We start from the raw sequence: 115343 nt of genomic DNA, 5'->3' as shown, positions 1-115343 counted from the left end.
TGGAAACCAAATACTTCGACTGAATCAATCAGATCGCGCAGGCGGTGATCGGCGATGAGGTCATCGTGGCTGGACCGCAGTGAGTCGTCGATAATCGAGAGCTCTTCAAGTAGCTCCTCGGCGTTGTCATACGGAGTGAATTCTGACCAGTCGCCCTCGATGATGGACTCGTCGAAGAAGTTCACCGCTGTTGCCGCCACGCGACCGCGGATACCGTGAACCGCACGACGGTACGGCTCATCTTCGCGGTTAGGTACGTCATTGTGGCCGCGGCTGGCCAGAGCGACCAGATCCACGGTGACCTTGGTCAGGCGGTCGCTGAGACTGAGCTCGCGCTCCAGCAGGTGCAGCTGCGAGAAGTAGTGACGCAGGATCGTACCCGCCGCCCTATCGGAGGCATAGCGCAGCGTCTCCTCTGTCACGTATGGGTTGCCGTCGTGGTCACCGCCAATCCACGAGCCCATGCGAATCGTTGGGTTAGCAGGCAACTTGTTGCCGCCGAGCTGACGCAAGTGCTTGACGACGTCTCGGTTAATCTGTGGCACAGCTTCCAGCAGAGAAAGCTGGTAGTAGCGAAGACCAACCTCGACCTCATCGCGAATGTCCGGGCGGTTCATGCGAATGAGAGCCGTTTGCCACAGCGTCAGGATACGGCGGCGGATATCGGCATCAATCTCAGCGAGTCGGTCCGCGGTGCGCGCATTCATCGGGGCCGCCTGAATCTCGTGGCGGCGCCGCATTGCGGCCGTGATGTGCTTCTGCACATCGAACACTGTGCGACGACGAGTTTCCGTTGGGTGTGCGGTCAGAACCGGGACGACCTCAATGTGGTCCATCATGTCCGCAATCGCGCCGCCGGAAACCTTGGCGTCGCGAAGCTTCTGCCATGTTGCCTCCAGCGTGGAGTCCTGCGGTGGATCGCCAGCATCGAGAGATGCCTCGATGCCCAGCTCCTCGTGCAAATCCTCAGCGAGGTTGGCCAAAAGTGCGAAGTGCGTGAAAGCACGGATGACAGGGCTTGCCTCGGCTGGGTCAATATCGCGGAAGAGGCCGGTGAGCTTCTCGATGTCGCCATCGCCACGATGGAGTTCGAAGGCTGCACGGCGAGCATTTTCGACCAGGTTAAAGACCTCGTCACCCTCTTGCTCGCGGATTACCTGCCCAAGAATTCGACCCAGGTGGCGAATATCCTCCCAGAGCAAGTCCTGCTGCTTCGCGGTAGCGGTCGATGAGGATTGCTCATTGCTTGCAGTGTGTCGGTCAGTGTCACCATGTACTTGTTCGTTCATTGAGCACGTCCTTTGAAAACTGCCGGGCATTCCAAGTGGAAAGCCTCGGGAAATGTATCGCGCTAAAACATTGCCAGTCGGTGTGCCTGGATTGAGTCCGCCTAAAGGCAATAACCCCGAATCGGTTTTATGAGAATCAATAAAACCAATCCGGGGTCGCGCATGGCGCCTATCTTATCAGTTGTTCTGAATTTATATGCACTTAGGCGTTCTGAGCGGCATCTGCAGCAAGTGCGCAGAGCTTCGCGAATGCTTCACCGTCGAGCGAAGCGCCACCGACGAGGCCGCCGTCGACGTCGGGCTTGCCGACGATCTCAGCGACGTTCTCGGCCTTGACGGAACCACCGTAGAGGATGCGCATCTCCTTTGCGATGTTCGCGTCCCCAATTTCTGCGACGGTCTCGCGGATAGCTGCACAGACTTCCTGCGCGTCTGCAGCCGATGCGACCTTACCGGTGCCGATAGCCCAGACAGGCTCGTAAGCGATGACGGTCTTGGCCAGCTCAGCGTTGGTCAGATTAGCCAGGGAGCCCTTGACCTGAGAGACAACGTACTCGACGTGCTCTTCGGCCTCTCGGACCTCCAGCGGCTCGCCGACACAGACGATTGGGTTCATGCCCTCGCGCAGTGCTGCCTTGGCCTTCTTTGCGACCAGCTCATCGTCCTCTGCGTGCATATCGCGACGCTCGGAGTGACCGACGACGACCCAGGTGCAGCCGAGCTTTGCCAGCATCGATGCGGAAATCTCGCCGGTGTAAGCGCCGGACTCGTGGACTGAGACATCCTGCGCGCCGTAAGTGACGCCGAGCTTATCGCCCTCAACCAGAGTCTGGACCGAACGCAGGTCGGTAAACGGCGGGATGACAGCGACGTCAACCTTGTCGTAGTACTCCTTCGGCAGAGCGAACGCGAGTTTCTGCACCACACCGATAGCCTCGAGATGGTTCAGGTTCATCTTCCAGTTACCAGCAATAAATGGTGTACGTGCCATAGTGGTGGAATTCACTTCCCTATCAATTAGCGGATTTTTAAGCGATGAAAATCCGGTGGTGGAAAAATCTTAGTCTTCCAGGACGGAGACGCCCGGCAGAGTCTTACCCTCGAGGAACTCCAGCGAAGCGCCACCACCAGTGGAGATGTGGCTGAAGCCGTCCTCGTTCAACCCCAGAGTACGTACTGCTGCTGCGGAGTCGCCGCCACCGACGACGGAGAAGCAACCGTTGTTAGTGGTGGCATCGATGATGGCCTGTGCAACCTCGCGGGTGCCAGCTGCGAAAGCCTCCATCTCGAACACGCCCATCGGGCCGTTCCAGAACACAGTCTTGGACTCAGCGAGCACCTTGCCGAATGCCTCGGCGGAAGCCGGTCCGATGTCCAGGCCCATCCAGCCTTCCGGAATCTCGGTGGCGTCTACCACCTTGTTTTCAGCGTCTGCAGCGAACTTGTCAGCCACGACTACGTCGGTTGGCAGAACGATCTTATCGCCGTAGCGGTCCAGCAGATCCTTACAGGTGTCAATCATCTCTTCCTGCAGCAGGGATGCGCCAACGGCGTAGCCCTTGGCAGCCAGGAAGGTGAAGCACATGCCGCCGCCGATGACCAGGGAGTCAACCTTCGGCGCGAGAGCCTCAATAACGCCCAGCTTGTCGGAAACCTTGGAACCGCCGAGCACGACGGTGTACGGCTTCTCCGGGGTCTCTGCAACCTTGCGCAGAACCTCAAGCTCAGCCTGAACCAGATTGCCGGCGTAGTGCGGCAGCTTCTTAGCGACGTCGAAGACGGAAGCCTGGGCGCGGTGAACAACACCGAAACCGTCGGAAACAAACGCTCCGTCCGGAACTAGTGCAGCCAGCTCGGCTGCGAACTCGGCGCGCTCTGCCTCGTCCTTGGAGGTCTCGCGCGGATCGAAGCGGACGTTCTCCAACAAGAGTACATCGCCCTCGGTCAGGCCATTAGCGCGCTCGTGCGCGTCCTCACCGGAGACATCACCGGCGAGCGCGACGTACTGCTCCAGGCGCTCAGATAGCGCCTCAGCGACCGGGGCCAGGGAGAACTCGGACTTAACCTCGCCCTTCGGGCGACCCAGGTGAGCCATAACAACGACCTTGGCGCCGGCCTCGACAAGCGCGGACAGGGTGGGCAGCGAAGCATCGATTCGACCCGGATCGGTGATAACGCCGTCTTTCAGTGGGACGTTAAAGTCGGAGCGGACGAGGACGTAACGGCCTTCAATACCTTCGTTGATCAGGTCTTTGACAGTCTTAACAGTCATCTCAATGAAATCCTTGTGAAAGTGTGTAAAAAACGGGCCGCGGGTGGCGTGCCCTACTCAGGCGCAACCACCCCGGCCCGTTCGGGGTCTGGGATTAACCAGGTGAGTTATTAGAGGCGCTCACCGACGTAGACAGCCAGGTCGACGAGGCGGTTGGAGTAGCCCCACTCGTTGTCGTACCAGGAGACAACCTTGACCTGATCGCCGATGACCTTGGTCAGCGGTGCGTCGAAGATCGAGGAACGCGGGTCGCCCTCGATGTCCTTGGAAACGATTGGGTCCTCGTTGTAGCCCAGAACACCCTTGAGCTCGCCCTCAGCAGCTTCCTTGATGGCAGCATTGACGGACTCGACGGTGACCTCGCTCTTCGCAGTGAAGGTCAGGTCGGTGACAGAGCCGGTCGGGGTCGGAACACGCAGTGCGTAGCCGTCCAGCAGACCCTTGAGCTGCGGCAGAACCAGAGCGACTGCCTTTGCAGCACCGGTGGAGGTCGGAACAATGTTCAGTGCAGCAGCGCGGGCGCGACGCAGGTCCTTGTGCGGAGCGTCGTGCAGACGCTGGTCACCGGTGTATGCGTGGATGGTGGTCATGAGACCGCGCTCGATGCCGAACTTGTCGTCCAGGACCTTAGCCATCGGAGCCAGGCAGTTGGTGGTGCAAGAAGCGTTCGAAATGATGTTGTGCTTCTCCGGGTCGTAGTCAGTGTGGTTAACACCGACAACGAAGGTTGCGTCTTCGTTCTTAGCCGGAGCGGAGATGATGACCTTCTTGGCGCCAGCCTCGATGTGAGCCTTGGCAGCGTTGGCATCGGTGAAGAAACCGGTGGACTCAATGACGATGTCGACCTCGTGCTTGCCCCACGGCAGGTCCTTCGGGTCGCGCTCAGCGTATGCCGCGATGCGCTTGCCGTTGACGGTGAGGGACTCATCGTCGTAGGTGACCTCTGCGTCAAGCTTGCCCATGATGGAGTCGTACTTGAGCAGGTGAGCCAGGGTCTTGTTATCAGTGAGGTCGTTTACAGCAACGACTTCCAGGTCAGCGCCCGCAGCGAGCAGGGAGCGGAAGAAGTTGCGGCCGATGCGACCAAAACCGTTAATACCTACACGAACCGTCACAATAATCTCCTTAATGGATTGGCGAATCGATGCCACTTGTCAGGGCGCTGATTGCGCTCCAACAGGTTCACTACAGAAGTGTACGTTGGGTTTTTCATTCGCGCAGCGGTGGTTTGGTGCGAAAATCCCAAATAAACGGAGATTTATCAAAAATTACGCACCTGACTAGGCATAACAGGTGCTTTACTCGTCAACTTCTTTGTCAAAAAGTTCGTCTGTAACGACTGCAGTTGTGGGGGGAATTCCGAGTTCGTTTGCTCTTTTGTCCGCCATGGAGAGCAAACGGCGGATGCGTCCTGCGACGGCGTCCTTGGTCATTGGCGGATTTGCCAGCTGCCCAAGTTCTTCCAGTGAAGCCTGCTTGTGCTCGATGCGCAGCTGTCCTGCAGACACCAAATGGTCTGGTACATCGTCACCGAGAATCTCTAAAGCACGCTCTACTCGCGCTGCTGCAATAACGGCCGCACGAGCCGAGCGCCGCAGGTTGGCATCGTCGAAGTTTGCCAAACGAGTGGCCGTCGCTCGCACTTCACGACGCATTCGCTGTTCTTCCCACTGCAGGCGAGTAGTCTGGGCTCCCATTCGCGTCAGCAGCGCACCGATTGCATCGCCCTCCCGGATGATTACACGATCGCCACCGCGGGATTTATTCTCCTTGCTCTTAGCCGTAATTCCGAGTCTACGAGCACATCCCACCAATGCAAGTGCCGCTTCTGCAGAGGGAGCAGTGACTTCCAAAGCTGAGGAACGCCCCGGCTCAGTCAGTGAACCATGTGCCAAAAAGGCACCCCTCCATGCAGCTTCTTGATCGATCTTCTGTCCCATGATCAGCTTGCGTGGTAGCCCACGTACGGGACGTCCTGCAGAGTCGATCAGGCCAGTTTGCCTAACGACGAGTTCCGCGCCATCAGTTACCCGCACGATGTACTTCGAGGTCTTTCGCAAGCCGCCGGGAGACAAGACATTGAGGCTGGCTTTGACATCGTAGAGTTCGGCCAGCATGGAGCGCAGGCGGCGTGCGACAGCGCCGGAATCCAACTCAGCCTCCAGCACAATCGAACCTGCCACCAGGTGGAGTCCTCCTGCGAAGCGGAACAGGGTCGAAATCTCCGCTGCCTGAGCGCTTTCCTGCGAAACTGACACGCGGGCTAGTTCGTCTTTGACCTTCGCCGTCAATGCCACGATGCTGTCCATCCTCATTTCATGTGTACGAGCTGGGTTTGGGCCTGGTTAATTTAGGTAAAATTAACCCCATTTGAGCTTTAGCAATAAACCTCAAGGATAGTATCCGGTACCAATCGAGTGGCAATTAGTTGATTGTCTATTGCATCCTCGCAGGAGAATGCATAAAAACCCTCGACTGACCGGACGCTTTAGAGGAACTGACGAAGTGCGACAGCTAGTTTCTCCGGCGAATGCCGACCCGTCAGAGCTCCGTGGTCATCAACTTCTTGCACATCGGCGAAGACAACCTGCGCGTCTAGGCTATCCGCCGCTCGCTGCAGGTATTCTCGTTCGGTATCCGCGAGCGGCGTGTTGTCGTCGACAAGCACGTAATTGAGCTTCAAGTTAGGTGCATGCTGCGTGAGCATATGGATGTGCCGTTCGGAAGAAAAACCGGCGGTCTCCCCCGGCTCGGCGACAAGATTCAGCACCACGACGGTTGTGGCATTGGTTTCTTGCAGAGCATCCCGCAGCCCGGGCACCTGAAGATGTGGCAGAACCGAAGTAAACCACGAACCCGGACCCAGCGTCACCAAATCGGCATTGAGGATAGCTTCAATGGCCTCCTCGGATGCCGGCGGAGTCTCAGGAATCAGCCGGATTCGGCGCACCTGGCCAGGTGTCGTGGCCACTGCGACCTGGCCACGGACCTGGCGCACAACGCGAGCATCCTGCTCCAAGCCAACGACTTCGGCCTCAATCTCTAGCGGGATCGGCGACATGGGCACGACGCGACCCCGGATTTGCAGCAACCGGCCAATTTCGTCAAGCGCGTCGACTTCATTTCCCATCACACTGGTGAGGCCAGCGATAATCAGATTGCCAATCGCATGCCCTGCCAGTGCGCCAGTTCCGCCAAAGCGGTGCTGCAGTGTCTTTTCCCACAGATCGCCTTTTTCCGTATCTGCGGAAAGCGCGGCGAGTGCCATGCGAAGGTCTCCAGGGGGAATCTGCCCCAGCTCACGACGAAGGCGACCCGAGGATCCGCCGTCGTCGGCAACTGTGACCACCGCTGTGACATGGTCCGCAACCTGACGGTCAGCTCTCAGCGTGGCAAATAGACCATGACCGCCACCCAGACTGGTAATTGATGTCAATTTCTACACCTCCACGAAAACCGCTAGTTGCGGTCAATATCGCGGTGGACGACGTTGACGTTGATCCCGGAAACTCCCTCGAGCTTCTTAGCCAGCGCCTCCGACATGGCCACACTTCGGTGATGGCCTCCGGTGCATCCCACAGCGATAGTCATAAAACCCTTGCCCTCACGGCGGTACCCGGGCAAAACCAATTCAATCAAGTTTGTGACGTTGTCCAAAAACCCCTGAGACTCAGGTTGGGACAGCACGTAGTCGGCCACGGCTTTGTTGGTACCGCGGCCCGCACGCAGCTCAGGTACCCAATAGGGATTGGGGAGAAAACGGACGTCGAAAAGCATGTCGGCATCGCGCGGCGCACCGTGCTTAAACCCAAAGGATTCGATGGTGATCTGCTGAATCTTGCTAGCGGTATCCGACAACTGATGCTCTAACTCACGGCGCAAATCGTGCACGCTCATGTCAGAGGTATCCACTACTAAATCCGACATGCCCTTTATTGGCAGCAACATCTGACGTTCAGCGGCAATACCCTGTGAAAGCGTGCCATTTTCCTGCAGCGGATGGGTGCGGCGGACAGAGTCGTAGCGGGCGATGAGGGTGTCGTCGTTGGCATCAAAGAAGATGACATAGGGCTGGCGCCCCTCATTGCGGAGTCCGTCGAGCACCTCCCCCAAACTGCCGGCGAACGCGCGCGAGCGCACGTCGGTGACGATAGCGAGGCGCTCTACTGGAGAGTCCGCTTCAAACGACAACTCGACCATGCGCATAATCAACTCCGGGGGCAGGTTGTCTGCGACATACCAGCCCATCTCCTCCAAGACGCTGGCGGCCGTATTGCGTCCGGAACCGGACATGCCGGTAATCAACACAAGTGACTTTTCAGCCTGAGGGGAATAACCCGAAGTAATCATGCCATCACTCTAATACAATTCCGCCCAACCGCTCTCGGTTTTACTAGCGGAAGTAAACCCCCTAGCACTGTTTCAAGTGCGGTTTTAGCCACTTGTTTACCTACTTCTACGCCTACTCTCCCGGACCGACATCCGAGTTTGGCTCTGACGACTTCTCGTCTGGATGGAGGTAATCGTAAACAGTTTTCGCGAGCATCGGCCCGAAACCAGCCACTTCTTCGATCTGCTCGACGCTGGCCTTCTTCAGCGCCGCAACGGAACCAAAGTGCTTGACCAACTCACTGCGGCGTGCTGGCCCCAGCCCCTTAATGCCATCGAGTACCGAAGAGCGCATGCGTTTAGATCGCTGCTGACGGTGATAATTAATGGCAAAGCGGTGCGCCTCATCACGAATTCGCTGGATTAGGTACATCGCTTCCGAATTACGCGGCAGAATGAGCGGCTCATCATCGTCGGGAATCCACAGCTCTTCTAAGCGCTTGGCAATTCCCACCAACGTCACATCGGTGACCTCGAGTTCATCGAGGACCGCCTGTGCGGCTGCGACCTGCGGTGCACCACCGTCGACGATGAACAACTGTGGCGGGTAGGCAAACTTGCGGTTACTCCGCGACTGCTCATCGACGGCATCAGTCGTCTCTTCGACGAACATCTCGCTTGCATCATCGGGCATGGCGAGCTTGTCCTCGTTATGGCGCAGAAAACGACGGCGCACCACCTCAGCGATAGAACCGACGTCGTCCGAGCGACCGTCACCCGCTGCATCTTTGATTCGGTAGCGGCGGTAGTCGGACTTCTTGGGCAATCCATCCTCGAAGACCACCAACGAGGCCACCACATCGGTGCCCTGAATATGCGAGATGTCAGTGCATTCGATACGCAGCGGCGCTTCATCCATAAATAGCGCGTCCTGAAGTTCGGAGAGAGCCTGCGATCGAGTAGTTAAATCTCCACTTCGCTTTAGCTTGTGCTGGCGCAGCGCTTCAGCTGCATTTTTCTGCACGGTCTCCATGAGCGTCCGCTTGTCACCGCGCTGTGGGACGCGAATATCCACATTAGTGCCACGAATATCGGCCAAAAATGCAGTAACCTCGTCAAGATCGTCGGGCGTGGCCTGGACGAGAATTTCGCGTGGCACAACCTGGGCGGCAGTGGTTGATTCATCGCCGTCGACATCCGCGTGCTTGGCGGCGTCGCCATAGAACTGTGTCAGGAACTGCGTTAGCAGCCCACCCAAGCTGGGGTCAGTTTCTCCCTCTCGAAACTCCGTAGTCGCGTATTCGCCGGACTTCTCCACTACCCAGCCGCGCTGACCGTAAATGCGTCCCGCCCGAACATGGAAAACCTGCACGGCCGCTTCCAGTTCGTCGGTTGCTAGCGCAATAAAGTCGGCATCGGCGGCGTCGGAAAGCACGACTGACTGCCGCTCCATGACCTTGTCGATGGCAGCGAGGTTGTCGCGCAGACTAGCGGCGCGCTCGAAGTCTAACTCGCCGGCAGCTTCCTCCATTTCCTTCTTTAAGCGCCTCGTGACCGGGCCCGTATTTCCCGACATGAAGCTGGTAAAACCACGGACAATTTCGCGGTGTTCCTCGGCACTGACACGGCCGACACAAGGTGCCGAGCATTTGTCGATATAGCCGAGCAAACAGGGCCGCCCCAGGGCTTGCTGCCGGTTGAAGACTCCCTTTGAACAGGTGCGGGCTGGGAAAACTCGTGTAAGCAAGTCGAGCGTTTCTCGGATAGCCCACGCGTGTGAATAAGGCCCGAAATAACGCACGCCCTTCCGGCGCGGTCCTCGGTAGAGAAAGAGCCGCGGGTACAGCTCTCCAACGCTGACGGCCAACATCGGATACGACTTGTCATCGCGGTACATCACGTTGAACCGCGGATTAAAGCGCTTGATCCAGGTGTACTCCAACTGCAGCGCTTCGACTTCATTGTGGACGACAGTCCACGTCACCTTCGAAGCGGACTGCACCATCTGGCGGGTGCGGGGATGAAGCCGAGTTAAGTCCTGGAAATAGTTAGACAAACGCGCACGGAGATTCTTCGCCTTGCCGACGTAGAGAACGCGCCCGGTTGAATCGAGAAAACGGTACACCCCCGGCTCCGTGGGAATGGTGCCGGGGGCGGGACGGTACTGAGAAGGGTCAGTCACTTACGGTGTCCTTAAAACGTGTCCTTGGGTTAGTCCTCCGGCATGAACTTGTCTTCAAGTTCACGGAACCGGCGGATGTCTTCCACGACGCGGCTGCCGTCGGCCGACTGGATCGCGAGCATCGGCACAAACTCAAAGTCAGGCAGCTCCAAGCGAGCCCAGCGGGACTTCTTTGGAAAACTCAGGCCGTAGATATCGACCCACGGGTAGAACTTCGCATTGAGCAGATTGCGGACTTCCACGCCCCTGGCATTGACGCGAACGCGAGCCCGAGTCAGTAGCAGAATCACCCCGGCGATGATCAAACCAATCATCGGGAAAGCCAGCTGGTCAATAATGGTCACCGAAGCTCCGGTGTTACCAAAGTCCACCACGATACCCATGAAGATATGGATAGCGAAAACCACAACTGCAGCGATAATCGCCCACAGACGCAGCTTTTGCGAGGTGATTTCCAACAGCCATTTGTCTTCGCTACCGGTGTCGACGGCAGTCGAATTGCTGTGGCGTTCGGAGTTACCCATTCTTACTCAGCTCCACCTTCACGAAGGGACTTCAACACTGCGACGGTATGCAGCGCTGCGGCCATGGCCTCGCGACCTTTATTCTCCGCGGCGCCCTCACCGCCGGCACGATCAATTGCCTGCTGTTCAGTGTTGCAGGTCAACACACCATTGCCAACTGGCGTTTCACAGTCCAGTGCGATCCGCGTCAGGCCCTCAGTCACCGAGTCGCAGACATAGTCGAAGTGCGGCGTACCACCGCGGATAACGCACCCCAGCGCCACCACGGCGTCGTGAGTTCGCGCGAGCTGTTGCACCACAACCGGAATCTCCAGAGCACCGACGACAGTCACATCCGTGACTACAGCGCCGACCTCCTCGGCCTGGGACAGCGCTTCACGACGAAGCTGCCCAGTAATCTCCTCGTTCCAGTGAGAGGTGACCAGACCGACGGTCACACCAGTGGAATCGGGAACGGAAATTTCAGGAAGACCTGCGCCACTCATCTACTGTGCTCCTTCTGTCGAAATGCCGTGGGTCTCCATGTACTCATCCAACCAAGGAAGTTCATGGCCCATGCGTTCGCGCTTTGTCAACAAGTATTTCAAGTTATCCTCGTTGACCTCAACTGGCACCGGGACTCGGCGGCTCATCTCCAACCCATATCCGCCTAGGCCGGCACGCTTGGTCGGATTGTTCGTCAGCAGCGCCATAGTGGTGACTCCAAGATCCTGCAGAATCTGTGCACCAGTGCCGTACTCACGGGCATCCGACGGCAAACCGAGCGCAAGATTGGCATCAACGGTGTCAGCGCCTTCATCTTGCAGATGGTAGGCCTGCAGCTTCGGCATCAGACCAATGCCTCGGCCTTCGTGACCGCGCATGTAGAGGATGACGCCACGCCCCGCTTCGTGAACCATGCGCATGGAGTTGTGCAGCTGCTGACCGCAGTCGCAGCGGCGAGATCCCAGTGCGTCGCCAGTGAGGCATTCGGAGTGCACACGCACGAGGACGTCCTGACCATCGTTGGAAGACACATCCCCCACAACGAGAGCGACATGCTCAACACCGTCGATAAGGCTCCGGTACCCAATGGCACGGAACTCGCCGTAGTCGGTCGGCAGCTTGGTTTCGACAACGCGTTCAATCAAGTGCTCGTTGTGGCGACGGTATTCGATCAGCTGCTCAATGGAGATCAGCGCTAAATCGTGCTTGTCGCAGAAGCGACGCAGTTCCTCCGCGCGCGCCATACCGGTCGGGTCTTCCTCGGAGACAACCTCACACAGCACGCCAGCAGGACGAAGCCCTGCCAGGCGGGCGAGATCGACCGCAGCCTCGGTGTGGCCGGCACGGACGAGGACGCCACCATCGCGAGCTCGCAACGGAACCACGTGTCCTGGTCGGGTGAAATCGTGCGGGCTCGACGTGGGATCAGCCAGAGTACGAATGGTGTTCGCACGATCTGTGGCGGAAATACCGGTCGTACCGGTGTTGGCATCCACGGTCACTGTGTATGCGGTACCGCGGGCATCCTCATTCTCTGACACCATCGGTGGCAAATTCAGACGCTCGCAGTCCTCGGCGGTCAGCGGCGCGCAGATGTAACCAGAGGAATAGCGAACCATAAAGGCAACAAGTTCAGGCGTTGCCTTCTCGGCGGCGAAGATGATGTCGCCCTCGTTCTCACGATCTTCATCGTCGACGACGACCACGGCCTTACCGGCTGCGATGTCCGCAATGGCCCGCTCTACAGAATCGAACTTAATCACAGTCTTGTAGCTTATCTTTCCAACATTTTCTCGACGTACTTGGCTAGCACATCGACTTCCAAATTGACCTTGGCGCCTACCGCGGTCGAACCAATAACGGAGTCCGTCAGCGTCGTCGGTATCAGGCTGACCTCAAAGAACCCCTCGCCTACTGCAGAGACGGTCAACGAAGTACCATCCACGGCAATTGAGCCCTTTTCCACGACATACTTGGAGAGATGCTCCGGCAGCGAAATCCGCACTACTTCCCAGCGCTCCCCTGGCGTGCGCGAAATAACCTCGCCGGTGCCATCGACATGTCCCTGCACGATATGGCCGCCGAGGCGTTGACCCACTGCGGTTGCACGTTCGAGGTTGACCTTGGAGCCGACCTCAACCTGGCCGAGGCTCGACCTATCCAGAGTCTCTTGCATGAGATCAGCGGTAAAGAAATCATCGCCAAACTCCACGACGGTCAAACAAACGCCATTGACAGCAATGGAATCACCGTGGTGCACGTCGTCAAGCACGGTGGTCGCGCGAATGGTCAGAGTAATGGAATCGGCTTCGCGGTGGATTTCGCGAATTTCGCCGAGTTCCTCAACAATTCCCGTAAACATAGTGGTCAGGAAAATCCTTTACCGTTTGTTATAAATTGAAAGATTTTTACAAAATTAACTCTAGCCGGTCTACCCGCGATCTTTGCCACTGCGGAGAGCCGTAATCAAAATGTCATCTCCCAGAGTCTCGACCGCGACGGTACGAAAGCGCGAGATGTCAGTGATGGTGGTCTCATGGTTGGCCGATGTCACCGGCAAACCAGCTCCGAGAAACGCCGGGGCAATGTAAGACTCAATCGCGTCGACAGCATCGGCTTCTAAGAAAGCGCTGGCGAGCCGTGGGCCGCCTTCTACCAGCACGTCAATAAGTCCCATATCCGCCATTGTCTCCAGCGCCACTTCCACATCGTGAGTGCGAATGTGGCGGAAGTTATCGCCGCGGATATTCGCATCGGCGGCGACCTCCGAGGTGCCGATCGCGATGCGCAGGGGTTGCGTTGACAGCTCCTCGCCGTCTGGTGTGCGCGCGGTCAATCGCGGATTGTCAGCGAGCACTGTTCCCGTTCCGACGACAATCGCTTGCCGACGTGCACGATCGATATGTACCCGTGCCCGCGCCTGCTCCCCCGTAATCCACTGCGAGGTGCGGTCGGTAGCGGCGGCGAAACCATCCAGCGTGCCCGCCGTCTTCAGCGTGATGTGTGGGCGCCGAGTGCGCTGCCAGTGTAACCATGGACGCAGATAGCCATCCGCCACACGATTGCGTTGGAACTCCTCGACCACGTCGATTCCCTTGTATCGCAACCACTCGCTGCCGCCAGCGGCCACGGGATTAGGATCGGCGACCGCAAATATGACGCGGGAAACTCCGGCTGCCGCAAGTGCCTCGGTGCACGGTGGTGTACGGCCGATATGATTGCACGGCTCTAGTGTGACCACTGCAGTACCGCCCTGAGCTCGTGCCCCCGCCATTTCTAATGCTTGTGGCTCTGCGTGTCGGCCACCTACCGGCTCAGTTCCGGCCACTCCTACCGCAATCCCTGCGGTATCGAGGATGACGCAACCAATCGGTGGATTGGGATAGGTGGTGCCCCGAACTCGCTGGCCGGCTTCTATGGCCAATGCCATAGCTTGAGCGTCAGTCAGCGGCTGTGCGGAGACGAGATCCGGAAACTGTGCCACCGTGCTTCACCGCCGTCTACTTAGTTGCAGCAGTAGTGGCCAATGCGCGCAGCTCATCGACAGCCGCCGCACGATCATCAGCGCCGAAAACGGCCGACCCTGCAACGAAGGCGTCGCAACCGGCGGCGGCAGCGGATTCGATGGTCTTGGCGGAGATACCACCGTCAATCTCGATCAGAGTATCCAGACCTTCGGCATCAATGCGCTGACGCAGCTTCTCGACCTTGGTTAGCTGATCCGGCATAAAGGACTGGCCCCCGAAACCGGGTTCGACACTCATGACCAGCACCTCGTCGAATTCGGCGAGGTGATCCAGCCACGGCTCAATTGGGGTACCCGGGCGCAGCGAGAACCCGGCCTTCACGCCCTGGGAACGAATGTGGCGTGCCAGTGCGATGGCATCGTCGACGGCTTCCACATGGAAAATAACGGAGCTCGCCCCCGCCTTAATGTAGGTGTCGACCCACTTCTCCGGGTTCTCAATCATGAGATGGACATCCAAGTACTTGTCCGTCACCGCAGCTACGGCCTCCAGCACCGGAGCGCCGAAGGACAGGTTGGGAACGAAGTGGCCATCCATGACGTCGATATGCAGCCAATCTGCATTGGCTACAGCCTCAACCTCGCGGTCGAGGCGAGCGAAGTCAGCAGCGAGAATGGACGGGGCAATAATTGGTGCGCTCATAACCTCTGAGCCTAGTCGTTCTTGCGCAAAACTGAGAAGAACATCGCATCGGTACCGTGGCGGTGTGGCCACATCTGCACAGATGGATACGGTCCGACATCAGTCATCGGCGCTACCAACTCGTGTGCATTCAGCTCCGTCACCGGCAATTCCGTCACTGCCCTATCGACAATGCCCCTGGTTTCCCGCAGATGCGGAGAACACGTGGAATAGACGATGATGCCACCCGGCCGTGCCAGACGCACAGCTTCACTGAGCAGTTCAAACTGCAGCGCAGTCAAGGAGTTCAGATCGGACGGCGACTTCCGCCAGCGCGCTTCCGGGCGACGGCGAAGCGAGCCCAAACCAGAGCACGGCCCGTCTACCAAAATGCGGTCAAAGCCTGCCTCCAGCCCGGTATCGCGACCATCCGCAACGGTTACAGTCACTGGCAGCCCGGCCGTGGCCTTCTTCACCAGTTCTGCGCGAGTCGCAGATACCTCAACAGCGTCGAGCTTCGCGCCCTCAATAGCTGCGATGCCGCCGATGAAAGCTGACTTACCACCGGGGCCGGAACACAAATCTAACCAGCGGCCGCTGTCTTCACCGGCAACGGGTGCCATGGTGACGGCACGCGCAATGAGCTGAGAACCCTCGTCCTGCACCGCAGCCAAGCCCTGTCGGACCGGCTCCAATTCTCCTGGGGCACCGGAATCCAAGCGCACGCAGTACGGCGACCACGGTCCCTCTTCACCGCCGGTGATCAGTGCCAATTCCTCAGCAGTAATCTCGCCCGGACGAGCGACCAAGTGCACCAACGGGCGCGCATCGTCGGCAGCGAGTGCCTGCTGCAGCTCACCGGCTTGTGCACCGAGTGCGCGGGCAAACTCCATCGCAATCCAGCGCGGGTGGGCATGCTTCATCGCTACGTAGCTAATCGGATCGGTCGCAGGATCCGGCGCGACCTCAGCCACCCATTCGCCTTCGGTCTTCGAGGAAACCTTCCTCAAAATGGCATTGACAAAGCCGCGCGCACCAGGTCCCGCCACCTTCGCCACTGCCCGCACCGAGGTATCGACCGCAGCGTAGGCGTCGACGCGCGTACGCAGCAGCTGGTACGCGCCCAGGCGCAACACATCCATCACCGGTCCAGCAATATCGCTTAACGGGCGTGACGACGATGCCTCAATCACGGCATCCAACAGGCCTTCCGCCCGCAGTGTGCCGTACGTCAGCTCCGTTGCAAAAGCAGCATCCCGACCCTTGAGTTTGTGTGCCTTCAGCAACTTGGGCAGCAGCAGGTTCGCGTAAGCATCATTCTCGCGAACGTCGGCTAGTACCTTCAGTGCGACCTTGCGCGGCTGGTCAATGCCACCGCGATTGTCCCCACCTCGGTTGTCACGGTTACGGTTGCGGTCATTGCGGTTCTGTCCGCTGCGGTTGCCGCGCTGCCGTCCGCCACCGTTGTGGCGGGGTTTGTCGTTGCCCATTTACTCGCAGACCTTTCCGCCGGGTTGGCTACCTCGCGCCCAGTCGGACGCATCCATCATCTTCTTACCCTGTGGCTGCACCTTCACCAGCTGCACATAGCCATCGGCACAACGCACAGATACTCGGTGCTTCTCCACTACCAACTCACCCGGTGTGGCGGCTGCCGCCTCCGGAGCAGCTGCCTTTCGCACCTCGTCGACCGCGGCGCTGTCCTCGTCGGAAAGCAGGGTGAGCTCTCCGACCTTCAAACGTGCACCGTCGAGAGTCGTCCACGCACCTGGGGCAGGCGTGAATGCACGAGCGCGGCGGTCAAGAAGATGTCGCGGCTGAGTCCAAACGATTCGGGCATCCTCCGGCCCGAACTTAGCGGCGTAGCTGACATCCTGTTCCGGCTGAGCGGTCGGACGCAACGCACCGGCTTCGATGCCGTCCATGGTGGCGGCTAGAAGATCCGCGCCGGAGTATGCCAGGCGGGTCAAAAGGTCGTCGGCATTATCGGTCGGGCGAATCGCTTCGGTGACGGTACCGAAAACTGGTCCGGTATCCAGACCCTTTTCAATCCGGAAAGTACTGGCACCCGTGACTTCATCGCCGGCGGCGATAGCTGCCTGCACCGGCGCGGCACCTCGCCAAGCAGGAAGCAGTGAGAAATGCAGATTGACCCAGCCGTGCGTCGGTACATCGAGCAATTCCTCCGGCACGAGATTGCCGTAGGCGACCACCGGGATGCAGTCGGCGTTTAATTCGCGGATCTGCTGCTGGATCTCTTCATCGCGCAGGGTCGTCGGGGTGAGCACGGGAATGTCGTGTTCCAAGGCCAGCGCCTTCACCGGCGAGGGCGAAAGCGACTTACCGCGGCCACGGCGGGCATCGGGGCGAGTGAGAACAGCGACGATTTCATGACGGGAGTCTTCGAGCAACTTCTTCAGTGCAACGACAGCAGGTTCCGGGGTTCCGGCAAAAATCAGGCGCACAGTAAGTGGATTCCTTCCTGGTGGACCTAGTTGTTCTAGTTAATCTAGTGATGAAACTCGGGGCGCCACACCCAGGGGTCTAGGCGCAGGTGAGTTAACCGCGGTTGAGGAACCAGTCCTGCTCACGCAGAGAACGCATCGCGGTCTTGCGCTCGTCGCCCTCGAGACGCTTCAAAAACAGCACACCATCCAGGTGGTCGCTTTCATGCTGCACACAGCGAGCCAGCAAATCATCAGCTTCGAAGCTCACCGGTGTGCCGTGGCGATCCTGGCCAGTAACGCGCACACGTGCGTGTCGAGTCACGGGTCCATTAATACCCGGGATAGATAGGCATCCTTCGATTTCGTGGACAGTCTCGTCGCCGATGGCTTCCCATTCCGGATTGACGATGTGCCCGCGGGTGCCGTTGCAGTCGTAGACGAAAACGCGCTGCAGCACGCCGACCTGGTTTGCCGCGAGCCCGACGCCCTGTTGCTCGTCCATCGTGTCGAACATGTCATCAATCAGGTGCGACAGCGTCGCGTCGAAATCAGTGACGGTATCCGCCTTGGACAGCAACACCGGATCGCCGAAAAGACGTACCTCACGAACTGCCATGAACTTAGAGCCTCCAAGAAAACTGGTGTGAATCAAGCGATAACGCGCTCATTTTAGCAGCTAGCCGAAATTAATCGGATCGACGACAACGCGCACCGGCGTCGGGTCCTTCCTGGTCGCTCGAACGACCTGTGCTGCCTTCAACGCCGCTCCCACCGCCCGTGCTTGCCGACGGTCACAGCGCACCAACATCCGCTGAATAGGTGTACCCGGTTCCACGCCTGCTGGTGGTCTGGCGTTGCGGGGAAGGTCTACCGGCCCCAGGATTTCCGCGCCCGATGGAACCTCCAGGGACTCCATGAAGTTACGCAGGCCCTCTTCAGTCCCGTCCACCGCTGCCACGTGAAAGGCCGGAGGCAGAGCGGCGGCTGTACGGTCGGCCAATTCCCTGTTCGCAGCGCCTACCGCGTCCCATGCCAGAAGATCGGCCACAGTCGGGACTGCAGCATCCGCATCGATAACCACTGCCCCTCCTCGCTCCCGCGGGCGCGCAAGCGTGACAGCTCGAGACCAATGCGCATAGGCCTCTTCATGAGCGCGCAAGTCCTGCCGGCCGAGCATCGCCCAAGTGTCCAGCAGCATCACTGCTCCGTAGCCCTCCGGCGCATAAGGCTCGGCTCCCGGCGTGGCCACCACGACCCTCGGGCCTTCGGGAATGTCGTCAACAATCCGTTCGCCAGAGGAAGCGACGACTGGGAATGGACTGAAAATACGACCAAACTCTTCCGCCGTACGTTCACTGCCGACCGCGACTGGCCGAATCTTGGTGGAACCGCAGCTATGGCAACGGTGGTGGATGTCGATGCGGCCACACCACCGACAGGTCGGCGGCGCCGGATCGTCCGGGTTATCGGACGGTGGAATTCCCAGTGGACCGTTACACCAGCGACAGCGCGCAGGCGCGCCACAGGAGCGACACGACAATGTCGGTACATATCCCTTGCGGGGTACCTGGACCAGAATCGGAAGCTCTTCGCGCAGCGCGGCTTTTGCCCGTCGAAAAGCGATGGCAGGAAGGCGTCCCCTACTCACGTCATCCGGGTCTTCGGAAGTGTCCGTGGAGGCAATCATCTCCGGCATGGATTCAGCGAGGGCGTCGGCGCCTGCAACCAGATTGTGCGCCCAACCTGAGGAGACCAGCAGCTGCACCTCTGCTGTACGGCTATACGATGCAAAAATAAGAGCGCATCCCTCCTGCGCACTTCGCGTGACCAGCACCTCGCGAGAGTGGACGTAGGGTGCGCGGGGGTCTACGAGGTTGTCATCGCCATCATCGACAATCACTGCTAAACGCAGATTCTGCACTGGGGCGTACGCTGCCGAGCGCGTTCCGACGACTATGCGCCCCTGGCCGTGCAGGATATCCAGGTAGCGGCGATAGCGGGACTCGGGACCGAGACCAGCCCCGAGAAGAGTGAGCTGACGGGCAGAAATGAGCTCGCGAAAAGCGCTCTCGAAGCGTGCCTGCGTGCGTGCGTCCGGCACAATGATGAGAACACCGCCACCATCGCGGGCGACCAAAACGCTGAGCGCGGCGAGCATGGCTGCCACCTGTTCCCCTGGAACTGGCTGCCACGCTGCGCGTGCCGGGGCGCCCTTGCGGACGGAATCGACAAAGGATTCGCCGAAGACATAGTTGCCCCACGCGGAAAGGTCCGGATCCTCGGTGGCAAGCTTTCCCAATTCCTCCCACGTTGGGGGCATCTTCTCCTTGCGGGCACGTTCGGCCCGTGCATGACGGGTTGGGATGGCGGATCGAATGATGTTTGAGCGTGTTGCGCCGTAATACTCCGCCAGAGAATCCACCAACCGTCGAAGCTGTGGCGGATAGACAACCTCAGTGCTGATGACATCCTTGAGATAGGACAGTTTGCCGTCGTGAGTGGGCGTGGCACAGCGCTCCAGCACCAGCGCATTGACCAATTGGCCGTGGAATCGAATCCGCACCCGGCAACCGACAACCGCTTCCTCCGCTAGCGCGCGCGGAACCAGGTAATCGAAGGGGCGATCCAACTGCGGCAGCCCCAAAAGTGGAAGCACCCGCGCGACAGGCAGCTTCTCAGCTGCGGCGGCGGGTGCGAAAGGGGCGTCGGTCATAGAGTCTTACTCTACTTCCCCACCCCAGGGTCATGCTGGCGGGTGGTGTTTATCCCAGGCCAGCGGCTGCGCGGAGCTCTTCAACACGGTTGAGTTGCTCCCACGGCAGGTCCAAGTCAGTTCGGCCGAAGTGACCGTAGGTGGAGGTCTGCGCATAAATCGGGCGCAGCAAGTCCAGGTCACGAATAATAGCGGCCGGACGAAGGTCGAAGACCTTGTTGATAGCCTCGCGGATGGCGTCGTCCGAAACGTGACCGGTGCCGAAAGAGTCGACGTAAAGGCCTACCGGGCGAGCGCGGCCGATAGCGTAGGCGACCTGAATCTCCAGGCGGTCAGCCAGACCCGCAGCCACGGCATTCTTCGCAACCCAACGGGTGGCATAAGCGCCGGAGCGGTCCACCTTTGACGGGTCCTTACCCGAGAATGCGCCGCCACCGTGACGAGCCATACCGCCATAAGTGTCGACGATAATCTTGCGGCCGGTCAGGCCGGCATCGCCCATCGGGCCACCGATAATAAACTGGCCAGACGGGTTGACCAGCAGATTCAATTCTTCGGTAACAAAGCGCTCGCGCAAGTTAGCGTCGTCGAGCACCCAATCGACTACGTGAGTCTTAATCTGCTCGGTAATCCACTCCTGGGTCACATCCGGGTCGTGCTGCGTGGACACCACAACAGTGTCCAAGTACACCGGGTTATTGTCTTCGTCGTAAGCGAAGGTGACCTGAGTCTTACCATCCGGTCGAAGCGATGGGACGATGCCTTCCTTGCGTACCTGCGTCAAGCGGCGAGCCAGGCGGTGTGCCAGCGCAATCGGTAGCGGCATGTACTCCGGAGTTTCGTTGGTAGCGTAGCCGAACATCAGCCCCTGGTCGCCAGCGCCCTTGAGATCTTCTGCTTCGACTTCGCCATCAGAGCTGCGTGCTTCCAGAGAAGTGTGCACACCGTCGTGAATATCTGAGGACTGCTCACCGATCGAAACGGAGACGCCGCAGGTCTTGCCGTCAAAGCCCTTTTCAGAAGAATCGAAACCGATCTCCTTCAGTCGACTCCGGACAATACCGGGGATGTCAACGTAGCTCTTCGTGCGAACTTCGCCAACAACATGGACTAAACCGGTAGTCACCACAGTCTCAACGGCGACCATCGATGCAGAATCCTGCGCGAGCATAGCGTCAAGGATGGAGTCCGAAATCGAGTCGCAAATCTTATCTGGGTGCCCCTCGGTAACAGATTCACTGGAAAACAGCCGAAGATTAGAGGCCACGAGCAGTACAACTTTCTTCTAGATCATTTCCCCACGCCTGCGGTGTCGCTGCGGCGTGGGTTTTCGTTTGATTCGATAATTATAGACCAAGCGGTTCAGTCGCCGTAGTAGGCCTCCGCTACTCCGCTGGCTGAGGTTCCTGTCGCAGCTCGGAAACTGCATCCAAAATCGAACCGGCCACCGAGAATTTTGAGCCCCGCGGCACGTCCCACTGCTCGCCATCGAGAGACAACAACCATCCGACATTGTCCGTCGCACCGAAAGTTTGCCCACCTGAGACGTCGTTACACATGAGCAAATCGCAGCCCTTGCGCACAATTTTCTGCTTCGCAAGCTCGAGTGGCGTCGTCGTCTCGTCGCCGGTCTCAGCCGCAAAGCCCACCATCGTCGTGGTTGCCGGAATCTCGCCCGCTTTACGACGCTCCACAGTGGTAGCCAGAATGTCAGGGTTTTCTACAAGCTGGATGTTGCTCAAAGCGTCGTCTGCGACGCCCTTCTTCATCTTGACCCCAGCGGTCGATGCCGGACGGAAGTCGGCGACGGCAGCGGCAAAAATGCAGACATCGGCCAACTTGGAGTGTTCGTGGGCGGCCTTGGCCATCTCCAAAGTGGAATCAACCTTTACAACATTCGCGCCCAGCGGTGTCGGCAACTGATCTGTATGTCCTGCCACCACAGTGACCTGAGCGCCACGCTGTGCTGCCATCTCAGCTAGCGCGAAGCCCTGACGCCCTGAGGAGTGGTTGCCGATAAAACGTACCGGGTCGATAGCCTCACGGGTGCCACCGGCAGTAATCATGAAGCGCACGCCCTCGAAGTCGCGGCGGAAGTGGCGCGGATTCTCGACTGCCGCTAATGCCAGCGAAACTATCTGCTCTGGCTCCGGCAGACGACCTGGACCAGTGTCCTTACCAGTCAAACGGCCATGGGCCGGATCGAGGACAATAGTGCCATGGCGACGAAGAATCGCGACATTATCGCGCGTAGCTGGATGGTTCCACATCTCAGTGTGCATGGCAGGAGCCAGAACCACCGGGCAGGTCGCCACAAGCAAAGTTGCGGTGAGAAGGTCGTCGGCACGCCCGTGTGCGGCACGCGCCATAAAGTCGGCAGTCGCGGGAACCACGACGACGAGGTCGGCCTCCTGCCCCACGCGGACATGCTGAACTTCATCGACTGCGTCAAAAACCGTAGTCGACACCGGGTTCCCCGACAGCGCCTCGAAAGTAGCCGCACCTACAAAATTCAATGCGGACTCGGTGGGAACGACGCGAACATCGTGACCGAGTTCCTTGAAGCCACGAACAACGTGTGCGGCCTTATATGCAGCGATGCCGCCGGCAACCCCGACGACAACCTTTAAACATTCGGATACGTCAGCATTACCGGCGGCATGCATACAGATATCTCCCCTTAAGGAAATGCTCTAGCCCTCAGTGTGGTCCAGCAGACCAGCGTTGATTTCACGAAGAGCGATGGACAGAGGCTTCTCAGCGACCCCCGGAGTAACCAGCGGGCCAACGTACTCCAGCATGCCTTCGTCAATCTGCTGGTAGTAGTCATTAATCTGGCGTGCACGCTTGGCAGCGAAGATAGCCAGAGCGTACTTCGAAGAAGCCTTACCAAGCAGCTCATCGATCGGCGGATTGGTAATACCAATTGGCGGGTCGAACACTGCCTCGGTGGCGGTATTTTCCTGGGTCACGAGAAATCTTTCCTCAATAGAACGTGAGTTACTGGGGTGACAATAGAAACCGTCGGAGCAATAGAAACACCATTGCTTGGAAACGATTTCTACTATCGATGATGTGGAGTCGCCCTGTTACTTGCCAGTAGTCAGCGCCTGAGCGATGGCCGCCACAGCATCATCGACATTGTCGTTGACAACAACCTCATCGAATTCGTGCTGAGCATCCATTTCCACTCGCGCGGTTTCCAGGCGACGCTTGACTTGCGCCTCGGTTTCCGTGCCACGACCAGTGAGCCTGCTGACGAGAATCTCCCAGCTTGGCGGAGCCAAGAACAGCAGGTGAGCATTCGGCGCTACCTTACGGATGGAGCGGGCTCCCGCCAGATCCACCTCAACGAGTACCGGACGTCCCTCGGCGAGAGCTTTATCCACCGGGCCACGCGGCGTTCCAGAACGCTGCAGACCACCGTGGATTTCAGCCCACTCGAGCATCTCTCCTGCATCAATATGCTGTTGGAACTTCTCCGGGGTCACGAAGAAATAGTCGCGGCCATCGACCTCACCCGGCCGTGCGGCGCGGGTGGTCATGGAAACGCTGAAGTACAGTCCGGGAACCTCGGCACGGAGCCGACTGACAACAGTGGATTTTCCCACACCGGCAGGGCCGGCAAGGACTACCAGCTGACCGTTTTCATTCCCGGCCACTGCGACTAGTCCTCCACTGCGTAGCCGAAGCGCTCCAGCAGAGCGCGACGCTGACGGTCACCCAGGCCACGCAGGCGGCGGGTCTGAGCAATCTCCAGGTCATTCATGATGTCCTGTGCCTTGACCTTGCCGACCTTCGGCAGAGCCTCGAGCAGAGCGGAGACCTTCATCTTGCCGATGATCTCGTTCTCGTCAGCCTGCTTGAGAACCTCTGGCAGGTCGATAGCGCCACGCTTCAGCTTGTCCTTGAGCTCTGCGCGTACCTTGCGGGCCTGAGCTGCCTTCTCGAGTGCTGCTGCACGCTGCTCCGGGGTCAACTGCGGAAGGGCCACGTGTTCCTCCGTAAAAATAGATTGGTTAGTTTCTTATTTACTTGCACGAGCCTCGCGTCCACCAAGGGCAGGCAACGACACCGTGCTTAACGATTGGAGACCGTACCGCACTTACCGGTTGTTGAGGCAAATGCTGACGGGGTGTCGATAAAAATGACACCAGGGCTTTATCCGCCCCACCTTTCGGTCGTGGTCAACCAACTCCGGCGATTGTAGCACCGTTTGCCCAGGAGAATGGAAATTGACCACGGTTTTTGTACGAAATCTCCCAGGAATCGTCACAGTAACTTGCCTATACCTACTCCGCCGCCACCTGAGGCTCATTAGGAAAATCTCGGCAGCTAGGTACGGAAGAAGCCCGCAGGGGCACCTGTTCTATGAGGTGCGCCCTGCGGGCCTCTGCCAAATTGTCGATTCGCTGCTAACTCTCGGATAGGAACGGAGCCGCAGCTTCAATAGTTGCGCGCCGCAGCGCAGCAGGATCAGGCCCAGCGGAGAGAATTGCACGCGAAATATTTGGCAGTGCAAGCCCCTTGGATTCCCCTGCCAGACGATCTACATCGGCCGGGGTTCCACCCTGAGCTCCCACACCGGGCATGAGAATGGGACCACGCAGGTCACTGAGCACCGGGGCGTCGTCAAGCGTTGCGCCAACAACAACGCCGATGCTGCCCGCCTTTGCACCAGCGTCAATCTGGCGGGCATTAATAGCGGCTGCCTGGTTGACCATGGTCTGAGCCAGACTCTCACCCGAAACCGTCGCCTTCTGTACGGACGCACCTTCCGGATTGGACGTTGCGGCCAGCACGAACAGGCCGCGTCCGTTCTCCAACGCCAACGAAAACGCCGGATCAAGAGCACCGAACCCAAGGTACGGAGATACCGTCAGTGCGTCGGCGGCTAGCGGCGAGCTATCCGACAGCCAGGCATCAGCGTATGCAGCCATCGTCGAACCGATATCGCCCCGCTTGGCATCTGCAATCGACAGCGCACCGGCGTCCTTCAGATCCGCCAACGTCCGCTCCAGGACGGCAAAGCCCTTGGAACCGTAGGCTTCGAAGAACGCCACCTGGGGCTTGACGACGGCAACGATGTCACCGAACGCCTCGACGCATGTGGCGGCAAAACGCTCTAGACCGTCAGCCGAATGCGGCAACTGCCAGGCATCCAGCAGCCCCGGGTGCGGGTCGATGCCCACGCAGAGCCGACCGCGCTCGGCGACAACCTCGCTGAGGCGATCGCCGAAACCTTTGACTGTCCGCACTGCGGAACCTTCAGCCTTCGCGGTCATGTTAGGCCTGCTCCTGAGCAGCCAACTCTGCCGGGTGGAGTTCCTGCAGAGCCTTAACGCTCATCTCACCGTTGCGCAGTGCCAGAATGCCCTGCAGTGCGGCGACGGCCCCCTGAGCGGTGGTCACACAAGTTACGCCCTGGCTCACAGCAGCAGCGCGAATCTCATATCCGTCAGAGCGTGCGCCAGCAGAACCGGACGGGGTGTTGATAATGATGTCAACCTCACCGTCGCGAATCATGTCGACGATGTCGCGCTCGTCCGTCGGCGCATCGGAATCAGTCGTACGCTTTGCGACGACCTCACACTCAACACCGTTGCGGCGCAGCATACCGGCCGTACCCTCCGTTGCCAGGATGCGGAAGCCCATATCCGCCAGCGTGAGGATCGGGAAGACCAGAGTGCGCTTATCGCGGTTGGCCAGCGAGACGAAGATCGTGCCCTCGGTCGGCAGCTCACCGAAACCGGCCAGCTCGCCCTTGGCGAAAGCGGCACCAAAGTTGTCTGCCAAGCCCATGACTTCACCGGTGGACTTCATCTCCGGGCTCAGCAGGCTGTCGAGAGCGCGGCCCTCGAAGTCGCGGAAGCGGTTGAACGGCAGGACGGCTTCCTTAACCGCAATCGGAGCGTCAGCAGGCAGAGAGCCACCGTCGAAGTTGGACGGAATCATGCCCTCTTCGCGCAGTTCCGCGATAGTAGCGCCCATCATGACGCGGGACGCGGCCTTAGCCAGCGGAACTGAGGTTGCCTTGGAGACAAACGGTACGGTACGAGATGCACGCGGGTTGGCCTCGATGACGTAGAGCGTCTCGTCCTTGAGTGCGTACTGAACGTTCATCAGGCCCTTGACACCGATGCCGTGTGCCAGTGCCTTGGTGGATTCACGCACCTTGTCGATGATGCCTGCAGACAGAGTCATCGGAGGCAGCGCACACGCGGAGTCGCCGGAGTGAATACCGGCTTCCTCAATGTGCTCCATAACGCCGCCGAGGTAGACCTCTTCCCCATCACACAGTGCATCAACATCAATCTCGATGGCGCTGTCCAGGAAGCGGTCAACCAGTACCGGGTGCTCATTGGACAGCTCGGTAGCGCGGTTGATGTAGTCCTCCAGAGTGGCCTCATCGTAGACGATTTCCATGCCACGGCCGCCGAGGACGTAGGACGGACGGACCAGCACCGGGTAACCGATACCAGCGGCAACCTGGCGAGCTTCTGCGAAGGAGGTGGCGGTACCGAACTCCGGCGCCGGCAGCTTCGCCTCAGCCAGCACCTTGCCGAACTCACCGCGGTCCTCAGCCAGGTCGATTGCCTCTGGGCTAGTGCCGACAATCGGAACGCCTGCGGCCTGCAGACGCTCCGCCAGGCCCAGCGGAGTCTGGCCACCGAGCTGAACAATGACGCCTGCGACCTTTCCGGACTGGCTCTCAGCGTGGTAGACCTCGAGGACATCCTCGAAGGTCAATGGCTCGAAGTAGAGGCGATCTGCGGTGTCGTAGTCGGTGGAAACCGTTTCCGGGTTGCAGTTGACCATGACGGTCTCGTACCCAACCCGGGAGAGCTCGAGCGCCGCGTGGACACAGGAGTAGTCGAACTCAATACCCTGGCCGATGCGGTTAGGACCGGAACCGAGGATGATGACCTTTTCCTTCTCGGTCTGCGGGGCGACCTCGGACTCAGCAGCCGGGTCCAGCTCGTATGCCGAGTAGTGGTACGGAGTCTGTGCTTCGAACTCGGCGGAGCAGGTATCGACAGTCTTGAATACGGGGTGGATGTTCAGGCGCCAGCGCAGCTCGCGCACGCCGTCTTCCCCGGCCAATTCCGGACGCAGCGCAGCAATCTGGGCGTCGGACAGTCCCCAGTACTTAGCCTCACGCAGCAGGTCGGAGGTCAGCACCGGAGCGTCGATAAGCTCCTTGCGGATATCCTGCAGGTTTTCCATCTCGGCGATAAACCACGGATCCAGGCCGGAAGCTTCGTGGATCTGCTCGATGGAAGCACCCAGACGCTGAGCCAGCTCAACGTCGTAGATGCGACCTTCAGTCGGACGCTTCAGATCCTCAAGGACAGCGTTGACATCGTTTGCGCGCTCACCTGCGAAGTCCTCATCCGGAACAGTCCAGAAACCAGCTGGCTTGTTCTCCAGCGAACGCATGACCTTACCGAGCGCGCCGATGTAGTTACGGCCGATAGCCATGGCCTCACCGACGGACTTCATGGTGGTGGTCAGCGTATCGTCAGCACCTGGGAACTTCTCGAAAGCAAAGCGTGGAGCCTTGACAATCACGTAGTCCTGCACCGGCTCAAACGCTGCCGGGGTTTCACCGGTGATGTCGTTGGTGATCTCATCGAGGGTGTAGCCGATAGCCAGCTTGGCAGCAATCTTTGCAATCGGGAAACCAGTTGCCTTGGAAGCAAGCGCCGACGAGCGGGAGACACGCGGGTTCATCTCAATGGTGATGATGCGGCCGTCATTCGGGTTGATGGCGAACTGGATGTTACAGCCACCGGTGTCAACGCCGACCTCACGCAGAATTGCGATGCCTTGGTCACGCATGGTCTGGAACTCGCGGTCGGTCAGAGTCATCGACGGGGCGACAGTCACCGAGTCACCAGTGTGGACACCGAGGGCATCAACGTTTTCAATGGAGCAGACCACGACGACGTTGTCGTCGCCATCGCGCATGAGCTCGAGCTCAAATTCCTTCCAGCCGAGGATGGACTCCTCGATCAGAACATTGGCCTCGGGCGATGCGGCCAGGCCGCCACCTGCAATACGGTCGAGGTCTTCCTGGTTGAAGGCCAGACCGGAACCCAGACCGCCCATGGTGAACGAAGGGCGAACAACGACCGGAAGACCGAGCTCTGCAACAGTCTCATGGACTTCTTCCATGTTGTGGCAGACGCGGGAACGAGCGGATTCGCCACCAATCTTGGCGACGATGTCCTTGAACATCTGGCGATCCTCACCGCGCTGAATGGCCGGAATATCAGCACCAATCAGCTCGACATTGTACTTCTCCAGAATGCCCTCGCGGTCCAGCTGAATAGCTGCGTTCAGTGCAGTCTGGCCACCGAGAGTTGCCAGGACAGCGTCAATCGGGTTGCCCTCTGCAGCTTCCTTGGCCAGAATCTTTTCGATGTACTTGGTTTCAATCGGCTCGATATAGGTGGAGTCTGCGAACTCCGGGTCAGTCATAATCGTTGCCGGGTTGGAGTTGACCAGCGTGACTCTCAGGCCCTCTTCGCGCAGCACGCGGCAAGCCTGGGTGCCGGAGTAGTCGAACTCGCAGGCCTGACCGATAACAATCGGGCCGGAGCCGATAACCAGTACGTGGTTGATGTCTGTACGACGTGGCATGGTGTTAGGTCCCTTAGCCCTTTCCTACTTGTTCGAGTTTCCGGTTGCGGACTTGTTGAAATCGACCTTCTGGATCAGCGCCAGGAAGTCATCAAAGAGAGAGTGCGCATCGTGCGGGCCGGCTGCGGACTCCGGGTGGTACTGCACAGAAAAGGCCATGCCGTTCTTCAGTGCGACACCTTCCACGACGTCGTCGTTAAGGCAGGTGTGCGTAACCTCTGCCTCGCCCCACGGGGTATCGAAACTCTCGCCGGCCTTGCCTTCAAGTGCGAAACCGTGGTTCTGAGCGGTGATAAAAATACGGCCAGTGCGGTGGTCCTTCACCGGAACATTGACGCCGCGGTGACCGAAGACCAGCTTGTAGGTATTCAGGCCGAGTGCGCGACCAAGAATCTGGTTACCGAAGCAGATACCGAATAGCGGCATGCCGTCATCGAGGGCAGCCTTGGCGACCGCAACCATCTCATCAGCAGTTGCCGGGTCACCCGGGCCGTTGGACAAGAAGACACCGTCCGGCTGGTATTCCTTCTTAATATCTTCGTACGGAGTGTTCGCCGGAACAACTACGACTTCCAGGCCACGCTTAGCCAGCTCACGCGGGGTGTTGGACTTGATGCCCAGGTCGTAGGCCACAACACGTGCCTTCTTCTCCCCCTGCGGTTCCACGACATAGGCCTCATCGGTGCTGACCTCGCGAGCCAGATCCGCGCCCTTCATCGCAGGCTGAGCGCGAACGATTTCCACCAGCTTATCGACGGGCTGCTGTGCGTCCTCACCGGAGAAAATACCAGCGGCAATCGAGCCATTGTCGCGCAAATGGCGAACCAGCGCGCGGGTATCAATCTGGCGGATACCGATGATGCCCTGTGCCTTCAGTTCATCTTCCAAGCTGCGCTCCGAGCGCCAGTTGGAGGGAATGCGCGACAAATCGCGGATAATAAAGCCAGCTGCCCAAATCTTGTTTCCGCGGGACTCGTAGTCCTCATCGTTCCAACCGGTGTTGCCGATCTGTGGTGCGGTAGCCACAATCAGCTGGCGGTGGTAGGACGGGTCCGTCAGGGTTTCCTGGTAGCCCGTCATAGCGGTGGTAAAAACTGCCTCACCCAGGGTTGTACCGGTGGCGCCGAAACCGCGTCCGCGGAACACTCGGCCATCTGCCAATACCAGGACTGCCGCTGTAGCGGCCGCGGCCTGCGACTCGTTGCTCACGTTATTGCCTTTCAGTTGGGTAGCGTGCGAGGAATTTACATTAATCATACGGGACGCATGTGAATTTTTATGCGTTGACATGAATATTATCCAGCGACCTCTCCGTTAAGAGCGGTCACCTTACCGCGCAGCACGGTAGCTGCCACGGACACGGCCATCTCCATTTCCTCATATGGAGTGTTCTCAGACTTCGACGCCAGGTCTTCGCCGCGGACCGTCCACTTTTTGCCCGGGTCAACAACGGTCAGGTTGGCAGGCTCACCGACAGCAATCGGACGGCCGTGCCCCGGTAGCTTCACGATTTGAGCGGGACGCTCACTCATGACCTTGGCCAGCCAGCGCCAATCACAATCGCCCTTCAAAACGAACTCTTCGGCGATGATTGGCATCGAGGTCTCCAGACCAAGCATGCCGGGCTTAGCGTGCTCGAACTCGCAGCACTTTTCTTCAGAGCCGTGCGGAGCGTGGTCGGTAGCGACACAGTCAATGATCCCGTCAATCAGAGCCTGACGCAGAGCCAGGGTGTCGCGCTGCTCACGCAGCGGCGGATTGACGCGGTAGACGCCGTCGTAGGTCTCCAACTTCTCATCGGTGAGGATCAGGTGATGCGGGGTAACCTCGGCGGTCAGCGGAATATCATGCTCCTTTGCCCACTTGACCAGCTCAACCGTGCCTTCGGTGGAAGCGTGGCAGATGTGCATGCGTCCGCCGTAGTCGCGAGCCATAATGGCATCTCGGGCCACGATGGACTCCTCAGCTACGCGCGGCCACCCGGTCAGGCCGAGTCGTGCGGCGGTCGGACCTTCGTGAGCCGATGCATCTGCGGTCAGACGCGGATCTTCGCAGTGCTGCGCCAGCAATACGTCTTCGCCGCGGGCGTATTCAATCGCGCGGCGCATAATCAGCGGATTGTCAACGCACTTACCGTCATCGGAGAACATGCGTACCTTCGCCTGCGAGTCTGCCATCATGCCGAACTCAGTCAGCGTCTCGCCCTTCAGCCCCTTAGTAATGGATCCGACCGGGTGAACGTCGCAGAGGTTCAGCGCCTGGCCCTTGAGCCACACCGACTCAGCAATCGAGGGGTCATCGGTTACCGGCGCGGTATTGGCCATAGTGAACACTGCGGTGAAACCACCGCGTGCTGCGGCAGCGGAACCAGTGGCCAGGGTTTCCGTATCTTCACGGCCCGGCTCGCGCAGGTGCACATGGATGTCAACCAGACCTGGCAGAAGGACCAGCGAGTCGAACTCCAGGACCTCTACCCCGTCCTCGGCCGTGAGATCTTCTCCAATCTCAGCGATAACGCCATCTTCGATCAAGACGTCGACGTCTTCGCCTTCACCGTAGGGACGCACACCCTTCAGCAGCAGCTGTCCCCGTGCGGGTGCTGCCAATGGTCCTACCTCGGGGTACGAGGCTTCGTCATACTCATTGCGATTCGACATTTATGCCTGCCCTTCCAAGTTGGCGGAAACACCTGAGGTCAGCAGTGTGAAAAGAACTGCCATGCGGACGTGGACACCGTTGGCTACCTGCTGCAGCACGGCGGTGCGCGGCAGATCAGCGACGGCGTCGTTAATTTCCATGCCACGAAGCATCGGACCTGGGTGCATCACGATGCAGTCGTCGCGAAGCATCTTCTCGCGAGCCTTCGACAGCCCGTAGCGAGTGGCGTATTCGCGATGGGATGGGAAGAAGCCTCCGTTCATGCGCTCCTGCTGAACGCGGAGCATCATCACGGCATCAGCATCGCGGATCTCGTCTTCCATGCGGTAGGCAACACGCACCGGCCAGGTCTCGATGCCAAACGGCAGCAGCGTCGGTGGCGCGACGAACACGACCTCGGCGCCGAGCTTGCTTAGCAGATCGGCGTTAGAGCGAGCGACGCGAGAGTGCAAAATATCGCCAACGATGACGACCTTGCGCCCCTCAATTCCACCGAGGCGCTGACGCAACGTCACCGCGTCCAGGAGAGCCTGCGTCGGGTGCTGGTGCTTTCCGTCACCCGCGTTGATGATCGATGGGCCGTTGCCAAATTCCTCAGTCCACTTGGCGATCAGCTGTGCCGCGCCCGACGATGGGTGCCTAACGACGATGGCATCGCCGCCGATAGCATCCAAAGTCAGCGCGGTGTCTTTCAGACTTTCGCCTTTCTTCACAGAGGAAGAGGAAGCCGAGATATTAATAACATCGGCGCTCATCCACTTACCCGCAGTCTCAAAAGAAGAGCGGGTACGCGTGGAATTCTCGTAAAAGAGGTTGTAAATAGTGCGGCCGCGCAGGGTCGGCAGCTTCTTAATTTCCCGACCGCGGATGACCTCCTTGAAACGATCGGCCTCATCCATCAGGCCGACAATTTCATCCTTGGTCAAATCCGCAATGCTAATCAGGTGTTTCACTGTTCCTCCGCCCGGGTGAGAATAACCGCGTCACGGCCGTCAAGTGCCTCTACCAGCACATCGACGTCTTCGTCGCGGGAAGTTGGCAGATTCTTACCGACGTAATCGGCGCGAATTGGTAGTTGACGATGACCACGATCAACCAGCACTGCAAGCTGAATTACTCGCGGGCGACCGATGTCAGCAATAGCGTCGAGTGCGGCACGAATTGTGCGACCTGAGAAGAGGACATCGTCTACGAGAACAACGGTGGTACCGTCGATTCCGGAGTTTGGAATGTTCGTGGGCTGCAGGGCGCGGTGCGGGCCCTTGCGCAAGTCATCCCTGTACAGGGTGATATCAAGCGATCCAGTTTCCGGGCGAATGCCGGAGAACTGTTCAATCAAATCGGCTAGCTTCTCCGCCAGCGGTACGCCACCAGATGGAATGCCGAGGAGAACTACGCGCCCAGCATTTGGGCTATCCAGCGCAGTTTTTTCAATAATTTGGTGCGCGATGCGCGCGATGGTACGTGCAACTTCGTCTGCATTGAGCAGCTCGGTTGTTTGCGGCGTTCCTTCGCTCATCGTGACCTCCTTCCCCGCCTCTCAGTGCGGTCCGTTAAAGGATGTCTTGATTGTGGATATTTGATTATCAGTTTGCGTGACCCGCAACTACGGTCGCGGTGCAAACTTCCGCTGACCAGAATAGCACTCACACTTAAATTGCCTCTAAATGCAACAAAACTCCAAGCCCCCAAAAAAGGGACTTGGAGTTTCAGACAATCCGCGAGAACCGACTGCGATCGGCTCGCAGTGAGCCCGGCCGCTTTGATTGGCTAGGACCCGTTCTCGCTCTTAGCCACGTCTTCAGCCACCAGCTTGGCAATATCGCTCATGTCCAGGCCGGTAATCTTAGCCATCTCATCGGAGTCAGCCAGTGCCTTGTCAGCTTCCTCATTTGCAGCAGCCTGTGCCTGAATAGCCTCGTCGAACTGGGACTCGCCCACCGAAGTGCTAACAGCTGCTGCTGCCAGGCGTGCCTGGTCGGCAATCTTGGCCTCGGCATCGAGAACTGCGTTGATGTACGGTGCCGCCACATCAGTGGAGTATTCCGATGCCAGCTCAACGCCTTCCACCACGGCCACACGCGGAGGCACGTCGGAGTTGTAGAACAGCTCCCAGGTGGAAAGACGCAAGATAGCACGGTCGACTGCCGGTAGGCGACGCAGCGGCCACTCCTCCGTCAGGTACGAGGAAATCGTCGAGTCGATACCGATAATTTCCGCAGCTACACCGCGCACGATCTGCTCGGTGTACTCCGCAATTGGATTCACATCCAGATCTGGATTACGGACCATTTCCAGCCGCTCTTCAAGAAGCTTGACGACGTCGACGCCTCGCTGCTCGGCCTCAAATAGCAGATCTACCGCACGACGGCGCGCACGGTAGCGCGCGCCGTGGCGCTTGTAGTTAGGTTCGCGAACTTTCGCGGACTCCTGCGCATCCGGGGTCTCGACGGACTTGTGATCCTTTTCAGTCATGGATGTGTATGTATCGCTCTCAACAAAAGGGTGAACTAGATGAGGGAATTAGTGGTTGACGCGGGACAGGTAGGAGCCGTCACGGGTGTCGACCTTCAGTACGTCGCCGGTTTCGATGAACAGCGGCACCTGAATCTCAGCGCCAGTCTCCAAAGTTGCCGGCTTGGTGCCACCGGTGGAGCGGTCGCCCTGCAGACCCGGGTCGGTCTGCTCAACCTTCAGTTCAACCGAAACAGGCATTTCAGCGAAAAGAACGTTGCCCTCATGGAAGGACACCTGGCAGGTGGTTTCCGGAAGCAGGAACTTAGCACCCTCCGGCATCTGAGCGTCCAGGATGGAAATCTGGTCGTAGGTCTTGTCGTCCATGAAGACGTATCCTTCACCGTCGTGGTACAGGTACGTCATGTCGCGACGGTCGACGGTAGCAGTCTCAATCTTGACGCCAGCGTTGAAAGTCTTGTCAACAACCTTGCCGGTCAGAACGTCCTTCAGCTTGGTGCGGACGAATGCCGGACCCTTACCTGGCTTGACGTGCTGGAACTCCACGATCTGCTGAAGCTTGTTGTCGTGCTTGATAACTAGACCGTTTTTAAAATCTGCGGTGGTAGCCAACTAAACTCTCCTGAAATTGTTAAAAAGCTCTCTGACGAAACCACGATACTCCGTATCTCATCGAGAGAAAAATAAAACGCCGTGATGTTAGGCTCGCGGTTTCGACAGCTGCGTAATAATTTCCGGCTCGGTGTCGGTGATAATCAACGTATCTTCGATGCGCACACCGCCGAACCCCGGCACATAAATACCAGGCTCGATGGTCAACGTCATGCCAGCTGCCAACTTCCCCTTGCCGGTGCGACCAGCAAATGGAGCCTCATGCACCTCAATACCGATTCCGTGGCCGGTGGAATGAACGAAGTGCTCCCCATAACCAGCCTTTTCAATAATGTCCCGGCATGCTGCGTCTACAGCCACAACATCAGCCCCTGGCACGGCCGCTTTTACGCCAGCCAGCTGGGCTTCCAGCACGACATTGTAAATCTCTCGGGCCTTCTCGTCTGCGAACTCCACCCCGGCAACAATCGCGCCGTCCAAATCTGACGACGTATTGTTCGAATCGCTTTCGCTTGACGACGTTCCCGCCTCACCGGCAAAGAGGGTACGTGTCATATCTGAGTTGTAGCCCCCGGCAAAGGCGCCAAAGTCAATAGTGACCAGGTCACCTGCCTCGATTACGCGATCTTCCGCTCCGTGGTGTGGCTTGGCGGAATTCGGGCCGCTCGCGACAATCGTGTCGAAGCTAGGCCGATCGGCGCCATGCATGCGCATGCGGTACTCCAACTCTGCGGCGACTTCGCGCTCCGTGCGGCCGGCGACCACGATGCCGTCGTGAAGCAAGTCCTCGAATGCGCGGACCGCGATGTCGGCGACGTGGCGCAGAGCGACGAGTTCCGTATCGGACTTGACCTCCCGCAGTTTAGAGACGACGCCCGTAGTCGATACCAGCTCGAGTGCCTGTGGCCGGGCATCCTCTAGCTCTTGGTAAGCGGCCATAGTGAGGAACTCAGATTCAACACCAAGACGCGAGATATCCAGCTTTCGGCATTGACCGACGAGTGCCACGCCGGTGTTGCGAGCGGTGAGTAACTCCACGTCCGGTGCCTGTTTGCCAGCCTGAACCGTATAGCGGCCGTCGGTGGAAAGCAGCGCTTCCCCACTGGCCGCAACAATCAAACCAGCATTCGAGCCGTGGAATCCCGTAAGCCAGCCAACATGCGTCGGGTCGACTGTGAGGAAACCGTCGCAGTCGTTGTCGGACAATGCGTCGATAAGAGCAGCTCGGCGGGCGGCGTAGTTCGTGGAGATATCTGTCATAGTGTCGTACTCACCCTTCTCAGTGCCATGGAATAGCCATCAGTTCCGCACCCGACGATAACGCCCGCGGCAAGCGCTGACAGGTACGAGTGGTGCCGAAACTCCTCCCGGGCGTGAATGTTTGAAATATGGACCTCGTGGAAGCCCGCACCGTCGGCAACTTCGGCAAGCGCGTCACGCAGGGCGACGGAGGTGTGTGTCAACCCTCCTGGATTGATAATGACTGGCCAACCGTAGTCGGCAGCTTCATGAACCCACTCGATGAGTTGACCTTCATAGTTGGATTGGCGGCAATCCACTACGACGCCAAGCTCCTTGGCTAGGGTGCGAAGTTCAGATTCGACATCGGCCAAAGTAGTGGCACCGTAAATTTCTGGCTGACGCTTGCCCAGACGATCGAGGTTCGGGCCGTTCAGAACAAGCACGGTCGGAATCGCCGTTGTGGCATCAGTTGCTGCGCGAAGAGAGGTCATGAGCGGGCTGACTCCTCCGATGCGGCGTACCCATTGTTGCAGAGCAGTTCGTATGCACGCTCGAGGTCATCCATTCCCGGGCCTTCAAGACGGGCTGTTTCACCGGGGTTTTCTAGAATAACGAATCGGATCGCACCGTCGCGGTTCTTCTTATCCCTGGTCATCGCATCGTAGAGCTCGGTAAAACGACCTGTCTGGTAGGTCGTTGGCAGACCAATGGACTCTAGGATGCGACGGTGGCGGTCTACGAGTTCCTGATCAATATGTCCGGTGATCTTGGCCAGCTCGGCAACATAAACCATGCCTACAGCTACGGCATGGCCATGGCGCCAGCGGTAGTTTTCAAAGTGCTCAACGGCATGACCGAAAGTGTGGCCATAGTTCAGGATCTCACGGAGGCCAGATTCCTTCAGATCCTCAGCGACAACGCGTGCCTTGACAGCAATCGCGCGCTCGACCAGTTCTGGCAGGTCACCGTCAACATCGAGGCAGGCCTGCGGGTTTGCCTCGTAAAGATCGAGAATCTTCGTGTCCGCGATAAATCCAGCCTTGATAATCTCTGCCGAGCCCGCGATCAGCTCGGCCTTCGGCAAGGTGCGCAGGACATCAAGGTCACAGAACACCGCGGCAGGCTCGTGGAAAGCGCCGACCAGGTTCTTGCCGGCTGCAGTGTTGATACCGGTCTTACCGCCGACAGCCGCGTCGACCATGCCGAGCAGCGTCGTCGGGACCTGGATAACCTTCACTCCACGCATCCACGCGGCGGCGACGAATCCACCGAAGTCTGTAGCTGCACCGCCGCCAATCGCGATTACCGCGTCACGCCGGCCCAGACCGCGTTCACCAAAAGTGTCCCAAACTGTTTCAGCAACTGCGAGCGTCTTGCCCTCCTCCGCATCCGGAACCTGGATGCTGAAGGAGTCGACTCCTTTGTCCGCCAGAGCCTTGATGACGCCGAAGCTCAGCTCTTGAACGCTCCCCTGGTGAATTACCGCAACCTGGGAAGCAAAGGTAGCGGCCTCCGCAATCTGCTCGGTGAGTCCATGCCCCATGGTCACCGTGTACGGCGATGGGCCTTCAACACGGATTGTGCGGGTTGAGTTCATTGTCAGTCCCTAGTCGTTAGCGTAAGAAATGTATGGAGTTGCTGGTTATACGGCAGTGATTAGCTGCCGCCTTTTAAGAGTCGCCAGTTAAGCCTCGTCGCAGGTTTCATCGAGGTAGCTGAGGATCTCGGCCACAACGCGCTGCGGGGAACGTTCGTCGGAACGCACCTTGAAAGTGGCTGCATCTTCGTAAAAAGCTCGGCGAGCCTCATAGAGCGCGCGGTAATGCGCCTCAGGATCATCCGCCTGGAGCACCGGGCGCGAATTGTTACCCGCTGTACGACGGACCCCCTCTGCAATGCTGATCTCGAGGTAGACGACGTTATGGTCTGCCAGCAGGTCACGGGTCGCCTGCGAAATCACGGCACCACCGCCAAGTGAGACGATTCCGTCGTGGGTCAGAGCCTCCGCCACGATTTGTTCCTCGATACGGCGGAATTCCGGCTCTCCCAGCTCGGAAAAGACTTCCCCACAAGTCTTGCCCATGCGCTGTTCAATCATCTCATCGGTATCGGTGAGTCTTGTGCTCAATGCACGAGACAGTCGACGACCGATGGTGGACTTTCCCGATCCGGGCGGTCCGACAAGGACAATAGTAGGAACGGACATTCCCCTCGTTTTACCCTTCTTCGTGTGCGCGACTGTGGCGCTATTTCCAATCAAGGCGACGTCGAGTCTGCTCCAAGTAGCCCTCAACGTTACGCTTGGTTTCCTCCAGGCTATCGCCGCCGAACTTTTCCATCACTGCACGCGCCAGTACCAGCGCGACCATTGCCTCTGCGACAACACCGCCGGCCGGGACCGCGCAGACATCAGAGCGCTGGTGGATTGCGGTAGCTGCATCGCCGCTGGCCATATCGACGGTCTTCAGCGCACGCGGAACGGTCGAAATTGGTTTCATCGCAGCACGCACAACGAGAGGTTGAGCATTAGTCATGCCACCCTCCAGGCCACCGGCGCGGTTAGTTTCCCGATCCACGCCGTCGTCGGTACGCACCATTTCATCGTGAGCCTCGGTGCCACGGCGACGGGCTTCCTCAAAACCGTCGCCGATCTCCACGCCCTTGACGGACTGAATTCCCATCAAGGCAGCCGCAAGCTGCGAATCCAGACGGGCATCACCGGAAATGTGCGATCCCAGACCCACCGGCAGACCGTGGACAACGCCCTCGACGATGCCACCGAGGGTGTCGCCCTGCTTCTTGGCGGCCTTGATTTCGTCAATCATCGACTCCTCCGCAGCTGCGGAGAATGCACGCACTGGCGACTCGTCAATCTTGTCCTGATCAGCGAAGGTCGGCAGTGGCCCCTCGTAGGGCTCCGAACGACCGATGGAAATAACGTGGCTGACAACTTCCACACCGAGAGTCTCACGCAGAATTAAGCGTGCCACAACCGATGCCGCCACACGTGCTGCAGTCTCGCGAGCCGATGAACGCTCCAGGATGCTTCGAGCATCGGTGTGGTTGTACTTCAGCATGCCGTTGAAATCGGCATGCCCCGGGCGCGGGCGGGTTAAGGTGGCGCCACGAGCTGTATCCAAAACAACTGGGTCAACTGGATCCGGGCTCATGACCTCAGTCCACTTGGGCCATTCGGAGTTGCCGACCATAATGCCAATCGGCGATCCCAGCGTCTCACCATGTCGAATGCCAGTCAGCAGGGTGACCTCATCAGCCTCAAACTTCATTCGCGCCCCGCGACCATAGCCGAGGCGGCGGCGTGCGAGGTGGCGTGATACGTCATCTGTAGTCAGGGGAAGTCCGGCTGGCGCGCCTTCTACGAGAGCGATAAGCGCTTTGCCGTGAGATTCACCCGCGGTAGTCCAACGAAGCATAGGTATCATAATGTCACGTTTGCCGTACTTCTTGTGCATTTGGGGGCATACAAGTTTCAAATATGCCCCATTTCATCGCCCCTGGTCTACCGCTTCAGGGGACTTGTAGGTACCCTCCGCTTATCCCCCACACAATGGCGGTTGCTGCAAGCATCGCAGGCCCATGAGGCACGCTCGCCGGTACAGGCGCTGTTTTTGCTTTACGACGGTCACCCCAGCCCCGCTTTCCCGCGGTGACTCCTGCCATGAGGAGAGTGAGTCCGGCAGCCAACAGAATTGCCACTGCAATCCAAATTGCTGTCGCCACTGGCTCGCCCGATACCAGACCGACACCGCCCCCGAGAATTGCTGCGAGCTTCACATCTCCAGCCCCCATAGAGCGTGGGTTGAAGATGAAGACTGCTACATAGAGGCCAAACCAGAGGCCTATTCCTGTTCCTATGGCTGCGACTGCACTGGCGAGATTGTCAGCCAAGGTGCTCTTTTGCTGGAGCACCATTCCAGTGGTTGCTATCAGACCCACTGCCCCTAGCACTAACCACCAGTTCGGTAGTCTTCGCCGAGTCACATCCAACCAGCAGCCAATACCGCCCCAGCCGAGTACAAGCATCACGACTAGGAAATAGAAAACCCGGTCAAGGTAGACCGGGGCAATCCTGTGCTGTCCAATCGGAGACAGCCCTATCTCAGTTATTCCCCACCCCATAACTTTGGGATTGTAACGGTTGTGAGCTAGTTCGGCAGCGCTGCACGCATCGCCTCGACATCGGGAGTGCGTCCAGTAAACTGCTCAAACTGTCCCACCGCTTGATGTAGCAACATGGACAATCCACCGACCGCCTGTGTCCCTCCGCGTTCCGCTGCTTTCACAAGTGGGGTTGGCCAGGGATTGTAAATGACGTCGAGAATCTTCGGTGCTCGAGCGAGGTAGCCAGCAACCGACTCAATTGCGGCTGACGGCACCGTAGAGACCAGCACGTCGGCATTACCAGCAATATCTGCCAGGTTTGGAACATCAAAAGTCACCCAAACAAATTCCATCCCCAGCGCGGCAGCTAATGGTTCAATGTCATATGCGCGCTCGGAGCGCGCTACCACGGTCACATGATTGACCCCCAGCTGCGACAGCGCCCAAAGTGCCGGCCGTGCTGTGCCACCGGCACCAACAACAACGGCGCGGCCACGTGGTGCGTTCGTGCAGTCTATCTCGCGCAGTGCTCCCAGTACGCCGTCGCCATCGGTGTTGTCGGCAAACCAGTCCGAATCGCGACGGACCAGAGTGTTCGCTGAACCTATGAGCCGTGCGCGCTCACTGACTTCATCGGCGAAGTCCAGCGCGGCAAACTTGCCGGGCATCGTGACGGAAAACCCCTGGAAACTGGGGTCTGCGCCACCAACGACGTCGGCAAGCTCTTCGGCGTTGCATCGGATGCGGTCATAGTGCCAGTCATTCATTCCCGCAGCGCGGTAACCGGCGTTGTGAATAGCCGGCGAGTACGAGTGATCAATCGGATCTCCCAGCACGGCTGCGCGATGAGTTATAGGCATAGGAGTTCTACCTCTTAGCGGTTGGAATCCAGCACGCCATTGTTGCGTGACTCGTCGATAGCGGCCTCGTGCTCTTCGAAGGTCGTGCTAAAGACAGTATTTCCTTCCTTGTCCACCGTGACAAAGTACAGCCAGGTGCCGTCTGCCGGATTTTCCATGGCACGAATCGCCTCGATGGAGGGCGAAGCAATGGGGGTTTCCGGCAGCCCCTCCTTGGCGTAGGTGTTCCACGCGGTCTTTCGCGCGCGGTCCTCATCCGTGGTTGCGATTTCCTGATCTGGCAGGTCGTAGTTGACTGTCGAGTCGAACTGCAGCTGCATCGGTTCGTCGAGACGGTTGAGAATAACGCGAGCGACCTTATCGAAGTCGCCATCTGGCGCCTCCATCTGGATCAAAGAAGCTGCGGTAATCAGCTCGTATGGAGTAAGACCAACCATGTCCGCTGAAGCCATGAGACCCGTGTCCTCATAATTCTTCACCGATTCCTTGACCAATTTTGCAAGCATCTGTTCGGGCGTCTGCTGCGGGTCAAGGTGATGAATACCCGGCGTAATGAGTCCCTCAAGACGACGAGGGTCGTTGCCACGCGCAGCTACCGCGTCCCGGGCCCATTCTGGAACACCCAGCGCGGCCAAATCGGCCTCGCCAGCAGCACGTTCGAGATCGGCCTTGGATACGCAGTCATTGTCTTCAACACAAGTGGCCTCAGAAATAAGCGAGAAAATTCCCTTACGTACATCCGATGAGGACACAATGCGGGTATCGGCGAAACGGGCGCCAGTCGGAATGTCAACGGTACCGACCTGATTTTCGACATCCAGAAGAGCCTCGACGGTCTCGTCGGCCTTCATCCGCTGATGGAGTCGGTAGAAACCAGGCTGCAATTCACTTGAATGAGAGTTCTCATTCGCGGCCTGGATGAACGCACGGGAAGACTTGACGACGCCGCTTTCCACCAACTGGTTGGACAAATCAGTAAGTGACGTGCCTTCACTGACCTCAACAATCGTCAATGGACCCTCAGCTTTGCCATCGTAATCGTCAACAATGCCGCCACGGTTCCAGACGAGGCCAATCACTCCGAGGACCAACACGCATAACAGGACAGAAGTCACATTGATTGCCACTGCCGTTTGGCGGTGACGAACTCGAGACTTTGTCCCACCGCTGCGAGCACCAGCGCGGTCCCGGTCGGCACCGCCGCTATCAGTGCGGCGCGCAGTCTGCGCGTCTTTACTCATCAATAATCTCCTCGAATGCAGCTCACTCTCCCATCGGTATCAGCAAGGAGTCTTCCCGTTCGGGTACGACACGCGACTGATAACGACTGGTGCGACATAGCTTTACGACGAAGTCGTAGCACTAGGTTGCATTGTAGGTGTGAATCGCCACTTCAACTTTTCAAATCCTATGCACGCGACAAACGTGCTTAGGTATTACACACTTAATAATTGCGCAAAGGTGGGTGAATTGTCACCTTTCGGTAACTTTTGTGTGCCCCCTTAGTCGGTATTTCCGTCCAAAGCTTTTGCCCGTCTGTCCAACCAGGACTGCAGAATTTCTACTGCCGCAACCTGGTCAATAATCTTCCGCCCGGACTTAACATCAATACCTGCTGCGTGCAGCCGTGATTGGGCCATTACCGTCGTCATCCGCTCGTCGGCGTAATGCACTACGACTCGGTCACCGAGTCGGCGCTGCAGCCGGAATCCAACGTCAGTAGCTTTCCGCGCAGAAGTCCCGAACGAGCCGTCGAGCATGAGGGGCATGCCGAGAACAATCTCGACGACCTCAAGTTCAGTGGCAAGTTCCACGAGCCGGTCAATATCCGGCCCGTCAGGATCTTTTCGCCCCGTTGCTCGAGTGACTGTTTCAACCGGGGTCGCCAGGATACAGTCGGGGTCAGAGACCGCGACGCCAACGCGGACATCGCCGACGTCGATTCCGAGCCGTCGACCCCGACCGGGATCATCCTGACCGGGGGTATCAATACGGGGCTTAGCCATTGTTTACTGCTCTTCCGATAGCACAGCCGTTAATTGGCTACTTGGACAGTTCGGCCTCAACCGCGGCCAATGCTGCGTCGATTCCGGAAGCATCAGAGCCGGAGCCCTGTGCCATTGCCGGTTTACCGCCGCCCTTGCCGCCGACCTCAGCGCCCATCAGCTTCACCAAATCGCCGGCCTTAATACCGCGATTGACGGCTTCATCCGAAACCGAGGCCACAAACGGAACCTTGCCGCCAGCGTTGGAAATCAACGCAATGACGCTTGGGCGATCCGCAAGGCGCTTCGCCAAGTCATTAGCCAGCGAACGGATGTCCTTCATCTCCGTACCGTCGGGAAGCTTAAGGCCGAGGTAGGTGACATCGCCGATGGTGCGAGCGGACTCCAGGTGAGACGCGGCATTGGCCAGCAGCTGTCCGGCCTTGAAATCAGCGAGCTGCTTCTCTGCAGCCTTGAGCTTTTCAGCCAGTGCTGCAATGCGGTCTGGCAGCTCAGCAGAAGGAGCCTTGAATTCAGTGGCCAGTCGTTCAGCCAGGAGACGCTCGGTGGACAGGTAGCGGAAGGAATCCATACCCGAGTAAGCCTCAATACGGCGCACGCCCGATCCGACCGAGGACTCGCCCAGCACAGCTACCGGACCAATCTGCGAAGAATGCGAAACGTGGGTACCGCCACACAGCTCAATTGAGAACGGGCCACCGACCTCGACAACGCGGACGATGTCGCCGTAGTTCTCGTTGAACAATGCCATGGCACCAGCTGCCTTGGCCTCTTCCAAAGGCATCTCGGCAGTATTGACAGCCCAGTCGTTGTCGACAGCCTCATTGGTGATCTGCTCAATCTCACGGAGCTGTTCCGGTGTGAGCTGCTCACCGTACTTGAAGTCGAAACGGAGGTAGCCCGGCTTATTCATGGAACCAGCCTGAGTTGCAGTATCCCCCAGTACCTGACGCAGAGCACCGTGAATCAAGTGAGTTGCAGTGTGCGCCTGACGAGCACCGTGACGCCACTGCTCGTCGACCAAAGCTTCAGCGGAGACACCCGGAGTGAATTCACCAGCGGTGACAATGCCTTTGTGCAGCCACAGCTTCTTGCCCACCTTTTGAACATCGTTGATGTGGACCACAGCGCCGGAATCAGTCACGATACGACCACGGTCAGCCAGCTGACCGCCGGCCTCGGCGTAGAGCGGAGTGCGATCGAGGATAACCTCAATCTCATCGCCCTCTGCGGCAAACGACTGCTTCTGGCCATCGGCAATGATGCCAAGAATCGTGGATTCGTCGGCAAGCCGATCGTAACCAGTGAAGGACGTCGGGTGTTCATCGATGAACTCGCGGTAGACATGCAGGTCGGTGTGAGACTGCTTCTTTGCCTGGCTGTCGGCCTTTGCGCGCGCACGCTGCTCAGCCATCTCGCGATCGAATTCCTCGCGGTCGATGGTCAGGCCGGCCTCTTCGGCCATCTCGATGGTCAGGTCGATTGGGAAGCCGTGGGTGTCATGCAGGGTGAAGGCGTCGTGACCGGATAGAACGGTTTTACCCTCTGCCTTGGCCTTGGTGGCAGCACGTTCGAACAGCTCCTCACCGGCGGACAGAGTCTTGGTGAAGGTCTTTTCCTCGGCGACGGCGACGCGGCGAATACGGTTCCAGTTCTCCGCGATCTCTGGGTACGACGGGGTCATGGTCTCGGCCGCAATACCAATCAGCTTCTCCAGCACTGGACCGTTAGCGCCGAGCAGACGCGCAGAGCGGATGATGCGGCGCAGCAGGCGACGCAGGATATAGCCACGATCGGAGTTCGAGGGGGTGACACCGTCGAGCATCAGCATCAAGCCGGTGCGGCTGTGGTCGGCGATGACGCGGAAACGGATGTTGTCCTGGTGGTTGGAGCTGTACTTCGAACCGGTGAGCCGCTCAGCTTCGTCGATAACCGGACGCAGCAGATCGGTTTCGTAGACGTTGTCGACACCCTGTAGCAGGAAAGCAACGCGCTCGATGCCCATACCGGTATCGATGTTCTTCTTCGGCAGTGGGCCAAGAATCTCGAAAGAGTCCTTGCCTGTTCCTTCGCCACGCTCGTTTTCCATGAAGACGAGGTTCCAAATCTCGATGTAGCGATCCTCGTCCGCCTCTGGGCCACCGTCAGCACCGTACTCCGGGCCGCGGTCGTAGAAAATCTCTGAACACGGGCCACACGGGCCAGGCACACCCATGGACCAGTAGTTGTCCGCCATGCCTCGGCGCTGAATGCGCTCTTCCGGCACACCAACCTTCTCGTGCCAGATGTCATGGGCCTCATCGTCATCGAGGAAAACCGTCACCCACAGCTTCTCAGCCGGGATGCCAAAGCCGCCGTCCTCAACAGCACCAGTCAGAAGGCTCCATGCATGAGTGATGGCACCTTCCTTGAAGTAATTTCCGAAGGAGAAGTTACCCGCCATCTGGAAGAAGGTGTTGTGGCGGGTGGTGATACCCACCTCTTCAATGTCCAGTGTGCGCACGCACTTCTGAATTGAGGTCGCGGTGGAGAAGTCCGGAGTCTCATTGCCGAGGAAGTAGGGCTTGAACGGCACCATGCCGGCATTAACGAACAGCAGGTTCGGGTCATCCAAAACCAGGGAGGCACTGGGGACCTCGGTGTGTCCCGCCTTTACGAAATGCTGGATGAAGCGATTTCGAATTTCATGAGTCTGCACGGTGTTCTACTTCCTCGTTTCACGTCGAGCGTCCGAGATGTTTAATACAAAACTAGCAGTCTACCCGCTCGGTTCGAGCAACTTTAAAACCACCCCACCGGCACCCCGTAGATTCCGACCGATCTCGCCTACTTCGATTTCCGGCGGCTCCCCCGGATAATTCGGCGAATGCGTCCGAGGTATTCAGCCATGCCGTTTTCACGACCGTGATTGGATGGGACGAAATAATCAGTGCCCACCAACTGATCTGGTGGATACTGTTGGGCGACGACACCCATGGGGTCATTGTGCGGGTAGATATAGTCCACCGCGTGACCAAGGTCCTTAGCCCCGCTGTAATGTCCGTCCCGCAAATGTGGTGGCACCGGTCCGGTCTTCCCGGAACGAACATCCTTCAATGCCCCGTCGATTGCGCTTATGACCGAATTCGACTTCGGTGCTGTTGCCAAGTGAATCGTGGCCTGCGCCAGCGTCAGCCGGGCTTCCGGCATCCCTATCAAGGCAACTGCCTGCGCCGCGGCGACGGCGGTTTGCAGAGCTGTCGGGTCGGCCATACCGATGTCTTCGCTGGCCAGAATAACGATTCGGCGGGCAATAAACCGAGGGTCTTCCCCACCCTCAATCATCCGCGCCAGGTAATGCAGGGCAGCATCGACATCAGATCCGCGAACGGACTTAATAAACGCGCTGGTGACGTCGTAATGCTGGTCGCCGTCGCGGTCATAGCGAACCACGGCTCTGTTGATCGAATTGGCAAGCGACTCAGCGGTAATCTGCTCACCATCGGCGACGGCTTCTGCGGCTGCCTCGAGGTACGTGAGGGAACGACGAGCATCACCAGCTGCCAGCGCAATGAGCTGTTTACGTGCATCGTCTGTCATACTGACGCGACCATTCAGGCCGCGCTCATCGGTAAGTGCTCGATCAATGAGCGTGCCGACGGCTTCGTCGTCCAGTGACTGCAACTGCAACAGCAGTGACCGACTGAGCAGCGGGGACACCACTGAGAAGGATGGGTTTTCCGTCGTTGCCGCGACGAGAAGGACAATCCGGTTTTCCACGGCACCCAACAGGGCATCCTGCTGGGTCTTGGAAAAACGGTGCACCTCGTCGATGAAGAGCACCGTTTGAATGCCCTGGTTAACGAGCGTGCGACGAGCAGTGTCGATAACCGCACGCACTTCCTTTACCCCGGCATTAAGCGCGGAAAGCGCTTCAAAGTGTCGTCCAGTCGCCGCGGAAATCAAACTGGCGAGAGTGGTCTTGCCAGTTCCGGGAGGGCCAAACAAAATAACGGAGGTGTCGCCGCCACCTTCGACCAGACGGCGCAACGGTGCTCCGGGGGCTAACAGGTGGTCTTGACCAACGACTTCATCGAGGTTTCGCGGTCGCATCCGAACCGCCAACGGCGCGTGTGCACCTGGGTGAAAATAGGCGCTCGCATCGGAGTTCAGGCCAGTGCTTGCTGGCCCCGCACTCCGACCTTGGCTCTTGGCCGCTGTAGGTCCGGCGACCGAAGGCTCGTCGAAAAGCCCTGGAGCGTCATCGGCGGAGCCGTTTGCACCGCCTGACGGCAGCTTATTCGGATCCGCCACGTGTGCCCTAGCCTTCCTCTTGCTCTAAGAAATCGATGACTGCATGCGCGAACTGTTCCAGCTCGTCGGCACGATCGTCCTCACACTTATGGGCGAACTGTGCAATCGCGCGAGCCGTGTTAGCCATGTCGCGCCGCTCCAGTGCTGAGCCGCCAACTTCCGGCTTCAGGTCCGTGCGTCCTTCATGCCCCACCCACAGCGCTTGTTTTGGAGAACCGAAGAAGGAAACCGTTGCGGAGATGAAAAACCAACCGAGCAACGCCGCAGCGATGAACGCCATCAAACGGCGGTCGCTCGTGCCGCGATACCAATGGTCACGAATCTCTTCCATCCAGGCACGGACAAACACGTCGACCTCTGCCTCCGATGGACGCTCCACGAAAACGTGCAGCGGGAAGCCTGCGACGACGCTGGCCACGTCGAAGATGACATCGCGGTAACCAGCCCACTCATAGTCGAGGAACTGGACCTTATCCGCCAGCAGAATGTTGTCCGGGGCGAGGTCAAACGGAGTAAACGCCCTATGCGTGCCCTTCTCAATTCGACGAGCAGCATCCTCACCGAAAGAGCGCACAGCGTCGGGAACGGGAATGCCGGCCCCCTCGACAGCTCGCATACCAAAGCGAATCCCCGACACAATGCCGTGGTCACGCGCCTCGAGAGCCTCGCGATCGACCTTGTTCTTCACCCACATACGACGACGCAGGGTCTCAAATCCCTCTTCACGAGTATGCGTGTGAATATGCATCCGACCCAGCGAAGCGCCGAGGCTGCGGAATGCGCGCAATCGTCGCTCTTCATCGCCACGAAAGAGTACGTCCGCAAGAGTGTCCACGACACCGACGTCGCTGAGAACCAATAGCTGCTTTGAAACATCGTAAGCAAGAAGCTGAGGCCCCGGGCGGACGTCGTCAGGCAGTGTATTGATGAACTGGTACGCCACGACTTCCCGTAAAACGGCGGGATCGACGCCTTCAGTCGTCGTAGGAATTTGCTTTACGACGACCGTGCGTTCCTGCATAAAGGGATTTGTGGCGACCCGTACGCGGACAACAAGAGCGTTTGACTGACCTGTAAGTACTTCTGGATCCGACAACACTGGAGTGCCGCCGAATCGTGCGGAAAGCAGTGTCTCTGCATCTTTAACTACGCTGTCAACTTCTGCTGCAGCGTCGTCCGAGTACTCCATTGAATGCCCTTTCAATGAGCCAGTTTCAGTCAGGCGATACGGATGTTGCGTTGTGGCCAGTACCGCCTTGGTTAGGAGGAATTGGCGCCACTCGCGCTGTTCACGCTGGAGTGGCAGATCACATTCCTCGCAATGTGATTTCTTTGTTTACTTGCTGTCGCCTGCGTCGGCTGCTGCCTTAACGCCGTCTGCCTTCTGCTTTGGCTTCGGCTTGAAGTCGATACCGGTCTCCTTGCGCTGCTGAGCGGTAATCGGAGTCGGGGCGTCAGTCAACGGATCAACGCCGCCACCGGACTTCGGGAAGGCGATAACTTCGCGAATGGAGTCAACGCCGGCCAGCAGGGAAACGATACGGTCCCAACCGAATGCGATACCACCGTGCGGCGGAGCGCCGTACTGGAAGGCATCCAGCAGGAAGCCGAACTGCTCCTGTGCCTCTTCCTCGCCGATGCCCATAACATCGAAGACGCGCTTCTGGACATCTGGGCGGTGAATACGAATGGAGCCGCCACCAATTTCGTTACCGTTGCAGACGATGTCGTAGGCGTAAGCCAGTGCGTTGCCAGGATCCTTGTCGAAGGTATCCATGTGCTCTGGCTTCGGCGAGGTGAAGGCGTGGTGCACAGCAGTCCACTGCGAGTGGCCCAGGGCAACGTCACCGGAAGCGGTAGCGTCGGCAGCCGGCTCGAACAACGGTGCGTCGACGACCCAGGTGAATGCCCAGTCGCCTTCCTTGATAAGGCCGAGCTTCTTGGCAATCTCTCCACGAGCAGCACCCAGCAGTGCACGGGAGCTCTTAGCGTCACCTGCAGCGAAGAAGATGCAGTCACCCGGCTTCGCGCCTACGTGCGCCGCGATGCCTTCACGCTCTGCGTCAGTAATGTTCTTGGCAACCGGGCCGCCCAGAGTGCCGTCCTCCCCAACAAGGATGTAGGCCAAGCCCTTTGCGCCGCGCTGGCGGGCCCAATCCTGCCAAGCGTCGAGCTGACGACGAGGCTGCGATGCGCCACCGTCCATAACAACTGCACCGACGTAATCGTTCTGGAAGACACGGAAAGTGGTGTCCTTGAAGAACTCGGTGCACTCCACCAGCGGAATGTCGAAGCGCAGGTCCGGCTTGTCAGAACCGTACTTCTCCATGGCCTCCTTGAAGGTCATGCGTGGAATCGGGGTCTGAACAGTGACACCGGCCTCGGCGAAGATAGCAACCAGAATCTCTTCTGCCAGCGCAATGACATCGTCCTGCTCGGCGAAGCTCATCTCAACGTCGAGCTGAGTGAACTCCGGCTGGCGGTCAGCGCGGAAGTCCTCATCTCGGTAGCAGCGGGCGATCTGGTAGTAGCGCTCCATGCCAGCGACCATAAGCAGCTGCTTGAACAACTGAGGGGACTGCGGCAGTGCGTAGAAAGTGCCCGGCTTCAAACGAGCCGGCACCACGAAGTCACGAGCACCTTCCGGCGTAGAGCGAGTCAACGTCGGGGTCTCGATTTCGGTGAAGTCGTGGCTGTCCAGCACCTTACGGGCTGCGCGGTTGACAGCCGCACGGAGACGCATAATCTTGGCCGGGCCTTCACGGCGTAGGTCTAGGTAGCGGTACTTCAGGCGGGCTTCCTCGCCGACAGTGCCAGAAGTTCCAACATCCTCGAGCTGGAACGGCAATGCCGCCGACTCGTTGAGGATGGTCAGCTCCGTAACATTGACCTCAATTTCACCCGATGCCAGGTTCGGGTTTTCGGAGCCCTCCGGGCGCTTCTCAACGACACCGGTGACCTGAATGCAGTATTCGCTGCGCAGGTGGTGTGCACGCTCAGCAACTTCGCTGTTGCGGAACACAACCTGGGCGTAACCGGAGCGGTCACGCATGTCGATGAAGATCACGCCACCATGGTCACGGCGGCGTCCTACCCAACCGGTCAGGGTTACTGTGCTGCCGGCGAGGTCAGCGCGGAGGTCTCCGGCAAGATGCGTACGAAGCACTGCGAATTGGTCCTTCCAAAATTGGTGCTATAGGGATTAACGCTGTGGATAGCGGTTTCGTCCGTGTAGTCTACCTTGAAGCCAGAAAGGTGAGAAGAAGACCCCGGCTATTTTGCTTATTACCGGTCATCGCGTTGGGTCTACCTCGGGCTTCATGTACTCACTTAGACAAAGTTCTCCGTAGATCCTGACGTTGATTTACATGCGGATACTATGACGCAGCGCTATTCAATGGCCCGTTTTCCGCACCTTATGCAATAGTCTTACTCCTATGACCTTCCGGAATGACTTCCAAAAGAGCTCGGCTCGTGCCGAGCGACGCTCGGGTGGTGGCCGCGCTATCGCCGTAGGCGGTGGCGGTATCGGCGGCCTTGTCCTCATCGGCCTGTACTTACTTCTCGGCGGCGACCCGGGACAATTGGGACAGCTGACAGGTGCCCAGAACAACCAGTCCTCGCAGACTGCACAGCAGTCCCCTGGCGAGGATCCATGCAAGACCGGCGAAGATGCCAACAGCCGCATCGATTGCCGGATGGAATTCACCGGTATTTCGGTCGACCGAGTCTGGGAAGAACAACTCCCCGCACAGGCCGGCATCGAGTACACGAACCCAGGCTTAGTCCTCTTTGAAGGCTCCACTCAGTCGGGCTGCGGCGCAGCGTCCTCGTCCACCGGCCCGTTCTACTGCCCCGCCGATCAAACGGCCTACTTCGACACGGAGTTCTTTAGCACCCTGGAGCGCATGGGCGGAGGCAACGGACCGCTCGCACAGGAATACGTCGTGGCCCACGAATTCGCCCACCATATCCAAAGGTTGGAGGGCACACTCGGCCGCAGTAACTACAACGAACCGGGCCCCGATTCCGACGCTGTAAAGATCGAGCTGCAGGCCGACTGCTACGCGGGTATCTGGGCTCATTACGCGGACAAGGGGCCGGACGCAATCCTCGAACCGCTTTCCGACGAGCAAGTTGCCGATGCCCTCAAAACTACGAAGGCCATTGGCGATGACACCATCCAGCAGCATTCCGGCGGTGGTGTTCAACCGGACTCCTGGACCCACGGCTCGGCCGAGCAGCGTACGAAGGCATTCCTCACCGGCTACAAGTCAGGAAAGATGTCTCAGTGCGACACTCTCGAGCGCGGCGTCTACAGCTAGACTCCGCACTTAACAAATGCGCGTTTCCTAGATGCGCGACTGCAACTCCTGAACCAGTGCATCTAGGGCGACTGCGTGCTGCTCGTGGGACTCAAGGTTCTTCAGCTGAACCTCGCCCGCGGCCAATTCAGACTCGCCGAGGACCAACGCAAATCGGGCTCCAGCGCGATCGGCACCCTTCATCGCGCCCTTCAGACCGCGGCCGCCGTAGGACATATCTGCGCGGATACCCGCTTGGCGCAGCTTATTGATCTGCACCGCCATAGCGTGAGCGGCTTCTTCACCGAGCGCAACACCATACACATCGACGCGTCGACCATCGCTGGCATGCTTGCCCTCTGCTTCCAGTGCGAGCAGCGCGCGATCCACACCCAAACCAAAGCCAATTCCAGACAGCTCTTGGCCGCCTAGCTGCGCCATCAGCCCGTCGTAGCGACCACCGCCACCGATACCCGACTGAGCACCAAGGCCGTCGTGAACAAACTCGAAGCACGTCTTGGTGTAGTAGTCCAGTCCGCGCACCATTCGAGGATTGATGACATAGGGCACCTTCATGTCATCCAACAGTCCAGTCACAGCTTCAAAGTGACCGCGAGCGCTGTCAGAAAGGTGGTCCAGCATCAGCGGCGCGTCGGCAAGCATTTCCTGCATTTCCGGTCGCTTATCGTCGAGAACGCGCAGCGGGTTGATGTTTGCACGGTGGCGCGTTTCCTCATCCAGAGGCAGGTCAAACAAGAACTCCTGCAGCTTAGCGCGATATTCAGGGCGGCAGGTGTTGTCGCCAAGGCTTGTCAGTTCAAGGCGGAAGCCTTCGAGCCCGATACCGCGGAAGCATGCGTCGGCAAGCGCGATGACTTCAGCGTCCAGCGCAGGATCATCGACGCCGATTGCCTCTACGCCCACCTGCTGCAACTGACGGTAACGGCCTGCCTGCGGGCGTTCATAGCGGAAGAATGGCCCCGCGTAGGAAAGCTTGACCGGCAACTGACCGCGGTCCAAATTGTGCTCAATGACCGCGCGCATCACGCCCGCGGTACCCTCCGGGCGCAGGGTGACCGAACGGTCGCCGCGGTCGGCGAACGTGTACATCTCCTTGGTGACGACGTCCGTCGATTCACCTACGCCACGTGCAAAAAGCCCGGTTTCCTCGAAAATTGGCAGCTCAATGTGCTCATAGCCCGCAAGTCGTGCGCGGTGCTGGAATGAGTTTCGCACCGCCTCGAATTCGCGGGAGACCGGCGGGACGTAATCCGGCACGCCCTTGGGCGCGGAGAATGGCTTCAACTTCTTTGGCTTCTGGCTAGAGTTCACCCCGCTAACTCTACCTGCCAACTCTCACGACGTGTCAGCCAGGCTAGGTGAGGTTTTGCAGGAACGGGTTGGTCGCGCGCTCCTCGCCTATCGACGATGCGGAGCCATGGCCCGGAAGAATCATGAGGTCATCCGCCAGCGGGAGGACCTTATCCTTCAACGACTGCTGCATGTGCTCCGGACTACTGCCCGGCAAATCTACGCGACCGATAGCCCCCTTAAAGAGGACGTCCCCGCTGAAGACAATCTCATCTTCCCCATCGGAAGCGCGCAGCATCACGCATCCCGGAGAGTGACCCGGAGCGTGAATGACTTCGAAATTCAACCCTGCCCACTTTACTTCGTCGCCATCCTCGAAGAAATCGGCTTCCGTATAAGCCTGCATAGAATCGATGTCAAAGAGGTGTCCGAAAGAAGAACCGCCGAGCTTCGGATTGGCCAGCAACACATTGTCGCTTTCGTGAATGAAGACGGGGATATCCCAGAAGTCGGCGGCCTCCGCGACATCGCGGACATGGTCGATATGACCATGGGTCAGCAGAATTGCTTCCGGCTTCCAATCTCGCTTCTCAACCTCGCCGCGTACTACCTCGAACGCCCCCATGCCCGGGTCAACAATGACGCATGGGGTGGACAGGCCGTCCATTTCCGGAGCGCCTGTTGCCACGTAGCAGTTGGTCTGAAAAGGGCCGGCTGCAAAACCAAATATCTCCATGGCGCTCCATTGTAACGATTGTGTACAGCCCCCGGCAGGCTATTTGCGCCTTCCAACAACGGGAAGAGAGCACCTTTCCCCTTGCTCGTTGGCCTGTCATCTCGCAAATGGGAAGCAATCCCGGGCATAATGGTCGATTGTGTACGCGACGGTGACCGACTGAGCTGTTACTTCAAATGCGGTCACTATCAATGGGCAAAATCGTCCGCTGGTGTTCCGTCACCAGCAATAGATGACTAACAGATACGGAGAAAGACTAGTGGCCAATAATGAGCAAAGGCGCAAAGATGCGATGCGGACGCTCGAGCGCGAACTTAAGCGCCGTGCACGTGCCGAGAAGCTGAAGCCACTGGGCGTTGTCGTAACTACCTTGGCTATCCTGCTCTTTATCGGTGGCGGCATCTACTTGCTGACCACGGCTGGCGGCGCTGACGACAATGAGGCCGCTGATGAATCCACGACTCCAGTCGAACCTGCAGCTCTGACAGCTACTCCCGTCAGCGGTGAAAAGGTTCCAATGAAGCGCTCTTCCCCACTTCCGGAAACCGTGACCTGTGACTACCCGGATGATGGCGAGGCATCGAAGGACATAGATAAGCCAGCTACCGACAACGTTCCCGCCACTGGCACTGTAACCATCACCCTGAAGACTAACCAGGGCGACATTCCGATGGAGCTGGACCGCGCTATTTCACCTTGCGGCGTCAATGCAATTGAGCACATGGCCAAGTCCAACTACTTCAACGACACCGTGTGCCACCGTATTACCGGTGGTGGCCTGAACGTTCTGCAGTGTGGCGATCCGACTGGTACCGGTACCGGCGGACCGGGCTTCAAGTTCGCTGGCGAGTGGCCGGTCAAGGATTCCGGCCTGGATCAGAACACCCCGTTGGTGTACCCGAAGGGCTCTATCGCCATGGCAAACCCGAGTGACCCGGATGCCAACGGCAGCCAGTTCTTCCTCAACTGGGCAGATTCTCAGCTGCCTCCGCAGTACACCGTGCTTGGCTCCATGACTGACGAGGGCACCAAGACGGTTGCGGACATTGCGAAGAACGGTATCGAGGGTGGCGGTACCTCTGACGGTAAGCCAGCTAAGGAAGTCCGTATTGAGAAGGCGGAAGTCAAGTAGTTGACTCAACTAACTGATTGAGAAATTAATCAAAAACAGGGTCAAGGTGAATCACCTTGGCCCTGTTTTAGTATCTACGCGGTCTCATCCTTTTTCACATATCGATGGCTACTAAACCGCCTACTGACCAGAAGTAATGCGGTAGACATCGAACACTCCCTCGACACCGCGCAGAATGTTGAAGATATAGCCCATCTGCTTAGTGTCCGAAACCTCGAAGCTAAAACGCATTACGGCAACGCGGTCATCGGAGGTATGAGAGGACGTCGACAGGATTGAGACCTTCTGATCGGAGAAAACGCGAGTGATCTCCGAGAGCAGTCCGTGACGGTCAAGTGCTTCGATTTGCACCGTAACCATGAAGACCGCACCGGAGGAATCCGTTGCCCAGGAAACCTCGATAATGCGCTCGGGCTCCTGGTGCAGTTTCTCCGCATTAGTGCAGTCCGTACGGTGCACACTGACCCCACCGCCGCGGGTGACGAAGCCAAAGATGGCATCGCCCGGCACAGGCGTACAGCATTTGGCGAGCTTAGCGGCCATATCCGCGCTGCCTTCTACCAACACACCCGTGCTGTCAGCGCGGCGCGGAGTGTTGTGCACGTTCATCTTTGAAATTGGCGTGCGGGAGACCAACTGCTCTTCGGCATCGTCCGCGCTCGAGAACTGCGCCATCAGCCGGTGAGTCACATGCTGCGCTGAGACCTGCCCCTTACCGATAGCGGTATAGAGCGCATCGACATCCGCATAGTGCAGCTCGGAGGCAATCTGCTTGATGGACGCCGGAGTGAACAGGCGGTGCATCGGCAGACCGCCGCGCTGTACCTCTGCAGCCAGCGCGTCACGGCCGGCATCGAGTGCCTCTTCGCGGCGCTCCTTGGCAAACCACTGACGGATCTTTGCCCGCGCACGTGGAGTTTTAACAAACTTCTCCCAGTCCTTAGACGGACCGGAATCGGCATCCTTGGACGTGAAAATCTCGACGCGGTCGCCAGTTTTTAGCGGTGATTCCAACGCCACTAGCTTGCCGTTGACTTTGGCACCAATACAGCGGTGACCTACTTCAGTATGGACCGCGTAGGCAAAGTCGACCGGCGTGGAGTCCGCAGGCAATGTGATGACATCGCCCTTAGGCGTGAACGCAAAAATTTCAGTGACTGAGAGGTCATAGCGCAGGGAGTCCAGGAACTCGTTAGGATCTGCGGCCTCGCGCTGCCAATCCAGCAGCTGACGCATCCACGCCATCTGATCGACTTCGGCGGAATCTCCCTTGTGAGAGCCCTTGGTTTCCTTGTAGCGCCAGTGTGCGGCAATGCCGTACTCAGCGTTGTAGTGCATCTCATGGGTGCGAATCTGCACTTCTAGCGGGGAGCCACCTGGACCGATGACCGTTGTGTGCAACGACTGGTAAACCCCGAAACGCGGCGCGGAAATATAGTCCTTGAATCGCCCCGGCATGGGTTTGAACAGCGAGTGGACGGCACCCATGGCGGCATAGCAGTCCTTGGTCGTGTCCACCAGAACTCGAAGTCCGACCAGGTCAAAAATCTCGTCGAACTCATGGCCGCGGACAATCATCTTCTGATAAATCGACCAGTAGTGCTTCGGCCTGCCCTGTACCTCAGCAGCAATGTGAGACTCCTTCAGATCCTTCTGAATCATCTCGGAGACTTCCTGGATGTACCGGTCCCGCTGCGGCGCTCGATCTGCGACCAAACGCACAATCTCGTCGTACTTCTTCGGGTACAAAATGGCGAAGGAGAGATCTTCCAACTCCCACTTCACGCTGGCCATTCCCAAACGATGCGCCAGCGGTGCAATCACCTCGAGGGTCTCACGGGCCTTCTTAGCCTGCTTTTCCGGCGGCAGGAAGCGCATTGTGCGCATGTTATGCAGCCGGTCAGCCACCTTGATAACCAGCACGCGCGGGTCCTGGCTCATGGCGATAATCATTTTTCGCACGGTCTCTGCCTCGGCGGCGGAGCCCAACGCGACCTTATCCAATTTGGTCACGCCGTCGACCAACCGTGCGACTTCTGGGCCGAAGTCCCGCTCCAGGTCCTCCAGCGTGTAATCGGTATCTTCGACCGTGTCATGCAGCAGCGCTGCCACCAGCGTGGTGGTATCCATGCCGATCTCGGCCGCAATAGTAGCGACTGCAAGCGGGTGAGTGATGTATGGCTCGCCGGATTTCCGATAGACGCCGTCGTGAAGGCGCTCGGCGGTATCGTAGGCACGCTGAAGCACAGCCAAATCTGCGCGCGGATGCACCTGTCGATGCACCGCGACAAGGGGATCTAGCACCGGGCGGATCTTCGTTCTGTTGCCGGTAAGGCTTCGCGCTAGGCGGGCACCATAACGGCGTGCGGGCCCTTCAGCCATGACTCATTCACCCCTTATTAACCACGTACAGAGGCAGATCAGCAAGCTTCTCCCGAGCTCCCAGGCCTTCAACCTCCAGCACGGTGCACAGCCCGGTTACCTCGACTCCAGCTGTCTCCAGCAGAGCGCGAGCTGCACACAGGGTGCCACCAGTTGCCAACACATCGTCGACAAGTACGGCCTTCTTGCCCTTCAGCTCAAAACCACTAGCCGGAATCTCAAGCGCGGCCGTACCATATTCCAGTTCATAGGTCTCGGTCAGCACAGGCGGTGGCAGCTTACCCTTCTTACGAATAGCGAGCACTCCCAGTCCGAGCTTGTACGCCACCGCAGAACCCAGCAGGAATCCACGCGCATCTAGGCTGCCTATAACATCAGCCCCGAACTCTTCCACCTTGGCGGAAATCTCGTCCACAATCAGGGCGAACGTCGTGGCGTCGGCAAGCGCCGGCGTCAAGTCCTCGAAGAGTACGCCCTCAACTGGAAAATCGGGCACAAACCGAATCTGATCGGCTAATGCCTCACGCGCGTGTGCATACGACACAGGTTTAAGCTCCTTTTCGGCGAAAAGAAAAAGTGCGGGTACCTGTCAACGATACCCGCACAATGCGCTTTTAAAGTAGTTTCACCCGAACCACTGGGAGGCGCTACCTCCTACTGCCCCGGACGCCAGGACAGCGGCTTGTCTTCATCGCCCTCAAGCTTCGGAGTCGTCACCGTTCGTTTCGGCGTCGACTGCTCCATTTCGCTTGCCGACGGCTCCTTCGAGCCCGAGTCCTCCGCAACATCAGTGGTGGCGGAATCGGTGCCCGAACCGGCTCCCTCAGATGCCTTTGCGCGGGCAGACAGTACCGCCTCTTCATGCTTGCGGTATTCACGCTGCCGCGACTTAAGAGACACCAACAGCGACGAAGCCAGGAAGATCGAAGAGAACGTACCTTGAATAATGCCGATGAGCTGAACGAGTGCAAGGTCCTTCAGCGTTCCGACCCCTAGCATGCCCACGGCGATGACCATCAGTGCCAGGATTGGCAGGAGCGTCGACACCGTGGTGTTGATAGAACGCATGATGGTTTGGTTGACCGCCAGGTTCACCAACTCGGCGTAACTTCTACGGGTCGATGAACGATAGCCTGCCGTGTTCTCGTCGACCTTGTCGAAAACCACGACGGTGTCGTACAGGGAGAACGACAGCACTGTCAGCAAGCCGATAATGGTTGCCGGGGTGACGTCAAGACCAATGAGCGCGTAGATGCCCATAATCACGATTGCATCCACAACCAGGGCGAGAACTGCGGCAATGGCCATGTCGCGCTCGAAGTGAATGGTGATGTAGATGAACACCAGACCCAGGAACACCACTGCAGCCAGCAGCATTCGGTTGGTAATCGAAGAGCCCCACGACTCCGACACGGTAGAGTCACCAATGGCATCCGGGGTCTGCTGCCCCTGCACATCGACGGGCTTGAATGCATCATTCAACGCGATACGAGCACTATTAATCTGGTCCTGAGTCAGCTTCTCAGAGGTAATCTCCAGGATTCGGCCCTCACCAGAACCGATAATTTGCACCAGCTCCGGCTTCACTCCGGTCGCCTCGGTGAAAACCTCCTCGGCCTGCTCAGTTGTCACTGAGGTCGGCGGCATAGTCATCTTGGTACCGCCCTCGAAGTCGATACCGAAGCTGAACCCGCGAATCAGCATCGCTGCGAAAGCAACAACGATGATGGCGACGGCAATCTGGTACCAGCGCTTCCGCTTGCCGACGATATTGATTCCACCCTCGCCGGTGTAGAGGCGGCGGAAGAAGGAGTCGTCTTTCACGCTTTCTGGCTCAGTGATTAGCGCCGGATTCGTCTGAGTAGTATTCATGGATTCCTACTTCCCCTCATTCGCGCTGGAGTGAGCTGCACCGGTGTCGGCAGCCGTACTGGCGGAGGCATCGGAGGCTCCGGCCTTCTTACCGGCAGCTACAGTCTTATTCCTCTGTGCAATCTCCATGACCGAGCCGAAGCCGTTCATCGACGGCTTGGACAAAGCTGGCCACTTACGAGTAGCCAGGATGACCAACGGCGCAGTCACGAGGAAAGCCGTCACAATGTCGAATGCTGTGGAGAGACCAAGTGTGAACGCGAAACCGCGGACATCGCCAACGGCCAGGATGTAAAGAACCACAGCCGCAATGATGGACACAAAGTTACCCGATAGGATGGTGCGCCGTGCTCGTCGCCAAGCGTGCGGAACCGCGGAGCGGAAAGTTCTACCCGCGCGGATTTCGTCCTTAATGCGTTCGAAGAAGACGATGAAGGAGTCAGCCGTTACGCCGATAGAGATGATGATGCCGGCGATGCCAGCGAGATCGAGCGAGTAGCCAATCCAACGACCAAGAAGGACAAGGACGCCGTAGACCATCGCTCCAGCTGCTGCCAGCGAAACCAGCGAAATCACGCCCAGGCCGCGGTAGAGAGCAATCGCGTAGACGACAATCAGGGCGATACCGATAATGCCGGCAAGCAGACCGGCTTCCAAGGAAGCCGAACCAAGCATGGCCGGGATAGTCGTGGTGGTGCCGCCCGGCTCGCCGTCCTCACCTGCGAACGACAGCGGCAGTGCACCATAACGCAGGTTATTGGCCAGCCCCTGTGCCTCGTCGATTGAGAAGTCGCCCGTGATGCGGGTGGCAGAACCAACTGGGGTTGCCTCCTGAATCACCGGGGCGGAAATGACCTTCGAGTCCAACACGATAGCGACCTGCCGCTGCAGGTAGTCATTAGTCAACTTGGTCCATGTGCGAGCGCCGGTGTCATTCTTCCCGGACTTGAAGCTAAAGGAGACCTGAATCTGACCAGACTGCTGATCGTAACCACCGTTAATCGGCGCATTGGTATCAATAGCGTCGCCGGACAGACGCTGGCCCTTGGCCTCGTCCTCCTGCCCAATCAACAGCGGAGCCTTGCCCAGGAAGATGGCTTTACCGCCTTCGGGCGCACAGGTCACCAGCGGCTTGGCCGGGTCATCGGCACCCTGTAGCGGATCAACTGCATCGCGGTTATCGCAGGTCATCAGCGCAGCGGCTGCAAACTGTGTCGTTGGGTCTTCGGACTGGCGAGTCGCCAACAGCACGTCACGAACCTTCGTACGCAGCTCGGCCGCTTCAATTGAGTTCGCCGGCTTTGCCGGAGCTGTTGCGTCCAACTTCGGGGCCTCGCCCAGCGGCTTGGACAGCTCCTCGGGAACCGGCTGATCTGGGTTCTGTTCCTTGAAGGCATCAATTGCACGCTTCTGCGTTTCGTTCATGTCCTTGTAGAGGTCATCAACACGCTTGGTGGCGTCCTCCTTCGACAGGACACCGACTGACACCCAATCTTCAGCAGTCTTCTTAACTACCTCGCCAAAGGCAGCTTCATCAGGGCCCTGGGTGGGCTGTTCTACCGGACGGAAGAAGAGCTGCGAAGTCTGGCCGAGCGTACGCGCCTCCTGTGAGTCTTCACCCGGCACGGTAATGACCAGCGTGTCACCGTCGGTGACAACTTGAGCGCCGCTGACGCCCATGCCGTTTACGCGGTTCTCCAGAATCTTGCGAGCCTGGTCCAGCTGATCGCGCGTCGGCTTTTCGCCCTGCGGCACCAAGGTTACTCGGGTACCACCCTGCAAGTCGATGCCCAACTTTGGCTTGGCTGATCCGCCGCCGGTGAAAAAGACGAGTGCGTACGTAAGGATGAGGAAGCCAACAAACAGTGCCAACAGCCACTGCGGCCAGTTCCTCTTGAATGTATTCGCACCGGATCTGGATTTGCTGTTCAAAGCAAAGTCTCCTGAATCGTGACGTTTAGGTACTTAAGCGGTTCGGGTAGAAACGCAGGTCTATAACCGCACCGCGAAATCGCGCGATACCAGGAAGAGGCATTGCGGGCGTCGCTAAGCAAAGCTATAAACACCAACCGCTAGAGAATAACCGATTTAGCGTAGTGCGCCGGTTTTGACTTGTACCTATTTAGTGAAAATCTTGCCCACGCTTGCCGACGGCGAAACCTGGGACGCGCCCGCTAGCCTCACGGCGCACGCTACAGCTTGGATGCATGCAAACCGACGGGGCGTGGGCGTGCAAAAAACTGCTACTGCTTTTCGGTGGAAGTGGAACCGTCTGTACCCGGGTTATCCGGGGTACTCGGAGTATTCGGGTTCTCGACCTGCTCATTGACGTCCGAAGCTGCATTGTCAGCCGGGCCGTGGCCGGTGATTTCTTGGACGTCGCCGACGTGGTCATCTGGCGCATCGGAAACACGGCCACGTCGGTCACGGTGAGCGTAGCTAGCTCCGGTACCGGTGGTGAGGTTGCGGGCAATGGCGCCCTTTTCCCAACGGGTCACGATGCCGTCAGCGATAATCAGGTCGACGGTTGTTTCGGTCGTATCAACGACCACACCATGCATACCGGAACCGGTGATGACCTCTGCGCCCGGGGCCAACTTATCCTGCATGTCCCGAATGGTGCGCACCTGCTTGTTCTGCTTGATGATCTGCCAAATTGGCAGCGCCAGGAACAAGAAAATAAGTAGGAGGAGAATAGTTTGATCCATGTCTGCCGAGTTTAACGAATTGCCAGCTAGCAATTCCACACTGCCCCGGCCGGATCGATGAGAAAGCTATTCTCCGATAGTTCCCTCCGGCGGCTGCAACCCCAAGTGCCGCCATGCTCGGGCAGTTGCCACGCGTCCGCGCGATGTACGCGCAATCATCCCGGCACGGACCAGGTAGGGCTCGCACACTTCTTCCACAGTCGAGGGCTCCTCACCGACTGCCAACGCCAGGGAATTCACGCCCACCGGGCCGCCACCGTGCCCCTTGACCAGGGCAGTCAGCACTGCGCGGTCCAAGCGGTCCAGCCCAAGCTCATCGACATCGAAGACAATCAACGCCGCCTTGGCCGCACCAAGATCAATAACGCCACCGGAGTGAACATCTGCGAAATCGCGAACGCGACGCAGTAGACGGTTGGCAATTCGCGGTGTACCTCGCGAACGCGAGGCAATCTCCACTGCAGCCTCTGGGCTGATATCCACCCCGAGGATCCCAGCGGCACGGGTAACCACCTTTGTCAGATCCTCGACCTCGTAGAACTCCATCTGCGCAGTAAAACCGAAACGGTCACGCAGTGGGCCAGTCAGCATACCCGAGCGCGTCGTTGCGCCTACCAGCGTAAAAGGTGGAATCTCGAGTGGAATTGACGTAGCTCCAGGCCCCTTTCCCACGATGACATCAATACGGAAATCTTCCATTGCCATGTAGAGCATTTCCTCCACGGGCCTGGCAATGCGGTGGATCTCGTCAATGAAGAGTACATCGCCCTCGAGCAGGTTCGATAGCATTGCTGCCAAATCGCCAGCGCGAATAAGCGCCGGACCGGACGTCATTCGCAGGGAGGACCCCATCTCCTGCGCAATGATCATGGCCATGGTGGTCTTCCCCAGGCCGGGAGGTCCCGACAGCAGAATGTGGTCCGGAGTCACATTTCGTCCCCGTGCCCCGGAGAGCACCAAATCCAGCTGCTCGCGGACCTTGGGTTGGCCGATAAACTCCCCTAACGACTTTGGTCGCAGGTTCGATTCCGCATCGACTTCCTCGACCTGAGCGCGGGCATCGACATCACGTTGTGCACCATTTCCCCCACCGCCAAAATGGTCGTTGGCTGCTCCACCTAAAGAGTCCCTGAAGGGATTGCCCGACACGTTAAACTCCGTGCGCTCGATATCGCTCATAGTCCCCTCATCCTAGTGCACTGCCATTTTTCATCATCAATGTAGCTGCAGGTCCTCGACGTGGATTTACTTTTCGCCCAATGTCTTTAACGCCGCTTTCAGCGCCATTGATGTATCCAAGGTCGGATCAATCCGAACAACGGTCTCCGCTGCCTCATTCGCCTCAGCTTCCGGGAACCCAAGCCCGACCAAAGCACCAACGACCTGATCCAAATCTGCCTTCAAAACAATGCCAGGCGCTGCTCCGCTTGCAGCTTCCTCCGGCTGGGATACCGCCCTATCCGCGAAAACCTCGACCTTATCCTTCAACTCAACCAACAGGCGCTCCGCCAATCGCTTGCCGACGCCGTTAGCCGCCTGGAGGGCCTTGGCATTCTTTGAGGCAACCGCATTGGCAATCTCGGCCGGCGACAGTACCGATAGAACAGACATCGCTACTTTTGGCCCCACTGTCGAGACAGTGCGCAAGAGCGCAAACATCTCACGTTCCTGCGAGTTGGCAAAACCAAAAAGCGTAATCGCATCTTCACGAACCGCCATTGTGGTCAACATGAAAGTCTGCTCATGCCTCACCAACTGAGAAGCTAACCTGCCCGTAATGGTGACCAAATGCCCGACACCACCGCACTCGATAACGCAATAGTCCGCACCGAGATCGATAACCTCACCGCGTAGAGATGCAATCACTTCTCACAATTCCTTTCACTACGGCTTCCCTAAAGACACCGAGATAAACGCCGAACCCACAAGTGTGCTCTAGCAGGCTCCCCTACCGCGAGGGATTCTCACGGCGAGAAAGCTCCAACTCCCGCTCCTCGTGTTGCTTAGCAAGCGCAGCCAAGGTGTCGCGCTGGCGTTGCAGAACCGGACCACGCCAACAGTGGCAGATAGCGATGGCCAACGCATCCGCTGCGTCCGCAGGTTTTGGCGGAGTTTCCAACCCGAGGATTCTCGTCACCATCATGGTCATCTGCTTCTTATCAGCCCGACCGTTGCCGGTAAGCGCCTTCTTTACCTCCGACGGCGTGTACATATGCACTTCCAAACCGCGTCTCGCCGCAGCGAGGACAAGGACACCAACCGCGTGCGCAGTCTGCATTACGGTGGACACATTGCCGCGCTCGAATACCCGTTCCATCGCAACCACGTCCGGCTCGTACTCATCCATCCACTGCTCCACGGCATTGGAAAGCCGTAGAAGACGATCCTCCAACGATGCCGTGGTTGGTGTGCGGGCGACCCCCACCGCAATGGGAATGACTTTCCTGCCCTGAGCACCTTCCGCAATGGAGAGACCACAACGAGTAAGGCCAGGGTCGATACCCATCACCCGCAGAGATCCAGCTCGATAATTCACCTCTCCACTAATACCACATTTCGAACAGCTGTTTGTATCGTAGCTACACGGGGCACCAACCGTTGATTCTGATAGGTTTAACACCATGAATTCACCGAAGAAGCTCTACGGCGTTCTCGCTGCAGCTGAAATGGTCACGTGGGCTCTGCTGCTCTTGGGGCTGGCACTGAAGTACCTGTTCAAAGTCACTGACATCGCCACCACCATCTTCGGCGGCATCCACGGTTTTACGTTCCTGTGCTACGTAGTCACCACCATCATGGTGTGGATCAACCAGCAGTGGAGCTTTGGCCGCGGTGTCATCGGCCTCGCCTCTTCTATCATTCCATTCGCAACCTATCCGTTTGAACGAAACACCCTGAAGGCAGGCCTCTTGGATCGGCCCTGGCGCTTTACCGACGAATCCGAGGAGCCACAGGGCATTTTCGAGTCGGTACTCGCGATGATTATTCGCCGCCCGTTTATCTCGGCATTCGTCACCCTGATTGTTCTCGCCGTGGTCTTCACACTGTTGCTGATGGCGGGACCTCCGACTCAGTGGTTCTCTTAAAACGGTTCTACTAAAACTTTCAGAAACCAAAATCGGGTTTATTGGCATAAGTGTGTCCGTCTGGCGTGTCGACCGGTGCGTCGGCGGGCGGGCGCCTTTCGCTACTTACCCCAATGCGAGTTACTGACTGCGTTTATGACAAAAATGACCTGAAAAATCGTCTGGAAGTGTCATAAACTCGCACAGTTTCACATTTGCAGCCGTATTCACACGCGCAGCCCGTAATTTTTCCCAAAAAAAATCCCCATCGGACGACTCTCCGATGGGGATCTTCCATTCACACCAGCTCGCCGCGCAATTCAGCGCTGCAGACTACCCTGCACGAGCATCCTTTAACGCCGGGAAGCCGGTCAGCGGAACCGTCGCCAAGCAAACGCCTAGTCTTCGAGTTCGGCGATAACCTCGTCGCTGATGTCGGCGTTCGAGTAGACGTTCTGCACGTCGTCGGACTCTTCGAGAGCGTCAATCAGACGGAAGAGCTTGCGTGCACCGTCAGCATCGAGAGCCACCGTGGTAGAAGCGCGGTAGTCCTGATCTGCGGAGTCGTACTCCATTTCGGCATCGACAAGAGCGGTGCGGACATTCATCAGATCGGTAAAGGCGGAGACAACCTCGAACTTTTCGCCCAGGTCGTTGACCTCCTCTGCACCAGCATCGAGAACCGCCATAAGCAGGTCATCCTCGGTCAGCTCGCCCTTCGGCAGCTCGACGACACCCTTCTTTTCGAAGAGGTACGCCACGGCGCCGTTGTCTGCCATGTTGCCGTTGTTCTTGTTGAACGCCGAGCGCACATCGGAAGCAGCACGGTTACGGTTATCGGTCAGGCACTCCACAATCAAAGCGACACCGCCAGGTGCGTAACCTTCGTAGACAATGGTCTCCCAGTCAGCACCGCCGGACTCCTCGCCGGAACCACGCTTGCGGGCACGCTCAATGTTGTCGTTGGGAACCGAGGCCTTCTTGGCCTTCTTAATCATGTCATCGAGGGTGGGGTTACCAGCAGGATCACCGCCGCCGGTACGAGCCGCGACCTCGATGTTCTTGATCATCTTTGCCCACTCTTTGGCGCGCTTGGCGTCATTAGCAGCCTTCTTGTGCTTTGTGGTTGCCCATTTTGAATGACCCGCCATGTGCTAGTTCCTACCATTCCTCTCGTCAATACCCATGTAGATGGGAATTCGTCAGGTGTTCATTATACAAACCGGGGATTTAAATGCCGACAAGCTCTCGCAAAAAGAACTCGTGGAGCCGCGTCTCCCCCGTCGACTCCGGGTGAAAGCTGGTGGCCATCGCAGCCCCCTGCCGTACTCCGACCACTGTACCTGCGGTCTCTCCAGCCGATTCTGGCACCCGCGCTAGCACCTCAACATCATCACCGACACGCTCGACCCACGGTGCGCGAATAAAGGCGGCGTGTACAGGCGGCTGGTCACCGCTGATCGCCAGCTGCGGAATATCCAAGTCAGTTTCGAAGGAATCCACTTGCCGGCCAAATGCGTTACGACGGACGGTGATGTCAATCGCCCCCAGGCTAACGGCATCCGGACGGGTATCGAGCACTTCGTCGGCAAGCAAAATCATGCCGGCGCAGGTGCCATATGCCGGAAGGCCATCGCGGAGGGCTTCCCGCAGCGGGTCTTCAAGCTCATTGAAGACCATCAGCTTGCTCATGGTTGTGGACTCGCCGCCGGGCAAAATTAGGCCGCTAAGCCCTTCCAGATCACGGGGCAAGCGCACCTTTCGGTGCGGGACGCCGAGCTGGTCAAGCACATATCCGTGTTCGGCAACGTTGCCCTGAAGAGCGAGGATACCGATTGTTTCCTGTGTCATTAATCTAGGTTCTCACTGCGAGCATCGAAGTTCGTCGCCACTGGCACGGGCTCGACACCCGGGGCCAGGCTTCGGGTCAGCCCTTCCTGCGTGACGACGGCCACGAGCTCGCCCTTTTGGTTAAAGATGCGACCGTGAGTCAATGCGCGACCCGCGTGCGCCGATGGCGAAACCTGGTCGTAGAGCAGCCACTCATCCGCACGGAACGGACGCATAAACCACATCGCGTGGTCGAGGCTGGCTTCCTGGACCTCAACGCCTGGATGCGGAACGAGTGCCGATGACAGCAAAGTCATATCCGACATGTACGCCAGCGTGCAGACGTGGAAGGTCTCGTTATCCGGCAGGCGATCCTTGCACCGGAACCATACCAGCTGCTGGGACGGGGTGTACTTGTTGTGTTCGAACTGATCATCCGGTACTACCCGGATATCCCAGTCCGCCCACTCGCGCATTAGTAGACGACGTGTGTTCGTCATCTCAGAGGTGTCGGTGACCACATCTTCAGGATCTGGCACCTTGCGCATCACGTCAGAGTGCTCGAGTCCCTCATCCCCCTTACGGTGGAAGCTGACCTGCATTACGAAAATCGTACGACCATCTTGCACAGCTTCGACGGAGCGGTGGCAGAAAGACCGTCCATCGCGAATACGCTTGACCATGTACACCGTCGGGATATGGGGGCGGCCCGGGCCTACAAAGTAGGCGTGGAGGGAGTTCACCGCGAAGGTATTACCCACCGTGCGCGTCGCCGCGACGAGGGACTGGCCGGCAACTTGGCCACCGAAAGTGCGCTGCAGGATTGACTTAATGACTGGGCCACGGAAAATGTCCCGGTCAATCTGCTCCAAATCTAATACCTCGCGGATGTTAGCCATTTCTACCAGCCACGCTCAGCGAGTCGGTGCGGCTGCGGAATCTCGTCGACGTTGATGCCGACCATTGCCTCGCCGAGACCGCGGGAGACATCGGCGATGACCTTCGGATCATCGTAGTGCTGGGTTGCCTGGACGATAGCCTTGGCGCGCTTCTCCGGATCACCGGACTTGAAGATACCGGAACCAACAAAGACCCCCTCAGCACCGAGCTGCATCATCATTGCAGCATCAGCCGGAGTTGCAATGCCACCTGCGGTGAACAGCACGACTGGCAACTTACCGGTCTCAGCGACCTCGCGTACCAGCTCGTACGGTGCCTGCAGCTCCTTGGCGGCAACGTAGAGCTCGTCCGGAGCCATAGAACGCAGACGGTTAATCTCAGCGCGGATGGTGCGCATGTGAGTCACAGCGTTGGAGACATCACCGGTACCGGCCTCGCCCTTGGAGCGAATCATGGCAGCGCCCTCGTTGATGCGGCGCAGAGCTTCACCCAGGTTGGTCGCGCCACAGACGAACGGCACGGTGAAGTCAAACTTGTCGATGTGGTTCGAGTAGTCGGCCGGGGTCAGAACCTCGGACTCGTCAATGAAGTCAACACCGAGGGACTGCAGAACCTGTGCCTCAACAAAGTGGCCGATACGGGCCTTGGCCATAACCGGAATGGAGACGGCATTGATAATGCCCTCAATCATGTCCGGGTCAGACATACGTGACACGCCACCCTCTGCGCGAATATCGGCGGGGACGCGCTCCAGCGCCATCACGGCAGTTGCGCCGGCATCCTCAGCGATCTTGGCCTGCTCCGGAGTAACGACGTCCATAATGACGCCGCCCTTCATCATCTCAGCGAAACCGCGCTTGACGCGTGCGGTGCCCTGCCCGGAGTTGTTCTCAACCGTGCTCAACGAACCCTACTTCCCTAATAAAACTGGTGAATGTGACTGTTTGTAGTCGTTTAACACTATAACGCCTGAACTAGACAGTGCTGTTCATTGAGTCAGAAAACACCGCGAACTTCCAGCACAACAGCGGGTTTTCCCACAATTAAGCCGTTGTCAGTCCATCTGCAACATCGAAATATTCCGGTTCAGGTGCAGTGCCCGCCAGCCGCAGGGCGCGCACTAGCGGCCTGGCTCGCAGTGCTTTCGTATCCGTCACCGCATCATTGTAGAAACGGCGGGCGAGCTCGAGCCGCGTGTGGGCGTCAGAAAGCTCAATTGCCATCGTCCGGTCCACGGGCTGTTCCTCATAGAGCGCCACAATTTTCCTAGTCAGTTCGTTTTCCACGTCTGCGCGCTGTCCAGTGTTGTTGGCTCTAAGTGGTGTGGCTTCCACCTTCGTCACTACGCCGGCGAGTTCCGGGTAGGCGGCACGAGCGACTGCGGCCCTTCGCCCCAACGCCGCTTCCAGTGAAGAACGCGCCAAGTCCGTGCGAATGTGCATACGGTTTAAACGCGTCGCTGTCGATGACGCCACCAAACCGCCAACGAGTACGACAATCAGCGCAATGACTAGGACAACGACCCAGATTGGAACGGTTACGTCCACCGAAAACCCACTTTCACTCCGCTGCGTTTAATCAGCTGCCACGACGGAAATCTCTATGGCGCAATGACGACTTTTTCGCCATCCATGCGCACCGTATCGTACACACGCAGAACGCCGTCGGCGACCTGCGACCAGTCATACTCCCAAGCCCGTTTATGCCCGAGTGCGCGAAGCTCCTCCCCCAACTTTGGCTGCGTCACAAGGCGTACGACTGCATCCGCAAGGTCTGCGGAGTTACCGTTTTCAAAGTGAAGCCCGTAATGGCCGTCGTCAAGCACGAGTTTGAACGCATCGATGTCGCTGGAGATCACCGGCGCACCCGCCGCCATCGCCTCTACCAGCACGATGCCGAAACTCTCCCCACCACGCTGCGGGGCAATGTACGCATCCGCATCGGCGAGTATTGACGCCTTAGCATCCTCCGACAGTCTGCCGACGAAATGCAGGACATCTGCGTTTCTGCCCGCTTTACGACGAGCTGCCGCGATATCACCATCACCAACGACACAGACCTCAAGCTGTGGAATCTCTGCACGTATTGCCGGCAGCGCGTCGAGCAACACGTCAAAGCCCTTACGAGATTCGTCGAAGCGTCCGAGGAACACGAGCCGATAGACCCCCTCACGCCGTGGCGGGATCTCAGGCAACGATGAGGCGGCCGGGCAGGACTCAAAATCTCCAACACGGACACCATTGGGAATGAGAACCGGGTCGCCGCCGAGTTGCTCAACCTGCCAGCGACGAGCCACTTCCGAGACAGCGATGCCTCCCCGAATGCGTTCAAGGTACTTCCGCAAAAATGGCGTGGCCAGCTTCAATGCCAGGGAATCTGTCGCCGCAGAGTGATAGGTCGCGACAATTGGCCCGACCGAGTTTACTAACGACAGCATGGAAAAACTGGGCGAATTCGGCTCATGGATATGAAGGATGTCAAAGTTACCTTCCTCGATCCATGTGCGGACTCGACGGCTCGTGCGGGGGCCAAAAGACAGCCGAGCGACTGAGCCGTTATACGGAATCGGGATGGCGGCACCACCTCGAACAACGAAATCCGGCACGTCCGCCTGCGCGCTAGCCGGGCCGATAAGACTGACCTCGTGGCCGCGACGGATGAACTCCTCACACAAGTCAATCGCGTGAGCTTGAACACCACCTGGGACATCGAACGAGTACGGGCACACCATTCCGATTCGCACGGCTACTTTGACCTCTTCTTATCCGCCGGCCACAGTGGCTGCATCATGTGCCAATCCGCTGGATGCTGAGCAATATCAGATTCAAAAACAGCAGCGATGTCCTGGACGATGTCGGCCAGCTCGCGCCCCTCGGTCGGCACAAATGGATGCGCTACAAAACGCCAACCATCGCGCGTGTAGGACAGACCGGCGGGCATAAGCCGAGCGCCCGTGTCCTGTGCCAGCTTTGCCGCGCCGACCGGCATTGTCGTCTGCTCGCCGAAAAAAGTGACCGGGACCCCGTGGCCGCCGAAATCACGATCAGACAGCAGGCACACAACGCCACCTTCTTCCAATCGCTTCTGGAGTTCTGGCATCGCAGGTTTGCCACCGGTAAGCGGGAGAATGTGGAATCCGAGAGATTCGCGGTACTCCACGAAAGCGTCGTAAAGCACCTCTGGCTTTAGCCGTTCCGCCACGGTACTGAACCGACCATGGCGGGAAACGAGCCACATACCTGCCATATCCCAGTTACCAGAATGCGGCAGTGGGATGACGATGGAATCTCCGGCCTCGAGGGCCTCAGCAACTCGTTCGAGCCCATCGCTGGTGGATTCGACCGTGTCTGCCAACTCTGGCGACGCGATGGAGGGCAACCGGAATGCCTCCACCCAATAGCGTAGATAGGAACGCATGGAAGCCCGAATAAGACCTTGCGGCACTTCCTCAGGCGGACAGCCCATAACGCGAGCCAGGTTCTTGCGAAGCTGGCGGGTCGTCGTGGGATTTGCTGCTACCCGATCGGCGGCTATGTTGCCGATGCGGTAGGCCACGCGTTCCGGCAGCAGACCAAAAATCTTCCACCCGGCCATATAGCCGAGCGCAACGAAATCATCTTTCGAGCGAGGCAGGAAGAAACTAGTCATCGTATCCTCCTTTAGTTGTTGGAATCAGCCGAACCCGTGGACTTCGTAGCAGAGTCAGGGTTGATAGATGAACTATCAGCTGCGCCTTCTGGCGGGGCGATGGGATCCAACGCTCCTGGCTGCTTAGCCACCATGTACAAGCGCTGAACGACGGTGAATACCGACCCAATCGCCAGGAGCCACATTGCGACGTAGAGGGCATAGTCCACGCCAAGCCCCTGGAGCCCAATGCCGATTAGACCGATAATCAGGCGCTCCGCACGTTCGACGAGACCGCCGTTGACCTTGAGGCCGCTAGCTTCTGCCCGAGCCTTAACGTAGGAAATGACCTGGGAAGATCCCATAGTGATCAGTGTCAGAATAAGCAGCACTGAATCCGCGTCATGGTGATACACCACCCAATACGCTATCGCCCCGAACAGTGCAGCATCCGTAATGCGGTCACAGGAAGCATCCAGCGTCGCTCCGTATTTCGTCCCCCGCCCTCGCAGTCTGGCCATCGTGCCATCGAGCAGGTCAAAAGCAGTGAAAATAGCGATTGACACCGCAGCTGCGAAAAGATGGTTGGTAGGAATCAGGATTACCGCAAGCAGAACGGAAACTACCGTTCCCACCAGGGTGACCGTGTTCGGGCTAATGCCGACCCGCAAAAGTGCAGCGGCAATCGGTTCAACTACTGGGCGGATTGGAGCCCTGCCACGGACACTCAGCATGCTGCCCCATCCTCTTGATTAAGGGCACGCCAGCCGTCGGCAAGCAACTCGCGAGTCTGACGAAGAGCCTGCGGTAACACTTTGGTGCCATCGATCACGGTCATAAAATTGCTGTCACCCGACCAGCGCGGTACGACGTGCATATGCAGGTGATCGGCGACCGAACCGCCGGAGGCCTTGCCCAAGTTGAAACCTACATTGACGGCGTGCGGACGCGAAACCGATTTGAGAGTACGAACCGCATGCTTGGCAAATCGCATCATCTCGGCTGTTTCTTCGTCGGTCAAGTCCTCAAGGTTGGCGACTTCGCGATATGGAACCACCATGAGGTGCCCTGGGTTGTACGGGAACAGATTCAAAACGGCGTACACCCACTCGCCGCGAGCGATAATGAGTGCTTCCTCATCGCTTTGCTTCGGCAAATCAACGAAGGGGTTACGAGATGGCTTGGAGTTATGCACACCACGCTTGACGATGTAATCCAGCCGGTACGGTGCCCATAAGCGCGTGAGCCGATCCGGTTCGCCGTAACCGCTGTCGACGTATACGCCATCAGACGATTCCTGCTGGCCGGCATTGCCCTGCTGCTGCGGAGGCAACTCTTCACTTCCCGACTGATTCACTGCCATCCCCTTCGTTGCGTGGCCGGGACCCATTCGAGCCCCGACCACATATATTTCTCTGCTGTAGTTTACGACCTCGCGGTCAACTTCTTTGGATTACCACGCGTGGTTCACCAGTTAAAACAACGCGGTCGAATTAGAGAGCGTTAACGACCTCTAGAGAGCAGAGACATTCTCCTTGTTCGGCTGTTCGTTATTCCGCGAAGCAACCCAATCACAGATGATGTCCACAGCCTTCTCAACTGCCACCCCGTTAATCTGGGTGCCATCGAGGAACCGGAAGCTGACGGCACCTGCCTCAATGTCGCGGGCACCAGCCAGAATCATGAACGGAACCTTGGCCTGGGTGTGGTTGCGAATCTTCTTCTGCATGCGGTCATCGGACGTATCCACGTGGACGCGGATGCCACGAGACTTCAGCTGTGCAGCAAAGTCCTCCAGGTGTGGGATACAGTCATCCGCAACCGGAATACCAACAACCTGTTCCGGAGCCAGCCAAGCCGGGAAAGCACCTGCGTAGTGCTCCAATAGGACGCCAAAGAAACGTTCGATGGAGCCGAAAAGCGCACGGTGAATCATAATCGGGCGCTTCTTGGTTCCGTCAGGTGCGGTGTACTCGAGCTCGAAGCGCTCCGGCAGGTTGAAGTCGAGCTGTACCGTCGACATCTGCCAAGTACGGCCGATGGCATCGCGGGCTTGGACGGAAATCTTCGGACCATAGAAAGCGGCTCCGCCCGGATCAGGAACGAGCTCGAGGCCAGAACCATCTGCAACGCGCTGAAGAATAGCTGTGGACTTCTCCCAAATTTCATCCGAGCCGACGAACTTCTTTTCGTCCTTCGTAGACAGCTCCAGGTAGAAGTCATCCAGGCCGTAGTCACGCAGAAGCGAGATGATGAAGTCGAGGACATTAGTGAGCTCTTCTTCCAGCTGATCCTCGGTGCAGTAGATGTGGGCATCGTCCTGCGTAAAGCCACGGGCTCGGGTAAGACCGTGGATAACACCTGATTTCTCGTAGCGGTAGACGGTGCCGAACTCGAACATACGAATCGGAAGTTCACGGTAGCTGCGACCACGCGATGCGAAAATGAGGTTGTGCATCGGGCAGTTCATCGGCTTGACGTAGTAGTCCTGCGGAGCCTTGGTGCAGTTGCCGTGTTCGTCATATTCGCCGTCGAGCTGCATCGGCGGGAACATGCCATCCGCGTAGAAGTCCAGGTGACCAGACTTCTTGAACAAGTCACCCTTAGTTACGTGCGGCGTGTTCACAAAGTCATAGCCCGCTTCGATATGACGGCGACGGGAGTGCTGCTCCATCTCGTTGCGGATGATGCCACCCTTGACATGGAATACCGGGAAACCAGAACCAATCTCATCCGGGAAGCTGAACAAATCCAGTTCGGAGCCCAAACGGCGGTGATCGCGCTTCTCAGCCTCGAGCATGCGGTCAAGGTACTCGTCTAACGCTTCCTTGGACTCCCACGCAGTGCCGTAAACACGCTGCAGGTTATCTCGAGATTGGTCACCCCGCCAGTACGCAGCGGAAGAACGCGTGATCTTAAAAGCAGGGATGTAGCGAGTGGTCGGCACGTGGGGGCCGCGGCAAAGATCAAACCACTCGGTCTCGCCGGTACGCGGATTGACGTTGCGGTAGCCGGTCAAGGTCGTACCTGCACCACCGACGTCGACATTGGCCTCATCATCTTCGGACACCTTGCCGGCCGACTTTTCAACAATCAGCTCGAGCTTATACGGCTCGTCGGCAAGCGCTTCCTGCGCCTCATCAGCAGACTCGAACGCAAAGCGCTCGAACCGCTGCCCAGACTTGATGATCTTCTTCATACGCTTTTCGATGCGCTTGAGATCCTCCGGCGAGAAAGGTTCATCGACACGGAAGTCGTAGTAGAAACCATTGTCGATGGCAGGGCCAATGCCCAGCTTCGTCCCAGGGAACTCCAACTGCACGGCCTGAGCCATCACGTGAGTCGCAGAGTGGCGGATGACATCGCGACCGTCCGGAGTATTCGCCGGAACGGGTTCGAAGACGGTTTCCACTTCTGGCTTAAAGGACAAATCCTTCAAATTGCCTTCAGGGTCGCGGACACAAACGATGGCGTCAACGCCCTTGTTCGGGAAACCCAGGTCTCTCATCGCCTCGCCCGCAGAAACTCCTGCGGGCACGGAAAACGGTGCTGGGGTTGCAAATTCTTCTGACACGGCGTGCGTGTACTCCTTTTCAAAGTGTCTTCGAAAATCACATACCTGGTGACCTTCGTCAGTCGTTCACACACTTTACCGCACGGTCAAAACTCAGGCCTCGAAAAGGTCCTGGGCCCAGTACTCCTCCTCAGAAGTTCCTCGTGGCATAACAAACACGGCGGATCCAATGTGGAAAATCCACTGATTGAGACGGTCGTTCTTGGACAGCCGCTCCTGAATCGGATTGAACTGCTCCAACGGGTCCTTCTGGAAACAAATGAATACCAGGCCGGTGTTGGTCTCGAATCGACCATTCGGTTCCGGTGGCAGGTCATAGTTGTAGACCCGTCGCAGAATCCGCTGATTAGGTTTCTCCTTCGGAGGCATTGACAGCGCAACATGGCTGTTCGGATCCGTCAGAGGCAGACCATATTCATCAGTCTTCGCCAGGTCGACGGTCTCAAACTCGTCCTTACCTCCAATTGGCGCGCCGGTGCCGATATCTCGGCCGGTAATAACAGTGCGGCTTTCGCGGTCCAAGACATCCCAGCCTGGAATGTCCATTTCGATACGGCGGACAACCATCGCTGTACCGCCCCGCAACCAATCCGGACCACTATCAATCCACACCTGCTTGTCGAATTCTTCACGAGTGCGCGGGTTGACCGTACCGTCCTTCTGACCGAAGAGATTGCGCGGGGTCTCGCCTTCCTGCGTAGAACCATTGGCGTGCTGGAAACCAGCTTGCACCCAGTGAACATCCAAATAAGAACCTGCATTTCGGATCATCATTCGGGCCGCATGGGAGACCATTACTGGGTCGTCCGCACAAATCTGCAGGCACAGGTCTCCGCCGTTCCACTCCGGGCGGAGCTCATCGTTAACATACTTTGGCAGATCTCCCAGCCACTCAGGCTTCTGGTCTTCCCTATCGATGATCGTGAAGAAATTCTCCCCATATCCAACTGTGATAGTCAGATTTGCCGGACTCCCCATGAGCTCAGGCTCCAAGTCCGTTCGAGTAGCCTTGCCGGCTGTCATTCGGCGGGCGTCATCCGTCCAGGCACGCATGAGGTTTTGGAGGCGATTGCGATCGACCCCCTTCTTCACGTTGAAGGCTATTAGCCATAGATTCGCCTGTGCGGGCGTCGCAATCCCCGCCTGGTGAGCGCCATCAAAAGGTACGGTTGCTGTCTGCAAAGGCGGTTTCGGCGGCTCTTCCTGTGGACGTTCCAACCCAATCGCCTGGGCTTCCGGTGCCCCCAGGGCGAGCGCTGAGGCTCCTGCGGCGGTGCCGAGCCCGCCAAGAAAACGTCTTCTGGAAAAGCCTTCGGACATGTTGTGCACTCTTACCTTTCTGATTACTTCAAATTGGAGCCCATGAGGTGGCTGGAAATCCGCCGATCTTTCAATGGCTTCAACGCAACCACTGCGTATCCAATTCGACCGTATCGAAAACCTTTTTCGGAAAAAGAAAAGCGCCGGAGTTCGTTGCATATGCTGCAATAACCTGCCAACTCCAGCGCTTCTGCCACCATTAGATTCCAGTTAGTCAATTCCTCGACGTACCTGAGCTCACGCCCGCTTTACGACGAGCGATTACTTGACCAACTTGTCACAAGAATTAGTGACCCGAGTGATCCATCTCACCGCCGCCCATGTGCTCTGGGTTGTTCAGGTCACCGTCATTACCGTAGTCCTCTTCACCCGCTGGCTGGACGCGAACCTCAACGTCCTGGGTGATGCTAGAGCCGTCGGAAAGCTCAATGACGAGCTTGTATTCAGCTCCCACATCCATAGCTTCATCATTGTCCATAATCATGAAGTGAGTGCTACCCGGTTCGAGAACGAGTTCGCCATTAGCCGGAATCGTCAAACCTTCCGGCACCTCGAACATTTTGCCGTCCTTGGTGTCGTGCTGCTCGAACTTCGTGCCTTCCTTCAGTCCCTCAAGCTTGAAGGAGGAAACCTTGATGTCCTTATCGGTGTTGTTGGTCAGCGTACCGAAGATGGCGGTCATGCCCTTGTCAGCCGGCTTTTCCTTGATGTAGGCATCGGCCAGCTGCACAGCAGCATCGCTCTTCTCCATCTGAGAGGTAGCTTCGGTCGCCGCGGAAGTTGCGGACTCAGTCACCTCAGCAGCAGTGTTATCGTCGGACGAGCATCCTGCCAGAACAAGGGTCAGAGCTGCGGAACCAGCGATCAGTGCAGTTGCAGTGCGATTGAGCTTCATGTGTCTATTTTGCCTTTCGATTAATAACGATGACGACAGCGGCGATGATGACGATGAGTCCACCACCGAGGCCATAAGCCCATAGCGGTATTGACTTCGTTTCCTCGGCGTGCGCACCGGTCTGACGAGATTCTGCCCCGGCTTCGGCTGCGCCAGCAGCATCCGGATCAGCCACTGAGAAAGAGGTCTTTCCTCGGGTGGAGTGACCATCAGAGGAGGTGATTTGGAAACCAATGATGTAGTTACCAGGGCCTGGATTAATATCCTCAGGGATATCCAAAGAGACCTCATTACCCACTACCTCTGGCTCGTGGGAGTACAGGACTTCCTTGGCATCTGCATCACTAATTGCAACGGTGTTGAAATTGTTCTTGGGGTTGCCGGAGAACTTGAGAGAAACGTGGTGCGGAAATTCATCGAGAACCTGCTTGTCGCCTGGGTTAGACGACAGCACGGAATCGTGAGCATGCGCGGGGCCAGCATTAATAACTGACGCGCCTGCAAAGACTACAAGCGTCGCAGCGGCGGCTACTGCACGCCGGAAACCCGACTTTGAGAACCGAAACGTTTCGCCTGAAGCGACCCGGGGACTCACTAGAACAGTTCAACTCCTTTAAGCGGGACAGTTCGAGAAGAACAGCAGTAGTCTGACCGCTGCCCTTATACCTATTGTCGGATGGTAGTCCAGAAAAGTTCCCGAGAGGGACGAATATAGTTCAGGTCACACAGCAAAACCCCGGCCGCGCAGTTTTTATACGATGCGTCGACCGGGGTTTTAAATGGTAGTCCCAACTGGGTTCGAACCAGCGACCTTTCCGGTGTGAACGGAACGCTCTTCCACTGAGCTATGGGACTCGGACAGAAAAGCACTAAGCCTTTGCTGCTCTGCGGAATAAGTTAGCACGCGTTTTGGAAGTTTCCCTAATTGGGTTGCATTGCGTTTGCGATTGCGCAGTTCGACGATTTATTACCCCACCGATGGAACTCCATGACGATAGCGACTCGATAGCCCCCAGTAACCAACCCACGAAAGCGAATAAATGACATCGTTGCGATTCAGAGGCATCAAAGGTTGGTCTTTAGCCCTACGCCCACAGGCACAATACAGATGTTCACCTGGTAATTTGTAATCAATCGCACAAGCACGCTAAAGTATCTTTCGCACCGCAAGAGAGCAATTGAGATTCTCCTTCGCTCTCCTTGCAACGTGATGCGGATGTAGCGCAGCTGGTAGCGCATAACCTTGCCAAGGTTAGGGTCGCGGGTTCGAGTCCCGTCATCCGCTCTGGTTTCTCAAGAAGTTAAGCTCTGTGGTATAACTTCGAGGCAACCACTGAGGCGGCAGCCTCACGGTGGAATGGCCGAGTGGCGAGGCAACGGCCTGCAAAGCCGTGTACACGGGTTCGATTCCCGTTTCCACCTCAGCAGAGATTCCTTACCGGTTTCGATGTAATGCGCGTTTAGCTCAGCGGGAGAGCGCTTCCCTGACACGGAAGAGGTCACTGGTTCAATCCCAGTATCGCGCACCACGTAAGCCCTTATGGGCGAGCGTATTTGCGGATGTAGCGCAGCTGGTAGCGCATAACCTTGCCAAGGTTAGGGTCGCGGGTTCGAGTCCCGTCATCCGCTCAGTGCAAAACCCCCTTCTCCTGGAAGGGGGTTGCGCTTGAAAGCTTCTATATAGCTTTTACCCCAGCGCGATTAGCTCAGTGGGAGAGCGCTTCCCTGACACGGAAGAGGTCACTGGTTCAATCCCAGTATCGCGCACCACGTAAGCCCTTATGGGCGAGCGTATTTGCGGATGTAGCGCAGCTGGTAGCGCATAACCTTGCCAAGGTTAGGGTCGCGGGTTCGAGTCCCGTCATCCGCTCCACGCTAACTCCCTTGTGGTCCTCCACAAGGGAGTTTTTTGGCGAATCAAGGAAAAGGATGCTGCAGTGGATAGCTATTGCAGCATCCTTTCGTTTGAAGGATAATCCCTGATTAAACACCTTGTTTTCCGAGAGAAAGAACCACCTGCCATGTCAGAGTTCACAGCACAGGTTCAAGCACTTCGCTCGTTGATCGAGGCCGGAGAGTTTATCTCCGAAGACACTGATGGCCTCATCCAACTTGCTCAACCAGGCGTAACCCTTCCCTACTCCAACAGCACTCCCACCGACCATGGTTCGTACTTCGGTGGCAGGCCGTATCTTCCGGAAGGTGCGACATGGCCCATCGCAAAGAGCGGTCAGCCACTGCTCCACATCATTCAGCTGAATTTTGCGGATATTGTCGGTCATGTGCGTGCGGAGGGGGCGTCGACAAGCGAAGCAACTCTCGACGGATTGATTCCCGAATCAGGAATTTTTCAACTCTTTGTCGGCGCTGATCCCCTCAGCGGCGGATTTACTTCAGATTCGCCAGGAAACGGCATGGAGATTCGCTATATCCCTGAGCCTGCGGAAGGCTTTGGCAACCACAGCTTCCCTGGACCTCATACCGCGGAGCCAGCAGCCTTCGATGAAGAGCACGAGGATTACTGCTCCCCGTTCAACGAGGATATTGGGACGGTTATGAACTCTCCGATTTCCTTGTCTAGTGCAGTGGCAATGATCCCTCCCACTGACCAAGCAGTGTACGAGGCGTTGGAGTCCGAAAAGGACGATGACTTTCTTGATAACGATGACTACTTTGACGAGCTAGTTGAGTTGCGAGCCGCAGCCAGTAACCAAAGCAACATTATGCTTGGCGGTTTCCCCGCTTTCGCGCAAGACCCTTTTCAGCCTGATGGGTACGTTCACTTCCTAGAGATCGATTCCACATATCTCGAAGAAGAAGAGCTCCCCTTCGAGGCCATGTGGGGCGATCTAGGTGTGGCCCACGTATTCCTTCACCCAGACGCGTTGAAGAAGATGCACGCCGGCGAGGCCGTGGTGTACCGCTCCGAAAACACTGGCACGACCGATGGTGCTGTTTTCTACTGGGATTGTGGCTAGGTTTGTTTTCCACAATCGCCCCATTTGGTTTGCCTTTAATCCAAACCACAGTTTCGACCATTACCTGGAGTAAATAAAGTGGTAGGCGACTTTCTTATATTCGCAGTTATTATCGTATTTGTATCCCTTTTAGTGTTTTTTGTTGAATTCCGCGGATCCGATAAACCTGTGGAGTGGCCACAGGCGAATATTGGTGTTGGACAGATCGAATCCTTCAGCGTCACCGGCAAGCCCGATAAGAAGGGTTACTACACGGTCATCATGCAGATGGCAGTCGAGGCACAAGATGGGAGCCACTTTAAGTCGGTTTTGACCCGTCAACTACCGGAACATAAGCACTCCCTCCTGCAGCAAGGCATACTCGTCCCTGTGATGTACCGCCCAGACCGACCGGAGAAGGTCAAGATTGCCCGCGGCAGGCATGAGAAACGGGCTCAAGATTTCCTGAACCAAGTCAAGATTCGCGATGGAATTCTTGATCGCGAAATGTTAGAGGCTGATCTACGAGGACGTCCGACTTACTCACAGGTGAAATACATCAAAGACACCGGACGAAAAGTTCGTGGCCTCAATGAATATGAACTTGGACTGTCTCTCTTCCCGGCGCATGGTGAGCCCTACTCTGTCACTAAGACAATGGTGTTAATGAATTACGAGGCGGCAGCGGTAACCCCGGGGACCATCCTGCCGACACGATACCTTCCAAATCAACCAAACGCACTGGTAGTTAGCCTGCGTCCTAAGAATGAAAAGGCCGATGCAAAATGACGAACTATGAGTCGTGGGAAAACGAAGAACTAAATGAGCTGGAAAAATATCGGCGAACTGCAGACGTTGGCGGCCATAACCGTACCGGTACAGGTGCGAGCACCGGTGGCGACGGCAGCATTCCGGACTATTTCGACCAGTCGGACTTTGACTGTCCATTCTCTGAAACAGGAAGTTTTACCAACGGTTGGTGCGACGCTCTAAATTTCGGTGACGGCAGCGACAGCGGAGACGGCGGGGACTCGAACAACAACAATAACAATAACAATAACAACAACAATAATAATGGCTAAGACAATACTTCCGTTACCGACGATTCCTACCGTCGGCGTGCCAGCACTTGATGAGACCGCTGCTGCGGACAACGCCACTTTTCAAGCAGCTGTAACCACTAAAGCTGGATTCAGACTTCACCACAAAGCAATTAAGCTGACCTTTGTTCCTAACCAGTATTGCAATCTTGGGTGCAGTTACTGCTACCTGGGCGATCTCACCGAGAACAAAGACAATCCTTCGGATGTAGTGTCACAATTCAATCGCATTGCGAACCATCTGGATCACCAGGGAATCCTCATCAGCTCGTTACTTTTGCACGGTGCGGAAATTTCGACTTTGCCAGCATCTGTATTGCGCGACCTGTTCAACGCATATACGGAGTATCGCTCTAAGTATCGCTTGCAGCTCACAGCTTTAGGCAGCAACGGCGCAGCGATCCACATTAAAACCAATCTGTACAACTTCGATAAATTAAGGCCCCTCTACGAGGAGTTCGAAGTTTCCATTTCAGGCAGCTTTGATTTGCCATTTAGCCTGCATGAGAAACTGCGTACAACCAAGGCGGGGAAATCGACCCTCAAGCGAACAATTAACAATGTTTTGCTCCTTGGTGAATATCCATTCCGCAAGCAGATAAGCTGCGTAGTTGGGAAAGAACACCTCGAACGCATCGACGAGTTTATTCATGATATTGAATGGCTCGATGAACATGGTTTTGACATGGTTACCGACTTCTACATCATGTTTGCCTACGATAGCGTGAAGTCGGACTACACTTCCCAGCTCAACCAGCAGGAAATGGTTGAATTCTTCGAAGCTTTGCGGCTCCATTTCGAAGGCACAAAGTTCGAACAAGCCATTTATTATGAGTGGTTCAAGGAATTTACCCACGGTTACTGCACTAATCAGATCAATTGCGGCACCAATAACTTTCTAGTGCAGAAGGACGGGGACGTTTACCCGTGCCACAGAGGTCAGGCAGAACCTGACTTGAAGTTTGGCAATATTCTCCAACTGGGAATGCCTGAGTTGATTACGCGCGGCGGCGATGCCATTCGCGCTTATGAGCGGGCCAATCCTGCTCTATCCAGTGACTGCATTAGCTGTGAGTATTTCTATCTCTGCCATGCCGGGTGTCCAATTCAACGCAACAACACCCAGCAGGGCAAGGCCTATACCTGCGGTATCCAGAAGGCGCTTTATCGCGCCCAACCACATCGCTTTCCGCCCAAGCCGGAAGTTTCGCGCCGCCTTGTTGACTCATTCATTCGACAAAACCAGCCGCGTATTTACGATGACCTGTCAGTTCCTCGAGTAATTGAGTTTAATCCCGAGCTCTTCGAAGAGAAGAACTCGATTACATCGATTATCAACCGCGATTCTAATTTGGCAACGTTGTTCCGAAAAGGTGCGATACGTCTCCATGTCAACGAGGCGTCCTGTGACTTGTTCTCCAGCCGACTCTATGGTCGCATCACCCAGGCCAATATTTCGCCTAGCGATAGCATCAAGGTGTTTGTCGCAGACGACCTTTGGGCACTGAATGCAGGCGGCGGCGCAATTAACGCGGTCCGGGTACAACTCTTGCGTGACAATCTCGTTGTCTATGGAGACGAGGCCCGAACAAAGATGGAGCACGTCGCCACGACCGATTTTTATGCCGCAGAACTGACTCGCGCGGAAGGTGGTTGGATTTTGGATTTAACCGGGTTTTTCAAGCAGTACGCACACACGTTCCTTCCCGATTATGGCAATCTCTTATCGATCACAACGATCAAAGCTCGTGAATACCACTACGCAAAGCACGCCAAAAACGCGTTCTACCACCTGGAAACGGTGAATCTTCCCTTCCACGAATTTCGGTTTGATTGGAAGCCAGATCCGTCAATTGATATTCAGGCTACATAGAAACGACCGCCCCAGGAACTTCCCTGGAGCGGTCTTCTCTTTTCGAACTCACAAATCGAGTTTGACGTTAAGCTGCGTCGCGAGCGCCAAGCTCCCGGTCGATACGCAGCAGGCCAGCACCGTTGTCGCCAACAATCTCCAGGCGACCGATGATGCCACGCACGGTGTCCTCTTCCTCAATCTGCTCAACCACGAAGCTGTCCAGCAGCGGGCGGGAGTCGAGATCACCCTCGCTATCAGCAAGCTTGCGGAGGTTACGGATAGATGCCGAAACCTTCTCTTCATGCTCGAGAGCAATGCGGAATGCATCGATTGCGGAAGTGACCTTCACCTCCGGTGCGTCGACAGCACCAATCTGCGGGTGGTTGTCGCGAGCATCGAGGTGTGCGATGAACTGGTTCGCGTGATCAACTTCCTCATCCGCCTGTGCACGCATCCACTCTGCCATGCCGGAGAAATCCAGCAGGTCCAGTTCGATTGCCAGCTGGCGGTAGACGTGGGAAGCGGTGAGCTCCATAGTGATCTGGTCGTTGAATGCCTTCTCAAGAGTATCTGTTAGTCGCATGCCCCTACTATAAGTCCAATCCTTATAAATGACAACGATTATAATACTTCCCTTATAAGCCAGGCCTTGCCTATTCTGCAATCGTCGGCTTAACCTCGGCGGTATGGCTACACTCACCTCCGTAAGCCCATCGACCGACGAAATTCTGCAGTTTCTTTCTCGACCTGCGCAAACGACACATGATACAGCGGCGGTGTCTCACAACACCTCCACCGTCACGGCCATCGCCGTCACCAGCTTGGACGGACGCGGCGCCGTCGAAGGCACCTCTGGCCAGCTTGGCAACGACACCGATGCCACGGTTTTCAACACGCTTCGCGCGCTTGCCGACGTCGTTTTCGTTGGTACAGGCACCATTGCGTCCGAGGGGTACGGGCCAGTTGAGATACCGGAGTACCTAGAGGCCGTTCGACAGAAGCTAGGTCGCTCCGAGCACGTGGCGATGTCCACACTTTCGCGCTCGTTGGATTTAGATATAAAATCTGACTTTTTCGCGAATGCAGAAGTCAATCCTCCGATAATCTTCACCCCGACTAAAGATGCTTTTAATGATGAAGAGGCAAGAGCCGCTCACAAGAACAAAGCTAAAAAGATGGAGTCGGCCGGGGCTCGCGTCGTTAAGTTCCCTAACCCCTCGGTAAAAGCGGCGTTAACGTGGCTGGCTGAACATGGGTATCGGGACATTGTCGTAGAGGGTGGATCGACGATGTATCGAGAAGCATTCAAAAAGGGGTGCGTCGACGAACTGTTCCTGACATTGTCGCCGATGTGGGTGGGTAACGGCCCCCTGACTTTCGGCGAGAACGACCCTGATGAGGACTCGAACTCGACGAACCCGCAGGCTTTTGAAGTGCGGGATATCCTACGTTCCGACTCACACATCTTCCTACGCTATTCCCGCAGCTTCACCCAGTAGGGTGGAGTATTGTGAGTAAACCAAAAATCGACGTGAGCGCAAGCGCAACGGCATTAACGCAAACGTCCAAGGACACGCCAGAGACAAATTCGGTGGCTCCACGCCCTCTGTCTCGGCACGTGTCGCGAGGACTCAGCGCTTTCTTGTGGCCTATCGCAGCTGTGGTGATTTTTCACCGCACCTGGGTTTTGCCGAAAGACGTTTCTGGCACAGATGACTTTACGACCGTCTGGTCGGCAATTAATCGATTCGTATCGCAGGTACCCGTTTATTCGGAAGACTACGTAACAGCCGATCCGCACTATCTGTATTCCCCAGGCGCTACCCTACTTTTAGCCCCGATTGATTTGTTCGGCTCGCTTGAATCGGGCCGAATCTGGTTTGCGGTGTTTCAGTCAGCTGCAATCATTGCGGCAATTGTATTGCTGCTGAGGTGGCTTGGTATTGCGCGCTCTGGCCCCATCATTCCAGCGTCGATAGCACTGCTCTACCTCACGGAACCCGTTACCAACACCCTTGATTTTACGAACGTCAACGGTTCACTCTTCCTTGCATTAGTGCTGTTTTTTATTGCTCTGACCGAGCGGCGCAATATCCTGGCCGGCCTGATCATCGGTATCGCAATCACCATTAAACCTGTTTTCTTGCCAATGCTGTTCCTACCGTTCATGCGCAGGCAGTTCTCTACGGTACTGACCAGTATCGGAGTGGTAATTGCAGCCAATGTCATTGCGTGGCCGCTCATGGTCCAACCACGTGACTACCTAGATATCACCGTCCCCTACCTGGGAGTTGTCCGTGACTTTGCAAATGCTTCACTGACTGGACAGCTTGTTTGGCTAGGTGCCCATCCGACCCTGATTTTGCTGTGGCAGATCTTTTTCGGCATTTTCGTCTTGGTATCCGTCGTGCTCCTTCTTCGCTGGCTCGAAAGGGATGAGATATTCTGGATTGCTACGACTTCCGGAGTTCTCTTCACCGGCGCGTTCTTCCTTTCCAGCCTGGGCCAGCAGTACTACTCGATGACGCTCTTGCCAATGGTTCTCACCGTGCTTCGCCCATTGGTTTTGGCTCGCGACAATGAAGGAAATATTGGTTCGACAGTCATGTTGAATTGGGGCGCAGGACTCGGAGTCGTACTCTGTTTCTTCTACGCCAATTGGTGGATTGATGAAGATGACCTCTTTTTCCCGTGGTTCACGGTTGCAATCGGCGGTATTGGATGGGCCGTTCTTATTCTCTCCATCACGGCAGCACTCATTCGAATGACGATTGTGGATGCCGTCAATGGGCGTAGCTTTGCATCCGGCTTCAGCTGGCTGAGCGACTGGAAGATAGCAGGCAGGAAGTCTAATCAGGAATCTGATCTCAAGTCTGAGGAGGCTATTCAGAATGGTTGATTCGCATAGCGAAGACTGGAATCTGAGCGAAGAAGAATGGCGCGAACGCCTCAGTGCCGCGGAGTACCAGGTTTTGCGTCAGGCAGGTACTGAACGCGCCTTCACCGGTGAGTACACCGATACCAAGACTCAAGGTGTCTACCGCTGCCGGGCCTGTGGTTACGAGCTGTTTCGGTCGAACGAGAAGTTCGACTCTCACTGCGGTTGGCCATCCTTCTTCTCTCCACTAGCTGGAGACCGGATTATTGAGCGCCGAGACACCAGCCTCGGTATGGTCCGTACCGAAGTGCTGTGCAGTCGTTGCAAGTCTCACCTCGGCCACGTCTTTGAGGGTGAGGGATACAATACTCCGACCGACCTGCGTTATTGCATCAATTCAATTTCACTCACGCTCGAACCGGACAAGACGGCTGAATAACTAGATAGAGAAGCAGCGCCGCTGGTCAAAATCCCGTCAGTTAACGGGGCTTGACCAGCGGCGCTGCTGATTCTCTCGTTGATTGCGTGAGCTACGGCAGAACGTTGATGATCTCTGCGATGTCATCGACGCGACGTCCCGTGTGGAACGGAATCTCTTCGCGGACGTGCAGACGAGCCTCGGTGTAACGCATCTTCCACATCAAGTCCACAATGCGGTCGAGCTCCGGCCCCTCGAATGCAAGGATCCACTCGTAGTCACCGAGTGCGAACGCCGGGACAGTATTGGCGCGCACATCCGGGTAGTCACGACCGGCCATACCGTGTTCAGCAAGGATGCGGCGTCGCTCGGTCGGCTCCAGCAGGTACCAGTCGTAGGAACGAACGAAGGGGTAAACCGCAATCCATCGTCCCGGCTCTTCACCCATGATGAACGACGGCAGGTGCGACTTGTTGAACTCAGCTGGACGGTGCAGCGCAGCGTTCGACCAGTGCGGAGTGGATGCCTTGCCCAGCGGAGTCTCGCGCAGGAAGGCGTTGTAGAACGCCTGCAGGTCTTCCAGCTTCTCTGCGTGGATCCAGAACATGAAGTCGGCCTCAGCACGCATGGCCGAAACATCGTAGAAACCACGGATGATCAGATCAGTGTCTTCGTAACGAGCCAGGAATTCCTTGGTCTTAGCCACTGCCTCTTCGCGGTTATCACCGAGTGCACCTGGGGTCACCTTGAAGGCAGACCACATGGTGTAGCGGATGGTGTCGTTGAGCTTCTTGAAATCGAGCTTGGTCATTAGTTGTCTCCTAGTTCGGTTGAAAGGTTTGTTTAAAAACGATGGGTCAGCGCCAGTTTCGTACTCAGCACCAATCTCGCAGCTTTATGCCAGCTCCGCAGCAATCTTGCTGGCCGCAGCCTTGGCGTTGGAGATACATTCCGGAATGCCCGGGCCACTGAGCCACGCCCCTGTTGCTGCAAGCTTAGGCACCTCGGCCAAATCCTGGCGAGCAAAATCCATCAGGCCTCCATGCCCCATATCGAAGCGTGGAATCCCCGCCCACCAACGCTGGACGAAAACCGCTGTCGGTTCGGCATCAAAGCCAGTCGCCTTAGCCAAATCTGCTTTTGCCCTGGCGATGAGGTCCTCGTCGCTACGATGCACGTGCGAGTCATCATCAAAACGGCCGAAGCTTGCCCTCACAACGGCACCGTAGCGCTCACCAATATGTGGCCACTTCCGGGACGACACTGTAAAAGCTTTCGCGGACAGGTCAGCACCAATCTCGCACAACACGCCGTTGATCTCCGGCAGTCCTTCCGACGAGTCGAAACACATACCGACCACCGCCGAGTTCGACGTGTCTACCCCACCAATGAGCTCGGCCGCCTCTGGCGCAAGATTGCTCAACAGCTCCGATGTGGTTGCAGAAGGTGCCGCCACGACAACACCGTCGACGTCGATAGTGCTAATGCTCGTGCCGCTTTCCGACGGCAGTTCCACTGTCACCTCAAAGCCGTTGTCATGCTGGCGCAGACCAGTAGCCTTCGTCGACAAGAGGAGTTCGGCTCCCGATTCGTCGACAAGCGTGTTGTAGAGAACCTCGAAGCCATCGCGGAACGTTTGGAAGACCACCGGTCGCTTCGTCTTCGTCGAATCTGTCGCAGCCTCACTACTCAGACGCGCCTGCTGCGCCTCCTTACGTGCTTCCAGAACGCGCTGGACAGCGCCGGTGAGGCTGACATGGTCACCGACACTAGCCATTTCATCAAGCGCTGCCGCCAGCTGTGGGATGGTCGCACGCAGACCCAGATCGTATGCGGTGGTTGAGTAGACGCCCCCGAGCAGCGGGGAGACGATGCGGTCAACGACTTCCTCACCGAGCCGCGCCGCGACCAGCTGGCCGACATTCATGTCGTCTCCCAGTACCCAGTGCAAGGCTGGAGTGAGCTCGGGGTTCGACTCGGCATCAATCTTGGCGAGGGTGGCCTCGCTGAGGAGGTAGCCCAACCCTTCTGAGCTTCCTGGAATACCGGTGACCGTGTTACGCGGAAGGTCCTTGAGTTCACCTCCAATGTAGAGCTTGGAAGGCAGCCCCGAAGGGGCGACTAGCTGATCTGCCAAACCGAGTTCCTTGAAAAACTCGGTGGCATCGTGACGGAACGCCAGGTACGCCTCAGCGCCCGCTTCGAGAGGGCCGTTAGTTCCTGTTCGAGTCTTCAGCTTGCCGCCGACCTGTGCACTGGACTCGATGACAATTATTCTTGCGGCGGGTCCGAGCTTTTTACGCAACTCATACGCTGCGGTCAGGCCGGAGATACCGCCACCTATGACGGCAATGGTAGAAGGTTGTGCAACCACGGTATTTCGTACGCTTTCTCTATGCCCGCGCCTCGAGCGGGCACGGTCGATAAGACTTGTAGGAAATTAGCTAGTGCGTGTTTTACACGCCTGTTGCGTCGGCTTTTACGTTGCGTGAATGATCTCAACGGCGCGCGTAATCGCGTCGGCATCGGTATTCGGTAGCACCCCGTGACCCAAGTTGAAGATATGTCCACGGGCGTCACCACGCTTAATTGCACGGTCCGCCTCAGAGCAGATGCGCTGAATCTCTTGGGTCATTGCATCTTCACCGGCAAAGAGAATCGCCGGGTCAAGGTTTCCCTGCAATGCAAGGCTGTTTTCCGCAGGGTCTGCGCCTCGGTGAACGTCGGAAAGCGTGGCACGAATGCGGTTGGCAGCAACGTCCAGTGGCACGCGCCAGTCGACGCCCATGACTTCTGGGCCGGCTTCAGCCATCGCACCGAGAAGCTCGCCGGTGCCCACACCGAAGTGGATGCGCGGAATGCCGGCGTCGGCGACGGCCTGGAAGATTTCCTTCGAGTACGGCAACACAAAGCGGCGGTAATCACGCTCGGTGAGATAGCCAGCCCAGGAGTCGAAGAGCTGAATAGCGTCCACACCAGCACCAATCTGCGCGCGCAGGAAAGCAATCACCATCGGAGTGATTTTCTGCATCAGGTGATCCCACAATTCAGGGTCCGAGTGCATCAGCGCCTTAGTGCGCTCGTGATTGCGGGATGGACCGCCTTCGATCAGGTACGACGCCAAAGTGAATGGTGCACCGGCGAAGCCAATGAGTGCCTGAGTCTCAGTCAGCTCTTGCAGAATGAGGCCGATACCCTCGGCCACCGGAGCGAGTTGCTCTTCCGTGACTTCCGGCAGCGCCTTAATGTCTGCTTCCGAGCGCACCGGAGTATCCATTACTGGACCGCGGCCAGGAACAATATCCAGGTTGACACCTGCGGCCTTCAGTGGCACGACGATATCGGAAAAAAGAATCGCAGCATCAACGTCGTGCCTACGTACCGGCTGCATAGTAATCTCAGCGAGCAGTTCCGGGCGGAAGCAAGAGTCCAACATACCGATGTCCTTGCGCACCTCACGGTACTCAGGCAGTGAACGACCAGCTTGCCGCATAAACCACACCGGGCGGCGCGACGGAGTTCGACCGTAAGCTGCATCAAGAATCGGGGCATCAGTCAAAGTGCGACGATTGTTCATACGGACAATCATGCCCCACTTACCTTAGAAATTGATGTGTGGGGTACTAAGAACAGGGAAATCGCTCGCCCTGCTGTGCGTTTTCGACGAACCGCTTGGTCGCTTCCCACTCTTTTCGGCGCGCCTCCCACTAACGCAAGCGTCATATGGCTAAGTTCAGGCGCGTGAATGGAACCGATTCAATGCCACAGAACTTCCGCGCCGCGGTCCAGTCAATGCACTCTGCTGAACTGCGACCTGAGATTGCTCTGGGCACCGTTCGGCCACCGCAGAAGCTGGCACCGTTTAGCCACGCTGTCTCGCTTGAGGTCACGCAGCCCGAAGCTGATATCGTCCCCGAGTCCTCGGACGACGATGCCTTTGGTCGTTTAATTTTGCTCCATGACCCCCGCAGTGAGGAAACCTGGGACGGTGACATGCGCTTGGTTGCATACATCCAGGCGGATATGGATGCCTCCCTCGCGGAAGATCCGTTGCTTCCCCAGGTTGCCTGGCAATGGCTCACCGAGGCTCTGGCTGAGAACAACGCCGAACTGTCGAACTTGGGTGGCACGGTGACTACTACGAACTCTGTCCGCTATGGCGAGATCGGCGGCAAGCCACAGGCCTTTCAATTAGAAATGCGCGCATCGTGGACTGCTCGTGGCACCGACCTGCGCACCCACGTTGAATCCTTCGCTCAGGTACTAGCGAACGTCGCTGGTCTGCCACCCGTCGGCGTTTCCCTGCTGGGCTGATACCGGCGACTGCTGATACCGACGACCGAAGAGGCGTGCGATGAGCTCCGACGTGGAAACTAGTCCCGACGTAGAAGTAAGACTTGCCCCAGCCGAGGGAACTCCACGCGTGCTTTCTGCCATCGACGACATTATTGACGCCGGTGAGCAGCTGGCCAAAGGACACGGTTGGCTCGCAGTCGATACTGAACGAGCTTCGGCATATCGCTACGACGACCGCGCCTTCCTGCTTCAATTTCGCCGCCGTGGAGCGGGCACCTTTCTCATCGATCCCGAAGATGGTCGCAAGGCGATGGCCGTTTTTGGTTCCTCAGTCAACGACCTGACCTGGATTATTCACGCCGCTCATTCTGACCTTCCCTGCCTCGCAGCTCTGGGCCTCTACCCCACCAAAGTCATTGACACTGAGCTGGCCGGCCGCCTTCTCGGCCTGGAGCGAGTCAACTTAGCAGCTCTGACAGAGCGACTCCTCGGAGTTGGACTTGCCAAGGGGCACGGTCGAGAGGATTGGTCTACTCGTCCACTGCCAGCAGATTGGCTGGACTACGCAGCCTTGGATGTCGAGCTGCTCATCGAACTCGCCGAGGTTCTTTGTCAGGCGCTGACTGAGCTCGACCGTTTGGAATGGCTGGAACAGGAATGCGAACGCGAACTCGCTCTAAACCGTAAATACCTCGATGGCCTGCACGTCGGACACTCGTGGCAGGGGCTCAAAGGGATTGGGAAGCTGCGCACTCCCGAACAACTTCACGTCGCCCGTGCACTGTGGACTGAGCGTGACGAAATCGCGCAGCGCCGTGATGTCTCCCCAACACACGTCATGGGTCACAGCGTTCTACGTACAATCGCAGAACAACTCCCCGGTACGCAGCGTGAACTGACTGCAATCCGTGGATTTCCACGTCGCCGTCGCGGTGCTGCGGACGCTTGGTTGAAGGTCGTTAATGAAGCCCGTCAGGAACCCAGGTCGTCATGGCCGAAGCCCCAGAAGCAGGCTCCCAACCAGATGCCCCACTTTCGGCGTTGGGCTGAACATGCCCCACAAGCCGCCGAGATTTTCGAAACCACGCGAGACTGCATCGACAACGTCTGTGCCCAAATACATCTGCGCAAAGATACACTCATCACTTCCGCGCAGACACGTGAACTGGTGTGGTGGATTCACAGCCGCGCAGTCGGCTCATTCGTTTTCCGCCACCACGACAACTACGCTGGCGGCCTGCCAGCCGTTACCGAAATCTCCGCTCACCTCAGCGAACAGGGTTTCCGCCCATGGCAGGCACATTTGCTTGCCGACGTGATCGGCGCCAACGTTCTTGCGCCCATGCGGCAGCCACTCTAGCTACAGCCGCTCTAGCACCGCGATGGTTTCAAAGTGATGCGTTAGGCCAAATGCGTCAACGACCTCGAGGTGTTTGAACGCGTAGCCGTAGTCAGCCCAGTACCGGGCATCGCGGGCAAAAGTCGCCGGATCGCAACCGAAATGTACAACCACGCGTGGCTTTGCCTGAGCAATAGCTGCAACGGCATCCTTACCAGCACCGGAGCGCGGAGGGTCGAGAACGACGATATCCGGGTTTGGTGTTTCCTCATTAGCAACTTCGCGGCGCACTACCTTGGTGACATCCCCAGTAACGAACCGGACTGGTGCCGCAGACGACGCATTCGCACTGTGGTCAGCTGCAGTGAAGGCCTTGCGCCCCGCCGTCGCTGCCGCTGCAAAACCCTCGACAGAGAGAATTGAGCCCTCTGCGTCAACTAGCTTGCGCAGTGCCGCCGACAGAACGCCTGCGCCACCGTAAAGATCCCAACCACAGGAGAAAGACTGACCGGCCAACAGTTCAATGATGCGCGATCCATAGAACTCAGGGGCATGGCAATGGGCTTGCCAAAAACCGGTAGTCGGCACATCGAAAGTAATTCCGTGAACAGTGTGCTGTGTGGTTGGCTCGCCTTCAATCACCGTTTGCTTGCGGTTCCTGCCGGTGCCGGAAACGTACACAGCACTTCGGTTACCCTCCGTGTCCATGGCCACATGGAGTTCTCCTGGCTTCGGCTTCTTGCTCCCGCGACCGCGAGCAGGCTTAGCGGCGGGGATGGTTCCGGCCGTCGAAAAGCCAGCGATGAGATTGGGAACTGTTTGGACGCACTCGGAGCCGATGACGAGCTCGTGGGAACGGGAACGACGTAATCCCGCTCGTCCCTGGGAATCCACACCCAGCCGCACGCGCGTGCGCCAACGGGAGGTCGGAGCCAGTGGAAGAACATCGATAGCTGGCAGCTCGTCGGCGGTGAAACGTCCAAGACGGCGCAGGCAATCGGTCAAGACATCAGCCTTGAGACGCGCCGCGTGCTCAGGATCAATAAAACCCCAGTCGCAACAGCCCGCGCCCTGCTGAGCTGCTTCGCAACGCTGCGAAATTCGATGCTCTGAGGCATCCAAAACCTCAACGACATTGCCGCGCCACAGCTTGGCATCAGGTTTGGCAATTTCGACAACAACGCGTTCGCCGGGGATACCGCCGGTGACGAAACCGATTCGTCCGTCGTAGCTGGCAATGAATTCTCCGCCGGCAGCGGGACGGTCAATAGTCACTTCGATGTTCACGCAGTGTGATACTACCCGCTGACAAGAGAAAAGCCGCCGTCGGGTGACGGCGGCGGGCAGTGCACAGTGGCGCCTGCAGATCCTTTTCTAACTGGTCAAGTAGCTAGCTTCTCTCTGCTGGCGGGTTGACCAAACTAATTGGTGGAGCCATCCGGGTTGATACCAGTAGCGCCTGGCACCTGCCCGGGTTCACCTTCAGCTTGGGCAGCCTGGGTCTGCTGCTGGTATGCCTGACGAATCTGCTCGGCCATCTGGGACGGCAGCGTAACCGGAAGCGGCTGACCTGCTGGCATCGGGTTTTCACCGCGAGAGACGAAGCTACGGGCAAGGAGACCGCGGGCGAGATCTGCGAGTTCCTCCGCCCGATCAGCCGGACCGGAAGCCGTCATGCGAAGCATCCAACGCGGGCCGTCGGCGCCGATGATTCGCATTTCCATATCGGAGGTGCGACCTACGACCTCAGAACCCCACGGCCCCTGCTCGACGTGGACATCGAGGCCATCGGACTCAAGACCGTCCTTGATTTCCTGAGCGGACTCCTCCCAGAGGCCGCCCGACGTCGGAGCAGCGAATGCTACAGGAGTTACGCGGCCATGCTCAGTGGCGACGTGCAGCATGGTTGGACCTGTCGGCCCCATCTCCACCTGAATATCACCAACGTGAGGAATAGGCAGCAGCATCGAACCGAGGTTCAGGCTGGCCTTCGCGAAGTCCGAAAAATCAAACTGCGTCGGGCTAGCGCTGTTGATGTCGAAGGGGCCGTTTGCTGGTGCGTTCTCCGCGGCGGTTTCCGACGCGTCGTCATGCACGGTTGCGGTAGCCTCCTCAGAAGCTGGCGCCGCAGAGTCGGTGGCAACGGTCTCTGCCTCAGCAGCTGGTTCTTCTGGCTGGTTCTTCTTTCCAAATGGCCACATGGTGGTTTATTGACACCTCGCTAAAAAGAAATCTTTGTATACGCTTTTGTAAACGCTTTATTGAGCTCTTCACGCATTGAACCACACTTGGTAGGGTCCCCGCGCTGTCAGAGGCGTTTTAAAGCGTCGTGGACACTCCGGTTGACCCGTGACCTCCCACGCCGCGTTCAGTTTCATCGAGCTCATCGACTTCCACCAGCGGGCTGAGCTCGACCTTCTGCACAACCAATTGGGCAATTCGATCGCCCTTGGCGATCTCCACCGCATTGGTCGGGTCCAAGTTGATCAGGCAGACTTTAAGCTCACCACGGTAACCGGCATCAATCGTGCCGGGAGCGTTGACGATGGACAGCCCCTTTTTGAAAGCCAATCCGGAGCGAGGATGAACCAATCCCACTGTGCCCGCCGGCAAAGCAATGGCAATACCGGTTCCCACGAGCGCCCGCTGCCCTGGTGCTAGGATGACATCCTCCACTGAGCTCAAATCCACACCGGCATCATCGGCATGCGCACGCTGGGGAATCACAGCGTCTTTAGCGAGCTTTTTCACTTGCACCGGGGCATAAGTCATCTCTTTGTATATCCTTCGCTGTCGCGTCTTTTAAGAACCGCACTTCGGCCTTGTCAGTACCGAGCATAGCCGTGCCCTAGAATGGATAACCGTGAGTGGAAAAGATAACCTGCAGCCTCGTCGCGACGACAGCTCAGCATCCGTCTCTGAAGGTGCGGCAATAGCAATGAGCTCGAGCGGAGATTCATCGATTGTCTATTCCGAAAAGCTCTGGGTTCCCTGGTGGTTCTGGGTACTCGGCGCTGCTGCCGTTTTTGTATGCACGGCCCAGATTGGCTTTAACCGTTCACCGATTTGGCTTGTCATCGGCGGCATTATTTGTCTGGCCGTGGGCGTGTGGGTGCTGTTGACTATGTCGAAGACCACGGTGTCCGTGGAAGTGGACAGCACTGGTGAACGCTGGCTTCACGCTGGCACGGCAGTTTTGCCAGCATCGGTTGTTGCCAAATCCCTGGTGGTCCCGAAGTCCGCGCAGCGCAATGCGTTGGGCCGTCAGCTCGATCCAGCAGCGTTCCTGGTTACACACACGTGGATTCCCACGATGGTGCTGCTAGTCCTCGACGATCCGGACGACCCCACCCCCTATTGGCTGGTCTCCACCCGCCACCCCGAGGCACTGCTTGACAGTCTCTTCGACCGCTAGGTCAAATCTCTCACCGCCGCTACACGCTTGCCGACGGCCCCAGCGCCGCCAGAACCGTGGTAGTGGCGGTTTTCCTTTTTCCTAGGAAGCTATCCCGGCTGTGCGGGGATTAGGCACAGTCCTGACAGATGGGGAATCCATCGCCGTTATCGATTGCGATCATTGAGCGGTGCATCACCATGAAGCAGGAGCCACAGGTGAATTCATCCTCCCCCTTCGGGGCAACATCCATATCGAATTCTTCACCCGCGATGTCGGCAACCGGCAACTCGAACGGCTCAACAATTTCGCCGTCGTCAGTGTCGTCGATTTCCTTCTCAGCAGATGCAGCCTGAAGGCCCTCGAGGGAATCGGTCTCCAGCTCTTCGGTTTCACGAGTACGCGGGGCATCGTAGTTTACAGCCATGTCCCAAACCTTCTTTCTGGACCTTTGCTAGACATTGTGAACTGACTTTTTCTCGGAGAATACAACGCGTTGAGACGATTGACACCCTGTACTCTCCAGCGCCTTTCTCAGCGGATATTAAGGCAATTCACGCAATCTGTCACCTCTGCAGGTCAGAATAGGTTTCTATGCCCATAAGCCGAGGAGAGGATAACATGATGGCTATGAGTTCAGGCCCCGCGAGCACTTCGAGCACATCACATCGACGAAAAATTGTTCCCTACGTGGTGGTTTCCGTCGTTGCTGTAGTGATTGCCGCTACGTTGTGGGTATTGGCATTCCGCAGCCAACCGGCAAGTTATCCGGTGTCCTGTTCCCTCCCCGCGGCTGGGGCCCCTGTTTCCTCCACCACGCTAATCGGAGAGCACGTCGTTCCACCGTCGGATGTTCATGTGCGCGTTTATAATGCCAACGGCAAAGTCGGCCAGGCTACAACCGTCGCCGAGCAATTGCGGCAGCTCGATTTTGTCCTCGATGAGCAGGTTCCCTACGGCAACGACCCTATTGTGGAAAACCAAGACCTCGGTTGCTTCGGCCAGCTGCGTTATGGCGAGGACTTCAATGGCCACGCCGCGGCGCTTCACGCTCTTTTCCCCTGCTTTGAGCTCATCCACGATGGTCGGCCGGATGCAACCGTCGATGTGTCGTTGGGTAAGGGGTTTAAGGATCTCGAAGTAGCCAGCCAGGTTGAGGAAACGATGTCCGCATTGAACCGTGGCGAACAAGCCGACCTAGAGGGTTTGAGCTCGTTAGGCTCGAGCACCTGCTCCTAGACCGACGCACTAATTCCTAGCCTTCGCGATAGCACCATCCAATGCCTCGAAGAACGCATCGGCAACTTCAGAGTTCGCCGCACCGACACCAAAGTCGAGCGGGTCTCCCTCCGGCCGGCCAGTAACGTTGGCACACTGAGTGAATTCCGGGACCCTAATCCTTGCGCCTGCTTCAGCCGCAATCAGAGCACCAGCTGCATAATCCCAAACCTTGATGTCGTGTTCGTAATACGCATCAACACGGCCGTGCGCCACCATGCACAAATCCAGCGCCGCCGATCCCATGCGCCGAATATCTCGACACTCCCCCAGCAACTGCGACGCTATCCGGCCCTGCACCTGCCGGAGACTAGCGGAATAGCTGAATCCCGTTGCCACAAGTGTCTTTTCCAGCTCGGCCGTTGGGGAACAACTAAGCGTCTGCACAGTGCCGTCCCGTCGAGAAACCTGAGCGCCCTCTCCCTTAGCTGCACTGTAAATCTCTCCCGAGGACGCATTTGCCACTGCACCCGCCACTACCTCATCGCCTACGGCGCAAGCGATACTCACGGCACAATTGGGCAGGCCGTAAAGGAAATTCACCGTGCCATCAATGGGGTCTACAATCCAGGTCACCGCTTCGCCCTCGTTGGCAGCCTGCGCTGGGGAACTCGCGCCGTCGTCAAGCCCGCCTTCTTCGCCCAAAATGCGGTCAGAGCTGCTAAACGTCTTGATAAGCGAACGAATGAGCTCCTCAGATTCACGGTCGACGACGGTGACGGGGTCAACAGCTGAGGACTTCGTTTCGGAACTTGCTAAAACGCCATCGGAGCCGAGTTCGACCCGACGACTGGCGATGTGCGCCGCGGCTGCGCGGGCGATAAGTACCGCGCGGTCACGCAATTCCCCGACGCTGGGCCGCACGGACCCGGGGCTATTCGGTGCAGCAGACCCCCTATTATCCGCGCTGTTAGCGAGTTGTTCGGTGCCATGCGAGTTATTGCTCATGCCCCCATTGTGTCTGTTTCGTACAATTTGAGCTATGGGACAACGAATTGGATTTGGCATCGACGTGGGAGGCTCTGGAATCAAGGGTGGCCGCGTAGACCTTGAAACTGGGCAGCTTATTGGCGACCGCATTAAAATTTTCACGCCACAGCCGGCAACTCCGGAAGCGGTTGCGGAGACCATTGCAGAAATTGTGGACATTGCGAAGTGGGATTCCGATGTCGGCATCACGATTCCGTCCGTCGTACAGAATCAGATTGCCTTGCTGGCCGCCAATATTGACGGTTCTTGGGTTAATACGAACTGCCAAGAGCTCTTCGCTAAATACCTGCCCAACAACAAGGCGCACGTGCTTAACGACGCTGACGCTGCCGGCCTCGCTGAAGTCCAGTTTGGCGATCCGGGCAATAAGACCGGCGCCGTGTTGTTGCTAACTTTTGGTACAGGCATCGGCTCCGCGCTCATTCATGACGGACTGCTCTACCCCAATTCGGAGTTAGGCCACCTCATCATTGATGGCATGGAGGCCGAACACTTTGCATCCGCGAGAGTTAAGGATGTGGAGGGGCTCGGCTTCGAAGAGTGGGCTGAGCGCGTGAGCAAGGTGCTTAAGACCTACGAGGCACTGTTTTGGCCGTCACGGATCATCGTCGGCGGCGGAATCAGTCGCGAACACGAAAAGTGGATTCCGCTGTTGACATGTAAGACTCCAGTTGTCCCCGCAAGTCTGGATAATAATGCGGGTATTGCTGGCGCCGCCTTTGCAGCTGACCAGGGATTTTACCCTTAACCACTTTCATTTCTTATATGGGGATTGGTAGCTACGTGTCGGGCGTGACACGTGCTTGAAGCCATGCCCCGTGGCGGCGATTTTAAGAATTGGTTTACAATAAGAAGTTGACTCACGGCAAGGTTGAATAATCAACAGGCTCGAGGAGGATTGGGAAAATCGAATTCCAGCGCACTGCTTCGATGAGGATTATCACCGATTACTTCTTCGCTAGGAGCCAGAAAGCAACACTGATGACCGTGGCACGAAAAGGTCAGCTCTGAATGTTTTCCATTCGGCTAGTTGGCTATAGACGAAGTAAAGGCGCACCACTGGCGCGTTGAGCTTCTCTTCGACCGAGAGAAGCTGGCGGCGGCTTTGGCGGCGCACACAACGTACATCGTGAAAGGGCGTTCGTGGCAGGCAACGAACTGGGGCAAGCTCAGGACCAATCCACCGGGAGTGGCACCGGTTCAGCTACTCCTGCAAAGAAGGCTGTAAAGAAGGCCATCAAGAAGGCAGTGAAGAAGACCGTGGCAAAGAAGACTGCCGCGAAGAAGACTGCTGCCAAAAAGACGGCTGCTACCAAAACTGCGGCGAAGAAGACGACCGCTAAGAAGGCAGCGGCCAAGAAGACCGTGAAGAAGGCGGCCAAGAAGTCCGTCGCTAAGAAAACCACGCGTAAGGCCGCCGCCAAGAAGGCAACTAAGCGGACAACGGCTGCGAAGGCCACCGCGGCCAAGGCTGCTGCAGCGAAGGCGAAGGACGCGCAGGCTCTCGACGCAACTGAGAACGAAGAGCTCGAGGACGAGGAACTCGACCACGACTTGGAGCAGGAGCAGGACTACGACCCGGATCTGGATGATGACCTCGAAGACGATGATCTTCACGACGATCTGGATGATGACGACCTCGAAGACGACGACCTCGACGATGATGAAGAAGAGGACGACGAGGACGAAGACGAAGACGAGGATGAAGAGGACGAGGGCGACGAGGTCTGGAACGAGGACGAGTCCGCTCGTCTGCGTCAGGCCCGCAAAGATGCTGCCCTCACCGCCTCCGCCGACTCTGTCCGCGCCTACCTCAAGCAGATTGGTAAGGTCGCGCTGCTGACTGCCGAGGAAGAAGTCAGTCTGGCAAAGCGCATCGAGGCCGGTCTGTATGCGCAGTACAAGATTGACGAGGCCAAGGAAGCCGGCGAGCGCATCGCTTACGCTCAAAAGCGCGACTTGCGCGAGATTTCTCGTGACGGTCAGCGCGCCAAGAATCACCTGCTCGAGGCCAACCTCCGTCTTGTGGTGTCCCTGGCAAAGCGCTACACCGGCCGTGGCATGGCTTTCCTCGACTTGATTCAGGAAGGCAACCTCGGCCTGATTCGTGCGGTCGAGAAGTTCGACTACACCAAGGGCTACAAGTTCTCCACGTACGCAACGTGGTGGATTCGCCAGGCCATTACTCGTGCAATGGCCGACCAGGCTCGAACCATTCGTATTCCGGTTCACATGGTTGAGGTCATTAATAAGCTCGGCCGTATCCAGCGTGAACTACTTCAGGATTTGGGCCGCGAGCCCACTCCGGAAGAGCTCGCTAAGGAGATGGACATCACCGAGGAAAAGGTTCTCGAGATTCAGCAGTACGCTCGTGAACCCATTTCGCTGGACCAGACCATCGGCGACGAGGGTGACTCTCAGCTCGGTGACTTCATCGAGGACTCAGAGGCAGTTATCGCCGTGGACGCCGTCAGCTTCACGCTCCTCCAGGACCAGCTTGGCGACGTCCTGGAGACTCTCTCCGAACGTGAAGCCGGTGTCGTCCGCCTGCGCTTCGGCCTTACTGACGGCATGCCACGTACCCTGGACGAGATTGGCCAGGTCTACGGTGTGACGCGCGAGCGCATCCGTCAGATTGAGTCCAAGACGATGTCCAAGCTGCGTCACCCATCGCGTTCGCAGGTTCTGCGCGACTACTTGGAGTAAAGCTTTAACCTGAAGTTGTTCAGGGGCTAACAGCTAGACCCAGAGAATCGGGCTTGAATGAGGTTTCACACCTTATTCGAGCCCGGTTTTTCTTTTGGTGTCAGCGCTAGTGAGTTACTGACTGCGTTTATGTCAAAAATGACCTCAAAAATGGCCTGAAAGTGTCATAAACTCACACAGTTTCACATTTGCAGCCAAAAGCCCCGAACCACCAAAGTGTAACGGGGCGAAGGAGCATCTGAGCAACGCTAGGCGGAGAAGCCCGATGGTGGTTCAGCACACTGGCCCACCATCCACTACGGGCTACTACCTACCCAGCTAGTACACGACGCCGAATACCCACTGCAGCAGCGTCAGCGACGCCACAGAAATCACGATCAGTGCGACGATGTTCAGCCAGACACCGGCCTTGACCATGTTGTGCATGCTGACGTAGCCGGAGCCGTAGGCGATGGCGTTCGGCGGTGTTGCAACCGGCATCATGAATGCCGAAGTAGCTGCCAGTGCAACTGGAACTGCGAAGATCATCTGGTCGTGGCCCAGACCGATTGCCATCGCACCAACCAGCGGCAGGAAGGTCGCGGCCGTCGCGGTGTTAGAGGTGAACTCGGTCAGGAACAGCACAACGGCGCCGACGACAACCACGAGTGCAGCCACTGGCATCCAGCCGAGAGTAGACAGCTGCTCGCCGATCCAGTCCGACAGCCCAGAGGCACCGAACTGCGAGGACAGCGCCAGGCCACCACCGAACAGCAGCAGCACACCCCACGGCAGCTCCAACGCATTTTCCCAGCGCATGAGCTTCACGCCATTAGGGCCACCCGGAATAAGGAACAACGCAATACCCACGGTCATTGCGATAACCGCATCGGCAATCTTGGTGTCGGGCAGCAGCACCGGAACAAAGACCCACGCCAGTGCCGCCGCGATAAACACTAGGAGCACTCGGCGCTCTCCAGTCGACATACGGCCAAGGCGCTTCAACTCGTCACGCATGAGTTCGCGCCCACCTGGAATATGCGTAATCTCCGGCTTAAACAGAACATTTGTCAGCAGGAACCATGCACAGAGCATGAGCACAACCGCCACCGGGACACCCAGCAGCATCCACTGGCCGAACCCAATGTTGACACCCTGCTCCGCCATGTAGGCCGCCAGCATCGCGTTCGGCGGAGTACCAATAATCGTGCCCAGCGAACCAATCGATGCCGCGTAAGCGATACCCAGCATCAGCGCGATACCGAAGTTTGACTTTGGCATCGGGTCATAGCTTGACGACGACTCCTCGGCCTCCTCCAGCGCATCCCCACCGGGGGTTTCGGCGACCGATTCACTCGCAGAGCCCGTATCCTCTGCAGCAACCTTTTCATCGTGCAGCATTCGGACAATGAGGCTCAGGACGGACACACCGATTGGCAGCATCATCACGGCCGTGGCCGTGTTGGAGACCCACATCGACAGGAAGCCAGTAGCCACCATGAAGCCGAGAATCAGCATCTTTGGTGACGACCCCATGAGCACCAGAACCCACAATGCGACGCGCTTGTGGAGGTTCCAACGCTGCATCGCCAGCGCCAACAGGAAGCCGCCCATAAAGAGGAAGATGGTCGGGTCTGTGTACTTGCCCGAGAAATCCTTAATCTCAGCGAGGTTGAGAATCGGGAATAGAGCCAGCGGCAGCAGAGCCGTAACGGCAATCGGGATAGCCTCGGACATCCACCACACGGCCATAAGCACTGCTACACCTGCGGTTGCACGCAGGTTGTGATCGAGCTCAGCCGGCATAAAGAAGTACACGAGCAGGGCCAGGATGATACCGAGTCCTAGACCGGTGCGCTTACGGAAAAGCTCCCGGCTGAGGTATCCACGGTCTTGTTGGCCCGGTGACAGTTCCGGGGAGTTGTCGCGCGTAGATGTCGCTGCCACGATTCACGCTCCTATTTAATAATCAGCAGACATCCTGTATTGCACGCGTGTTCAAACGTTTACCGCATGTAGGGGATGCCAAATGTGGGTACTTTCTGACACCAATATCATTACCAACACTCGGCCAAATATGAGATTTCACTAAGAAACCCCCGGCCGAAACTGCAGGCAGTTGGGCTTCGGGGGTGGATTACGGGGTTAGCTCATTTCCTGATTGCGTATTTGGCGTTGACCGAAAACTCCGGGCACAAAGTAAGACCGCCATTGATGTCGCTTCCGAACTCACTCCGATTGCTTCATTGGCTGATCAGTACCCATCTGCTTAGAGATGCACTCGGCATACTCTCCAGAGGTGCGCTCGAACTTCTCGCACTTCGACATCGCATCTGATGTCGACGAATACAGCATCAGCGACACCACGGCGGCCGCAATACCCGTCACAATGCCGACCACGCCCAATCCGAACGAACCGCTGATGACCGCGTCTCCCCCAGCTGCCTGCACGCGCTTCTTCGCACTCATTGCCTTCGCCATCGCGATGATGCCTAGAACAATGCCAAAGACACCGAGGATGCCACCAACAATCATCCAGGACATCAAGAGTCCGCCGACGCCAAAGATCAGCGCCAGCACGCCAATAGTCCGACCGTCATTGCCTGGTACAGCCGACAAACCACCGCCGGTCAATTCCGACGGCCTCGACTTATCACTGCTTGCCGACATTCTTCTCTCCACCATAGATTGCTTAGTTCGTTTGAAACCCTACCAATTACGCAGGTAGCTGATGCGATCACGCAACTGTTCCTCCGTACATAGCGCAGTCGGCGGGCCACCACAGGCGCGCCGAACCTCGTTATGCACTTGACCATGTGGCTTACCTGTCCGCGCCGCCATCATCGACACCAGCGTATTGAGCTCCTTCCGCAACTTCGGCAACACCTCACTGGCCACCTTCTGCGGCCTTGGGTACGCTGATCCCTCAATCCGGTGCACCGCGCCCCCTTCGCCCCCGCTTGACGACGATTCCCTCGCCTCCTCGCGGGCTTCCTTCTCTCGGGCACTGGCGGCTTTAAGCTGTTCATCCTGCCGCTGACGCAGCAAGAGTCGCATCTGATCGGCGTCGAGAAGCCCTGGCAAACCCAGATAATCGGCCTCTTCGGCGGAACCGGCAACGGTTGCGGTGCCGTAGGAGGAGCCGTCGTAGATGAGGTAGTCAAGTTCAGCATCCGCGCCAATGGATTCGTAGGCCGGCAGCAATTCGTCGGGCTCATCCTTGCGGCGATTGGCCTCAGCGACCAAGTCATCTTCCCAGCCTTCCGAAGGCCGATCCGGCTTGCCGAGCACGTGGTTGCGCTGCACCTCCATCTGCGAGGCCAAGTCGAGCAGCACCGGAATCGACGGCAAGAAGACGGAAGCAGTCTCCCCCGGCATGCGGCTTCGCACGAATCGTCCGATAGCCTGCGCGAAGAATAGTGGAGTCGAGGAACTGGTCGCGTACACGCCGACCGCCAGCCTCGGCACGTCCACGCCTTCGGAGACCATGCGCACGGCTACCATCCACTCATCGGTGGACTCGGAGAAAGTCTTGATTCGTTCCGACGAGCCCGGTTCATCCGAGAGCACCAACGCCACCGGCGTAGAGGCAATCTGCTCGAGAATGCGTTTGTACGCACGAGCAGTTGCCGCATCGGAGGCGATGACCAGACCACCCGCGTCCGGGATATGCTGCCTCATCTGCGAGAGACGGGTGTGCGCTGCCCGCAGCACAGATGGCATCCACTCGCCCTTTGGGTCAAGCGCGGTGCGCCAAGCACGCGTGGTCTCCTCTGGGCTCATCACGGTGCCCAGTCGCGCAGCGAACTCATCACCCGCGCTATCACGCCAGCGAGCTTCACCGGAATAAGCCAAAAAGACCACTGGGCGCACGACGCCGTCGGCAAGCGCATTGGAATAGCCGTACGTGTAATCGGCGACGGAACGCGAGTAACCATCGCCGTTCGGCGAGTAGCGAACAAACGGAATCGCCGCGTCATCGGAGCGGAACGGCGTACCAGTTAGGCACAGGCGGCGTTCGACATCGCCGTAAGCTTCGGAAATACCGTCGCCCCAGCTCTTGGCATCGCCGCCGTGGTGCACCTCGTCCAGAATCACCAATGTCGGCCGAGCGGTGGCTACGGCATGGTGCTTAAACGGATGCACTGCGACTTGGGCGTAGGTCACAACAATTCCCTGGTAGGAGGGGTTTACCACACCCTTGGCGTTGGTGAATTTGGGATCCAACGCAATCCCCGAACGAGCAGCGGAAGCAGCCCACTGCACTTTCAGGTGCTCAGTGGGAACCACGACGATGATGCGCTCGACGATCCGGCGCGACAGCAACTCACTGGCGATACGCAAGGCGAAGGTCGTCTTACCTGCGCCCGGTGTCGCCACTGCAAGGAAGTCCTTGGGGTTAGTCGCCAGGTATTTGTCGAGGGCCTCCTGCTGCCATTTACGAAGCCCGCTCACTTGCGACGCAGGGACTTGTAAATCCGCTCGCAGTCAGGGCATACCGGTGAACCCGGCTTCGCCGACTTCTTCACTGGGAAGGTTTCACCGCACAGAGCAACGACGTAGGAGCCGTTGACCGCGGAGTTCACGATCTGGTCCTTCTTGACGTAATGGAAGAACTTCGGGGTATCGTCCCTCGTCGACTCATCGACGCGGGTATCGGTGCGTTCAATCGTCTTTGTCGTCTTCAATGGAGTGCTCACAGATTCCAATTGTGCCCCATCGGTCAAATTATGCCCAGTGACCCAGGTGCTGGCCGCTGCTGACTGCTGCCTTCCACAGCCATCCACAACATCGCTACGACTACGCGAGCATGCGGCTGCAACGGACATAGCTAGTTGAGACGACCCCACGCCACAGGCGTATGCTAGACAACCATGGCGCGAATCAATGACCGTCGCGACTCCGCGCTGCCGAAACGCGGAAGTTCCCGGCGACGCAAGAAAGACGCGGCGTTGATTACCGACGCCCGCGGCTCTCGGATTCGCAACTATGACCACCGCCGCCACGTCTACGCGGCCCTGCAATGGTCTCGCATTCCGCTACTGCTTCTTTCCGGTGCTTTTTATCTGTGGTGGGATGTCCCGTGGATCGCAGCGATTCTCATGGTCGTCTCCGTACCCATGCCGTGGATCGCGGTTGTCATCGCCAATGGCGTTGGAGAACCCGCTGACAAGCGTAAGCCGCGCGTCTACAAGCCTGGAGTTGTACGCGAGCAGAACCGCAAATGGGAGGAGCAGCAACGCCAGCGCGCCCTCAAGGAAGCAGAGATGCGCGCGCTCGGTTCTACCGCCAGTACCGAAGACACCGACGCACCGCCGCAGTCCGGTAACGAGACCATCTCACCCCCCTTCGATGATGCAAATGTCATCGATATGCCGGAAGACGACGATCCGTCGTCAAGCTCCCCTAACTAGCCCCTCCGCCCCGCTTTACGACGAAGGTAGTGCCTACGATGACCTTTTCCCCCTCCACCTTCACCCCACCGACTGATCAGCAGCTTCGTGATTTTGTCGACTGTGCGGAGGAATTTGCCACCGCGCTCAGGCGCCTTGAGTTTTCCAGTGAGTCACTGCGTCGAGTCCTAGGCGCCGAGGGACTGGCCGCGCTGGACCGCGGTGAGCCCGGCGTTGTCGATGTTCTACTTACCGAAACTGAGGGCGTTTCTGCGGACACTGTGACCGCGTTGCGTCTTTTCATCCTGGGCGATTTCGCCGACGCACAGCAGCTATTTGGGGCTGAGCTGACAGCCAAGTTACTGGGCAGCGGCATACTTGCCGGCACCGCCACCAACGCACAGGTGTGTATCGATGTGCGCCCGGTCGAGATTGCGGGAGTCGACCGTATTGTCTTTTCCGACCGCGATGCCTCTATGAGCGATCACGTTCCTGGACCCGATCATGTCTTGGGCGTAGGGCGGGCTTCCCGCTCCCTCCTCGATATTTCGCCGACCTCGGCGGTGGAATCCGTACTCGACCTCGGTGCCGGTTGTGGCGTCCAGAGTCTTGCCCAGCCGGATGCAAAGTCGATTGTCGCGACGGACATTCACCCCCGGGCGCTGTTTTTTGCCCGCGCTACTTTCGCCGCAAATGGCTTCGACCAGGCGCAGGCCGTCGAAGGTTCGTGGTTTGAACCGGTTGCAGGCAAGAAGTTTGACCGCATTGTGGCGAACCCGCCGTTCGTCGTAGGGCTGCCAAGTGTGGAACATGTTTACCGTGACTCAGGATTGAATCTGGACGGTGCCACCGAACTTATGATCCGCGGTCTGGCCGACCATCTCACCGACGGCGGCACGGCGCATCTGCTCGGTGCTTGGGCCCATATCGAAGGCGAAAGTTGGCAACAGCGCATCGCCTCTTGGCTCCCTGCTGAAGGCCTCGAAGTGTGGGTAACACAACGAGATGTCGCCACGCCGGCGGAATACATCGGCACCTGGCTTCGAGACGAGTCCATCGACCCCCGCAGCCCAGAAGGCTGCGAGCGCTCCCGTGCCTGGCTGGAGCACTTCCGCAACAGCGGCGTGACAGGCATCGGGTTCGGCTACATCACAGTCCAACGCATTGCCGGCCCGACTTCCGCCGTGTGCGAAGAAATGCCGCAGCCTTTGGCCGCTCCCTTCGGCGCCGAAGCCCAGGAGTATCTCGGCCGCGCCGAATGGCTTCGCGCACAAACTGCTAACACCATCCTCGAAGCTGCCTTTACTGTGCGACCCGGCGTCGCCTTAGAACGCGTTTCGCTTGCCGACGTCGACAGCGGCCAGGGCTTCACTGAGTTCGATACGCGCATCTCACGCACCGACGGCCCCGCCTGGACACACTCAATCGATGAGTCCGTCGCAACCATCCTGGGTGCACTGCATCCCGAAGCTGCCCTGGGCTCCGTCATCGACATCATGGCAATGTTTGGAGCCTTTGATGAGTCCGAAGTCCCTGCAATCAAGGACGCCCTAGTTCCCATCGTCGTTGACTTGGTTCGCCATGGTCTGATTCTCCCCGCCGAGCTCTTGGAGGATAAACAGTAAATGAAAGCCGTTCTCACCCGAGTTAAATCCGCGTCAGTCACTGTCGACGGCTCCGTTGTTGGCCACGTTGACGGAGGCGATACCGGCGCCATTTTGGCGCTCGTAGGTGTTGGCCGCGAGGACACTGCCGATGCTTGGGAAACGATGGCCCGCAAGATTGCGGAGCTGCGCATTCTGGATGGCGAGCTCAGCGCTGTCGACGCTGGCGCCCCGGTGCTCGTTGTTAGCCAATTCACGTTGATGGGGGCGACAAAGAAGGGACGGCGGCCGTCGTGGGTAGACGCGGCTCCGGGCCCAGAGGCCGGACCCGTCATAGAAAAAATTGTCGAGAACTTGCGCAATCGTGGCTTGACGGTCGAAACGGGACAATTTGGAGCGATGATGGAGGTCGCATCCGTCAATGATGGACCCTTTACAGTTCTCGTAGAATGCTAGTCGCGGCAGTTTTTCTTAACATTATATTTGCATGGCAAAATTACCCTATTGACATTCATCAACTTTCACGGGAACATTTCCGTAACTCCGTGCGTTGTAGTTATCGAGTCCACTTAAAAATCCAGGAGGCAGATTCATGAAGAGTGCCGATATTCAAAATGACGAACTGGAAGGTCAGCCACGGGACAAGGGGCGCCGCACTGGCAATAACTCCAATCCGTCCGCCGATTTGGTTCGTGTGTATTTGAACGGCATCGGAAAGACTGCTCTTCTCAGCGCTGAAGAAGAGGTGGAACTTTCTAAGCGCATTGAAGCCGGTGTATACGCCGAGCATTTGCTCCAGACCGGCGCGAAAATGACCCGCGCAAAGAAGCGTGATGTCAAGGTTTTGGCAAAGGAAGGTAAGGCTGCACGCGCCCACCTACTCGAAGCCAATCTCCGTCTTGTGGTCTCGCTGGCGAAGCGCTACACCAACCGCGGTATGCCTCTGCTGGATCTAATCCAGGAGGGCAACTTGGGCCTCATCCGCGCCATGGAAAAGTTCGACTACACCAAGGGTTTCAAGTTCTCCACTTACGCAACGTGGTGGATTCGCCAAGCTATTACCCGCGGTATGGCTGATCAGTCGCGCACCATTCGCCTCCCTGTTCATTTGGTTGAGCAGGTCAACAAGATTTCTCGTATCAAGCGTGAGCTCTACCAGCAACTCGGCCGTGAGGCTACGAATGAGGAATTGGCAGAGGAATCCGGCATTCCAGAAGCCAAGATTGAGATGCTGCTGCGTCAGTCCCGCGACCCGGTGAGCTTGGACATGCCGGTGGGCACTGATGAGGAAGCTCCTCTGGGAGACTTCATCGAGGACTCAGAGGCAACTGATGCCGAGGAGGCAGTTGTCGCTTCCCTGCGTCACCACGATGTCCGCAAGGTTCTGTCCACTCTCGAGATTCGAGAGCAGGAAGTTATTAAGCTCCGCTACGGTCTCGACGATGGCCTGCCCCGCACGCTGGATCAGATTGGCCGCCACTTTGGCCTGTCTCGCGAGCGCGTCCGCCAGATTGAGCGGGAAGTCATGTCCAAGCTCCGCGAGGGTGACCGTGCTGACAAGCTGCGTGAGTACGCAAACTAACGCACATGGCGGTGACATCGATAGGGTTCCCACTTTCAGCCCTGAGATAGAGCTGGACTTCAATGCCGACCCCGTGCCGGAGTTTTATCCTCACTGGCGGTCGGCGTTTTCGTCTGCACGTCAAGCTTTCGACATCGCGTACGCTCCCTTCCGTCTCAGCAGCGCCCACCGAACCAAGCTTTTCGCTGCCTAATCAGCACCAAAGCCACTGGATTTGCGAGCCCTAACATCTTTCTTGCGCAAGTGTGGTTATCCTAATACTTGAGTGAAAACTTTTAAGACTGTGTTATCGGAGGAAAACCGTGAGGGATTTGGTTGACACCACGGAAATGTACTTACGTACGATTTTCGAACTCGAAGAAGAGGGCATCATTCCTTTGCGTGCTCGCATTGCCGAACGCCTTGAGCAGTCGGGGCCGACCGTTAGCCAAACCGTTGCGCGCATGGAGCGCGATGGCCTTCTCGTAGTTGCCCCAGATCGCAGCTTGCAGCTTTCCGACGAGGGCCGCAGGCTGGCCACGGCTGTCATGCGTAAGCACCGCCTAGCTGAGCGCCTACTTACGGATGTCATTGGCCTCGAATGGGACAAGGTTCACGACGAAGCCTGCCGCTGGGAGCACGTAATGAGTGACGAGGTCGAGCGCAAACTTCTCGACGTGCTTGACTCTTACACACGCTCCCCATTCGGCAATCCGATTCCCGGTTTGGGAGACCTCGGTGGGACTCAGTCACCAGAGCCGTTAGAGAACGTTCGCCGACTGTCCGATCTAAACCCCGGCGAGTACACCGTTGAGATCGTCCAGATTAACGAAATCCTGCAGGTCGAGCAGAGCTACATGAAGCGTCTCCACAAGGCCGGAATTATGCCGGGTACTGAGGCACTTGCCGAGGTTGCCGCCGGCCGCGTGACTCTCGCCCGCGGTGATCATTCTCTTGACATTCCGGATACTCTGTCTCATGCGATCATGGTGATTATCAAATGAAACTCCTCGTCACTGGTGGTGCCGGCTACGTCGGTAGCGTTTGCTCGGCAGTATTGATTTCTCTTGGCCACGACGTCACCATTCTGGACAACTTCTCTGTTGGCAACCGTGATGCGGTGCCGGAGGGCGCGACCCTAGTCGAAGGTGATGTGGCGGACAATGCCTACGAGGTTCTGTCCTCCGACAGCTTCGACGGCGTCGTTCATTTCGCTGCGAAATCGCTTGTTGGCGAGTCCGTCGAAGTTCCTTCCGACTACTGGCACAACAATGTGGGCCAAACCCTGAAGCTACTCGACGCGATGCGTGATACCGGTACGAATAACCTGGTGTTCTCTTCGACAGCTGCAACCTACGGCGAGCCAGAGAAGACACCAATTACCGAAGACATGCCAACCGCGCCGACCAACCCTTACGGTGCCACCAAGCTGGCCATGGACTACGCCATCGCCTCTTACGCCAAGGCATACAACATCGGCGCTACCAGCTTGCGTTATTTCAATGTGGCGGGTGCCTGGGGCGGTTTTGGAGAAAACCGTGAGGTGGAAACTCACCTCATCCCACTGGTACTGCAGGTTGCGCTCGGTCACCGCGACAAGATTATGGTCTTTGGCAATGACTGGCCGACTCCGGACGGCACCGCGGTGCGTGACTACATCCACATCAAAGACCTCGCCGATGCGCATGTCTTGGCACTGGAGTCCAACACGCCGGGAACCCACCGTATCTTTAACCTCGGTTCCGGCGACGGCTTTTCAGTTCGCCAGGTCATTGAAACCTGCCGTAAGGTCACCGGTCACCCGATTCCCGCTGAGGATGCACCGCGTAGAGCCGGTGATCCGGCAACCCTTATTGCCTCTTCTCAGCGCGCCATGGACGAGCTCGGATGGAAGCCCAATCTTACGGAGCTGGAAACCATCGTCGCCGATGCATGGGAGTACACCAAGAACCTCGGCGACCGAGCCCACTCGGCGCACCGCTAGGTACTGCAGCACAGCTTGCAGGGTCGCTAATCAATACGCGGCATTTTCACCTTGTATACCCTGCGCAGCACCTCTTGTGCCGCACCAAGAATTGTGCCAACGCACCTCGGCACAATTTGATTGGCGACCGCAATTTCCAGCAACTGAGTCAGTGAATGATTCGGTTGCTCCCCTGCTGCCTCATCAAGGGCTGTTTGCGCATAGTTCTCCAGCCCAGCCGCGAACTTTGCGATGGCAAAACACGCTAAAGCGTTTGCACGCAGGCTGCCGCGGTGGACAATTGCGGCCTCGCGCCAGATTTCCGTCATTGGTTGCGCCAACTGCGTAGTAATGAAAATCATGGACATATCGCGCAAGGTGACGTTGGTCAGTGCTGCAGCAATGGCATATCCTGCGTTTTCATCACGCACCGCCTCATGTGCATCCATCACACCATCGGCCACGTTTTCCACGGCGGTTTTTAGCATGTCGAAGTGCTCAATGAGCGCGGGATTGTCCGAACCAATTTTGAGCTTCCTCGGCTGCTCAACGGCTGTCGCTCGTTCCCGGAGGCGTTCAATCAGAGCCCTGTCTTTACTGTCGCGGAATTGGCCACCTCGAAAATAGCTGCGGTACTCCTCATAGTTTTTGAAAATCTGCTCTCCCTGCCGAGAGATTAGATTTGCATTGTCGGTCATCAGACTGTCACCGACAATGCCGACGATCTCTCCCTGCTCGTCCGTGACAACTTCCCCCGCAGCAATAGTGGCAACGCCCGCCAAACGCACCTCATGCAGGCCGCCTTCTCGCAGCCAGCCTGTAATAGGTGTGGAGTCCTTTTCAATCCCCCAGGATTCGTCGATGATAAACACATCTGCGTGAGTGCATCCTTCATCGAGCAGGAAGTCCGCGGCTGCCCGCACCAGGTCAGGATTGTTCTCCATCGAGGCCACATCCTTAATCAGCATCGGGCCAGCATGCGCTGTCGGATCAAACTCGACCTTGCCATCGATGAGATCTTCGACCTGCTGACGATACAACGCCGCAATCACTACCTGCCCCCGCGGATAGAATCCAACGATTCCCGGCAGGTTCGTCAGAAAAACACTCGGCTCAATTTCAGGCTTTTGTCCTGCACCGAAGTTCTTTTTGTTTCCCATTTATTCCTTACCCCTTTTCCCCCATTGGAATAGCTCGACAGCGGACAATCCTCTCGCCATCTGGTGGCTCCCATTGTTATCGAATCCGCAACAGCCTTGCTTGTGCGCGACCGGAAAAATCGGCCCATCTGTGGACTACTTTCAACTTGTGGATAACTGGAATAATTTCTGCGGTATCGTGGTTGTTTACTTCAAATGACGAAAAATGTGATGCAGGAGGTAGTCGTACGTGAGTGATCCGACCGACAAGCCTCAGGGCAATATGTACGAGGTAGTTTTCCCGGTTCCTGACGTAACGGGAAGCGAGGGCCATCTGACCCTGGTCATTGCACTTAGCGGTTATGCGGATGCCGGTAATGCCGTCTCGGAATCAGCTAGTTTCCTCTTGGATGCTCTCGAGCACCGTCCATTGGTGAACTTTTCTATCGACGAGCTGATTGATTATCGTTCTCGCCGTCCCTCTGTGACGATGAACCACGACCAGATTGTGGATGTATCCGATTTGAACCTGTCACTCAATGTGGTTCGCGACAACGTCGGTAAGCCGTTCTTGCTGCTTTCTGGCCCTGAGCCAGACATGCGGTGGGAGGCTTTCTCGACTGCCGTTGCAGAGTTGGCGGAGCGCTACGATGTCGGTCGGACTGTGTCGCTGTACTCGGCTCCGATGACGGTTCCGCACACCCGACCACTGGGCATCATCGCCCATGGCACAGATAAGCGGAAACTCGGTGATATGCATACCTGGGGAAACCGCGTCACAGTTCCGGGTGCTGCGAGCCTGAACATTGAGTACGAGCTCGCAAGCCGCGGTTGTGATGCCTTTGGTTTCACCGCAGAGGTGCCACACTATGTCGCGGCCTCTGAGTATCCGCTGGCGTCACTGCGGCTGTTGCAGGAGGTAGCAAAACTAGCCAAGCTCGAGCTCCCGCTTGAGGCGTTGGAGAAGGAATCCGCGCGGGTGGCGGAGCTGCTCAATACGCAGACGAATGATTCCGGCGAGGTCTCTCAGCTGGTCAATCTTCTCGAGGAACAGTACGACCAGGAAGTTCAACGTCGTCAAGAGCTGGAGACTTCTCCCCTGCTTGGACCTAACGGCGAGATGCCTTCGGCCGACGAGATTGGCGCTGAGTTCGAAAGGTTCCTCGCTTCTCAACCGCTGCGCCCAGTAGAGGATTCTTCCTCGCTTGACGACGAGGCGGAGACCCCGGCCAGCTCGGATTCCTCGGCAACTACATCAGAGGACACTGACGCACACTCGGAAGAATCCGAGTCGGCCTCGGCGGATGATAGGTCTGCGGAGTTTTCTGCAGACGGCACTGCCGAACAGCCTGAGTCAGAACAGCCTCGGGAAGAGCAGGCGGAAAGCGAAGAATCCGGTGAACCGGAACAACCTCGCCGTCGGCGCGGCTGGAAGCCCTGGTTCCGCTTCTAATCCGGGGTTACCGCTAGGGTGGGAAGCGTGTCACTATCTGAAATGCTTCCCGACCTAGCTGAGGTTCCAGAGTCCCTTTTCGACGATGCGATTATGGACTCGTTCATTGCCTGGACCAGGGATCAGGGCATCACGCTCTACCCGGCCCAGGAGGAGGCCGCTATTGGTCTCGCTGGTGGCGACCACGTCATCCTTGCCACTCCGACAGGTTCGGGCAAGTCCATGGTGGCTATTGCTGCCCACTTCTGCGCCCTCGCTCGTGGCCAGCGCAGCTTTTACACAGCGCCTATTAAGGCCTTGGTCAGCGAGAAGTTCTTTGCCCTCTGCGAGGTCTTTGGCGCTGAGAACGTCGGTATGATGACCGGCGATGCCACCGTCAACGGTGGTGCACCCATCATCTGCGCAACTGCGGAAATTGTCGCCAATATCGCCCTGCGCGACGGGGCCGACGCCGATATTGACCAGGTGGTAATGGATGAATTCCACTTCTATGCGGATCCCGATCGCGGGTGGGCATGGCAAGTGCCCTTGCTCGAGCTTTCCCGTTGCCAATTCCTGTTGATGTCCGCCACTCTCGGCGATACTCAAAAGTTTGAGACGGATTTGAAGGAACGCACGGGACTCGACGTCAACCTCGTTACAGGTACGACGCGCCCGGTACCGCTGGATTTCCACTATGTCTACACACCAGTTCATGACACGCTGGCGGAGTTGCTGGAATCCGGCAAAGCCCCAATCTACATCGTCTTTTTCTCCCAGCGCCAAGCAGCTGAACAGGCTCAGGCACTGACCGGTCTGAAGCTGCTGACGAAGGAGGAGAAGGAGCGGATTCGCGAAGAGATTGGCGATTTCCGGTTTACCACGGCCTTTGGTCGAGTTCTTTCCAAGTTGGTGCGCCAGGGCATTGGCGTCCACCATGCGGGAATGCTGCCGAAGTACCGTCGTTTGGTTGAGCGTCTCTCTCAGACTGGTCTGCTGAAGGTCATCTGTGGCACGGATACCCTCGGCGTCGGCATTAACGTGCCTATTCGCACGGTGCTGATTACCGGTTTGGCCAAGTTCGATGGCCGTCGTAGCCGTATTCTCAAGTCACGCGAGTTCCACCAGATCGCTGGACGCGCCGGCCGTGCTGGCTACGACACCGAGGGCACCGTAGTTGTCGAAGCACCTGAACACGAAATCGAAAACGCCAAGCTGCGGCGCCGTGCCGGCCAGGATGAGGCCAAACTGAAGAAGTTGCGGCTGAAGTCCGTTCCCAAGGGCGAAGTGACATGGTCGGAGAAGACCTTCGACAAAATCGTTTCTCAGCCACCGGAGCCGCTGACCAGCCGCTTTGCAGTTACCAACGGTATGTTGCTCAACGTCATTGCACGTGGTGGCGATACCTACGAACACATGCGTCATCTGCTGCGCACCAATCACGACACCCGCCACCAGCAAAATGAGGCTATTCTGACCGCAATTGAGCTCTACCGCGGTTTGGTCAACGCGGGAATCGTCGTCATGCATGGCGAGGGCGATGACTGCCGCCCCGAGCTGACAATGGAGCTGCAGCGTGACTTCGCGCTCAATCAGCCGCTGTCGCCTTTCGCCATCGCCGCGCTCGAACTGTTGGATAAGGACAGCCCGAACTACGCACTCGATGTCATCAGTGTGTTTGAGTCAATTCTGGAAGACCCTCGCCCACTGCTCATCGCGCAGCAGAAAAAGGCACGCGGTGAAGAAATCGCCGCGCTCAAGGCCGAGGGTGTTGATTACACCGAACGTATGAACATCGTCGAAGACATCACATGGCCGATGCCGCTTGCCGACGAGCTGGAGGGCGCATTCGACACCTATGCTCAAGGTCACCCGTGGGTGCGTGAGTTTTCGCTGTCGCCCAAGTCTGTGGTGCGCGAGATGGTGGAAAAGGCCATGACTTTCTCGGACGTGGTATCTGAGTATGGAATTGCCCGCTCTGAAGGTATTTTCCTGCGCTACCTCACCGATGCCTGGCGCACTTTGCGACACACTCTCCCTCCGGAAGCCGCTAACGAGGAACTCCGGGACATTGTGGAATGGCTCGGCGAGCTCGTTGTGCAGGTGGATAACTCCCTGGTGGATGAATGGGCGCAGATGGCCGATCCGGACAAGCCATTGGACGAGGAAACTCTCAAGGAAGCGGCTTTTGGCACCGACGAGTCGCGGCCCCTTACAGGCAACGAACGTGCATTTACCCGTATGGTGCGCAATCTCATGTTTCGCCACGTGCAGCTCTTTGCCTTTGAAAAGGAGGAGGAGCTGGCCGACCTGGACAACTACCTCGACGATGCGCCAGATTGGCCTGCCGCGATGGATGACTACTTCGATGAATACGATGACCTAGGGATCGATGCAAAGGCTCGCGGCGGCGATATGATTTCGATTGACCGCAAGGCTGGTGAGGGCCTATGGCATGTGATCCAGATACTCGATGACCCTGAGGGCGACCACGGCTGGCGCTTTGAAGCGGGCGTTGACTTGGCTGCATCTGATGAATACGGCGAGGTCAGGTTGGCATCGCTGCGAATTATGGGTTAAGTGACAAAAAGTGTGTCCGCTC

General features: G+C 57.6%; 105 protein-coding genes and 7 tRNA genes (1 of these 112 running past the window's edge). 30 read left to right on the top strand and 82 right to left on the bottom strand.

What is annotated here, in order from left to right:
• From ppc to aspS, 44 genes are all read right to left on the bottom strand, one after another.
• Positions 1–1289: the 5' portion of a phosphoenolpyruvate carboxylase gene (ppc, locus tag HMPREF3135_RS04940; RefSeq protein WP_070438404.1), read on the bottom strand. It extends 1540 nt beyond the left edge of the window; only the first 1289 of its 2829 coding nucleotides appear in the window; its start codon is at positions 1287–1289; the stop codon falls past the left edge of the window.
• A gap of 202 nt (positions 1290–1491) precedes the next feature.
• Positions 1492–2280, bottom strand: coding sequence for a triose-phosphate isomerase (tpiA, locus tag HMPREF3135_RS04935; RefSeq protein ID WP_049172948.1), 789 nt, complete (start codon positions 2278–2280; stop codon positions 1492–1494).
• A 69-nt stretch (positions 2281–2349) separates the two neighbouring features.
• Entirely contained in the window at positions 2350–3561 is a 1212-nt protein-coding gene (gene pgk / locus HMPREF3135_RS04930) for a phosphoglycerate kinase (RefSeq protein ID WP_049172950.1), read from the bottom strand.
• 110 nt (positions 3562–3671) lie between these two features.
• On the bottom strand, positions 3672–4676 hold the full coding sequence (gene gap / locus HMPREF3135_RS04925; RefSeq protein WP_048731894.1) for a type I glyceraldehyde-3-phosphate dehydrogenase: 1005 nt from the start codon (positions 4674–4676) through the stop codon (positions 3672–3674).
• 183 nt (positions 4677–4859) lie between these two features.
• The gene (whiA, locus tag HMPREF3135_RS04920; protein ID WP_048731892.1) at positions 4860–5858 is read right to left on the bottom strand and encodes a DNA-binding protein WhiA; all 999 of its coding nucleotides are present in this window, start codon (positions 5856–5858) and stop codon (positions 4860–4862) included.
• Positions 5859–6049: 191 nt separating this feature from the next.
• Positions 6050–6997: a gluconeogenesis factor YvcK family protein gene (gene yvcK, locus HMPREF3135_RS04915; protein WP_048731879.1), complete on the bottom strand. Its 948-nt coding sequence runs from the start codon at positions 6995–6997 to the stop codon at positions 6050–6052.
• Positions 6998–7020: 23 nt separating this feature from the next.
• Positions 7021–7911, bottom strand: coding sequence for an RNase adapter RapZ (gene rapZ, locus HMPREF3135_RS04910; protein WP_005510809.1), 891 nt, complete (start codon positions 7909–7911; stop codon positions 7021–7023).
• 112 nt (positions 7912–8023) lie between these two features.
• Entirely contained in the window at positions 8024–10072 is a 2049-nt protein-coding gene (uvrC, locus tag HMPREF3135_RS04905) for an excinuclease ABC subunit UvrC (protein ID WP_070438401.1), read from the bottom strand.
• A 29-nt stretch (positions 10073–10101) separates the two neighbouring features.
• A complete protein-coding gene (locus HMPREF3135_RS04900) occupies positions 10102–10596 on the bottom strand; it encodes a PH domain-containing protein (protein WP_069358696.1) in 495 nt (164 codons plus the stop codon).
• A gap of 2 nt (positions 10597–10598) precedes the next feature.
• On the bottom strand, positions 10599–11081 hold the full coding sequence (ribH, locus tag HMPREF3135_RS04895) for a 6,7-dimethyl-8-ribityllumazine synthase (protein ID WP_016422726.1): 483 nt from the start codon (positions 11079–11081) through the stop codon (positions 10599–10601).
• Positions 11082–12344 (bottom strand): bifunctional 3,4-dihydroxy-2-butanone-4-phosphate synthase/GTP cyclohydrolase II, encoded by a 1263-nt coding sequence (locus HMPREF3135_RS04890; RefSeq protein ID WP_016422725.1) that lies wholly within the window; start codon positions 12342–12344, stop codon positions 11082–11084.
• 11 nt (positions 12345–12355) lie between these two features.
• Positions 12356–12943: a riboflavin synthase gene (locus HMPREF3135_RS04885; protein ID WP_016422724.1), complete on the bottom strand. Its 588-nt coding sequence runs from the start codon at positions 12941–12943 to the stop codon at positions 12356–12358.
• Positions 12944–13012: 69 nt separating this feature from the next.
• Positions 13013–14065: a bifunctional diaminohydroxyphosphoribosylaminopyrimidine deaminase/5-amino-6-(5-phosphoribosylamino)uracil reductase RibD gene (gene ribD, locus HMPREF3135_RS04880; protein WP_016422723.1), complete on the bottom strand. Its 1053-nt coding sequence runs from the start codon at positions 14063–14065 to the stop codon at positions 13013–13015.
• Between the two features lie 16 nt (positions 14066–14081).
• On the bottom strand, positions 14082–14750 hold the full coding sequence (gene rpe / locus HMPREF3135_RS04875) for a ribulose-phosphate 3-epimerase (RefSeq protein WP_016422722.1): 669 nt from the start codon (positions 14748–14750) through the stop codon (positions 14082–14084).
• A gap of 11 nt (positions 14751–14761) precedes the next feature.
• Positions 14762–16219, bottom strand: a complete 1458-nt coding sequence (locus HMPREF3135_RS04870; RefSeq protein WP_070438398.1) for an RsmB/NOP family class I SAM-dependent RNA methyltransferase — start codon at positions 16217–16219, stop codon at positions 14762–14764.
• The gene (gene fmt / locus HMPREF3135_RS04865; RefSeq protein WP_070438395.1) at positions 16220–17194 is read right to left on the bottom strand and encodes a methionyl-tRNA formyltransferase; all 975 of its coding nucleotides are present in this window, start codon (positions 17192–17194) and stop codon (positions 16220–16222) included.
• Between the two features lie 94 nt (positions 17195–17288).
• Entirely contained in the window at positions 17289–17792 is a 504-nt protein-coding gene (gene def, locus HMPREF3135_RS04860; protein WP_016422719.1) for a peptide deformylase, read from the bottom strand.
• Between the two features lie 60 nt (positions 17793–17852).
• Complete coding sequence (locus tag HMPREF3135_RS04855; protein WP_070438392.1) at positions 17853–19889, bottom strand: primosomal protein N'; 2037 nt, start codon at positions 19887–19889, stop codon at positions 17853–17855.
• Between the two features lie 49 nt (positions 19890–19938).
• Positions 19939–21156, bottom strand: coding sequence for a methionine adenosyltransferase (gene metK / locus HMPREF3135_RS04850; RefSeq protein WP_070438390.1), 1218 nt, complete (start codon positions 21154–21156; stop codon positions 19939–19941).
• A gap of 118 nt (positions 21157–21274) precedes the next feature.
• Positions 21275–22555: a bifunctional phosphopantothenoylcysteine decarboxylase/phosphopantothenate--cysteine ligase CoaBC gene (gene coaBC / locus HMPREF3135_RS04845; RefSeq protein ID WP_070438385.1), complete on the bottom strand. Its 1281-nt coding sequence runs from the start codon at positions 22553–22555 to the stop codon at positions 21275–21277.
• Positions 22556–22582: 27 nt separating this feature from the next.
• A complete protein-coding gene (gene rpoZ, locus HMPREF3135_RS04840) occupies positions 22583–22861 on the bottom strand; it encodes a DNA-directed RNA polymerase subunit omega (protein WP_005510796.1) in 279 nt (92 codons plus the stop codon).
• 117 nt (positions 22862–22978) lie between these two features.
• Positions 22979–23551, bottom strand: a complete 573-nt coding sequence (gmk, locus tag HMPREF3135_RS04835; RefSeq protein WP_070438382.1) for a guanylate kinase — start codon at positions 23549–23551, stop codon at positions 22979–22981.
• 5 nt (positions 23552–23556) lie between these two features.
• Positions 23557–23883 (bottom strand): integration host factor, actinobacterial type, encoded by a 327-nt coding sequence (mihF, locus tag HMPREF3135_RS04830; protein WP_016422714.1) that lies wholly within the window; start codon positions 23881–23883, stop codon positions 23557–23559.
• A gap of 421 nt (positions 23884–24304) precedes the next feature.
• Entirely contained in the window at positions 24305–25174 is an 870-nt protein-coding gene (gene pyrF, locus HMPREF3135_RS04825; protein WP_070438379.1) for an orotidine-5'-phosphate decarboxylase, read from the bottom strand.
• Between the two features lies 1 nt (position 25175).
• Entirely contained in the window at positions 25176–28535 is a 3360-nt protein-coding gene (carB, locus tag HMPREF3135_RS04820) for a carbamoyl-phosphate synthase large subunit (RefSeq protein ID WP_049193726.1), read from the bottom strand.
• A gap of 24 nt (positions 28536–28559) precedes the next feature.
• Positions 28560–29744 (bottom strand): glutamine-hydrolyzing carbamoyl-phosphate synthase small subunit, encoded by a 1185-nt coding sequence (gene carA, locus HMPREF3135_RS04815; protein ID WP_042389304.1) that lies wholly within the window; start codon positions 29742–29744, stop codon positions 28560–28562.
• 86 nt (positions 29745–29830) lie between these two features.
• Positions 29831–31192, bottom strand: a complete 1362-nt coding sequence (locus HMPREF3135_RS04810; RefSeq protein WP_048731852.1) for a dihydroorotase — start codon at positions 31190–31192, stop codon at positions 29831–29833.
• A complete protein-coding gene (locus HMPREF3135_RS04805) occupies positions 31193–32146 on the bottom strand; it encodes an aspartate carbamoyltransferase catalytic subunit (protein WP_016422709.1) in 954 nt (317 codons plus the stop codon).
• Positions 32143–32712, bottom strand: coding sequence for a bifunctional pyr operon transcriptional regulator/uracil phosphoribosyltransferase PyrR (pyrR, locus tag HMPREF3135_RS04800; protein ID WP_016422708.1), 570 nt, complete (start codon positions 32710–32712; stop codon positions 32143–32145). Before pyrR ends, HMPREF3135_RS04805 begins: the two co-directional genes overlap by 4 nt.
• A gap of 251 nt (positions 32713–32963) precedes the next feature.
• Positions 32964–33668: a transcription antitermination factor NusB gene (gene nusB / locus HMPREF3135_RS04795; RefSeq protein ID WP_016422707.1), complete on the bottom strand. Its 705-nt coding sequence runs from the start codon at positions 33666–33668 to the stop codon at positions 32964–32966.
• A 48-nt stretch (positions 33669–33716) separates the two neighbouring features.
• Entirely contained in the window at positions 33717–34280 is a 564-nt protein-coding gene (gene efp / locus HMPREF3135_RS04790) for an elongation factor P (protein WP_016422706.1), read from the bottom strand.
• Positions 34281–34367: 87 nt separating this feature from the next.
• The gene (locus tag HMPREF3135_RS04785) at positions 34368–35540 is read right to left on the bottom strand and encodes a M24 family metallopeptidase (RefSeq protein ID WP_070438375.1); all 1173 of its coding nucleotides are present in this window, start codon (positions 35538–35540) and stop codon (positions 34368–34370) included.
• A complete protein-coding gene (gene aroQ, locus HMPREF3135_RS04780; RefSeq protein WP_070438372.1) occupies positions 35537–36013 on the bottom strand; it encodes a type II 3-dehydroquinate dehydratase in 477 nt (158 codons plus the stop codon). Before aroQ ends, HMPREF3135_RS04785 begins: the two co-directional genes overlap by 4 nt.
• Complete coding sequence (aroB, locus tag HMPREF3135_RS04775; protein WP_070438369.1) at positions 36010–37119, bottom strand: 3-dehydroquinate synthase; 1110 nt, start codon at positions 37117–37119, stop codon at positions 36010–36012. The genes aroQ and aroB overlap by 4 nt, the downstream gene beginning before the upstream one ends.
• An 87-nt stretch (positions 37120–37206) precedes the next feature.
• Positions 37207–37728, bottom strand: a complete 522-nt coding sequence (locus tag HMPREF3135_RS04770) for a shikimate kinase (RefSeq protein ID WP_048731844.1) — start codon at positions 37726–37728, stop codon at positions 37207–37209.
• Positions 37729–37768: 40 nt separating this feature from the next.
• Positions 37769–38956, bottom strand: coding sequence for a chorismate synthase (aroC, locus tag HMPREF3135_RS04765; RefSeq protein ID WP_070438455.1), 1188 nt, complete (start codon positions 38954–38956; stop codon positions 37769–37771).
• Positions 38957–39050: 94 nt separating this feature from the next.
• Positions 39051–39566, bottom strand: a complete 516-nt coding sequence (locus HMPREF3135_RS04760; protein ID WP_224783722.1) for a prepilin peptidase — start codon at positions 39564–39566, stop codon at positions 39051–39053.
• A 122-nt stretch (positions 39567–39688) separates the two neighbouring features.
• The gene (locus HMPREF3135_RS04755; protein ID WP_016422699.1) at positions 39689–40504 is read right to left on the bottom strand and encodes a shikimate dehydrogenase; all 816 of its coding nucleotides are present in this window, start codon (positions 40502–40504) and stop codon (positions 39689–39691) included.
• 14 nt (positions 40505–40518) lie between these two features.
• Positions 40519–41745: an endolytic transglycosylase MltG gene (gene mltG, locus HMPREF3135_RS04750; RefSeq protein ID WP_048731838.1), complete on the bottom strand. Its 1227-nt coding sequence runs from the start codon at positions 41743–41745 to the stop codon at positions 40519–40521.
• A gap of 261 nt (positions 41746–42006) precedes the next feature.
• Positions 42007–42510, bottom strand: a complete 504-nt coding sequence (ruvX, locus tag HMPREF3135_RS04745; protein WP_016422697.1) for a Holliday junction resolvase RuvX — start codon at positions 42508–42510, stop codon at positions 42007–42009.
• A 37-nt stretch (positions 42511–42547) separates the two neighbouring features.
• Positions 42548–45208 (bottom strand): alanine--tRNA ligase, encoded by a 2661-nt coding sequence (gene alaS / locus HMPREF3135_RS04740; RefSeq protein ID WP_016422696.1) that lies wholly within the window; start codon positions 45206–45208, stop codon positions 42548–42550.
• A 128-nt stretch (positions 45209–45336) separates the two neighbouring features.
• Positions 45337–46662, bottom strand: a complete 1326-nt coding sequence (locus HMPREF3135_RS04735; RefSeq protein ID WP_224433708.1) for a replication-associated recombination protein A — start codon at positions 46660–46662, stop codon at positions 45337–45339.
• A 148-nt stretch (positions 46663–46810) separates the two neighbouring features.
• Positions 46811–47992, bottom strand: coding sequence for a phosphotransferase family protein (locus tag HMPREF3135_RS04730; protein ID WP_048731832.1), 1182 nt, complete (start codon positions 47990–47992; stop codon positions 46811–46813).
• Positions 47993–48139: 147 nt separating this feature from the next.
• Entirely contained in the window at positions 48140–49969 is a 1830-nt protein-coding gene (aspS, locus tag HMPREF3135_RS04725) for an aspartate--tRNA ligase (RefSeq protein ID WP_016422693.1), read from the bottom strand.
• A gap of 271 nt (positions 49970–50240) precedes the next feature.
• Here aspS and HMPREF3135_RS04720 point away from each other — a divergent pair, with 271 nt between their 5' ends.
• Positions 50241–51128 carry a KPN_02809 family neutral zinc metallopeptidase gene (locus HMPREF3135_RS04720; protein WP_016422692.1) on the top strand — a complete coding sequence of 296 codons (888 nt, stop codon included), beginning with the start codon at positions 50241–50243 and terminating at the stop codon, positions 51126–51128.
• Positions 51129–51155: 27 nt separating this feature from the next.
• Here HMPREF3135_RS04720 and hisS read toward each other — a convergent pair whose 3' ends face one another.
• On the bottom strand, positions 51156–52439 hold the full coding sequence (gene hisS / locus HMPREF3135_RS04715) for a histidine--tRNA ligase (RefSeq protein WP_070438365.1): 1284 nt from the start codon (positions 52437–52439) through the stop codon (positions 51156–51158).
• Between the two features lie 43 nt (positions 52440–52482).
• A complete protein-coding gene (locus HMPREF3135_RS04710) occupies positions 52483–53154 on the bottom strand; it encodes an MBL fold metallo-hydrolase (RefSeq protein ID WP_016422690.1) in 672 nt (223 codons plus the stop codon).
• A gap of 292 nt (positions 53155–53446) precedes the next feature.
• Between HMPREF3135_RS04710 and HMPREF3135_RS04705 the strand changes: the two genes are divergently transcribed.
• Complete coding sequence (locus tag HMPREF3135_RS04705; RefSeq protein WP_016422689.1) at positions 53447–54286, top strand: peptidylprolyl isomerase; 840 nt, start codon at positions 53447–53449, stop codon at positions 54284–54286.
• A gap of 120 nt (positions 54287–54406) precedes the next feature.
• On the opposite strand, the gene HMPREF3135_RS04700 is transcribed toward HMPREF3135_RS04705, so the two are convergent.
• The 8 genes from HMPREF3135_RS04700 to ruvC all read right to left on the bottom strand — a co-directional run bounded on the left by HMPREF3135_RS04700 (position 54407) and on the right by ruvC (position 63754).
• Positions 54407–56668, bottom strand: coding sequence for a RelA/SpoT family protein (locus HMPREF3135_RS04700; protein ID WP_016422688.1), 2262 nt, complete (start codon positions 56666–56668; stop codon positions 54407–54409).
• Between the two features lie 7 nt (positions 56669–56675).
• A complete protein-coding gene (locus HMPREF3135_RS04695) occupies positions 56676–57212 on the bottom strand; it encodes an adenine phosphoribosyltransferase (RefSeq protein WP_016422687.1) in 537 nt (178 codons plus the stop codon).
• Positions 57213–57322: 110 nt separating this feature from the next.
• Complete coding sequence (gene secF, locus HMPREF3135_RS04690) at positions 57323–58540, bottom strand: protein translocase subunit SecF (protein ID WP_070438363.1); 1218 nt, start codon at positions 58538–58540, stop codon at positions 57323–57325.
• 6 nt (positions 58541–58546) lie between these two features.
• Positions 58547–60472, bottom strand: coding sequence for a protein translocase subunit SecD (gene secD / locus HMPREF3135_RS04685; protein WP_070438360.1), 1926 nt, complete (start codon positions 60470–60472; stop codon positions 58547–58549).
• Between the two features lie 311 nt (positions 60473–60783).
• Positions 60784–61248 (bottom strand): preprotein translocase subunit YajC, encoded by a 465-nt coding sequence (gene yajC / locus HMPREF3135_RS04680; RefSeq protein WP_070438357.1) that lies wholly within the window; start codon positions 61246–61248, stop codon positions 60784–60786.
• Positions 61249–61314: 66 nt separating this feature from the next.
• Complete coding sequence (ruvB, locus tag HMPREF3135_RS04675) at positions 61315–62427, bottom strand: Holliday junction branch migration DNA helicase RuvB (protein ID WP_070438353.1); 1113 nt, start codon at positions 62425–62427, stop codon at positions 61315–61317.
• Positions 62428–62493: 66 nt separating this feature from the next.
• Complete coding sequence (gene ruvA, locus HMPREF3135_RS04670) at positions 62494–63114, bottom strand: Holliday junction branch migration protein RuvA (protein WP_070438350.1); 621 nt, start codon at positions 63112–63114, stop codon at positions 62494–62496.
• A gap of 82 nt (positions 63115–63196) precedes the next feature.
• Entirely contained in the window at positions 63197–63754 is a 558-nt protein-coding gene (gene ruvC / locus HMPREF3135_RS04665) for a crossover junction endodeoxyribonuclease RuvC (RefSeq protein WP_048731311.1), read from the bottom strand.
• Positions 63755–63869: 115 nt separating this feature from the next.
• On the opposite strand from ruvC, the gene HMPREF3135_RS04660 reads away from it, so the two are divergent.
• On the top strand, positions 63870–64334 hold the full coding sequence (locus HMPREF3135_RS04660) for a DUF3817 domain-containing protein (protein WP_070438348.1): 465 nt from the start codon (positions 63870–63872) through the stop codon (positions 64332–64334).
• Positions 64335–64711: 377 nt separating this feature from the next.
• Here the strand turns inward: HMPREF3135_RS04660 and HMPREF3135_RS04655 are convergent, their stop codons facing one another.
• From HMPREF3135_RS04655 to HMPREF3135_RS04590, 14 genes are all read right to left on the bottom strand, one after another.
• Positions 64712–65464 carry a YebC/PmpR family DNA-binding transcriptional regulator gene (locus tag HMPREF3135_RS04655; protein ID WP_048731316.1) on the bottom strand — a complete coding sequence of 251 codons (753 nt, stop codon included), beginning with the start codon at positions 65462–65464 and terminating at the stop codon, positions 64712–64714.
• Positions 65465–65543: 79 nt separating this feature from the next.
• Positions 65544–66164, bottom strand: coding sequence for a pyridoxal 5'-phosphate synthase glutaminase subunit PdxT (pdxT, locus tag HMPREF3135_RS04650; protein ID WP_048731318.1), 621 nt, complete (start codon positions 66162–66164; stop codon positions 65544–65546).
• A complete protein-coding gene (locus HMPREF3135_RS04645) occupies positions 66164–67042 on the bottom strand; it encodes an acyl-CoA thioesterase (protein ID WP_070438345.1) in 879 nt (292 codons plus the stop codon). Before HMPREF3135_RS04645 ends, pdxT begins: the two co-directional genes overlap by 1 nt.
• A gap of 2 nt (positions 67043–67044) precedes the next feature.
• Complete coding sequence (gene pdxS / locus HMPREF3135_RS04640; protein WP_005511452.1) at positions 67045–67947, bottom strand: pyridoxal 5'-phosphate synthase lyase subunit PdxS; 903 nt, start codon at positions 67945–67947, stop codon at positions 67045–67047.
• Positions 67948–68086: 139 nt separating this feature from the next.
• On the bottom strand, positions 68087–68590 hold the full coding sequence (locus tag HMPREF3135_RS04635) for an NUDIX hydrolase (protein ID WP_070438343.1): 504 nt from the start codon (positions 68588–68590) through the stop codon (positions 68087–68089).
• 53 nt (positions 68591–68643) lie between these two features.
• Entirely contained in the window at positions 68644–69786 is a 1143-nt protein-coding gene (locus HMPREF3135_RS04630) for a glycosyltransferase family 4 protein (protein WP_070438340.1), read from the bottom strand.
• A gap of 2 nt (positions 69787–69788) precedes the next feature.
• Entirely contained in the window at positions 69789–70691 is a 903-nt protein-coding gene (locus HMPREF3135_RS04625; RefSeq protein WP_070438337.1) for a phosphatidylinositol mannoside acyltransferase, read from the bottom strand.
• Between the two features lie 11 nt (positions 70692–70702).
• The gene (gene pgsA / locus HMPREF3135_RS04620) at positions 70703–71404 is read right to left on the bottom strand and encodes a phosphatidylinositol phosphate synthase (RefSeq protein ID WP_070438334.1); all 702 of its coding nucleotides are present in this window, start codon (positions 71402–71404) and stop codon (positions 70703–70705) included.
• On the bottom strand, positions 71398–72003 hold the full coding sequence (locus tag HMPREF3135_RS04615) for an ATP adenylyltransferase (RefSeq protein ID WP_038629610.1): 606 nt from the start codon (positions 72001–72003) through the stop codon (positions 71398–71400). Before HMPREF3135_RS04615 ends, pgsA begins: the two co-directional genes overlap by 7 nt.
• A gap of 180 nt (positions 72004–72183) precedes the next feature.
• Positions 72184–74178 (bottom strand): threonine--tRNA ligase, encoded by a 1995-nt coding sequence (thrS, locus tag HMPREF3135_RS04610; RefSeq protein WP_246818312.1) that lies wholly within the window; start codon positions 74176–74178, stop codon positions 72184–72186.
• 159 nt (positions 74179–74337) lie between these two features.
• On the bottom strand, positions 74338–75564 hold the full coding sequence (locus HMPREF3135_RS04605) for a Dyp-type peroxidase (protein ID WP_040361740.1): 1227 nt from the start codon (positions 75562–75564) through the stop codon (positions 74338–74340).
• Positions 75565–75850: 286 nt separating this feature from the next.
• The gene (locus tag HMPREF3135_RS04600; RefSeq protein ID WP_070429453.1) at positions 75851–76459 is read right to left on the bottom strand and encodes a copper chaperone PCu(A)C; all 609 of its coding nucleotides are present in this window, start codon (positions 76457–76459) and stop codon (positions 75851–75853) included.
• 4 nt (positions 76460–76463) lie between these two features.
• Complete coding sequence (locus HMPREF3135_RS04595; protein ID WP_040361738.1) at positions 76464–77054, bottom strand: copper resistance CopC family protein; 591 nt, start codon at positions 77052–77054, stop codon at positions 76464–76466.
• A 185-nt stretch (positions 77055–77239) separates the two neighbouring features.
• Positions 77240–77314 (bottom strand) — tRNA-Val (locus HMPREF3135_RS04590).
• 357 nt (positions 77315–77671) lie between these two features.
• Between HMPREF3135_RS04590 and HMPREF3135_RS04585 the strand changes: the two genes are divergently transcribed.
• The 10 genes from HMPREF3135_RS04585 to HMPREF3135_RS04540 all read left to right on the top strand — a co-directional run bounded on the left by HMPREF3135_RS04585 (position 77672) and on the right by HMPREF3135_RS04540 (position 82389).
• A tRNA-Gly gene (locus HMPREF3135_RS04585) sits at positions 77672–77744 on the top strand.
• Between the two features lie 66 nt (positions 77745–77810).
• Positions 77811–77881, top strand: a tRNA-Cys gene (locus HMPREF3135_RS04580).
• 32 nt (positions 77882–77913) lie between these two features.
• Positions 77914–77988 (top strand) — tRNA-Val (locus tag HMPREF3135_RS04575).
• 27 nt (positions 77989–78015) lie between these two features.
• Positions 78016–78088: transfer RNA gene (locus tag HMPREF3135_RS04570), tRNA-Gly, on the top strand.
• Between the two features lie 66 nt (positions 78089–78154).
• Positions 78155–78229 (top strand) — tRNA-Val (locus HMPREF3135_RS04565).
• 27 nt (positions 78230–78256) lie between these two features.
• Positions 78257–78332: transfer RNA gene (locus tag HMPREF3135_RS04560), tRNA-Gly, on the top strand.
• A gap of 148 nt (positions 78333–78480) precedes the next feature.
• Positions 78481–79437: a DUF1963 domain-containing protein gene (locus HMPREF3135_RS04555; protein ID WP_049193214.1), complete on the top strand. Its 957-nt coding sequence runs from the start codon at positions 78481–78483 to the stop codon at positions 79435–79437.
• Between the two features lie 78 nt (positions 79438–79515).
• Positions 79516–80205 (top strand): hypothetical protein, encoded by a 690-nt coding sequence (locus HMPREF3135_RS04550; protein WP_070438329.1) that lies wholly within the window; start codon positions 79516–79518, stop codon positions 80203–80205.
• Positions 80202–80498, top strand: a complete 297-nt coding sequence (locus HMPREF3135_RS04545; protein WP_070438326.1) for a hypothetical protein — start codon at positions 80202–80204, stop codon at positions 80496–80498. The genes HMPREF3135_RS04550 and HMPREF3135_RS04545 overlap by 4 nt, the downstream gene beginning before the upstream one ends.
• Complete coding sequence (locus HMPREF3135_RS04540; RefSeq protein WP_083280611.1) at positions 80491–82389, top strand: radical SAM protein; 1899 nt, start codon at positions 80491–80493, stop codon at positions 82387–82389. Before HMPREF3135_RS04545 ends, HMPREF3135_RS04540 begins: the two co-directional genes overlap by 8 nt.
• A 67-nt stretch (positions 82390–82456) precedes the next feature.
• On the opposite strand, the gene HMPREF3135_RS04535 is transcribed toward HMPREF3135_RS04540, so the two are convergent.
• Positions 82457–82954 carry a ferritin gene (locus HMPREF3135_RS04535; RefSeq protein WP_070438323.1) on the bottom strand — a complete coding sequence of 166 codons (498 nt, stop codon included), beginning with the start codon at positions 82952–82954 and terminating at the stop codon, positions 82457–82459.
• A gap of 103 nt (positions 82955–83057) precedes the next feature.
• Here HMPREF3135_RS04535 and HMPREF3135_RS04530 point away from each other — a divergent pair, with 103 nt between their 5' ends.
• From HMPREF3135_RS04530 to msrB, 3 genes are all read left to right on the top strand, one after another.
• Positions 83058–83870, top strand: a complete 813-nt coding sequence (locus tag HMPREF3135_RS04530) for a dihydrofolate reductase family protein (RefSeq protein WP_049193029.1) — start codon at positions 83058–83060, stop codon at positions 83868–83870.
• 143 nt (positions 83871–84013) lie between these two features.
• On the top strand, positions 84014–85270 hold the full coding sequence (locus HMPREF3135_RS04525; protein ID WP_070827430.1) for a glycosyltransferase family 87 protein: 1257 nt from the start codon (positions 84014–84016) through the stop codon (positions 85268–85270).
• On the top strand, positions 85263–85688 hold the full coding sequence (gene msrB, locus HMPREF3135_RS04520) for a peptide-methionine (R)-S-oxide reductase MsrB (protein WP_048733231.1): 426 nt from the start codon (positions 85263–85265) through the stop codon (positions 85686–85688). The genes HMPREF3135_RS04525 and msrB overlap by 8 nt, the downstream gene beginning before the upstream one ends.
• Positions 85689–85779: 91 nt before the next feature.
• Here the strand turns inward: msrB and hemQ are convergent, their stop codons facing one another.
• The 3 genes from hemQ to hemE all read right to left on the bottom strand — a co-directional run bounded on the left by hemQ (position 85780) and on the right by hemE (position 89256).
• Entirely contained in the window at positions 85780–86478 is a 699-nt protein-coding gene (gene hemQ, locus HMPREF3135_RS04515) for a hydrogen peroxide-dependent heme synthase (RefSeq protein WP_049173031.1), read from the bottom strand.
• An 84-nt stretch (positions 86479–86562) separates the two neighbouring features.
• Entirely contained in the window at positions 86563–88041 is a 1479-nt protein-coding gene (gene hemG, locus HMPREF3135_RS04510) for a protoporphyrinogen oxidase (RefSeq protein WP_049193028.1), read from the bottom strand.
• Between the two features lie 105 nt (positions 88042–88146).
• Positions 88147–89256: a uroporphyrinogen decarboxylase gene (gene hemE, locus HMPREF3135_RS04505; RefSeq protein ID WP_049193027.1), complete on the bottom strand. Its 1110-nt coding sequence runs from the start codon at positions 89254–89256 to the stop codon at positions 88147–88149.
• Positions 89257–89390: 134 nt separating this feature from the next.
• On the opposite strand from hemE, the gene HMPREF3135_RS04500 reads away from it, so the two are divergent.
• On the top strand, positions 89391–89981 hold the full coding sequence (locus tag HMPREF3135_RS04500; protein WP_042388665.1) for a DUF3000 domain-containing protein: 591 nt from the start codon (positions 89391–89393) through the stop codon (positions 89979–89981).
• Between the two features lie 40 nt (positions 89982–90021).
• On the top strand, positions 90022–91323 hold the full coding sequence (locus HMPREF3135_RS04495; protein WP_049193026.1) for an HRDC domain-containing protein: 1302 nt from the start codon (positions 90022–90024) through the stop codon (positions 91321–91323).
• Here HMPREF3135_RS04495 and HMPREF3135_RS04490 read toward each other — a convergent pair whose 3' ends face one another.
• The 3 genes from HMPREF3135_RS04490 to dut all read right to left on the bottom strand — a co-directional run bounded on the left by HMPREF3135_RS04490 (position 91324) and on the right by dut (position 94074).
• Complete coding sequence (locus tag HMPREF3135_RS04490) at positions 91324–92589, bottom strand: class I SAM-dependent RNA methyltransferase (protein WP_049193025.1); 1266 nt, start codon at positions 92587–92589, stop codon at positions 91324–91326. It lies immediately after the preceding gene.
• A gap of 134 nt (positions 92590–92723) precedes the next feature.
• A complete protein-coding gene (locus tag HMPREF3135_RS04485; RefSeq protein ID WP_070438320.1) occupies positions 92724–93503 on the bottom strand; it encodes a DUF3710 domain-containing protein in 780 nt (259 codons plus the stop codon).
• A 118-nt stretch (positions 93504–93621) separates the two neighbouring features.
• On the bottom strand, positions 93622–94074 hold the full coding sequence (dut, locus tag HMPREF3135_RS04480; RefSeq protein WP_016422657.1) for a dUTP diphosphatase: 453 nt from the start codon (positions 94072–94074) through the stop codon (positions 93622–93624).
• Positions 94075–94240: 166 nt separating this feature from the next.
• Between dut and HMPREF3135_RS04475 the strand changes: the two genes are divergently transcribed.
• Positions 94241–94717 carry a DUF3093 domain-containing protein gene (locus HMPREF3135_RS04475; RefSeq protein WP_049173043.1) on the top strand — a complete coding sequence of 159 codons (477 nt, stop codon included), beginning with the start codon at positions 94241–94243 and terminating at the stop codon, positions 94715–94717.
• 109 nt (positions 94718–94826) lie between these two features.
• Here HMPREF3135_RS04475 and HMPREF3135_RS04470 read toward each other — a convergent pair whose 3' ends face one another.
• Positions 94827–95123: a DUF4193 family protein gene (locus HMPREF3135_RS04470; RefSeq protein WP_016422655.1), complete on the bottom strand. Its 297-nt coding sequence runs from the start codon at positions 95121–95123 to the stop codon at positions 94827–94829.
• A 203-nt stretch (positions 95124–95326) separates the two neighbouring features.
• Between HMPREF3135_RS04470 and HMPREF3135_RS04465 the strand changes: the two genes are divergently transcribed.
• Positions 95327–95935: a LytR C-terminal domain-containing protein gene (locus HMPREF3135_RS04465; RefSeq protein ID WP_160310020.1), complete on the top strand. Its 609-nt coding sequence runs from the start codon at positions 95327–95329 to the stop codon at positions 95933–95935.
• Between the two features lie 9 nt (positions 95936–95944).
• Here the strand turns inward: HMPREF3135_RS04465 and HMPREF3135_RS04460 are convergent, their stop codons facing one another.
• Positions 95945–96922 (bottom strand): inositol monophosphatase family protein, encoded by a 978-nt coding sequence (locus HMPREF3135_RS04460; protein WP_016422653.1) that lies wholly within the window; start codon positions 96920–96922, stop codon positions 95945–95947.
• A gap of 34 nt (positions 96923–96956) precedes the next feature.
• Here HMPREF3135_RS04460 and ppgK point away from each other — a divergent pair, with 34 nt between their 5' ends.
• Together ppgK and HMPREF3135_RS04450 are read left to right on the top strand one after the other, a co-directional pair.
• Positions 96957–97712 (top strand): polyphosphate--glucose phosphotransferase, encoded by a 756-nt coding sequence (ppgK, locus tag HMPREF3135_RS04455; protein ID WP_070438314.1) that lies wholly within the window; start codon positions 96957–96959, stop codon positions 97710–97712.
• 395 nt (positions 97713–98107) lie between these two features.
• Positions 98108–99670 carry an RNA polymerase sigma factor gene (locus tag HMPREF3135_RS04450; RefSeq protein WP_016422651.1) on the top strand — a complete coding sequence of 521 codons (1563 nt, stop codon included), beginning with the start codon at positions 98108–98110 and terminating at the stop codon, positions 99668–99670.
• 318 nt (positions 99671–99988) lie between these two features.
• Here HMPREF3135_RS04450 and HMPREF3135_RS04445 read toward each other — a convergent pair whose 3' ends face one another.
• From HMPREF3135_RS04445 to HMPREF3135_RS04430, 4 genes are all read right to left on the bottom strand, one after another.
• The gene (locus HMPREF3135_RS04445; RefSeq protein WP_070438311.1) at positions 99989–101596 is read right to left on the bottom strand and encodes an SLC13 family permease; all 1608 of its coding nucleotides are present in this window, start codon (positions 101594–101596) and stop codon (positions 99989–99991) included.
• 282 nt (positions 101597–101878) lie between these two features.
• Positions 101879–102319: a hypothetical protein gene (locus HMPREF3135_RS04440; RefSeq protein ID WP_070429445.1), complete on the bottom strand. Its 441-nt coding sequence runs from the start codon at positions 102317–102319 to the stop codon at positions 101879–101881.
• Positions 102320–102358: 39 nt separating this feature from the next.
• The gene (locus tag HMPREF3135_RS04435; protein WP_070438308.1) at positions 102359–104104 is read right to left on the bottom strand and encodes a DEAD/DEAH box helicase; all 1746 of its coding nucleotides are present in this window, start codon (positions 104102–104104) and stop codon (positions 102359–102361) included.
• The gene (locus HMPREF3135_RS04430) at positions 104101–104349 is read right to left on the bottom strand and encodes a DUF3039 domain-containing protein (protein WP_005509477.1); all 249 of its coding nucleotides are present in this window, start codon (positions 104347–104349) and stop codon (positions 104101–104103) included. Before HMPREF3135_RS04430 ends, HMPREF3135_RS04435 begins: the two co-directional genes overlap by 4 nt.
• Before the next feature lie 174 nt (positions 104350–104523).
• On the opposite strand from HMPREF3135_RS04430, the gene HMPREF3135_RS04425 reads away from it, so the two are divergent.
• From HMPREF3135_RS04425 to galE, 6 genes are all read left to right on the top strand, one after another.
• On the top strand, positions 104524–105063 hold the full coding sequence (locus HMPREF3135_RS04425; protein WP_070438305.1) for a DUF3099 domain-containing protein: 540 nt from the start codon (positions 104524–104526) through the stop codon (positions 105061–105063).
• A 38-nt stretch (positions 105064–105101) separates the two neighbouring features.
• Positions 105102–106667 (top strand): DUF7782 domain-containing protein, encoded by a 1566-nt coding sequence (locus HMPREF3135_RS04420; protein WP_016422646.1) that lies wholly within the window; start codon positions 105102–105104, stop codon positions 106665–106667.
• Positions 106668–107102: a D-aminoacyl-tRNA deacylase gene (gene dtd / locus HMPREF3135_RS04415; protein WP_049170914.1), complete on the top strand. Its 435-nt coding sequence runs from the start codon at positions 106668–106670 to the stop codon at positions 107100–107102.
• A gap of 136 nt (positions 107103–107238) precedes the next feature.
• Entirely contained in the window at positions 107239–108228 is a 990-nt protein-coding gene (locus tag HMPREF3135_RS04410) for a sigma-70 family RNA polymerase sigma factor (RefSeq protein ID WP_070438303.1), read from the top strand.
• Positions 108229–108530: 302 nt separating this feature from the next.
• Positions 108531–109211, top strand: coding sequence for an iron-dependent transcriptional repressor DtxR (locus HMPREF3135_RS04405; protein WP_070438300.1), 681 nt, complete (start codon positions 108531–108533; stop codon positions 109209–109211).
• Positions 109208–110191 carry a UDP-glucose 4-epimerase GalE gene (gene galE / locus HMPREF3135_RS04400; RefSeq protein WP_070438297.1) on the top strand — a complete coding sequence of 328 codons (984 nt, stop codon included), beginning with the start codon at positions 109208–109210 and terminating at the stop codon, positions 110189–110191. Before HMPREF3135_RS04405 ends, galE begins: the two co-directional genes overlap by 4 nt.
• 26 nt (positions 110192–110217) lie before the next feature.
• On the opposite strand, the gene HMPREF3135_RS04395 is transcribed toward galE, so the two are convergent.
• Positions 110218–111330, bottom strand: a complete 1113-nt coding sequence (locus HMPREF3135_RS04395) for a DUF4192 domain-containing protein (RefSeq protein WP_049189735.1) — start codon at positions 111328–111330, stop codon at positions 110218–110220.
• 229 nt (positions 111331–111559) lie between these two features.
• Between HMPREF3135_RS04395 and HMPREF3135_RS04390 the strand changes: the two genes are divergently transcribed.
• Positions 111560–112762, top strand: coding sequence for a PAC2 family protein (locus tag HMPREF3135_RS04390; RefSeq protein ID WP_070438294.1), 1203 nt, complete (start codon positions 111560–111562; stop codon positions 112760–112762).
• A 42-nt stretch (positions 112763–112804) separates the two neighbouring features.
• Positions 112805–115321: a DEAD/DEAH box helicase gene (locus HMPREF3135_RS04385; RefSeq protein ID WP_141739575.1), complete on the top strand. Its 2517-nt coding sequence runs from the start codon at positions 112805–112807 to the stop codon at positions 115319–115321.
• Positions 115322–115343 lie beyond the last annotated feature (22 nt).

This window comes from Corynebacterium sp. HMSC14H10 (assembly GCF_001807105.1).
Lineage (GTDB): Bacteria > Actinomycetota > Actinomycetes > Mycobacteriales > Mycobacteriaceae > Corynebacterium > Corynebacterium jeikeium_D.
The sequence above is the reverse complement of the archived record's forward strand: the minus strand, read 5'-3'. Positions and strand labels throughout refer to the sequence as shown.

Bases quoted from the DNA above. Each gene is read 5' to 3' on its own strand.
- HMPREF3135_RS04555 (WP_049193214.1), top strand. From the start codon at position 78,481: ATGTCAGAGTTCACAGCACAGGTTCAAGCACTTCGCTCGTTGATCGAG.
- HMPREF3135_RS04475 (WP_049173043.1), top strand. From the start codon at position 94,241: ATGAGCTCGAGCGGAGATTCATCGATTGTCTATTCCGAAAAGCTCTGG.
- pgk (WP_049172950.1), bottom strand. From the start codon at position 3,561: ATGACTGTTAAGACTGTCAAAGACCTGATCAACGAAGGTATTGAAGGC.
- HMPREF3135_RS04425 (WP_070438305.1), top strand. From the start codon at position 104,524: ATGGCGCGAATCAATGACCGTCGCGACTCCGCGCTGCCGAAACGCGGA.
- HMPREF3135_RS04785 (WP_070438375.1), bottom strand. From the start codon at position 35,540: ATGACAGATATCTCCACGAACTACGCCGCCCGCCGAGCTGCTCTTATC.
- galE (WP_070438297.1), top strand. From the start codon at position 109,208: ATGAAACTCCTCGTCACTGGTGGTGCCGGCTACGTCGGTAGCGTTTGC.
- coaBC (WP_070438385.1), bottom strand. From the start codon at position 22,555: ATGCATGCCGCCGGTAATGCTGACGTATCCGAATGTTTAAAGGTTGTC.
- HMPREF3135_RS04730 (WP_048731832.1), bottom strand. From the start codon at position 47,992: ATGGAGTACTCGGACGACGCTGCAGCAGAAGTTGACAGCGTAGTTAAA.
- HMPREF3135_RS04755 (WP_016422699.1), bottom strand. From the start codon at position 40,504: ATGCCTATAACTCATCGCGCAGCCGTGCTGGGAGATCCGATTGATCAC.
- tpiA (WP_049172948.1), bottom strand. From the start codon at position 2,280: ATGGCACGTACACCATTTATTGCTGGTAACTGGAAGATGAACCTGAAC.
- HMPREF3135_RS04605 (WP_040361740.1), bottom strand. From the start codon at position 75,564: ATGTCCGAAGGCTTTTCCAGAAGACGTTTTCTTGGCGGGCTCGGCACC.
- mltG (WP_048731838.1), bottom strand. From the start codon at position 41,745: ATGAGTAAAGACGCGCAGACTGCGCGCCGCACTGATAGCGGCGGTGCC.
- carB (WP_049193726.1), bottom strand. From the start codon at position 28,535: ATGCCACGTCGTACAGACATCAACCACGTACTGGTTATCGGCTCCGGC.
- pdxT (WP_048731318.1), bottom strand. From the start codon at position 66,164: ATGACACAGGAAACAATCGGTATCCTCGCTCTTCAGGGCAACGTTGCC.
- secF (WP_070438363.1), bottom strand. From the start codon at position 58,540: ATGAATACTACTCAGACGAATCCGGCGCTAATCACTGAGCCAGAAAGC.
- HMPREF3135_RS04710 (WP_016422690.1), bottom strand. From the start codon at position 53,154: ATGGAGATATTTGGTTTTGCAGCCGGCCCTTTTCAGACCAACTGCTAC.
- dtd (WP_049170914.1), top strand. From the start codon at position 106,668: ATGAAAGCCGTTCTCACCCGAGTTAAATCCGCGTCAGTCACTGTCGAC.
- HMPREF3135_RS04900 (WP_069358696.1), bottom strand. From the start codon at position 10,596: ATGGGTAACTCCGAACGCCACAGCAATTCGACTGCCGTCGACACCGGT.
- msrB (WP_048733231.1), top strand. From the start codon at position 85,263: ATGGTTGATTCGCATAGCGAAGACTGGAATCTGAGCGAAGAAGAATGG.
- HMPREF3135_RS04700 (WP_016422688.1), bottom strand. From the start codon at position 56,668: ATGGCTGAAGGGCCCGCACGCCGTTATGGTGCCCGCCTAGCGCGAAGC.
- HMPREF3135_RS04855 (WP_070438392.1), bottom strand. From the start codon at position 19,889: ATGACCGACGCCCCTTTCGCACCCGCCGCCGCAGCTGAGAAGCTGCCT.
- rapZ (WP_005510809.1), bottom strand. From the start codon at position 7,911: ATGATTACTTCGGGTTATTCCCCTCAGGCTGAAAAGTCACTTGTGTTG.
- HMPREF3135_RS04485 (WP_070438320.1), bottom strand. From the start codon at position 93,503: ATGTGGCCATTTGGAAAGAAGAACCAGCCAGAAGAACCAGCTGCTGAG.
- HMPREF3135_RS04885 (WP_016422724.1), bottom strand. From the start codon at position 12,943: ATGTTTACGGGAATTGTTGAGGAACTCGGCGAAATTCGCGAAATCCAC.
- HMPREF3135_RS04540 (WP_083280611.1), top strand. From the start codon at position 80,491: ATGGCTAAGACAATACTTCCGTTACCGACGATTCCTACCGTCGGCGTG.
- aroQ (WP_070438372.1), bottom strand. From the start codon at position 36,013: ATGACCTCTCTTCGCGCAGCAACTGATGCCACAACGGCGATTCCGACC.
- HMPREF3135_RS04645 (WP_070438345.1), bottom strand. From the start codon at position 67,042: ATGGCTAACATCCGCGAGGTATTAGATTTGGAGCAGATTGACCGGGAC.
- HMPREF3135_RS04870 (WP_070438398.1), bottom strand. From the start codon at position 16,219: ATGGGCAACGACAAACCCCGCCACAACGGTGGCGGACGGCAGCGCGGC.
- HMPREF3135_RS04495 (WP_049193026.1), top strand. From the start codon at position 90,022: ATGAGCTCCGACGTGGAAACTAGTCCCGACGTAGAAGTAAGACTTGCC.
- HMPREF3135_RS04535 (WP_070438323.1), bottom strand. From the start codon at position 82,954: ATGCGACTAACAGATACTCTTGAGAAGGCATTCAACGACCAGATCACT.
- HMPREF3135_RS04720 (WP_016422692.1), top strand. From the start codon at position 50,241: ATGACCTTCCGGAATGACTTCCAAAAGAGCTCGGCTCGTGCCGAGCGA.
- HMPREF3135_RS04770 (WP_048731844.1), bottom strand. From the start codon at position 37,728: ATGTCCGTTCCTACTATTGTCCTTGTCGGACCGCCCGGATCGGGAAAG.
- aroB (WP_070438369.1), bottom strand. From the start codon at position 37,119: ATGAACTCAACCCGCACAATCCGTGTTGAAGGCCCATCGCCGTACACG.
- HMPREF3135_RS04500 (WP_042388665.1), top strand. From the start codon at position 89,391: ATGGCTAAGTTCAGGCGCGTGAATGGAACCGATTCAATGCCACAGAAC.
- HMPREF3135_RS04460 (WP_016422653.1), bottom strand. From the start codon at position 96,922: ATGAGCAATAACTCGCATGGCACCGAACAACTCGCTAACAGCGCGGAT.
- HMPREF3135_RS04655 (WP_048731316.1), bottom strand. From the start codon at position 65,464: ATGGCGGGTCATTCAAAATGGGCAACCACAAAGCACAAGAAGGCTGCT.
- HMPREF3135_RS04420 (WP_016422646.1), top strand. From the start codon at position 105,102: ATGACCTTTTCCCCCTCCACCTTCACCCCACCGACTGATCAGCAGCTT.
- aroC (WP_070438455.1), bottom strand. From the start codon at position 38,956: ATGCTTCGTTGGACTACCGCGGGTGAATCTCACGGCAAAGCGCTTATC.
- ruvC (WP_048731311.1), bottom strand. From the start codon at position 63,754: ATGGGTATCGACCCTGGCCTTACTCGTTGTGGTCTCTCCATTGCGGAA.
- pyrR (WP_016422708.1), bottom strand. From the start codon at position 32,712: ATGAGCGAAGGAACGCCGCAAACAACCGAGCTGCTCAATGCAGACGAA.
- nusB (WP_016422707.1), bottom strand. From the start codon at position 33,668: ATGACTGAAAAGGATCACAAGTCCGTCGAGACCCCGGATGCGCAGGAG.
- HMPREF3135_RS04600 (WP_070429453.1), bottom strand. From the start codon at position 76,459: ATGAAGCTCAATCGCACTGCAACTGCACTGATCGCTGGTTCCGCAGCT.
- dut (WP_016422657.1), bottom strand. From the start codon at position 94,074: ATGACTTATGCCCCGGTGCAAGTGAAAAAGCTCGCTAAAGACGCTGTG.
- HMPREF3135_RS04810 (WP_048731852.1), bottom strand. From the start codon at position 31,192: ATGTCGAATCGCAATGAGTATGACGAAGCCTCGTACCCCGAGGTAGGA.
- hemQ (WP_049173031.1), bottom strand. From the start codon at position 86,478: ATGACCAAGCTCGATTTCAAGAAGCTCAACGACACCATCCGCTACACC.
- pyrF (WP_070438379.1), bottom strand. From the start codon at position 25,174: ATGACCGCGAAGGCTGAAGGTTCCGCAGTGCGGACAGTCAAAGGTTTC.
- HMPREF3135_RS04385 (WP_141739575.1), top strand. From the start codon at position 112,805: ATGCTTCCCGACCTAGCTGAGGTTCCAGAGTCCCTTTTCGACGATGCG.
- HMPREF3135_RS04440 (WP_070429445.1), bottom strand. From the start codon at position 102,319: ATGTCGGCAAGCAGTGATAAGTCGAGGCCGTCGGAATTGACCGGCGGT.
- HMPREF3135_RS04760 (WP_224783722.1), bottom strand. From the start codon at position 39,566: ATGCTTGTACTCGGCTGGGGCGGTATTGGCTGCTGGTTGGATGTGACT.
- pgsA (WP_070438334.1), bottom strand. From the start codon at position 71,404: ATGCTGAGTGTCCGTGGCAGGGCTCCAATCCGCCCAGTAGTTGAACCG.
- HMPREF3135_RS04465 (WP_160310020.1), top strand. From the start codon at position 95,327: ATGAGTTCAGGCCCCGCGAGCACTTCGAGCACATCACATCGACGAAAA.
- HMPREF3135_RS04625 (WP_070438337.1), bottom strand. From the start codon at position 70,691: ATGACTAGTTTCTTCCTGCCTCGCTCGAAAGATGATTTCGTTGCGCTC.
- HMPREF3135_RS04660 (WP_070438348.1), top strand. From the start codon at position 63,870: ATGAATTCACCGAAGAAGCTCTACGGCGTTCTCGCTGCAGCTGAAATG.
- rpe (WP_016422722.1), bottom strand. From the start codon at position 14,750: ATGAGCGCACCAATTATTGCCCCGTCCATTCTCGCTGCTGACTTCGCT.
- ruvX (WP_016422697.1), bottom strand. From the start codon at position 42,510: ATGGCTAAGCCCCGTATTGATACCCCCGGTCAGGATGATCCCGGTCGG.
- HMPREF3135_RS04530 (WP_049193029.1), top strand. From the start codon at position 83,058: ATGGCTACACTCACCTCCGTAAGCCCATCGACCGACGAAATTCTGCAG.
- thrS (WP_246818312.1), bottom strand. From the start codon at position 74,178: ATGAGAGACCTGGGTTTCCCGAACAAGGGCGTTGACGCCATCGTTTGT.
- HMPREF3135_RS04545 (WP_070438326.1), top strand. From the start codon at position 80,202: ATGACGAACTATGAGTCGTGGGAAAACGAAGAACTAAATGAGCTGGAA.
- HMPREF3135_RS04705 (WP_016422689.1), top strand. From the start codon at position 53,447: ATGCGGACGCTCGAGCGCGAACTTAAGCGCCGTGCACGTGCCGAGAAG.
- ppgK (WP_070438314.1), top strand. From the start codon at position 96,957: ATGGGACAACGAATTGGATTTGGCATCGACGTGGGAGGCTCTGGAATC.
- ruvB (WP_070438353.1), bottom strand. From the start codon at position 62,427: ATGAGCGATATCGAGCGCACGGAGTTTAACGTGTCGGGCAATCCCTTC.
- hemE (WP_049193027.1), bottom strand. From the start codon at position 89,256: ATGATTGTCCGTATGAACAATCGTCGCACTTTGACTGATGCCCCGATT.
- HMPREF3135_RS04395 (WP_049189735.1), bottom strand. From the start codon at position 111,330: ATGGGAAACAAAAAGAACTTCGGTGCAGGACAAAAGCCTGAAATTGAG.
- HMPREF3135_RS04470 (WP_016422655.1), bottom strand. From the start codon at position 95,123: ATGGCTGTAAACTACGATGCCCCGCGTACTCGTGAAACCGAAGAGCTG.
- yajC (WP_070438357.1), bottom strand. From the start codon at position 61,248: ATGGATCAAACTATTCTCCTCCTACTTATTTTCTTGTTCCTGGCGCTG.
- def (WP_016422719.1), bottom strand. From the start codon at position 17,792: ATGGCAGTTCGTGAGGTACGTCTTTTCGGCGATCCGGTGTTGCTGTCC.
- HMPREF3135_RS04410 (WP_070438303.1), top strand. From the start codon at position 107,239: ATGAAGAGTGCCGATATTCAAAATGACGAACTGGAAGGTCAGCCACGG.
- ribH (WP_016422726.1), bottom strand. From the start codon at position 11,081: ATGAGTGGCGCAGGTCTTCCTGAAATTTCCGTTCCCGATTCCACTGGT.